Raw genomic sequence first — 115343 nt, forward strand, 5'->3', positions numbered from 1 at the left:
GATATCAACACGTCCGTTTAGAGCTCCTCATCATACAGTCAGTGATGTAGCTCTTGTAGGAGGTGGTGGACATCCTCAACCTGGCGAAATTTCTCTTGCCCATAATGGTGTTCTTTTTTTGGATGAATTGCCGGAATTTAAAAGGACTGTGCTAGAGGTAATGAGGCAACCGCTGGAAGAGAGAAAAGTGTGTATCTCCAGAGCAAAGGTTTCGGTTGAGTTTCCATCGAATTTTATGCTGATTGCAAGTATGAATCCTTGTCCTTGTGGATATTACAATCATCCGGAAAAAGAATGTGTTTGCGGGCCAGGCGTTGTTCAGAAATATCTCAATAAAGTGAGTGGTCCACTATTGGACCGCATTGATCTTCATGTTGAAGTAACACCTGTGGGCTTTGATGAAATGTCATCAATCCGAAAAACAGAAAGCAGTGGAGAAATCCGGGAGCGTGTAATTAAAGCAAGAGAAATTCAGCAGAAACGATTTGAGGAACTGCCGACAGGTGAAAATCTCATTCATTCAAATTCAATGATGCCCTCCCAAATGGTTAAAGAAATTTGTATAATTTCAGAACCAGGGAAAAATCTACTTAAAAATGCTATGGAGAAATTAGGCCTCTCAGCCAGAGCCTACGATAGAATTCTGAGAGTTTCAAGGACGATAGCTGACCTTGCTGAAAGTGAAGAAATTAAAGTAGAACACCTTGCAGAGGCAATTCAGTATAGGAGTCTCGATAGGGACGGGTGGGCAGGTTAAATTTTTAGTGATTTTCGGGAACATTTTTAAGTTTAAAAAAATTATCCTTAAGATAAACTAGAATAATTGAGCTCTTATTGACAATTATTTCCCCCAAAACTGGCATGGTTTTTATCCTAATTTCAAGTATCTTTGTATTTAATAATCAGTGGCATGAAGAGACTCGTACAAAAAATAGTATTTATTTTAGCTGTAGTTATCTTGTGGCAGGGTGGAACATTGGCCCAGACAACGCACCAGGTAATTATATCTAATTCTAAAATTGAACCTGCAATGTTAGGTATTGATCCAAATGATACTGTTGAGTTTATTTGGGTGGGGAATTCTTCTTCTATGCATCCAATAAAATCTGACGATGGGAGCAATTTAATTTCATCTCCTGATGGAGTTAAATCCTATAAAATTTATGATAACCATCGTGAATTATTTGCAGGGCGTACTTTTACTTATGCCTGCACTATCCATTCTGGAATGAAAGGTTCTATTGCTGTAGGGTTAGGATTGGGTGGACTTACGGATTTAAAAGAATCTAAATACGAGTTTCAGGTTACTCCAAATCCATTTGAAGATGAATTGAATCTGACTATTTTTCCCGGAAATAAAAATGTCAAATTTATCAAGATTTTTGATATTATTGGGAAAGAAGTTGCGTCAATAGATTTAAGCAGCAAAGTTGGACCTTCAGCGTATAAAGTTGACTTTTCCAATCTAAGACCAGGACTTTATTTCTGCAATGTGTATTCAGATAAGGGCATTATAGAAACCAGAAAAATTTTGAGAAATAGGTCTTAATCTTCAAACTGTTTCTGATAATATTTAAAAAATGAGATCCCGAAGGGATCTCATTTTGTTTTTATACACACTCAGAAGGGTAGGTAATGTAATTTAAATATATTACCATGTATTTTTGAACGTTCAATAAAGGAGTGGTAATTAATAGTCAATTGATAGAATTTTGCTAATTTCGCCTTCCATAAATTTTTAATTGGTAAAGATGTATAATTCAAATTACTCAAAACTAAATAACCTCTTGGGGTGGTTGGTTTTCATTTTTGCAACAGCTGTTTATGTGCTCACTATTGAGCCTACGGCAAGCTTTTGGGATTGTGGTGAGTTCATCGCCTGTTCCTACAAGTTACAAGTTCCTCACCCTCCGGGAGCGCCGTTCTTTTTATTAATAGGAAGAATATTTTCCTTACTTGCCTCTGATGTCACCCAGGTGGCATTCTGGATCAATATGGTTTCTGCTTTATCCAGCAGCTTCTCTGTATTATTTCTCTTTTGGACCATCACACTCATTGCTAGGAAATTTGCAAAGGATTATGAGAATCCTACTCTTGGTGAGAAAATCGCAATATTTGGTAGCGGGGTAGTAGGTAGTCTTGCCTTTACATTCTCAGATTCATTCTGGTTCTCTGCTGTTGAAGCAGAAGTATATGCAATGTCTCAATTCTTTACAGCGTTTGTATTCTGGGCAATTTTAAAATGGGAAACTAAGGCTGAAGAATCTGGAGCTGACAAATGGTTACTTTTGATTGCTTATACCATCGGTCTTTCTATTGGAGTTCACTTATTGAACTTGCTTGCAATACCAGCACTTGCTTTTGTTTACTATTTTAAGAAATATGATATCACAAAAGTAGGCGTAATAGCAACTTTCCTTTTAAGTGGTGTAATCATCGTTGTTGTATTATCAGGAATTATTCCAGGCTTACCTTCTCTTGCCGGAACCTTTGAGATCTTCTTTGTTAATAATCTGGGTCTTCCGTTCAATTCCGGTATCATATTCTTCGGAATTCTTTTTCTAAGTGCTTTAATATTCGGAATAGTTTATTCTATCAAAAATCAAAAGTATCTTTTAAATCTTTGTCTTTTAGGTTTGACTTTCATTCTTATAGGATATGCATCTTATGGTATTATCCTTGTCAGATCGAACTTTGATCCTCCGATTGACGAAAATGATCCTGAAAACGTAATTAGCTTTGTTTCTTATTTAAAACGTGAGCAATATGGTGACCGACCAATTTTTAAAGGCCCATTGTTTACAGCAGGTTATCCTATTGACGTAGAAAAAGGAGCCCCTCTTTATAGAAAAGACACTGTTACTGGTCAGTATGTTGTTTTTGATTACAAGATGGATTATATCTATGATCCAAAGCATGTAACATTATTTCCTAGGGCCTACAGTACTCAGCCTCACCATGTGGAAGCGTATCAAAGTATGATGAACCTGAGAGAAGGGAAAAAACCATCTTTCTGGCAGGATAAAGGTTATATGTTCAGTTATCAGATTGGTCATATGTATATGCGTTACCTTGGCTGGAACTTTATCGGAAGAGAAAGTGATATTCAGGATAGTGACGTGTTATGGCCATGGGATTATTTCAAAAAGGATCTGCCGGAATACCTGAAAAATAATAAAGCAAGAAACAACTTTTTCTTATTGCCATTTATATTGGGTGTTGTAGGTTTTGTGTATCTGTTTAGCAAAAAAAGAAATGATGGGATAGTAGTTTCTTTGTTGTTTATCTTTACTGGCCTTGCAATAGTTGTATACCTGAATCAGCCACCGGTTGAGCCTAGAGAAAGGGATTACACCTTTGCCGGATCTTTCTATGCATTTGCTATCTGGATTGGATTAGGTGTGTTCTTTATCGCTGATCTGATGGAAAGAATAGTAAAAAGTGAGTCAACACGTTCTGTTATATCCTTTATACTATGTCTCTCCGTACCTGCAATTATGGGACAACAAGGATGGGATGATCATGACAGATCAAATAGATTCTATTCTGTGGATTCAGCGAAGAACCTTTTGAATTCTTGTGCTCCTAATGCGATCTTATTCACTGGCGGCGATAATGATACTTTCCCTCTTTGGTATGTTCAGGAAGTAGAAGGTTTCCGTACTGATGTGCGAGTGTGTAATTTGAGTCTTTTAAATACAGATTGGTATATCAAGCAGATGAAGCAGCAAGCTTATGAATCAGCTCCATTGCCAATATCCTTGAACTTTGAAAATTATATTCAGGGGAAAAATGATCAGATTTATTTTGTAGAAAAACCTCAGTTTAAGAATGGAATTAATCTTGCGGGTTATATTCAGCTTGTAAAAACAGATAACCCAGAAATCAGACAGGAAAGCGGAAGAGGGGATTATTACACAACACTTCCTTCAAAAAATCTTTACCTGAACATAGATAAAAATGCAGTGCTTGCTACCGGAGCAGTTCCTGATACTCTTAAAGGACAGATTCTGGACAGACTAGCATGGAATATCGGAATAAATACTTTGGAGAAGAAAGATCTTATCATTCTTGATATGATTGTTACCAACAATTGGAAGAGACCGATTTATTTCTCTACTACGTTGTCTGGTTCTAATTTCCTTAACCTGAAAGATTATACTCAGTTAGAAGGTTTGGCTCACAGATTAATGCCGATAAAATACCCAAATGCTTCTCAAGGCTTTGTTTATGATAAGGTGATGTATGATAACATGATGAAGAATTTCTTCTGGAGAGAACTTGATAATCCTAAGGTTTACTATGATGAAAATTATTTCAGAATGACAGTAAATTCAAGATCTCAGTTTTATCGTTTAGCTTCAACTTTGTATAACAATGGTGAAACTGAAAAGGCCAAACAAGTAGCAGAACATTGCTTCAAAGTAATGCCGGATGATCCTATTACTTATGATATTGCAACACCTCCTTTCATTCAGATTTTCTTTAAAACAGGAAATGAAAAAATGGCGATGGATATAGCGAATAAAATGGGTAACAGGGCTATTGAAAATCTGGAATACTATAAGAGAATAAAGATGCCATATGGCAGAGATTATGAGTTGAATTTCTATATTCTTGATTCTATCATCAGAGCTTTGAAAGAAGGTGGAAAAGCCAAAGAGGCAGCGAAGTTTGAAGAGGTATTGATGTCATATTCATACCTTTTTAATCAATAAAATTAATTTAAAAAAAATATTACCATCCCGATGCCAGGCTTGCCCTGGCATTGTGATTTAAACGAATACCCAATGGAGAGAAATTCCCCACAAAATAAATCAGAATTACTTTTCGGTATAAGGCCGATTATAGAAGCGATAGAAGCAGGTAAAGAGATTGATAAAATTCTTATTCAGAAGGAGCAATCTTCACCTCTTATGAACGAATTATTACAGGCGGCATTTCATCATAAAGTACCTGTTCAGAGAGTGCCTGTTGAGAAGCTGAACCGCATAACGAAGAAAAATCACCAGGGGGCAATTTGTTTCATGTCCTCTATTGTTTATGCCTCTCTGGATAATGTAATTTCTGACTGCTTTCAGTCAGGTGCTGTTCCATTGATTTTAGTTCTGGATAGAATCACCGATGTTAGAAATTTTGGAGCAATTGCAAGAACTGCAGAATGTATGGGTGTTCATGCTATTGTTATTCCTGCAAAGGGGGCTGCTCAGATAAACAGTGATGCTGTTAAAACTTCCGCAGGAGCATTGAATCATATTCCTGTCTGCAGAGAAGAAAGCTTGATGAAAACGATAAAATACCTTAAAGAAAGCGGGCTGTCTGTAGTAGCCTGCACAGAAAAGGCTCAAAAAACTATTGCAGATGCAGTATATAATGATCCAGTTGCAATCGTAATGGGGTCAGAGGAAGATGGTATTTCAGATGAGATCATTAAAAAAGCTGACGAAATTGTAAGGATACCAATGGTTGGAAAAATAGGCTCTCTAAATGTCTCAGTAGCGGCAGGAATGATATTGTATGAAGCTATTCGACAGAGAGGATTGTAAAAAATAATTATAATAAAGAAGCCCCGATCTTCGGGGCTTCTTTATATTTATATAAACTTTGAATCTTTTTTATTCTTTGTGTCTGAAACAAAGTCTTTGACTCTCTGCTCATGATCTTTCTTGCAGATCATCAAAACATCGTTGAACTCTGCAATGATAAAGTCTTCAAGTCCTTCTACTACAACTAATTTTTCTTTAGGTACTTTAACAATGCAATTTTTAACATCATATAGCATAGTGTTACCTTCTATCACGTTGCTGTTCTCATCTTTGTTGGAAAGTTCATAAAGTGATTTCCAGGTACCAAGATCGCTCCAGCCGAAGTCGCTAAGCATTACGAAAACTTCTTCAGCTTTTTCCATAATTCCAATATCTATAGAGACATTCTTGCATTGAGAATACGCAGTACCAATAAAGCCTTCTTCATCTTTAGACCAATATTTGCCATTACCTTCTTCAAATATTTCAGCCATTTCAGGCAAGTGCTTCTGGAAATTTTTTATGATGGCATTCACATTCCAGATGAATATTCCTGCATTCCAAACAAAGTCACCACTTTCCAGAAACTTCTGAGCAAGTTCCAGTTGTGGTTTTTCAGTGAAAGTTTTTACTTTTTTTATTCTGTCAGGATTTTCTTCAAGATATTGGATGTATCCATATCCTGTATCAGGCCTGCTGGGTTTAATACCTAAGGTAATGAGTTTATCACTTTTTGAAGCAGCATCCATTGCGATCTTAATGGTAGACTCAAACTCATTTTCTTTAAGAATAACATGGTCTGAAGGTGCAACCACCATAGTTGCGTTGGGATTGCTTTGTTTTATTTTATAACATGCATATGCAACACATGGTGCAGTGTTTCTGGCTATAGGCTCGCTCAATATCTGCTCATCTTTCATGAATGGCAGCTGTTGCTTCACGAGGTCAGCATATATTTTGTTTGTTACAACCAGTATATTCTCTTTGGGAAGAATATTAAAATATCTCTCTGCTGTTTGTTGCAAAAGAGATTTTCCGGTGCCTAATACATCGTGAAACTGTTTTGGGAATTTCTCTCTGCTGAAAGGCCAAAATCTGCTTCCGATCCCACCGGCCATAATCACCACATAATAGTCTTTATTCATTATGTTTAAATTTAAAAATTGATCTTAATTAAGATTAGACAAGCCCTTCTTTTAATAAATCATGAAGATGTATAAACCCCTCTACTTTTTTCCCGTTAACAACTACTAGTTGAGTTATGTTATTTTGCTGCATGATATTTAGTGCATTAACAGCATACTCCTCGCTATCTATTGTTTTGGGATTTGGGCTCATGATATCAATTGCTTTGATTCCTTCTATCGTCCCAAATTTATCAAGCATTCTTCGTATATCCCCATCAGTAACGATACCGATAAGTTCATCATTTTCATTGAGAACAGCAGTAGCTCCAAGTCTTTTCGATGAAATTTCAAATATAACTTCTTTTATTCCTGCATTCGCTTTTACTGCCGGTCTGCTGTTGTGAGGAAATATATCCCCCACTCTTAAATATAATCTTTTCCCCAGAGAACCTCCAGGATGATATAATGCAAAATCGCTGCTGGAGAAATTTTTCATTTCCAATAGGCAAACAGCCAGAGCGTCGCCGAGCGCAAGCGTAGCCGTTGTGCTTGTAGTAGGGGCAAGATTATTTGGACATGCCTCTTTTTCTACTGTGGCATTCAAAATAAAATCCGCTTCCTGCGCAAGAAATGATTCTGTATTGCCTACAAGTGCAATCATTTGACATCCAGTTCTTTTGATGAGAGGTACAAGTACCTTGATTTCCGGTGTATTACCGCTTTTGGAAAGACAAATAACTATGTCATCCTTTTGTATCATTCCAAGATCGCCATGGATGGCATCTGCTGCATGCATGAACACAGCAGGCGTGCCTGTAGAGTTAAGCGTGGCAACAATCTTACTTCCTATAATTGCACTTTTTCCAATACCTGTTACAACAACTCTACCCTTGATGCGAAGTATTGCTTCTACAGTTTTTTCAAAGTCTTCATTGATGAAGTCTACAAGTTTTTTTATTGCATCAGCTTCACTCAATAAAACATTTATTGCTGTATTTCTAATATTTTTTACTAATTTCAAGGTAAGGAATCATTCAATTGTTTACCTGACAAATATATAAAGGTTTTAAGATTTAATGATGTTAGATGAGAAAATGTTAGTCGAAAATGAAGTTGAGGTAATCGGTCAGCTTAAGGCTGTATTTGGTTACAATCAATTTAGAGGATATCAGGAGGAAATCATTAGCAATGTTTTAGCCGGAAAAAATACCTTCGTAATAATGCCTACTGGGGCCGGTAAATCTCTTTGCTATCAATTGCCGGCAATCATGACAAAAGGTACGGCCATTGTTATCTCTCCGCTTATCGCTTTGATGAAAAATCAGGTTGACCAGTTAAATGCACTGGGAGTCAATGCACAATTTTTAAATTCAACACTGACTAAAGTCGAGATTAACAAAGTAAAAAAAGAAACTCTGAGTGGAGACATAAAACTGCTCTATGTTGCTCCGGAGTCGCTGACTAAAGAAGAAAATATCGATTTCCTTAAAAAGGGAAATATATCCTTTGTCGCAATAGACGAAGCACACTGTATCTCAGAATGGGGCCACGACTTCAGACCGGAATACAGAAAAATAAAAAGCATTATAGATCAGCTCGGTACAGAGTTGCCAATTATAGCGCTCACAGCCACTGCAACTCCTAAAGTTCAGATAGATATTCAGAAGAACCTCCATATGGAGGAAGCGGCTTTGTTTAAATCTTCATTTAATAGAAAGAATCTTTACTATGAAGTCCGCAAAAAGCACAATACCAAAAAGCAACTCATCAAGTATGTGCTTGACAATAAAGGAAAGTCAGGTATCGTCTATTGTCTTAGCAGAAAAAAAGTAGAAGAAATAGCAGAACTACTTAAAGTCAATGGTATTAAAGCATTGCCTTATCACGCTGGGCTTGATGCCAGTGTAAGAATGAATAACCAGGATGCATTCCTGAATGAAGATGCTGACGTAATTGTGGCTACCATTGCCTTTGGAATGGGTATTGACAAACCAGATGTTCGATATGTCATTCATTATGATGCCCCCAAGTCCCTTGAAGGATATTATCAGGAGACAGGAAGAGCAGGCAGGGACGGACTTGAAGGAAACTGTATCATGTTTTATACCTACGAGGATATACTGAAGCTTGAGAAGTTTAACAAAGATAAATCTGTTACTGAGCGTGATAATGCAAAACATCTGCTTCAGGAGATGGCTGCGTATGCAGAGTCTTCTGTATGCAGAAGAAAGCAATTGTTACATTATTTTGGAGAAACTGTAGAAAAGGATTGCGGGTTCTGCGATAACTGTATAAAGCCAAAAGAAAAATTCGAAGCTCAAGATGAAGTCGTGCTAGCTGTTAAAGCAGTGATGCAGACGGAAGAAAGATTTGATGCTAGTCACTTAAGTCTTGTTCTTGTCGGAATGGAAAATGATTACGTCAAGAGCTACAATCATAATGAGTTGGAAGTTTTTGGCAAAGGAAAAGATCAGACTATTGAATACTGGAATTCTCTATACAGACAAATTGTATTGCAGGAGCTACTCGAAAAAGATATAGATAATTTCGGGATTCTTAAAATTACTGATAAAGGTCTTGCATATTTAGAAAACCCGGTTCCTCTGTCTTTCAGCAAAGATCATGATTTTTCAGGTGAGACCTCAGAAGAAGAAATTGAAAAACAGGCATCCGCTGCTAAATCTTATGATCCTGCCCTTTTTGATTCTTTAAAGGCTTTAAGAAAGAAAATAGCAAAAGACAAGGGCTTACCTCCATATGTCATTTTTCAAGATCCATCTCTTGAAGAAATGGCTACCACTTTCCCCACCACTAATGATGAACTCAGTCATATCAATGGCGTGGGAATGGGAAAGGTCCAAAAATTCGGTAGACCATTTATTGAACTGATTAGGAAGTATGTTGAAGAGAATGACATTGAAACAGCTTCAGATGTCGTAGTAAAATCTTCTGTAAATAAATCTAAAATCAAAATTTTTATTATCCAGCAGATTGATAGGAAAATTGACCTGGATGAAATAGCTGAAGCTAAAGGTTTGAGCCTTGCAGAACTGACAGAGGAAATAGAACATATCTGTTATTCAGGTACCAAATTAACCCTTGATTATTATATCGATCAGATCATGGATGGTGATAAACAAGATGAGATCTATGATTATTTCATGGGGGCTGAAAATGATAACATCGCTCTTGCAATGAAAGAACTGGGAGGAGACTACTCAGAAGATGAAATTAGACTAATGAGAATTAAATTCTTGTCAGAACTGGCAAACTAAATTTATAACATATACAGAAAATTTTACGCATTAAAATTTAAATGAATATTCTAATTGTTGGGTCGGGAGGAAGAGAACATACCTTCGCTTGGAAAATAAAACAAAGTCCGCTTTGTAAAAAACTTTTCGTAGCTCCAGGAAATGGAGGGACAGAGGGAATTGCAACAAATGTACCTCTGCAGGTAACGGAGTTTGAAAAACTAGGCAAGTTTAGTGTTGAAAATCAAATCGATTTGGTGCTTGTTGGACCAGAAGTACCTCTTGTAGAGGGGATAGTCGATTATTTTAAAAGTACAGATTCGTTAAAACAAATACCTGTAATAGGCCCTTCAAAGGATGGTGCTATGTTGGAAGGCAGCAAGGATTTCTCCAAAAACTTTATGGTGAAATATGGAATTCCAACTGCTGCATCTAAAACATTTACCGCAAATGAGCTGAAGCTAGGACTTGAATATATTGAAACTCAGAGTCTGCCTATAGTACTGAAAGCTGATGGTCTGGCTGCCGGAAAAGGTGTTATCATCGCCCAATCAAAAGATGAGGCTAAGACAGCATTAAGAGAAATGCTGGAGGATAAAAAATTCGGGGAAGCAAGTGCGAAAGTAGTTATAGAACAATACCTTGATGGCATCGAATTATCGGTATTTACTATCTCTGATGGATCTACATATAAAATACTTCCGGAAGCTAAAGATTACAAGAGAATTGGTGAAAAAGATACAGGCCTAAATACAGGAGGAATGGGAGCTGTTTCTCCTGTTCCATTTGCAGATAAAGCATTCATGGATAAGGTTGAGAAAAAGGTAATTATTCCTACTATAAATGGTTTGAAGGCTGAAGGGATTGATTATGTAGGATTTATTTTTTTCGGATTAATGAATGTTAAAGGGGAGCCATACGTTATTGAATACAATGCCAGAATGGGAGATCCCGAAACTGAAGTTGTAATTCCCCGAATCAAAAATGACTTTTTAGAGGTATTAGTTAAAGTAGCTGACAAAAAACTTGACGAGGTCAATCTTGAAGTGTCCGATCAAACAGCAACTACGGTGATGCTGGTAGCTGGTGGATATCCCGAAGACTACGAAAAAGGAAAAGTTATTTCCGGACTGGAAAATGTAGGTGAAGTATTGGCCTTTCATGCTGGTACTGCTTTGAAGGATAATAAGTTGATTACAAATGGAGGGAGGGTTATCGCACTTACAGGATTAGGACAAGACATTCAGGGAGCTCTTTTAAAATCAAATAAAGCTGCGGAAAATGTGATTTGGGAGAAAAGGTATTACAGAAGAGACATCGGTCTCGACCTTTTGGCTTTAATTGAAAAATAAAGAATATATTTGTAAATCATCATTTTAATGATGGGGTTACAAATTTTACACACATATATAAATATATAGGAGATGGGATGCAGTTCTTGTAGTTCCGGAGGCGGGTGCAGCACTGGTGGTTGCGGAAAAAGCGGAGGATGCTCGTCTGGCGGATGTAATAAAATGAATACATTCGATTGGCTCGGAAACATGGAGCCTACCAGAGTACATTCATTTAAAATAGCAGAAATACGTTTTAAGGGCGGAAGAAAAGAATATTTCAGAAATGTCAATGACATTGAACTTAATAATGGAGATCCGGTCATAGTTAATGTTCCAAATGGGCATCACTTAGGCTTTGTCTCTTTGCAGGGTGAGTTGGTACGTCTTCAGATGAAAAAGAAGAACATTGTAGAAGATGATCAGATTCGAGACATCTATCGTATCGCCAATGCAAAAGATATTGAGAAATTTGACAATACTCAAAAAAGGGAGCTTCCTACACTTTTCCGTACGCGTGAAATAATCAATGAGCTGAAGCTTGATATGAAGCTGACAGATGTTGAATACCAGGCAGATAATACTAAAGCTACTTTTTATTATTCAGCAGACGATAGAGTAGATTTTCGCGAACTGATTAAATGCCTTGCCACTGAGTTTAAAATCAGGGTAGAAATGAGGCAGATCAGTCTTAGACAGGAAGCTGGACGTCTTGGAGGAATAGGGTCCTGTGGAAGAGAGCTTTGCTGCTCGACTTGGCTTTCTGATTTCAAAAGTGTTTCCACTTCTGCAGCCAGATATCAGAATCTTTCTTTGAATCCAAGCAAACTTTCCGGTCAATGCGGGAGACTGAAGTGTTGTCTCAATTATGAGCTTGATACTTATGTCGATGCATTAAAAGATATTCCTACTGTCGAAGATCCGCTTCTTACAGAAAGAGGTGAAGCATATTTGCAAAAAACGGATATCTTCAAGAAAATCATGTGGTTCGGATACAGGGAGGATACCACTTGGTACCCACTATCTGTTGAAAGGGTCAATGCAATTCTTGAGTTAAATAAAAAAGGAGTAACTCCAGTTTCTCTGGATGAAAATGATACTTCAATTCAGGATGAGGAGAAAAAGGCGGAAGACGATCTGAACGAGCTGAAGCGTCTGGATGAGAAATACAAGAAGAAGAAAAAGAAGAAGAAGAAATCAAAAGGTCCCAATACCGGTAATGTTCAAGGAAGTGGTGAGGGGGATACTTCTGTTTCCAGCCAGGAAAGGAAGACGCAGCAGGAAAGAAGGCCTCAGGCACAGAAACAACATCAACATCCAAACAGAGAAAATAGAGAGAAGAGCAGTCATCCTAATAGAGAGAAAGGACCCTCTCCTCAAAATAACCAAAGGGAAAAGCAGCCACAGAAAGAGCATCAGAATGCTCCTCGGGAAAATCAGAATAGAGGTGGCCAAAATGTTCCTAGAGAAAATCAGAATAAAGGTGGTCAAAATGTTCAGAGGGATAATCAGAACAGACCGAAGGGGAACCCTAATCAACAGCATAAAGGAAATCCTAACCAACCTAAAGGTAACCCCAATCAACCAAAGGGAGGTAATCCTAATAAACAGGGATCTGATCAAAAAAATACAAATAATAATCCGAATTCTACGCCGGACAAACAAATATGACGAAAAACAGAATTTCGACTATTCTAGTCCTGATTTTATTTATTTTAAGCTCTTGTGATAAATCGAGGATATACGAACAGAACTTCGATTTTCCTGATAATAAGTGGGAAGAGAATAAGGAGCTTACCTTTGATTTTGAGGTGCCGGATCACAGACAAATGTACAATGTACTGTATAATGTGAGGTATTCGGTTGATTATCCATTTTATAATCTCTATGTAAAATACAATTTGTTGGATTCTGCAGGCAGAGAGATAAATCAAAAGTTGCAAGGAATGGATCTGATGGATTCGAAAACCGGAAAGCCTTTTGGTAAAGGAGTAAGTGGCGTTTATGATTACAGGATATTAGCATTACCTGGATACATTTTTCCTTATTCAGGAAAATACAAAATGAAAGTTAGGCAATATATGAGGCAAAATCCTCTTCCTCATATTTATTCATTTGGATTAAGATTAGAAAAAGCCGGAGCTTAGTGCATGAAATCAGGGTTTGTTGTTTGTTTTTTTCTTCTACTTACTGTTTTATCCTCACGGGGACAACAAGTTGATGTGAAGGCAATTGAGCATGCTATTAAAAATCCTGAAAGTAGATTTTTCTATCCAACATTGCTAAAAAGATTCAATTCCCTGGATACAACCTTAAAAAAGGACGATTTTAAGCATCTTTATTATGGTTTTGCCTTCAGGGAAGATTATAGTCCTTTTGAAATGGACGATCTTGAAAAAAGGTTGAAAGAACTTAATTATGCTAAAAACTTTGAAGGTGTAATAGAGCTTGCGGATAGTATAGATCATTCTATTCCTACGGATTTGACTGTACTTTTTGAAAAATCTTACGCTTTAAGGTCTTTGGTTAAAAAAGAAGAAATCGTTGCCAGAAGCAAATACAATGTTTTACTTAAAGCTGTGCTTGCTTCGGGCGATGGTAAATCACCAGAGACAGCTTATCAGGTTATTTTCTTTGGGGATGAAATAGAGGTTCTAAGCGCTCTTGGGCTTAAGATTGTAGAAAGGCAAACCATCCTAAAAGATAACCGCTTTTATGATGTCTGGATTTTGGGGAAAAACAAACAAAAGTTGGAAAAACTCTATTTCGATGTAACTATTCCTCACAAATTTGAAGAACAAGAGCTCATAAAAGATTTGAAGGATAACAATTGATTCGGTGTAAACAAAATGTTATTTCATCAGGAAGATTGAATCTGTAGAATGAATTTTTGCTTTGATATATTATTTTTGCGCATCAAACGTTGATAACGGGTAGAAAATAAACTGGAATGGCTTTTTTAAACTTCCGCAAACTTGCTTTATGGCTTTTTATATTAATGGGAATAGCCTCTCCTTCATTTGCGCAAAATGACCCGTCTGATTCATTTGCAACTGATTCTATTCCGGATATATTGGTCGCCGCAGATAGTATTCCGAATAAAGCCAAGAAAAAGAAAAGGAAGAAAAACGTTTTCTACGGAATAAAAACCCGCAAAGGATTTACCAAAATAGGAAGAGGAAAACAGGTTACCATTGAAACTTTTCACTTGCTGAAAACCTACAAAGAACCTAATCCTTATGTGGGCGAATACTATGTTTTCGATGTCCGCAAAAGAAAGGTTTTAAAAGTTGCTTCCATTGATAAAAAGGAATTGCTCAATTATAGAATACTGCATGGCCCCTATAAAAAAACAGTAGGTGGAGAGGTAGTTGAGTCCGGAATTTTTTATGTGGGGACAAAACATGCAAGATGGGAGCGGTACGGAAAAAATAATATCCTGCTTGATAAAGTCAAGTTTTACAAAGGCTGGCCCAAAGAATCAGAAATTATCTATTTTGATAACGAAAGGACAAAAGTAAAAGAAGTAAAACCATTGGTAAATAAGCAGCTTAATGGAACTTATTGTCTGTTTAATGAAAAAGGCTGGACCTTAGTTCACGGAAAATACATTGATAACATTAAGGTTGGAATCTGGGTGGAATATTTTACCGAGAAAAATAAACGCAGGAAAGAAATCCAGCATCCTGCAAGTCCATACAAAGACGAGCAGTTTGAACCTTATGTACTTACTGAATGGGATGAAGAAGGGAATCTGATTGTCCAGAACGGAAAGGCAGTGCCTGTGACTAAAACAGGTGGGAAAGATCCTTCAGGGAAGAAACAAGCTCAACGACCTCCTGGTAGCAACAGAAACAGAAAACAATAAGAGTAAATAGAAACAGGGGCTGTTTACTGTTACCTATTCACTGCCTTAGTGAAATGCGTCCTCAAAGTGGACGATTTCCTGTCCGGTAATTGCAACAATATCAAATCTGATTGGGCCTTTCCAATTATTTTCAAAAATAAAGTTTTCAGCGGCCGTCATCACCAGAGAAGCTTTCCTTTCGGAGACTGAAGCTTCAGGAAAGCCAAATTTTGAATTCTTTCTTTTTTTAACTTCTACAAAGACCAGCAGATTTTCTTTGCGGACAATAATATCGATCTCAAGTTTTTTATATCGGTAATTCCGAAAGAGTACAGAATAGCCTTTGGTCTCCAGAAATCTCCCTGCCATGTCCTCTCCGTTTTTCCCTGAAATTATATTGTTTCCCATTAGCTTTTTGTCGTTGATGCGTTAATGAAGTATCTTGGTACCCTGAAATTCAGGTGTAAAGCTATAAAGTTGTGAATGAAGTAATTAATAAAAAAGTCTTTTTTGAAAATCTTGGTCTTATCAGTTATAAAGAAGCCTGGGATTATCAAACTAAGCTTTTTGATGAAATTGTATCTGTTAAACTTTCAAACAGAGGCATACCTGCAGAAGATCAAAAGCCAACACCAAATTACCTTCTGTTTTGTCAACACCCTCATGTTTATACTCTTGGGAAAAGCGGAGATGCCGGCCATTTGCTTTTACAAGAAGATCAACTGAAAAAGGAGGGTATTGAATTTTACCATATAAACAGAGGTGGAGATATCACGTACCATGGTCCAGGACAGCTAGTTGGCTATCCGGTTATTGATATGGAAAACTATTTTACCGATATTCATAAATACCTTAGATTACTGGAAGAAGGAGTAATTCAGACAATTGCGGAGTATGGCATTGTTGGGGGAAGAATAGAAGGGCTTACTGGTGTTTGGATTAATTCAGAAACACCGGAAAAAGGCCGAAAAATTTGCGCTTTGGGTGTCAAAACCAGCAGATGGGTAGCTATGCATGGATTTGCCTTGAATGTGAATGCAGACTTAAATTATTTTAATAATATAGTACCCTGCGGTATCTCAGATAAAGCCGTTACTTCAATTGAAGCAGAAGTAGGCAAGAAAGTAAATATGGAAGAGGTTGAAGCCATTTTGAAAGAAAAATTGGCAGGCTTATTTGAAATGATCATTGTTCAAAAGTAAATTTCGAAATCAATGAAAAAGGATATCTTATTCCCTCAGGTAGAAGGTGTTTCCGTAGCGATTGTCAGAGAAGGCGATGCGGGAGATTACAGCTGGAATGTTTTCATGATTAATGAAAATAAATTTGATTTAAGAGACATAACAATCCGTTCTAAAGGCTATGGTCCTAAGGAAGGTGATCAACAGATAACATCTACATTAAGACACCATATTCAGCTACTTTCGTCTGAAAGCACGCTTAAAATTGAGCCTATAGATCCGGCGGTATTTCACTTATACAATGAATACTGGATCAGTTATTATGTCAATAATCAGATTTTTGATAAAAAATTTATTTTCGTACCTGAAAGTATTATAGAAAAAAATCTGGTATTTATTCCACAACTGGAACTTCAGGGAATATTACATACATGATGCTTGATTTTCAGAGCATATTTGGAAAAAGGATTTTTATCCCTAAAATTTAGGGAAACAATCAGCTTTTTAGAATGGACATACTAAAGAATGCCGGGGACATTTTATTCCTGGATATTGAAACTGTCACCGGTACGGCCTCGTATCATGAGCTTAGTGACAGGCTGCAGCATCTCTGGACGAAAAAATCAGGGATGATTGATGATCAAAAAGAACCCGATGAACTTTATTTTGAAAAAGGGGCTATATTTTCGGAATTCGGAAAAGTAATCACTATTTCAGTAGGTTATTTCTTTTTTCAGCAGGGGGAGTTATCCCTTAAAATAAAATCTTTCTGGGGGCATAATGAAAAGGAGCTTTTGGAAGATTTTAAACGACTGATTGAAAAATTTGATCCCAGAAAACTAAGACTCTGTGCACATAATGGAAAAGAATTTGATTTTCCTTATTTATGTCGCAGAATGCTTATAAATTCTATCCCAATTCCTGAATCATTAAATATATCAGGAAAAAAGCCTTGGGAAATCCTGCACTATGATACATTGGAAATGTGGAAGTTCGGAGATAGAAAAAATTATACTTCTCTGGAAACTTTGGCCACTGTATTCGATATCCCTACAAGTAAAGATCAGATGGACGGAAGTTACGTCAATGTATCTTATTACAAGGAAGATGGGCTTGATGCAATTAGGACTTACTGCGAGAAAGATGTGCTTGTTACTGCTCAGGTTTTTCTAAAGTTGCATTGTCTTGAACTGGTAGGGGAAAAAAATATTTTGTTTTGCAATTGATGAATAATTTCTTTTGTTTCGGTTAATTTATTTGAGATCAGAATATTACACAGATGTCTGCTAACGGCGGGAAAAAAGATGAGTTTTTGCTAGATGTTCGAAATTTAAAGACATACTTTAAATCTGAAGATAATATTGTCAAAGCTGTAGATGATGTTAGTTTTCAACTCAAAAGGGGAGAAACTCTCGGCATCGTTGGTGAATCAGGTTCTGGAAAATCGGTAACGGCTCTTTCTATTATGAAGCTTGTTCCTAATCCGATTGGTCAGATTGTGGGGGGCAGTATTCTATTTAACTCTCCCGATAAAGGAATTATCGATCTTACTAAGATTTCCGAGCGGGAAATGCAGCATGAAAGAGGCAACGAGATCTCCATGATCTTTCAGGAGCCGATGACATCGCTTAATCCAGTGTATACCTGCGGAGATCAGGTGATGGAAGCCATTCTTTTGCACCAAAAGCTTTCTAAAAAGGAAGCTAGGCAAAAGACAATAGAACTTTTTGAAAAGGCAAAACTCCCAAGACCAAGCGATATATTTGATGCGTACCCTCATCAGATTTCTGGTGGACAAAAACAAAGGGTAATGATTGCGATGGCCATGAGCTGTAATCCATCGGTGCTTATAGCAGATGAACCTACAACTGCTTTGGATGTTACTGTGCAGTCAAGAATTCTGGAATTGATGAGCCAACTCAGAGATGAAAATAATATGTCTATTATTTTCATTACACATGATCTTGGCGTAATAGCAGAAATTGCTGATAGAGTAATGGTAATGTACCACGGAAAGGTGGTAGAATCAGGTACCACTTACGATATATTTAACAATCCTCAACACCCTTATACAAAAGGCCTTCTTGCTTGCCGCCCGAGACTGGATATGAAATTACGGGTTTTACCTGTAGTGTCAGATTTCATGGAAAAGGATGAGTCCGGAAATATTGTTGAAAAGAAAGATCATAAGTTTTCTTCTGTAGGACATGCCTTACTTTACAACTTTGTCTCGGAAGATGAAATCAAAGATCGTCAGGATGATCTGAAGAAAAAGGAACCTCACCTAAAAGTCAAAGATCTTCAAACATATTTTCCTATCTCCAAAGGGTTATTCGGAAAAGTTACAGATTATGTTAAAGCAGTTGATAATGTTTCATTTGATGTTTATCCTGGTGAAACATTAGGTCTGGTAGGTGAATCTGGTTGTGGAAAAACAACACTTGGACGAACAATTTTAAGATTAATTGAACCAACAGGAGGAGATATTTATTTTGAAGGAAAGAGCATAAAAGATGTTCAGGGGGAAGATCTGAGAAAGTTGCGTAAAGATATGCAGATCATTTTTCAGGATCCATATTCTTCCCTTAATCCAAGAATGACTGTCGGCGAAGCAATCATAGAGCCGATGCGTGTAAATGGAGTTTTGGATAGTGACTTCCAAAGGAGAAGAAGAGCCGTAGAACTTTTAGAAACAGTAAGTTTAAGTTCCAAGCAATTTGAAAGATATCCGCATGAGTTCTCAGGCGGGCAAAGACAAAGGATATGTATTGCGCGTGCTTTAGCTTTAAATCCTAAATTTATAATATGCGATGAGTCTGTTTCTGCACTAGATGTATCGGTTCAGGCACAGGTACTTAACTTGTTGAATAAGCTTAAAGAGGATTTTAACTTTACCTCTATTTTTATCTCTCATGACTTGTCTGTAGTGAAGTTCATGTCTGACAGAATTCTGGTAATGAACAAAGGGAAAATAGAGGAAATAGGATACGCTGAAGAAATATATAATCACCCGCAGTCAGAATATACAAAGAAATTGATAAATTCAATTCCAAAAGGAGACCTTGCCGCCATCAGGAATGCTATGTTGAAGAGGAGTCAGGGTCGGTAACCTCAAGAGTCATGACAAAAAGCAGAAATAAGAAGGATAAGCCAGGACATGAAAATAATATAAAAGACAAGCTTTTGAATTTGCTCAGCAAAGCAAAATCAAAAGCATATTCTTTTAAAGATATCATAAAAAAAGTAGGCTTAAAGGATCAGGCAGTAAAAGGCCAGTTTGCCACAGAACTTGACAATCTCGTCAGGTCGGGCCAGGTAGCTAGAACACAGAGCGGTACCTACAAGATCAATTATAAATCAGACGGAAATCACATCGTCGGTCGTGTAGACCACGTCAATCAGCGATTCGCCTATGTTATATCAGAAGATTCCAAAGAGGATATCTGGGTTAGTGCAAATAATCTAAAATTCGCATTTGACGGAGATATTGTAAAGGTTCTTCTGAAAGGTAAAAGAGATAGAGGCCGCAGTCCGGAAGGGGAAGTAGTAGAAATACTTGAAAGAAAAAGGACCGATTTTGTCGGAAAAATAGAATTATCTCCACGTTTTGCATTCGTTGTTCCTAACAGCCGGAAAATTTTTTATGATATTTTCATTCCTTTAGATAAAATCAAAGACGCTAAAGAAGGTCAAAAAGTAGTAGCCAGAATTGTCGAGTGGCCAGATAAAAATCATAATCCAGTTGGTGAAGTAATAGAGGTATTGGGCAATGCAGGCGAAAATGACGTCGAGATGCATTCTATTATGGCTGAATATGGTCTTCCATGGGAGTTTCCGGAAACTGTTGAAAGAGATGCAGATAAAATTCCTGTAGAAATCCCAGATAATGAAATTAAGAAAAGGCGTGACTTTAGGTCAATTACAACTTTTACAATAGATCCGGTTGATGCCAAAGACTTTGACGATGCCCTGTCTATAAGAAGATTAGAAAATGGAAATTGGGAAGTAGGAGTGCATATTGCTGATGTGACCCACTATGTGAGGCCAGGTACACCACTTGAAAAAGAAGCATACAAAAGAGCAACTTCTGTATACCTGGTGGATCGTGTGGTTCCTATGTTGCCGGAAAAGCTTTCCAATAATCTTTGTTCTTTAAGACCTCATGAAGATAAGTTGACGTTCTCTGCAGTCTTCGAGATGGATCACCAGGGGAAAATTCTGGATGAGTGGTTTGGGAAGACCATTATTCATTCTGACAGAAGATTTGCTTATGAAGAGGTGCAGGAAATACTTGAGGGAAAAGATGGAGATTTCAAAGATGAAATCTTTGCCCTTGACGGATTGGCGAAGATAATGAGGGCTGAGCGTTTCAGAAGAGGTGCAATTGCCTTTGAAACAGTAGAAGTAAAATTCAAGCTGGACGAGAAAGGCAAACCGCTTGGAGTATTTCCAAAGGTTAGAAAAGATGCGCATAAACTTATAGAAGACTGGATGCTTCTTGCAAATCGTAAAGTAGCCGAATATGTATACTTTATGAAAAAAGGGGACGAGAAAAATACCTTTGTTTATCGTATTCACGACCATCCGGATCCTGAAAAGCTTAATTCACTTGCCATTTTTGCAAGAAAATTCGGTCATAACCTGGATTTGAAAGATAAAGATCTTTCCAATGCATTAAACAAATTGGTAACAGACGTCGAAAATACTCCGGAGCAAAACGTGTTACAAAGCCTTGCCATAAGGTCTATGGCAAAAGCAAAATACACGACAGATCCGGAAAAACACTTCGGTCTTGCATATAAGCACTACACGCACTTCACTTCTCCAATCCGAAGATATCCCGATGTGATGGTACATCGATTGCTGGAACATTATCTCAATGGAGGAAAGTCAGAAAACAAGACTTATTACGAAGATCTTTGCGAACATTCTTCTGATATGGAAAAGGTAGCTGCAGAAGCAGAAAGAGCTTCCATTAAATATAAGCAGGTAGAATTCATGGAGACCATGATTGGTCAGGAATTTGAAGGTATCATCAGCGGAGTGGTAGAGTTTGGGATGTTTGTGGAACTTGTTGAAACGAAATGTGAAGGGATGATTCGTCTGAGCGAACTAGAAGATGATTTTTATGAGTTGGATGCAGAAAATTACAGAGTTATAGGCAAAAGAAATAAAAAAATATTTACTTTGGGAGATCATGTAAAGGTGAAGGTGATGAACACCAACCTTGAAAAACGAAGTATAGATCTCGCTTTTGCCGCAAAATGATTTTCAGTCAAGAAAGAGCTTTAAATAAGCTTGACGCTGCATTCAATGCACACAGTCCGGGAAATTCTCCTGTTGAACTTTACGAACCTATAAAGTACATTATTTCCCTTGGTGGAAAAAGATTGCGGCCATTGCTCACGCTTATGGCCGCAAATTTATTTTCTGAGGAATGGGATAAGGCTATAAAGCCAGCCATGGCTATAGAGTATTTCCATAATTTCACATTGATGCATGATGATATTATGGATAAAGCTCCACTGAGAAGGGGAAAGCCAACCGTTCATGAAAAGTGGAATGTCAACACCGCAATACTTTCAGGAGATGTAATGCTTGTGGGAGCTTATGACCTTCTGCTGGAATCTGAAGAATCAAAGCTTAGGGAAATAATTACAGCATTCAATGATTGTGCAGCTAAAGTCTGTGAAGGCCAGCAGTTGGATATGAATTACGAAAGTACAGATGATGTGTCGATTCCTGCATACCTTGATATGATTCGTAAGAAAACTGCAGTTCTTCTTGGATTCAGTCTTAAGCTTGGAGGAATTATAGGCGGCGCAAAAGAAAAAGATCTGGAGTTGCTTAAAGAATTCGGAGAAAACATTGGTCTGGCATTTCAACTGATGGATGATCTTCTGGATGTTTATGCAGATCAGGAAAAATTTGGCAAGAAAGTGGGCGGAGATATTGTAGCGAAAAAGAAAACCTATCTTTTAATAACAGCTCTTGAAAACAGCAATGAAGCTGGAAAGAAAAAGCTTATTTCTTTGTTGGAAGATCAGTCCTTGAAAGAGGAAGAAAAGGTAAAAAAAGTAAAAGAAATTTACGATTCTCTGAAAATAAAGGAACTAACTGAAGCTAAAATGTCTGAATACTATAATGCAGGTATTCAAAAATTAGAAAAAGTTGAAGCCTCATTAGTAAGGAAATCATCTCTGCTCCGTTTTGCAAACGGACTTATGAAAAGAGAAAGTTAATTATGATTACAATAGTATTAATACTTATTACCGTAGGGTGCAGTTTTTATGCATGGAGCAACTCTTCAGTATATTCAGGATGGATGTTGAATCCATATATGGTCTCAAATAAAAATCAATATTACCGGTTTATTACCTCTGGTTTTATTCATGGAGATCAAATGCACCTGTTTTTTAACATGCTTTCATTTTTCTTTTTCGGGTTAAATCTGGAAAGTGAAATGTCTCCATTATATTTTATTGCATTATATCTGCTGGGAATAATAATTTCTGATATTCCATCTTTTTTAAAACACAGGAAAAGTCAAAGGTATAATTCACTGGGAGCTTCAGGAGCAGTATCTGCGGTGATATTTGGATCTATATTGTACAACCCGTTAAATAAGATAAGTTTATTCTTTATTTTGCAAATGCCGGGTTTTATTTATGCTATTCTATTTCTGATATATTCCTATTATATGGGGAAAAGGGAAGGTGATCACATTAATCATGATGCACACTTTTATGGAGCGGTGTTTGGAGTTGTATTCATATTATTGACCGGGGATGGCAATGTTCTTCAGAATTTCATTGAACAGGTGAGTCACTGGGGAGGATTCTTTTAAAAGAAGTTTATAAGCTATTTAAAAATATTTAAATCCCATTGCTGAATTTTAGTGATGGGATTTTTCTTTTTGTACACTCTGAGAGGGAAACTGACATTAGGGAATTTTCTGTAGAGACGCCATGCTGGCGTCTCCCTATCCATAACGTCGGCAATTGATAGTTCAGGGCAATGGTCTTTGTCGTTTCCGGGAGTTTGGAAAGTGTGGAGTCAGCGAATGAAATCCAGAGTTATGAGATAAGTTTAAATGCTTACAAAATAAAAAAGCCTCTTTGTGAGAGGCTTTTTTATAATATTTTATTTAGAGAAATATTAAGCGTTAGCGAAAGGCTCAACAGAAACATAAGATCTGTTGTTTCTACCTTTTTTAAATACTACTGTACCTGCAGCTAGAGCGAAAAGAGTATGATCTTTACCGATACCCACGTTTTTACCTGGGTGGTGAGCTGTACCTCTTTGTCTAACAAGAATATTTCCTGCTATTGCAACCTGGCCACCAAAAACTTTAACGCCAAGTCTCTTACTATGTGATTCACGGCCGTTTTTGGAACTACCGGCCCCTTTCTTGTGTGCCATTGTGTTACTTTATTTAGAAATTTTTTCGATTAAAACTTTAGTTAATTGAGCTCTGTGGCCGTTTCTTTTTCTGAAACCTTTTCTTCTCTTCTTTTTGAAAACGATCACTTTGTCAGCTTTCTCTTGAGAAAGGATTTTTCCGGAAATTTTAACTCCGCTTACCACAGGAAGACCAACCTGAGTATTTGCTCCGTCAGAAACCAAAAGAACTTGTGTAAATTCTACTTTAGAACCCTCAGTTCCTTCTAATCTATCTGTATAGATAAATTTATTTTCTTCTGCCTTATATTGTTTTCCGGCTATATCGACAATTGCGTACATAACAGTATTATATCTTTTTAAAAACGGACTGCAAATATAGGTAGGAGAAATCGAAAAAACAAATCATTTTTTAAAATATCTATGTGGAAAACTATTTTTCTGGATTATAATGCCTGATGGCTATTAAAAAAGTACAATATGTAACCAAAAAATAACCTGTATTTTATTGTAATTTAATAGGTTTTGTTATATTTACTAACATGATTTTACTATCTCCGGTCCAGGTATTCTTCCCTTTGATTTTTCAAGTCGTTTTTATCATATTTGTAACACAACTTTTCCAAAATCCTTATTTCAATTCCGAGAGTTCCTTTCTTTTAGTAATCAGGAACAGGGGACTTTTTTCCTTATATATACAGGGCTGGATAATAAAGTTTGTCAGATTTTCCCAATACGAACAGGGATGAATCTCTAAATGTTTTGAATAAAAGATATTAAGATATAGTAATATGGAAAAAAAAGAACCATTACTAGAGGAAAATAAAAACAGGTTTGTCCTTTTTCCTATCGTTCATGACGACATCTGGCAGATGTATAAAAAAGAAGAAGCCAGTTTCTGGACCGCAGAGGAAATAGACCTTACAGCTGATCTTGCAGATTGGGAAAAGCTTAATGAAGGTGAAAAACACTTTATTACTCATGTGCTTGCTTTTTTTGCAGCTAGTGATGGAATTGTGAATGAAAACCTGGCTACAAGCTTTCTGGAAATGGTTCAGTATCCTGAAGCTAAATGTTTCTATGGTTTCCAGATCATGATGGAAAATATCCATTCAGAAACCTACTCTTTGTTGATTGATACTTATGTTAAAGATCCAAAAGAGAAAAGTAAACTTTTCAATGCACTGGATACTGTTCCTTGTGTAGCGAAAAAGGCTGAATGGGCATTGAGATGGATTGGTCAGGGATCCTTTGTAGAGAGATTGCTTGCTTTTGCAGCTGTAGAAGGTATTTTCTTCTCAGGTAGTTTCTGTTCAATTTTCTGGTTAAAGAAAAGAGGATTGATGCCAGGTCTGAGTTTCTCTAATGAATTAATCTCAAGAGACGAAGGATTGCACTGTGATTTTGCATGTTTATTGTATACTAAATATATAGTAAATAAACTTCCGGAGGAGCAAGTTGTAGCTCTGATAACTGATGCTGTAAAAATCGAGCAAGAGTTTATCACTGAAGCACTTCCTGTAGATCTTATAGGAATGAATTCTAGGCTGATGTCTCAATATATAGAGTTTGTTGCCGACAGACTTTTAGTTGCACTTGGCTGCAACAAGGTTTATAACGTGACAAACCCATTTGACTTTATGGAAATGATATCTCTTCAGGGTAAAACCAACTTCTTCGAAAAGAGAGTTGCAGAGTATCAAAAGGCTGGAGTAATGAACGAGAAAGATAACAACCACAAATTCTCTCTTGACGAGGATTTTTAGAGGTAAGATTTTCGCTTAAAATTACAAAAGCTGAAAGTAGTTGAATAAAAAAAGAAATTGATCGAAAAAATGCTGGAATTAAATTTAAAATGCATAATTTAATTCAGTCAAAAAACTAATAACCTTTACCCCCTGATATGCTAGTAATTAAACGAGATGGCAGACGAGAGTCTGTGAAATTTGACAAAGTCACGGCGAGGATAGAGAAGCTGTGCTATGGTCTTGACATGAATTATGTCAACCCGATTGATGTAGCAAAAAAAGTAATTGATGGAATTTATGACGGGGTAACAACCGTGGAGTTGGATAATCTTGCTGCTGAAATAGCTGCTTCTCTGACAACAAAACATCCTGATTACGCCATTCTTGCTGCAAGAATTGCTATCTCTAACCTTCATAAGGTAACAAGTAAGTCTTTCTCTAATACAATGAAAAGACTTTATACTTATGAAGATCCAAAAACAGGTGAAAATGCTTCTCTTCTTTCTAAAGAAGTATATGAAGCAATCAGAAAAAATGCTTCTGTTCTGGATTCAAGCATTATCTATGACAGAGACTATAACTACGATTACTTCGGTTTCAAAACCCTTGAAAAATCGTATCTTCTGAAATTAGACGGAAAAATAGTTGAAAGACCTCAGCACATGTTGATGCGTGTTGCTATTGGTATTCACACTAACGATATCGATGCTGCGATAGAAACCTACAATCTTCTTTCTGAGAAATGGTTTACACACGCAACTCCTACATTATTCAACGCTGGAACACCGAAGGCTCAGTTGTCTTCTTGCTTCCTGTTAACAATGAAGGATGACAGCATAGAAGGTATTTATGACACTCTGAAACAATGCGCTAAAATTTCACAATCTGCCGGGGGGATCGGATTGAGCATTCATGGCGTAAGAGCTACAGGGTCTTATATTAAAGGTACAAATGGTACTTCTAACGGTATCATTCCAATGCTTCGTGTTTTCAACGATACAGCTAGATATGTTGATCAAGGTGGTGGAAAGAGAAAAGGTGCATTTGCGATCTATCTTGAGCCTTGGCATGCAGACGTTTTTGAATTCCTTGATCTGAAGAAAAATCACGGTAAAGAAGAACTTAGAGCAAGAGATTTGTTCTACGCTCTTTGGATTCCTGATCTTTTCATGAAGCGTGTTGAAGAAAACGGTGAGTGGTCATTGTTCTGTCCGAACGAGGCTCCTAACCTTGATGAGACCTACGGAAAAGAATTCGAAACACTTTACGAGAAATACGAAAAAGAAGGCAGAGCAAGAAAGACTGTAAAAGCACAGGAACTTTGGTTTGCAATTCTTGAGTCGCAGACAGAAACCGGTACTCCTTATATGTTGTACAAAGATGCTGCTAACAAGAAATCAAATCAGAAAAACCTTGGTACTATAAAATCAAGCAACCTTTGCACTGAGATTATAGAATATACAGCTGCTGACGAAGTTGCTGTTTGTAACCTGGCTTCTCTGGCTTTACCTAAATTTGTTATTGACGGTAAATTCGATCATCAGAAATTATACGATGTTACTTATGTAGCAACGAAAAACCTTAACAGAATCATCGATATCAACTACTATCCGGTAGAAGAGGCAAGAAAATCAAACCTAAGACACAGACCTATCGGTCTAGGTGTGCAAGGTCTTGCTGATGTATTCATCATGTTGAGAATGCCATTCGAATCTGATGAGGCTAAAGCTTTAAATACTGATATTTTCGAAACGATCTATTTCGCAGCGATGACTGCATCTAAAGATCTTTCAAAGAAACATGGTCCGTATGAGACATTCAAAGGATCTCCGGTATCTAAAGGTATTTTCCAGTTTGACATGTGGGGTGTAACTCCTGCTTCTAACAGATGGGATTGGGAATCATTGAAGAAAGAAGTAAAACAACACGGTGTGAGAAACTCTCTGCTTGTTGCTCCGATGCCTACAGCTTCTACTTCTCAGATACTTGGAAACAACGAGTGCTTTGAACCATATACTTCAAACATCTATACAAGAAGAGTACTTTCAGGTGAGTTTGTTGTAGTGAATAAGCATTTGATGAGAGACTTGATCAAACAAGGTTTGTGGAATGATAAGATGAAAAACAAACTTATCGAAGCAAACGGATCTGTTCAGGGTATCAAAGAAATCCCTCAACATGTTAAAGATCTTTACAAGACTGTTTGGGAAATCAAACAAAAGACGCTTATCGATATGGCAGCGGACAGAGGTGCTTACATCTGTCAGAGCCAGAGCTTTAACGTACACATGCAGGATCCGAACTTTGGAAAGCTTACTTCAATGCACTTCCATGCATGGAAAAAAGGTCTTAAAACAGGTCTTTATTATCTTAGAACAAAAGCTGCTGCAGATGCTATCAAATTTACAGTGGAGAAACAAGCAGACGTTGCTCTTGAGCCAGTTGTAAACAAAGAAGCGCAGGATGCAGCATACGCACAGAAAGCAAGCGACATGGCTTGTTCCCTTGACAATCCAGAAGGTTGTGAGGCTTGCGGAAGCTAATTAGTTGTTGGCATTATTAAATTTAAATACAAAGCCGGAGGTGATTTTTAGCCTTCGGCTTTTTTGTTGGAAAAGGATTACATTAGCGCGAATCTTTTTAATTTTTAAGCTATGACTAATTTTAAGTTTAAACTTTGGCTTACTCTAACAATTATTGGATTAGCCGGAGTAGCATCCTTACTATTATCAGATTTGCCATTGGAAAATTTACCTGCAGAGGTAATGGAGAAAATTCCATTGGAGACCTTGAGGTTTCTTATACTGATAAACCCTACAATTTTAGTATTAATAGCAACAGGTATCGGAACCATTCTTTATGAAAGGGTAAATCTCTCCCTTCCACTTTTGCAAAAAATACTTGATAAAAGAGTTAATACATCTCTTGACTTAAAAGGAATCGTTGTCCAAGGTTGTCTCCTGGGAGTTTTAGCTGGGGTGTCAATAGTTGCTATTGCCTATTTCTTTAGCCCCTTTCTACCTAAGATACTAATAGAATCTAATGCGAATATAAAATTAAGCTTGATCACAAAGCTCCTCTATGGTGGCATTACAGAAGAGCTGTTGTGCCGCTTTGGTTTGATGACTTTATTTGTCTGGATTCTGTTTAAAATTTTTCGAAAGCTAAACACAGCAGTTTATTGGATAGCAATTGTTTTATCTGCTATTGTATTTTCACTAGGGCATCTTCCTTTAGTGTCCCGATTAATTAATGATCTGTCTTTTTCTGTTTATGCTTATATCATCCTGGCGAATAGTATAGGTGGCTTGTTCTTTGGTTATGCTTACTGGAAAAGAGGTCTGGAATGTGCTTTTATTGCACATGCTTTTGCTCACTTGATAATGGTTGGTTTAAATTTGGTTGGTGGTTGAATATTCTCTTCATTATTTTTAAAATCCCTAAAAACAAGGCTGTTTCTTGTATTCATTGCATTCTTTATTTTTGTTTATTGAGTTTTTAATTGTACTAATTTTTAATGACTACTATGCATTATCGCACTGCGTTTGAAGAAGATCATCTCGCATTGTAAAGTTATACAAGGCTGTTGCCCGCACGAGACGGCATAGCCCGTCTTGACCATGAAATAACAGAAGATTATGTGAAGAACATCCTCCTTAAAAGTGTTAGTCAGGGGCTGATTATTATCTGTGAACATTCTGACAATCCGGACGAGCTAATTGCTGAAATGCACGATTATACAATAGGAATCGAATTATTCAGACATGTGATCAGTGAAGTTACGATATGTGTCCATCCGGATTTTCAGGGAAAGAAAATAGGTCACAGAATGATGAGTATTTTCCTGGAAGAAATAGCCTGCAACCGTCCGGATATTGGCAAAGTTGAGTTAATAACACGCGAAGGAAATACGAGGGCTATAGCCTTGTATCAATCCCTCGGGTTCGCATTGAGGGCCGGCTTGAAATGCGTATAAGTACTGCTGATGGCATATATGAAGCAGATATACCAATGGGGTGGCAAAATCCAAATTTTGAATTGTTTAAACATTAAAATTTGTGATGCAATCAGCCAATAATGCTCTTTGTTGGTTTTAAACTATTCTGTTATCTAATAAGTTATTACTTGAGAATCCCCCTAAGTTGGCTTATTCAGATGAACAGAGAAGAAAATATCCGGAAAATATTGGAGTGCCTGCCTGACGGAATATTGGTTACCAATAAGGAAGGGGAAATCATCTTTGCAAATGCTCAAATTGAAGCACTTTTTAATTACAAACGGGAAGAGCTATTGGGGCAACCTACTGAAATACTTATACCAGAAGACTATCACAACATACTAGATGAATATCGAAAGGATTTTTTAGAACATCATAACGCTCAACCTTTAATATATCCCAGTATAAGGCTTATAGGTATAAGAAAAGGTGGAGAAAAGTTTAATGTTGCAATAAGTCTGAGTCCATTGGAAACAGATCCATATGGGCTCTTAATTATCTCTGCTATCCGGGATATTACAGAAGCTATCAGGGTAAGAAAAGAACTGAAAAGTAGTCAGGAAATTTTTCAGAGGATCTTTGAATCATCTCTTAATGGTATAGTAAAGTATGAAAATGTCAGAAATGAAGAAGGTGAAATCATTGATTTTAAATATGTAGTTGCTAATAAAAGAGCTTTGGAGCTGACTGAAAGAACTGAGGAAGAAATGGTCGGAAAAACAATAATTGAACTTAATCCTTGGATAAAAGATTCCGATATCTTCAAAACAATGCTTCGGGTGTCTGAAAAGGGGGACACAGAAATTCATGAATTCCAGTCAAAGAGAAAGGGAAAAACAGTCTGGTACAAAACTAACTTTGTAAAGGTGGATGATGGAATATTGCTCACCTTTGATGATGTATCCATTACCAAACTGGCCGAAGATAAATTAAAAGAGACTAACCAGGAGCTTGAACAAAAGGCAGAAGACAGGACACAAGAGCTATTAAAATCCAATGAAAAGCTTAAAAATATAAACGAAAAGCTGGATCGATATGCCTATATGATATCTCATGATTTGAAGGCTCCTCTTGCAAATATCGAAGGAATCGCAACTTGTTTAAAGCACGATTATGCCGGTATCCCCTTGGATGAAGAAGGAAATGAGATGCTTGAAATGATGACCGTCAAAATCAATGATATGCGTGATATTATTGAAAATGTATTACAATCGGCTAAAGATGCTATCAGAAGCAGGGAAAACATTTATTTAGAGAAAACAGTGCATGAGATAATTGAAACTTTAAATCCTCCATCTCACTTTCACTTTTTTATTCAGCAAGGTCTGCCTCAAATTAAATATCCTCGAGCATCTATTGTTCAGATATTGCAGAATCTATTGAGTAACTCCATTAAATATATGGATAAACCTAATCCATTAATCACCATTTCTTATTCTGAAAGCGAAAATTATTATCTGATTTGCGTGACTGATAATGGAATGGGAATCCCTCAGGAAAGGCTGAATGAAATATTCAATTTATTTGAGATAGCTCATTCCGGTAAATGTGACATAGAAAGTTATGGTATCGGATTAACCATCGTAAAACAACTTGTAGAAGAAAATGGTGGTAAAATATGGGTTGAAAGTACCTTGGGGGAAGAAACGAAATTTCATTTTACTGTTCCTAAACAGTAAGATTTTTTTCATGTCTCGGATCATATACAGACTTAGTTTTTGATAATATAGTACTCTATTTTTCAAGTCTTATCGGGGGGGGAAGCCTTGCAGACCAAGAAACATTGCGTTTTTATTATTAAAATTTATCCTCAGCTCTCTTTTCTTGTTTTAGGATTGAATAACTTAACTTTCCATTAGGGGCAATATTTATTTTATAAACAGTTAGTCTGTCAATTCCGTCTGGATTGGAATAGTAATCTTCGGACACTACTATGCTATCCGTCTTATATAAAATTGCATTCCTGTCATAAGAATACATACCTCCCGAGCCACTTGTCGCATGATAATTAATTAGAATGGCATCTATTAAATTGATAAAATTTTCTTTTTGATTTAGGAGTTTGTAGGTTACCAGGTATGTTTTTCCAAAATCTAAATTTTGAAGAATCAAAAATCCTGAATAAGCAGTTCTGTCGCCTTGATGCCCCCAATTTGTCCATTTACAAACACCATACGCATCATCATTATTGGTATTTGAAAAATCATCTCTAAATGATTCTTCATCACTAAAATCTCCACTAATCTTCTTGCTATCGTCAATTGAAACTATTTTTGCAGTATTTATTAATGATAAAGTTGTAGAGTCGAGTTTTGCTTTATGCAGGGCAAATGGAAGGTTTCCATCTGAGGTAGGTAATACAATGCTACTTAATTTTTCAAAGTAGGCACAAAGGTTTATTACTTCTGTTGTTATTGGTTTTAATTTGCTTTTTTCTTCTTCTTCACTGGTAAGTGAGTCGTTGTAATTAAACCGAACAGTGGTATCTGTAGTTTTTGAATAGACTTTTTTATTAGTATCATTGCTTGAATTGCAAGAATAAAATAGTGCAATTTGAATGATAAGTGTTAATGATAATATAAGCTTTTTCATTTATGGGTACTTGGTAACACGCCGCCCAACTGTGTTTTGACCTCACCAGGGTGCATATAGCATACAAAATAGATGAGTATTCGCACCTTTCCAAAATTTATGTAAACGAAAAATCCAGTAGGTTTGATCAGCTATGCCAGAAACTGTCCTTGCTAAAGAGCCTTAATGCGTTAATTTTTTCTTTCTCAAAATTCCCCAGATAAGTATTGCAGAGCCAAGGGTCAATATGGCAAAAGATTTTTCAAGAATTGTTTTTGCAAATATATTTCCAATTGTATTCAGAATAAATATGACAACAAAAGCCCATAATATTATGTCAATGATCTTCCTATTAATTACAGACTTTATGTAGCCTCCTTTCATAAGTAATATAAGAGCGAGAAATAGATTAATAAGGATTGAAATTGTTTCAAATACATACATCTCGGAATCACTTTGCAGGCGGCCTCCCCAGGCAATGTTATAAGGAATGACTTTGAATATAATAGTTAAGTGAAAGAGTATTACTGCAGCAAGCAATCCTAGTAAGATGTTAATTGCAATTTTGATATTCATATATTCTGTTCTTTCATTTTGAGACAACCTTCCTACTTCCTCAACTCTTCTTCCGCCTTCTCTTTATACTTACCTTTCATTTCCACTAACTCGAGATACACCTTCTTTGCTTTTTCCTTTTGTCCAATAGCTGTATAGCTCTTTGCAAGATACCATCGAGCATCTTCGTAGTTAGGATCTGATTGTTTTACATTCAGGAATTGTGCACTTGCTTTCTTATACTCCCCTTTGTTATATAAGCTCAGTCCCTTATCAAAACTGGTTTGCATGCTATTTCCGTCTGCTATAAAAACGGAATCCTGCACAGCATCTGCTGTTGGTGCGGCTATACTCTTTTTTGATTTTATGGGTTTAGCTTTGATTGATTCCGATTCTATGGCAATCTCTTTTTTAAATTCACTGTTAATCGATTTGTCTTGTGCTTTGTTATCCATCAAAGCTTCAGATAACTTATCAGCCTCTTGTTTAGCAGGGGCAGAAGATGCATTAGGTTTCTCTGTAATAACCTCTCCCTCCTGAATTTCACTAACAACCGCATTTCCTTCTTGGTGAATCTCTTCAGCTTTACTTGGAACCAAAGCTTCTTCATTTATTGGTACTTCAGAATTCAAAACGCCATCGGAGTAGACTGGAGCTTGAGGCGACTGCTCTTTTTGTAAAGGTGCAATAGCTATGATGCTGTCGGTATTAGCATTATCTATATGTTTATCAATCGAGTTTACTTCTGATTTTTTAACGTCTGCCACCGGATGATCTTTGGTCCATTTCTGCTGAAGGATAAAGAATATGCCTCCGCCAAGCAACAGTAATCCTGCAATTGCAGCTGCCATCCTTGACCAGTCAAACTTATTTTTCGAAGGCGCTGCATCTTTCAAATGAAATGTAGGGGCTTCAACCACACTGGCTTTTTCTTTACGACGCATAGGTGCGGCAGCTGCAGGCATTGCTGCCATTTCGAGGCTTGCACTTTCTTCCTCCAGTATTGATTCTTTCTTGTTGAAGTCAGCAGTTTCGTCCAGACTATATTCAGGTTCCTGTACACTGGCACTTAACAATATCTGAGATTCCAGGTGGTTTACTTCATCAATAGACGCAATGATATTTCTTGCATTATCTTCAATGCTTAATGCCAAGCCATCCATTGCTTCGTTGCAGAGCTCACACTGAAGCGTATGTCTTTCTACATGGTTTCTTTCTTTATTGGAAAGCCGATCATGTATGTAATCCATCATGACATCCAAAGAGAGGCATTTATCTTCCTTCGGAAATATTTTGGTTGGGTCAGCCATCTGTCCTCCTTTCCATGCAATTCTTCAGATTGCGTTTTCCATTCTGAATAAAGCTTTTCACTTCATTTGAAGAATATCCCGTATTCGCTTCAATTTCTCTATAGCATTTCTCCTGAAGGAAAAACAATTCAATGCATTTGCGCTGTTGCTCTATCAGTTTTGCCATACAGTCTTCCAGTTTCAACAAGTCTGTTTCCTTATCTTCTTCAGATGATAGATGCAAAACATACTCGTTTTTCATAATCAGATCCGGGATTTTTTCATTTTCCGAGGTTTTTTTTCTTAAAACCATCAAGCAGTGATTTTTTGAAACGGAAAATAACCAGGACTTGAAATTGCTTATCTCGTGTTTTTTAAGGTCATCTATAAGTTTTTCAAAGATGGTCATTACAGCGTCTCTGCTGTTTTCCTCTTCCTTGAGGTACTTCATACAAAGGCCAAACACCAGGTGGGTATATCGGCTGAATAATGCGGCAGCCAGGGAGATATCAGCTGACTCCTTATATAAAAGGAGCAGCTCCTGGTCATTGAGCTCTGAACGCATTTCCTTATCGCCGATTCGCATGTAACAAAATAACCTTTTAAACTTTCAAATACCAAGCTTTTGATTTCAAAATTGTCAGATTCTCTGTCATCCTGAGGCCAGCGAAGGATCTGATAATCACAAAACAATTTGCTATTTCAATTGCTAATCTGCCAGATAGTTCAATTTTCATTCTTTGGGAATGCTCAGATGTTTCGCAAGCTCAACATGAACAAAGAAAGATTTTCTTAAGTTGATGACCATGTCCTTAAAAGAAGGGTAATGGATGGTTTTTTTTTACTTAAAATCAATACTTTGAAAATATTTTGAAAAATTTTTATTCCGGTTTATGGAATTTTTTCTGTCTCTGCATCTATAGAGAAATTTAACTTTTAAGGATAAACTCTATGAACCCAAGGTATCAAAAATTAATTCCGCTATTCAGCCTGATTGCCGGATTAGGTGTTACTGGTTTTTCAATTGGCTCTGCTTTAAACAAGCCTCTTAATTTTAACGGATGGATGGAGCGTTTAATGCACCAGATGACATCTTTTAATTCCAATCATCCGGAAGAAAGGGTGTATTTGCATATCGATAAACCTTTTTATAAACCAGGAGAAAGCATCTGGTTTAAGGCGTATGTTCGCAATGGTTCTGATATGACTGCCAGCAATACCAGCGATATTTTACATGTAGAATTGATCAACCCTAAAGGAAGTGTAGAAAAGCATTTAGAACTTATTTGCAAAAAGGGGATAACGCAGGGAGATTTCCAGTTGGGAGAAAATGCTGCCGGAGGTATTTATAAAATAAAAGCCTACACCAATTGGCAAAAGAACGAAGCAGAAGCATTGTTGTTTGAAAAGGAATTGACTGTTCAGAATGTTATTCTCCCTTCTGTCCTTCTAAAATTAGACTACGATAAAAAAGCATTTGGTCCTGGGGATCTGGTAAGTGCTACTGCAGAAATAAAAGCCACAAACAATACTCCAGTTGCGCTGAAGAACCTGAAATACATCGTTCAGCTGGAGGGTAAAAACTTTATGGAGGTCAAAGGCAGAACAGATGCTGATGGGGTGCTTGCTCTTTCATTCAGGTTGCCTAAAGAAATGAATAGCAATGATGGTTTGCTGAACATACTTCTAGAACATGAGGGTAAAACAGAATCTATTTCAAGATCAATTCCAATCGAATTAAATACTATCGACCTTAGCTTCTTTCCTGAGGGCGGCGATATGCTTGCAGGATTTCAATCAAGAATCGCTTTCAAAGGATTGAACAGTTTCCACAAGCCAGCAGATGTAGAAGGGTATGTGACAGATTCAAAAGGGAAGAAAGTGGCTACTTTCAGCAGTTATCATCAGGGAATGGGAGCGTTTAATATGAAGCCAGAAGATGGAGAAGTATATACTGCTCACATCACCAAACCGGCAGGAATAAATACAACCTATCAACTGCCAGAAGCTGCACATAGAGGATATGCTTTAAGTGTATCTGAAAATATAAAGGATAAGATCACACTAGAGCTATTTTCTACTGAAAAGGAGGAACTGACAGTTATCGGTACCATTCGCGATAAAGTAGTGTATAATGGAAAAACCAATGGGACTTCAATAAGTAAGCTTATGGTTGCAACGAATGATTTTCCAATGGGTGTGATTCGCTTTACTTTGTTTGACAGCAAAGGGTTTGAAAGAGCAGAGAGACTGGCATTTGTGAACAGACACAAACAATTAAAAATTTCTCTGACTACCGACAAGGAGAAATATCAACCAAGGGAAAAGGTAAAGCTAAACCTGAAAGTGACAGATGAAAGAGGGATCGCAATGCCAGGCAACTTTTCTATCTCTGTAGTAGATGAAAAAGTACTTTCATTTGCTGACGATCGTTCGGGAAACTTACTATCTAAGTTGTTCCTTGAAGCAGACATTAAAGGAAAAGTAGAAGAACCTGCTTTTTATTTTAACAAAGAGGAAGCAAAGTCGGAGCAGGCGATGGATTATCTGCTGCTTACATCTGGTTATAGAAGATTTACCTGGAAACAAATTGGAAATAATGAAATTCCTGAAATAAGATTTCAGGCAGAGAAGGCAATACTTGCAGGAAGCGTCATTGATGCCTATGAAGGAAAGCCATTAGCTAATGCTACTATTGAGGTACAAGGTAAAACTATTCGTACAAATTCCGACAGCAACGGAAGGTTTACGCTTCCATTTGTTGATCTTAGTGAAATAGCTACGCTTAAAGTGACAGCTAATGGATATTCTCCTTTCGTTACACAATTATATCAATACAGTGATAACATTCAATGTTACCTTTATAGTGATCGCGTTTATAAGTATTATGAACGAGTACCGGCACCGGCGGGAAACATGGAAGCGGTAAGGGCAGAGCGTCCAAGAAAAGCAAAAGCCATTGCAGAGGACGCAGTGGTGAATGAAGAAAATGTAATGGTAGAAGAAATGGTAATGGAAGAAAAAGCAGTAATGGCAGATAAAGCAATACTGGCTGAACTTCGTGCCGAAGAAATTATGGAAGGTGAATTAAATGAAATTCAGGAAGTCGAAATTATGAATGCCGACACCATTTTTGATAATGGTGCATTTGATGTAATGAAAAAAAGAGCAATGCCTCACCCACTACCTTTGGTTTCAAGATATTATAGGGCAAGACAGTTTCCTTCGGTTTCGTATGAAAACCAATCGGCACCGGAGATAAGGACTGATTTCAGAAGTACCATTTACTGGAATGGATTGGTAGAAACAGATAGAAATGGTAAAGCAACATTAGAGTTTTTCAATAGTGATGAGGTAAGCTCTTACAGAATTACACTGGAAGGAATTTCTGATGATGGCACAGCAGGAAGAGGCGAGCAACTTTATTACACTCAGTTACCATTCAGTATGGCTGCCAAATGCCCGGCTGATCTTATAAGTGGAGATAAGATAAATATTCCGGTTACATTGAAGAACAATACCATTGCAATGCTCAAAGGTGCGCTTGAGGTAAATGTTCCTTCAAATTTAAAATTACATACTGCATTAAACTCAGATATTTCTATCCCTGCCAATGCTGCAAAGACAATAGAACTGGAGTTTGAAGTTCTTTCTGTTTCCGGAAAAGATAAATTAATGGTCGCATTTGCCGGCAATGGATTTAAAGATGCCTTTCAACAGGAAATCAATGTTCAGGCTAAAGGCTTTCCGATGACAATCTCTTTATCAGGGAAAGATGTAGAGAAAGAATTCAAGGTAGCGGTGAAGCACATGGTTCCTGGTTCAATGAAAGCGCAACTGGTGGCTTATCCTTCCTTAATGACTGACTTACTCAAGGGAATAGAATCTATCATCAGAGAACCTTATGGATGTTTTGAGCAAACCTCTACAAGTAACTATCCGAATCTTTTGATAAAAAGATATCTGATGGAAATGAATGAAGTTTCGGAAGCAAGTGGTAAGAAGTTCAAAGCTCCGGCAAATCTGGAGGCTAACCTTGATAAAGGATATGCAAAATTGATCTCTTATGAAACTCAGGAAAAAGGGTATGAATGGTTTGGCGGCACACCTGCACACGAAGCTCTGACTGCTTATGGATTGATGCAGTTCAACGACATGAAACAGGTATACAGCAAAGTGGATCAGGCAATGATTGACAGAACTGCCAACTGGTTGATGAGCAGAAGAGATGGTAAAGGCGGATTTAAGAAAAGCGCTCAGGCTCTTGATCAGTTTGGAAGGGCTACAGACGACATTACCAATGCGTATATCGTGTATGCATTGTCGGAGGCTGGTTATAAGGACATAGTTAGAGAAGCAAACAGTGCATATGATGTTGCCCTTAAATCTAAAGATGCATATCAACTTGCTTTGGTAGCTAATACTATGTTTAACCTGAATGAAGCTAAAAAAGCTGAAAAAGCGATCTCCTTGCTGGAAGCTATGCAATTGAAAGATGGCAGCTGGCCAGGATCAATCCATTCTATTACCTGCTCTACAGGCCAGTCATTATTTGTGGAAACCACTTCTCTGGCCGTTATGGCTTTATTGAAGGAAGGGCAGAAGAAAGAGAAGTTAATTCTGGATGGTGTGAAATACCTGGTAAGTGCGAGATCTGCACACGGAGGTTTTGCTTCTACGCAAGGAACAGTACTTGCTCTGAAAGCGCTTACTTCATATAGTATACATGCAAAGAAAACTTCAGAAGACGGAACCATCGTAGTTTACATAGATGGAAAAAATGTAGGAACAAAGGAATACAAAGCAGGAGACTCAGGTGAGATCAGCATTGCGGGATTAGAGTCTTACCTAAAGGAAGGTAATCATGAAGTAAAAGTGAAATATGTTGGAGTGAAAGAACCACTCCCATTTACTTTAGGTATCGATTATAGCACTACATTGCCTCCTTCCAGCAAAGAGTGTAAAGTTGGCATAGATACAAAACTAATGGACGGAAATGTTCGCGTAGGAGAAACCAACAGAATTACAGTTGTTATTTCCAATAAAACAGCTGATGGACTTCCTATGACCATGGGTATTGTCGGACTTCCTTCCGGAATGTCTGCACAGCCTTGGCAGCTAAAAGAGCTGCTTGACAAGAAACAGGTGGACTTCTATGAAATCAGAGGCAACTTTGTATACCTTTATTTCAGACAGATGGCTCCGAAGGAAACAAAGACCATTCATCTTGATCTGAAGGCAGAGATTCCGGGAACATATGAATCTCCGGCGTCCAGTGCGTACTTGTATTATACCAATGAATTTAAGAATTGGAATGAGCCTGAAAGGGTTACCATAGTGCAGTAATACTTTAACAAAAAAACTGACGGACTTGGTCAGTTTTTTATTGTTTATAAGAACCAGAATTATAGCAATTCTGGTTCTTATTTTTTTACTACGAATTTCTTACCATCAAAAATTAATATTACATGGATAGTACCATCAACATTTGCAGGGTAATTATAAAATGGATTATCTTCTGCTTTGTCATCTATCTTATTTTTCTTGTTGGGTTCACTTGGGTCTGATGGCAAATATTTATTATAATAAATATCTAATTGCTGTCTTGTTTTATCATACTTTATATTAACAGATGATTCCTCATACGGTGGTCCTTGTACTAAGCTGTCATCTCTGCTATCTATAGAAAGACAAGACTTGTTATTTGGAAAAGCGGGGTAATCTGTAATTAAGTATTTGTCTGTTAATTTGAATACAACAGCCTTTTCATTATAGCATGCCGAACACTCAATGGTTCTTGCTGTTACCAAGTACAAATCAGTTCCCTTTAAATGATAAACAGCCTCAAAACCACTGTTAAATCCACAATCTTTGTATTTAAGTAAATAAGCATTAGTTTCTCCTGTTGGAGTTGTGTATTGAATTACATTATAATAGTATCTCCCGGTTGCCATAGTTATCCATTCTGAAAAGTTGTATATTTTCAATTTCCCATCATCAGATGTTATTGGTTCTCCTACTAAATGTTTTAGTTCTTTTTGTATTTGAGGTTCAGACGAACGAGGATTCTTTAATATTGAAATTAATGCATCTGTTTTTGCCTTTTTCAATGAGTCATAATCAAAATGGAATGGTTTATTTGATTTGTAATATTCATCAGAATATTTATCTTCGAAATCAGAGACATTTTTTAAAATCGCAATTTTCTTTCTTAAGTCTTGGAGGTTATCAGTATTTTGAGTGTATGCAGTAATACCTATAGTTAAAAATATTATAGTGTTGAATAAAAATTTCATAGTTAAGATTCGTGATTAAAAAGAATATTGTTGTTCGCAAAACATACAAGACTAGAGGAATTCAATACTTCCCATTTTTGCTATGAAAACTAATAGTTAATCTGGATAATATTTGCAGGAGAATATTTTACACTATCCTTTTCAAAGCCAAATATTTCAATATCGGCAGAAGCACATCCAAAAACATCTTTTTCTTTGGCACTGTATTGAAAGTTAGTAAGGGTGTCTTTGATATTTTTTGATTTTATTTCAATAATCATAGTATCTACATATCCAAAATTACTGTTGAAGTTTTCATTAAGAATTATTGACCTATCATCTCCAATCACTATGTTTTCCAATTCTACTTGATTGTCATGTTCTTGATTATAGGAAATGATAATTGTATCAGATGGAGAATAATCATTAGAAAAATGGATATGAAGTTCTTTCTCTGTAACGGTATATTTACAGCATCCTTCAAGAAGGCTAAATATGAATGCTACCAGTATAATTAAAAAGAAATTTATCATAGTATTAACAATGGTACTTGAAGTAAATCTAAGACTTTCTGATTAAATAAATCGACTTTTTAGGTTAGGCTATCTGAGCTGGTTCAAGCGTCCGCTTGATTTTATTATTAAAAAGTATATTTTAGGTAGTTCAGGCGTAAGCTTGAATCAGCGTGTTAGAGCTTTTACCCCGAAATTATCACCTCAAAGCTCCGACGTTTGAGCTTTTACCTCGAAATTATGACCTCAAAGCTCCGGCGTTTGACCTTTTACCTCGAAATTATGAGCTCGAAGCTCCGGCGTTTGAGCTGTTTAGCTCGGAATTATGACCAAAAAGCTTCGGTGTTTGAGCTCTTTAGCTCGAAATTATGATCAAAAAGCTCCGGCGTTGGAGCTCTTTAGCTCGAAGTTATGACCTTAAAAGGTTCGTCATCTGAGCTTTTATCCTGAAGTTATAACTAAAAAGTTCCGTCATCGATGCTTTTACGTGAAAAACCCGAGCTCAAAAGCTTCGTCGCCGATGCTTTTATATGGAAGTTTGAAAAAACTCTGAGACAAACTATAGATTGTTGTTACACATTCTATTTCAATCAGCTGGATGAAATAAACAAGATTTAGATTTATCAGAAAACAATCCTCTAAATGAAAGGGCTTTTGCTACTTACCTATAGCTGTAAAACTGACAGAACTTAAAGAACTTTGAATTTTATTTTTTTAATAAATAATATCTGCTTTGTCCGGCATGAATGTTGATTCTGCGGATCTAGAAAAAAAGAGTATTAAAAAAGAATTAATCAAATTTTTATAAGGAAGATATGGAGTTGATGATTTTTATTGTTTTGTTACTGTCCGCAATTGTGGCAATTCCAATCTTCATTGGAATAATAATTTTAATGTTCAAGAAAACTCAGCTAACATTCTACGCATTCATTGTAATTATATTTTCTGTAATACTTACCAAAACTTTTTTTGAATTAGGAGCGGCTTTTCCTAACCCATTTTTTATCCATTCGGAGGTGCAGGATGCAGATTCATGGGATCATCCAGGAAGAAGAGAATATACAGAGTCGTATCCTATTTATTTTTTTGAATTTTTGGGATTTGTATCTATGCTTTTAACACCATGGGTTCTAGGCTATATATTCAGTCGCATCCTTAAAATTAAGCTATTGCATATATATATTGTTATAATGATGTTCGTGCCATATTATTTGTTGGGGATTGCATTCTTATACCCTAATTATAAAAAGAAAATTGAAAGGTCTGAAGATAGAAATACAATTCGTTAAAGGGCTGATTAATACATTACTTGCTTTCAGATTTCTGAATCTCCCAAAGTAGGGTTATTTTTACCTTTCATTAATAAATAAAGAGCTCATGAACATAGATTGGAAAACCGCAAAAGAATACGAAGATATTACCTATAAGAAATCAGGAGGGGTGGCACGTATTGCCTTTAACAGACCTAATGTAAGAAATGCCTTCAGACCAAAAACTACTTCAGAACTGTACGATGCTTTCTATGATGCTTATGAAGATGCGTCTATAGGTGTTGTGCTTCTCTCTGCTGAAGGTCCTTCTACTAAAGATGGTGTTTATTCATTTTGTAGTGGTGGTGATCAGAAAGTAAGAGGCGATAAAGGATATGTAGGCGATGACGGTCGTCATAGGCTTAACATTCTTGAAGTACAAAGACTTATTCGTTTCATGCCGAAAGTAGTGATCGCTGTAGTGCCAGGTTGGGCTGTAGGAGGAGGGCATAGTCTGCACGTTGTTTGTGATCTTACACTTGCTAGTAAAGAACATGCAATCTTCAAACAAACAGATGCCGATGTAACAAGCTTTGACGGAGGCTATGGCTCTGCATATCTTGCCAAAATGGTCGGACAGAAAAAAGCCAGAGAAATATTCTTCCTTGGACGCAACTATAGTGCTCAGGAAGCCTTTGATATGGGAATGGTCAATGCTGTAATCCCTCATGCTGAATTGGAAAGCACGGCTTATCAGTGGGCGCAAGAGATCCTTGAAAAATCTCCGACTTCTATAAAGATGTTAAAGTTTGCCATGAACCTGACTGATGATGGCATGGTAGGCCAACAGATATTTGCAGGAGAAGCTACGCGTTTAGCCTACATGACAGACGAGGCTAAAGAAGGACGTAATGCCTTTCTTGAAAAACGTAAACCTGAGTTTGATAAAAAAGGATATGGGCCTTGTTAATATTTCTTTTAATATATGAGGTAATCTGTATGAGGGTATAAAGGCACCTGGATATAATAGACTACTTTGCTATTATAAATCTTTTTTAGTCACAATGATAATGGCACATGCATCCGCTTTCTTATTTTAGTAATGGGAGATAGTTAGTGAAATAAGTAACGCGGATGCTTTAATATTATTGGTGTATGCAAGGACACGTGAATCAACTTTTTGTAAACAACATATATTTTTAATTTTTTTTTAAAATCAAGATGAGCAAATTTAATAAGGTACTTTTTTCAATTTTTTTAAGTTTTAAAATTGGAATGGTTTTTTCGCAACAAACAGATAATAATTTATCAATAGCTCCAAACCCTTTTACTGAAAAAGCGACTATACATTTCTATATTGATAAAACAGATACTATCTCTTTAAATGTTTATAACATACTGGGAGTGAAGGTTAAGACAATCTATGAATCTGAAGTATTGCAAAGTGGCCCATATGAAAATATAATATTGGGAGAATCATTAGAAGAAGGTGTTTATGTAGTTAAATTAGAAATTGGCTCAAAGTCGATTGCAGCAAAGTTTATTAAAATTAGCAGTGTAACAACAGGTTTATTAAATACAGACAGTAAAAATGAGCTATTGGTATTCCCTAATCCAACAAGCGATCTTTTACAACTCCCTTTAAAAGGACCAAAAACAGTTGTTCTGACAGACCTGAATGGGGGCATCGTAAAATCATTTAAGACTAATCAGACAGTTATTTCACTGAATGAGTTAAAATCAGGCGAATATATTTTAACTGTAATGAATGATGCAGGGCAAATTTGGGCAAGTCAAAAAATAGTAAAAATCTAATGTTGAGCCTTTATACAATTTGCTGGTTTAATTTTAGCCAGGTGTCATGTTTTTTTACTGAAATATAAGCTTATAACAACGAGAATAGCAGGTAAATATGCTGAAGAAAACCCTTCCAATATTTGAAAAAAGCTTCTCTTATTATCAATTATAAAACATATGCGAAAAACTATTTGTACAGATTCTGTTGGATCTATAATGCTCAAACCATTTGCTTTTCTTTTTCTAATGATACTAGTCGTTTCCTGTAAACCGAAAATAACGGATGTAAGTATAAGCAATGAAATTATAAGCAGCTCCAAAGTAGTACTCGATGATACCTTACTATTAAAAGTACTTCCCGAATCTCTTAAATACACCACCATACCATTATCTGTGGGGGTGCATTCTGTTACTATCAACGGTGGTAAAAAGGAAAGCTTTAAGGTAACAGAAGAAGGAGGTATTCTTAATTTGGGCCGGCAGGAGTTTGTAATCTTTCCTATCACCTACACAAACACAACCACTGATGATGTCAATCATGCTATTGTCTCTGCAAATTATCCTATACTCCTGGCTGATTCATTAGTAGTGTATAATAAAGATGTTGCCAACTCTCAGGCAGAATTGATACAATTACTGCAGAATGAAAATGTTAAAGATTTTCTTAACAGGGATTTAATCAAAGTGCCTGCAGATCAATTGTTCATCAGCAAGTCATGGGACTTTGACGTGGATCAAAATCCTTCGGACAGTATATCTGTTAAAGTAAAAAGCAAAGATACAAAGACTCATGGTTTCAGGAGTAAGATAACTGATGCACAAAGCTTTTTGAGGCACGCAAAGCTTTCGAACGAATACGAAGTAGAGCGGGTTGAGAATAGGCAGCAATTGGAGAGTCTATTAAAGAAATCAGAGGAGTAATATTGCAATGATTTAATAAGCGATTACTAACAGGATTATTTAATTTTTAACCCAGATAAATGGCCCGGATTTTTACTGTTATATTTTGTATACTTTTATCTTTTGCGGCAACTGGACAATCCCGTCTTCCTTATAAAAAAAGGATGTCCATGCTAATTGAAAAAAAAGAATATGAAAAGGTGCTTTCACTTTTAACCAAGATTCAATATAGGCATGGAAATTCCCCTTATACTTATGACAGGCGGGGGTATTATAGAGCAAATCCTGATTTGTATTATTACCGGCTTAAGGCAAGGTTTGAAATATTTAAGAGAGACAGCAGTGAAGTTGCATTAAAAGAGGCCATGAAAGATTATGCTCATGCACATGTAGTATCAAAGGATTACATATGGAGGAAAGATAGTTCTTTGCATAAAGAATTACGTGACTTGATTGCTTCAAGAGCTGAGCATGCATTAGCATTACATAAGCTGATGATTGCAGAGCAATACAGCCATTTTCTTGCTGTCGCCTTTGAAGATACCATTCCTGCCTACAGGAAAATTTATATACCCTTGTATGATGTTCATAAAATGTTTTCTGCATCAGAACTGGATAGTTTTGCCAGGCAGGAGGCTTCGTTCCAGATTCTCTCTGTTCGTGAATTGGCTGAATATTTGACCAAAGGTTTATCGACCGATGAAGAGAAAGCCTGGGTTATTTATTTGTGGATTTGCACCCATATTCATTATAACTACCTGGCATATGAGGTGAATCAAACTATTGACCAGGCAGCTCTTACCACCATATATAAGCGATTAACTATGTGTTCCGGATATGCCAATCTTTTTCTGGAACTTTGTAATTATGCAGGATTAAGGGCTATAAGGATAGATGGTATCGCTTCTGGTGGCAAATATAACAATTGGGAGGGACATGCTTATAATGCGGTTTTTCTCAACGGGAAATGGAGACTTATAGATAGTACCTGGGGAGCAGGTTCCAATGATTATAAAAAATACTTTTGCGCTGAACCGAAAGAATTCAGTAAAACTCATACGCCATTTGATTCTCAGTATCTTTTTCTGGATCAATAGTTGAAATTAAGAAGAGGCACTAAGGCTTATTATTCAATCCTATATTTATAAAATGATTAAAGATCTACATTACTTTATTTTAGCCATTCCATTTTTGTTTAACAATTAAAAGGGGAAGGATAAAATGAATCATTGCTCAGACTGAAGGATAGTCTTCAGCCTGAGTAATGCTATTTAATTAATGATAGTGAATTTTATTGTCATATAAGTTATATTGTTATTTGGGCTTGCTCCATTTGAACCTCTTTCTGATTTAATTTGAACTTCATCAGTGCCGGTAAAATTAGTGGCAGGAGTATATTTATAAATAACTTTTCCTGTACTAGTTTCTCTCTCCAATGTACTTACAGAATAATTGGTTGCTTGTTTGGAAATAGATGCACCTTCTTCATCGCCAAAATTTCCCAGATCAAACTGATAAGCTTCATTAACTTTAAGTTTTACAGTTATTTCATTTGGCTTGGGAAGATCGCAATCTGGATCTGAGTCTTTTTTACAAGATGAAAATATAATTGTCAGTCCAAGTAAGAGTGTTAGGGTACAAAATAAATTTTTCATAAAAATGGATTTAAAATGTAAATATAAAAGTTTAATAAATTGTATTCTAAACGTGATTGGTAATGGAATATTGCTGTTCAGCATTGTTCTGTTATTCGTTCAATCGATAAATTTTTGATACTCTATAATTTTATTAGCAAGCCTTGTTCCTAAGTAATTGTTTCCTGCTTGCAATTCATCATGAATTAAACGAGCTTCTTCGATATATTCCTTTTTCTTCTCATTAGTCCAATAAAATGGTGGTGCATATAAATTAGCTATTCTGTCAGCCATTTTGATAGCCCAGATTTCTTTAGGTTGTTCTTTTATACGTCTTAAACTATCAAGCATTTTTTCTCTTTTCCCAGTTATGTTTTCATTTTTGGTTAATGCTAAAACACCATTAGCTACTTCACTTCCAAATCTTGTTAAAATGTCATCATAGGATAAGCTTGTGTCTTCGATTGTATCATGTAGAATAGCGCATTTTATAGCCAGATTAGAATCCATTTCATCTTCAATAGTAATAGCAGTCATAATCTCAAAAACTACACTTCCAATATGATTGATATATTCTATCTGCTCTCCTTGATTCGGGCCTCCGTACTTTTGTCCATCATGCTGTTTGGTTGCCAATTGCCATGCATTTTGTATGTCATCTATAGACCATTTTTTATTCATCATAATAATATATTAGATTTTACTCAGTAAAGGTAAAGCCACAAGCTTGTTTTGATCTGATTCTATTGATTGGTGCTTAGTTTTTGTTTTCGTATTTCAAAATATCCTAATGCTAGAACTGCGAATGTTATTCCTTGTAGAAATAACATTCCAATTGTGAATAAGAATAGGTTTTTATATTCTTGATTTCCATTTTCTGTGAGAGAATCCATTTGATAATGTGTCACAATTAGTACAAAACGCTCGAAGTAGAATCCTATTTTTATAAAAAAAGCTACAAAGAGAATGTATGAAAAATTAGATGCTAGTTTCTTTATTAATAATGTAAAAGGTAAAATCAACGGAGATAAGAACATTATCCAATATTCTTTATTATAAGGTTCCCGGTCAGTAAATGTAAACCTTTCCGGGTCCATAGCTATTCTGATTATTGTATCTGTCAAAATAACTATCGTGTAAATAATAATTGTCCAACGAATTAGATTCAATACTTTTTTTGTTTCAAATCGGTATGTGAAGAGAAGTTCGATAAGAATTAAAGTCAGTAGCATTGGAATTAGGCAATAAATAAGATTCCAATCAACTATTTCAATTGTTCTTTTATATAATTCCATTTAAAATTTTGTCCTATATTCTTTAAATTGTTTGTATTGCACACATATTTTATTTTTTGCCAAATGAAAAAGCTTTCTTTCCTACTTTTACTAGCACTACTACCAGAAGCCCCGCAACTAATCCTATTACAAACTCTTTGATCATGTCATTTAACTCCGGGAATAGATGATGAAGCACTTCTATATTATGAACAAATATGCCTCCTGAAACCAGTAACAAAGCAATGGTACCAACTACAGATAAAAATTTAATAATGTATGGAAGCAGGCGAACTAAAAAATGACCTAGTTTTGATATCCATCCTTTGTTATTAGAATCTCTTATAAGTTTGTAGCCAAGATCATCTGTTTTTACAAGAAGGCCCACCAAACCATATACACCAATAGTTGCAATAATTGCTACCACAGATACTGTAAGAATCTGTATAGTCAGACTTTGGTCTAAAACTGTCCCCAATGCAATGATGACTATTTCGATAGAAAGAATTAGATCTGTTCTTACGGCTGATTTGATTTTCTCTTTTTCTGCAGCAGCATTATCTTCTTCAGTATTTTCAGCTTCTGTTTCTATATGGGTTTTATGGTGAGGAAAAAAGTATTCAACAATTTTCTCTGCTCCTTCAAAGGCTAAATAAAATCCGCCCAATACCAAAATAATTTTTATAGCTATGGGAAAGATGAAATTAAATAATAAAGCAAGTGGGATAATGATAAATTTATTTAGCAAGGATTTTTTTGTAATAGCCCAGATAACAGGTAGTTCTCTTGAAGAAAGATATCCTGTTGCTTTCTCTGCGTTTACTGCTAAATCGTCACCTAAAATGCCGGCGGTTTTGCGTGTTGCCATTTTGCTGGTTATCAGTACATCGTCCATCAAAGAAGCGATGTCATCTAAAATCCCCAGAATACCCGAAGCCATAAAATATTGTATTTAATAATTTATGTTAAAGATAAGGATTATAAACTAAAATATCTGTCGTTGTTTAAACGGAGAAAAGAACTGATGAGAGCGCTTTAAGCAATGAGATTAGTGTGAATATCAGTAAGTATGTTTGAATTGGAGGATCAAATGTTCAGTTGAATGCATATCTTGATTATTTAAATAGTCATTTACAAAATAAGCTTCAATGTGGAGGATTTAAAGGACTGAATAACATAAAGACACAGGTTTAATATCGTTATTTTCATTAGCCTATTCTACATAAAGAACTGTCTTAATTCATTTGCAACTATTTCCGGGTTACTGTCATTGTCTGAAACTGTATGTCCTTGTCCAATTAAATCTACACATTTTGCTTTGGGTATGGCAACGCTTAATTTATCAATTATAGTCCTAAGATATGGTTGACTTTTTTGTCCCTTAATTAATAAAACATCTGTAGTCGTGTCTTTATACTTTTCAATAAGTCCTTCTGAGTCTTCAACTATTTTTATATCGAACTTCATAGCATCTATCAATGCTTTCAAAGGTACATCATCGATATTTTTTTTAGATTCATATTTCATTGCAATATTGATTAAAGGTGCAGTAATAAAGCCTGGTAAAATATTAAATAGTGAAGACGGATCATCAGTCCCTTTAACAATGCTTATAAAAGCTTTCCCAAAATTCCCTTTATTCATTGCGTCCTCATACTTTTTTATCCAATCAGTCTTTGTTTCATTAGTTAGGATTGGGGGCTCGTGGAGGGCAATTCTTTTCAGGCTTGTTTCAATTATACTTGTTTGTAGTGCAACGACTCCTCCGGCACTAAGTCCGTATATATTCTCTGCTTTCGTTTTATGGACCAATGCTTGCAAGTCTTCGCTTTCAGCCATTAGGCCGAAGTTGCTATGTGTCTGACTGAGCCCTCTACCTTGTCTGTCTGGAATATATATCGTGAATTGATCAGCTAAAAATTCGCCAAGTTTCATGAGGTTTTGAGAAGCCATCATTCCTCCGTGGACAAGAATTAGTCCGGGGCCTTTCCCCAATTGCCGGTATCCGATCTTCGTTCCGTCTTTTGAGATCACAAAGTCCTTTAAATATTTTACAGTCGAAGTCATTACTTAAGTTATTTTAGATTTATTGAATGTTGCTTGAATATTATGAAGCTGATAAAGAGGATTCCAGAGGTCAAGGAGTATTGATAACGCTACTCAATACCATTGGCTTTTCTATATTCAGTTGGGCTTACACCTTTATATTTTTTAAATGTCTTGTTCATATGGCTGAGGTCTGTAAATCCGAATTCGTCACAGATTTCACTTAAGCGCATTTGTGTGTAAAGAAGCCTGGTTTCTAAAAGTTTAACTTTGTATAGTGTTATGTATTGCTGAAGGCTTTCACCTGTATGTTTCTTGAAATATTCACTGATGTATGTAGCAGAAATGTTGAATTGATCTGCTATAGTTTCGGCCCTCAAGCATTCAGGAGAGTAAATGTTCTCATGGATATAGTTTAATAATGAAACCGAATCTTTTGATGGTGTAGATATAAGTCCTGAAGCATTCAGCAGTGTTATATTCCTTGCTGCTATTGTAATGATAGTATTGATGAGTTGAGTGATAACTTCATGATGATTGGGATTGCGATTTTCATTTTCACAAATAAGTCCTAAGGCCAGAGCCCTGATCAGAGGCTTATCTGTAACTGTTTTTAACATACATCCCGGAAGATGATTATGGTTATGAAAGATATATTCAATTTTCTGAATCCATTCTTTGCTTTGATTTTTTAAATAGCTGTGGTTAAACCGGATAAATAAAAATTTGGTAAGGGTTTTAACTTCAAAGCTATGCTTGTCTTCAGGAAAGACTAGAAATAGTTTATCCGCACTATAAGGAAGTTTGTGCTCATTAACGATTTGTATTCCTTCTCCTTCAAGGACAAAGATCATTTCAAAAAAAGTGTTCTTATGAGACTTGGCTGTGTATGAGCTTACCTCCAGTATGTCAAGCTCAAAAGGTTGATGGATATTTCTGATTTCCATACCTGTGAATGTACAAATTTATCCATTGTTCTTACAAGCCCTTCCTTTATTTCCTGAATAAATTTGTTACTATAAAAATCAATTATGATATGAATACAACAGCTTATTTATTATTGAGACTTGCAGTAGGAACAAGTATGTTTGGTCATGGCCTGGTTCGTTTTCCAAAGCTTTCTGCATTCAGCAATTGGATGGTAACAGGGTTCGAAAAATCCATGCTGCCTCAGGCCTTGGTAGTACCTTTCAGTTATGCATTACCGTTTATGGAATTTGTGATAGGTTTCCTTTTGATCATTGGGCTATTTACTGAAGTAGCATTGATCTCCGGAGCTGGAATAATGGTATTACTTATATTCGGCACCTCTCTTGTTGAAAACTGGGAAGCGATTCCTTCGCAGTTAATACATGTAGTAATTTTCGTTGGGTTGCTTCAGTTTAAAGGGGGGAATGGTATTGGGCTTGATCAGTTGATATTTAAAAATTAGGAGGGGAAGGTCGGTGTCTGAGAACTATGTAAAGCTTTTATTTATTTATTAACAAATAATGAACTTGCGATTATTTGTGGGCAGGAATTAGACAGACTTTAGACAGAGAAATAATTGCTCCTAGAAGCTTCAGGAATGCTCCTGAATCTCTAAGAAGTGCTTCTGGATGATCTGGAAGTAAGCCTGAAGCATTCAGGCTTAAGCAAGGAGGTGTGAGGCTATAGCCTCATGTCTTTTTGCTTACTCCTGGACCCGGCAGCAGTATTCTGAAGGATTCAGGAGTAATCCTGGATCTCTTAGGAGTGCTCCTGAGAGGTTCAGGAAGTTTCTGGAATTTCCGGGAGTAAGCCTGGAGCAGTGAGGCTTACTCCCGGAAGACCCAGGCTAAAGCCCTACTTTTCGAAGCTTAAGCAGAATTGGAACAGGCTTAAGCCTGAGAGGGTAGTCAAATGTCAAGCGATTTTAGGATTAATAAAAAAATGTAAATTTATAACCGGATTACCAATTCAACCTGTAAACTTTTTTTAGGACGACACAGGGCTGCCAGGCTTTTATTTCATTTTGTCTTTTAATTCATCAAATTTTTCATTCAGAAAGAGATTATATAAACTCTCTACTTCTGTCCAATCTTTTGCTTTGAAATGGATTTCTTCCTCTGATTCTCGATCAAGTATTGCAATTAATCCTAAATCTTTACTTACTTCCAATATAAACTCATCTTCATCAACAATTCCTACCCAGAAGGCTCCATGTTCATCATCCATCTTCTGAACTTCATCAATCGCAATCCTTACATCTTCAATAGTTACTCCATCAACTGAATCACTCCAGGCTCTCTGTAGGTATGTTTCTTTAAATTCCATTAGCATTTATTTTATTTAAATTAGATTATTTACTCAAAATCATAAACTATCGTTTTAATTCCTCTTGAAGATAATTCCTCAAGTATTAAAGGCTCTATATCTTCCCACTTTCCACCGGCTAATCCACATCCTATTCTCGGCATATGTACTGAAGAATTATTGATTAGTGCAAACTGACTTACTTTACTCAAGCATTCTTTAACTGCCTCATATCGTATAGGTGGAATTCCTTTTGAATTGGTTTTTATATTTCTCTGTCCAATCATGTTTCCTATCCAAATATCATTCTCTACTTGTACAATTTGGACTTCACCCAATTCAAATTTATCGTTTGATTGATACCATTTTCTATATTCAGTTTCAGGTAATTTCCACCTTTTTGAAATTGCCATTACAAATCCTTTTCCCCATCCACCAATATCATTGCAAACATGAACTATAATTTTGTTTCCTGGCTCCACGGGTCTTGTCGCATCACCTTTTGTATATACTATTGTCTCCATTTACATGATTATTAAATACCAATATGCTTAAGTATACAGATATGAAAGTTAGAGTGAAAATGCTGAAAGATACAATCGCTATTCTCGGAAATCCTCGTTTGGAAACGAGGACTATAGGGAACTGCAGCCAGAGAAAATAACCAAAGACCCGCTACCACTGAACCGCCTGCTCTTTTTTATATAATGTTAGATGTAGCGTTTTTATTTTTCAAGTTTTAGAGCCGTTTTATTCAAGTCTATTTCAAGTTTAGATAATTCTACATCCCATAAACCTAACAATATCAATTTACCTTTTAATGTTTCAAATTCGGTATCAGTTAGAATTACTGTTGCGGAAGTTGCTGAATAAATAGCACTTGGAAGTCCTTCTTTCAGAAGGTCTTTTGTGCCATTGACTATTCTATTCCTTCTTCGTGTGTTTGTCTGAACTCCACTAAGATAATCATCAGTCAATTCGTTTAAATGCTCCAATTTTTCTTGAATAGCATTACCAATTTCAAACCTTTTCTTTACAAGCCTGTCTTGGTCGTTTAGTTTTAAAACAGAAACAGTCAATTTACCAAAATCGTCAGAACCTTTAATTCTATAACGCCAATATTTTAAATGATTTTTTGGTTCAATTTTACTTGGGTCAATTATCGGTTCTAATTTTGTATCGTGGTCGTTTTTTGTGCCATTACATTTTTTACAAGAAGGTAATAGATTTTCCCATTCTAAAACTTCATCTTTATATGCATCTTTATGATGAAAGTGTTCAACTTCTAAATATTTACTTTCTTCATTAATATTGGTTTCACAATAGCAACATTTGTCATTAGAAAAACCTAAGAGCCCTTTTTTAATGAATTCAATATTCCAAACTGACTTTCCTGTTGATTTAAATTCATCTGTCAAAGCAACCTGCAATTCAGCTGTAAGTTCGATAGGTTTTGGAGTTCTGTCTAGCTTAATCATTTGCTGAAATTCCTGTTAGTTGTATTTTTAATATTTTCTTTAACGAGTTTTCCGGATGCAACATCGCATCAAGAATTAAAAATTGCGTATTGGCGACATCAAAATCCTCGTTGTCAATAGCACTATTAAAGTTTGAAATAGCATCTAAGTAAGTAGACGTTCTTGTCTCTGTCATTCCCATTACATCAGTTAATATTTCCTCAACTGTCCAGCCCTGACAACCATATTCTTGATTTATGATAGGGTTTAATTTCACTTCATTTGTCTCATCAAGCGTGAGAGGAATAATTTCCTTGGCATTTGCAACTTGAATAATATGTGGACTATGTGTTGATGTGAAAACTTGTGCATTTGGTAATATTATTTTTAACGCTTCGTATATTTTGGCTTGCCATTCGGGATGTAGATGCAAATCAATTTCATCTATAAATACAATTCCATCAAAATCTTTAGTGAATTTACTTGGGTTTTTATACCTAAATTCAACCTCTTTTATTAAACCAATTAGCACGGCCATACAAGACTTATAACCTGATGATAAATACTCAAAATAAATTTCTCCATTTGGAGTATTCAGCATAATATCATTTGAATTAGGATTGACTTTACTAAATGAAATTTGTGGGTTTAATATATTAAAACACTCTTTTGCAAGATTTATATTTTTAATTTGTTGTTCATCCAAATGGTTTTGGTGTGCTGACCATAAATGTCTATTTACAAACCAATTCTTTAAATCATTTGGCAATGAACCTTGCATTGTCTCTCTTGCAAAAGTTCCAATATCTTTTAGTGGGTCAGTATTTAGTGATTTTAGTTCTCGATAAGGAATATCTCGATGAGTTTTGAATACTATTATATCATTTGAGTTCTGATAAAATCCTTGTGACTGATAATGCTTTTCATTTGGGTGAAAAGAAGTAATATCAAAAGACTTATTTTGAGCAGAACCATTAATCAAAACATCAATGCTCCAGTTACCTTTTTCTTTTCCTGCGGTTCTTTTAATTGATGTGTCATTTACTCCAAATGATTGAGCCAAGCAGTCTAAAATTGTAGTTTTTCCAATTCCATTCTGTCCACAAATTATATTGAAATGGCCATCGAAAGTCAGTTCCAAATTTTTAATTGGCCCTATTCCTTTGATTTTTATTTTAGTTATTTTCAGCATTTTTATTTGTTATTGCTATGAGTTTGTGATGTCGGTTCGGAAAAGTTACACATACAATTGAATATACGCCATATGGCGTATATTTTTCTTTTGCCACTAAAAAACAACTTTTTAATTTTAATCTGAAGAGAAAACTTTCCTCATTCAAATTCCTTCAACCATTATTTTTTTAATCCATATTCAAAGTCAAAAAAATCTGAAATAGGTGTATTTAAGCCTCTGGATATTTTTAAAAGTGTTGTTAGAGTTATGTTGGATCCGGTTGATGTAAGCTTTACAAGGTTTCCCTTATCTATACCTGTTTTGTGGGCCAGATCTTGAAAAGACATTTCTTGTTCCTGCCTCAATTGATTTATTCGTTCTCCAAGTTTCTTTAGAAATTCTTCGTCTGTTAACATTCTGATTCCTGTTTGATATTCGAAGATTGAGAAAAATATTATATTTTTTGGTGGTTTATATGCCACCGATTGTTTTTTGCTATATATTTGCATCATAAACTTTTATCAACCAACACAAAAGCTATGAAACAACCTCAACTCTTTCCCAAAAATCTCAACCTCGTTAAGCTTCCTGCTAAAGAAGAACTGACCATATTTTTAATTGCAGAAGATATAAGAAACCGAAAGATATCGAAGCGACTGGAGAAGGAGGGCTTTGATACTGCTTATGCCGGTGACTTAAGTAAGCTTGTCTTCGGCTTGCTGGGTATTGAGAACAGAACAGACGGACTCTATGCATTTTATTTTAATCAGCTGGATGAGCATGCTATAGAGCTTGACCTGTCAGAGAATACAGAGCTTCATGAAAAAGCATTTTATATTTACAGAGAGCTGCTTGTGTGGAAATATGAAGTCTGATAAACTGGTTCAAGCGAGGACGCTTGAACCAGCAGGAAATGGTTTATTGTTACTTTACTACCGTAGCTTCTAATTCTACGGTCAAAGTTGCAAAAAGCCCTTTCACTTCAAGCAGTGTAGTGGCTTGTTGAATACCGTGCTTGTGAATGAATGGCACATAAACGTCCATACAGGTGGTGAAAAACTCCTGCACTGATGTGGTGTATACATTTAGCCTTACAATATTTTTTGCTTCATACCCGGATGCGCTGATAAGCGTTTCAAGGTTTTGAATGGTTTGCACCAACTGTGAACGCATATCAGCACTGCTTGGTATGCCATTGGCGTCAATGGCTACTTGTCCCGAACAGTATAGCGTTCCTGAAACATTTTTAACTTCTACGGCCTGTGAAGAGTTTGTTTTTTCGCCCCAACCCCAGGGGTCAATTGTTCTTTTTTCCATTATAATTTTGATTTACTTGTTCAATGTTTCAAAATTAAGATTGGGTACTGACAGCCTTGTGTCAGGGGTATGAAATGAATTAATGATACTTGTCAAAAAACTCTTGCAAGGTCATTCCGTGGGGTTTAAATTTGTCGGGAAGCACTTCCAGTTTTATAATTCTGTCTAACCGGAAATAGCGAAACTCTTGTCGCAAGCGGCAGTAGGCAATCAATAGCCAGTTTTCTGTGCTTAGTAATGCAAATGGTTCAATGTCTCTGATTGTGATTTTGTTTTGCTCATTAATGTATTCAATTTTTGTAAGGCAATAATTTGTCAAAGCAAATTGTAAATCCGATAAACTGTTGCTGTTTCTTTCCCGGTTAATATTCTGGTCAAATCGGGTTCTTTCAGAAAGTAAGTCAGCTTTGACTTTTATGCTTTGTTTCAAAACCGATTTTATTTTATCTATGGCTTCTGTGTAATCTTTGATAAGCGATGCGTCCTTGTTTTTGAGAACTAATTGTTCAGCGATAATCAGTGCGTTGGCCTGTGCTTCGGTAAACATTACAGGTGGAACTCTGTAACCTTCCATCAGGGTATAGCCTTTTCCTTCTTCAGTCAGAATCGGAACGCCTGCTTGCTCCAAAGCTCTGACGTCCCTGTAAATGGTACGAACACTAACCGCAAACTTATCCGCTAATGCCGTTGCTGTCAAAAGTCTTTTCGTTTGCAACTGTGTTAAGATAGCAGTCAGTCGGGAAAGTCGTTTGGTATCGTTGTCGTTCATTCGTCAAATTATCGGTGGGGATTTTAGGGTAGTGGCCTGTTCTGGAGTGACTTGAAACATCGCTGGTGTGGAAGGTAAAGCCCCTCGGATCATTGCATTGTCTAAGCTGTCTTTTTACCCGAATTGTTTTGGTCTCATTCCTTTGGCTGCCAATCGTGCTATTTCTTCAATTCTCTTTTTTCTTGTTTCAATTCTTTTAGCAGTTACAACCCAATGCATCATTGTTATCTTAATTGACTTAGACTGGCTCTGAAAAAATTCCATTGAACTTTCATATTTATTCAGTTCAATTGTTAAATCCTCTGGTATGATCAATTCTTCAATATCCTGCATGATGTCCCATGTTCCATTCTGTTTAGCAGTATTGATGCTGTCTAGACCAGCTTTTGTCATGAGGTTGTTTTGGATAAGTCTGGCAACTTTATCTTTATTTATTTTTGACCATGTGCTATCCGGTTTTCTTTTGCTGAAATATTGCATATACCTTTCTTTGTCGATAGTCTTTTTAGTGCTATCTATCCATCCAAAGCAAAGTGCTTCATCGACTGCTTCACTCCAGGTAAGAGAAGGAACTTTGGTGGATGTCTTATAATAAACAAGCCAGACAGACTGTTTAGACTGATGATTTTTTTCTAACCATTTTCGCCAGTCTGTCCGGCTTTTAGGGCAATATTTTTCTATTTCTTTTTCAGACATTTCTATTTGTCAACAGTCTTTTTGATTTCAGTATGAAAGTAGCGCCTTCGTTGATTGGTCCATTGTCAATTGACACTAATGTATGTCTGACAAGTGACAACCTTATGTCAGTAGTAAGCAAAAATAATGGTATTGGTCAGAATTTATTCAAATCACTGTTTAGTTCTTTCTAATTTATTAAAAAAGAGCAGACGTCCTCTATGTATTTTATTTTAAAATAGATGGGGTTCATGTTATTGATCTTGATTTATTGGAAAATAAAGCTCTTCACAAAAGATTATTTAATAATTAAAGTGAGCCCTTTGTTTCAGATATTTACTGTCTGATCTTTTGGATCTTATGCATGTAATCTGAGAATTTAGAAATCTCTATGTTCGATAAGTTTTTACCAGATATAAGAAATTGGTACAATTTTTATAGTAGTCGCAAGGATGATTTTTAAAAACTATAAATTAACTTAAAATGAAAAAGAATTTTTTATTCCTTATTCTCTTGCTTATATCTCTTAATTCCTTTGCTCAATTGGAGAAGGGGAAATTTTTTGTGGGAGGCAATTTTAATGTTTTTTCAACGAAAAGAAACATGCTAACTCAAGATACTTTAATAGATTGGGAAAAAGCATCGGGAGTTAATGTGAATCCTGCAGTTGGTTATTTCATTGCAAACAATTTTGTTGTCGGACTTAATTTGGGATACAATCATGAGAGATTTGAACTTTATAACTCTTCAAGTACACATTATACAGATCGATCCCATATATATTCTATTGGGCCGTTTTGCAGGTACTATAAGAAGGCAAGTGAAAAAATAGCATTCTTCGGAGAGGCAATATTTGATGTCAATTTCAATAAGCGTTACACAAAGTATTCGGACAATAATAATTTAATAATAGAAAACAAAAGTACATACTTTGGACCAGAATTAAGGCCTGGAGTGGTTTATTTCGTCTCTTCTAAAGTTGGGGTAGAGTTAACGGCTGGTTCTCTTAGTTATTTATATATCATTAATAAAAATTCAAACAACGGAAATTTTAACGGGAATTATATTAATAATGATTTTAATCTCAATTTTCATCTTAAGGATATTAATCTGGGGGTATTTTTTTATCTGTAATTGTTGGTAATTGTATTTATATGAATGCCAAAAATGATTTGATCCATTCAATTTGATTTCTATTAAAATTATTCAAAAATGAAAAGAAACTTTTTAATGTTGATGTTGATTGTAGCATCATTCAGCTCATTTGCCCAATTGGAAAAAGGAAAGATTCTATTTGGAGGAAATGTGTATGTACATTTGGAGCGCCCGAATAATGTATATGATTATTATCTTAAATCTAATGTCTTCGGGATCAATCCGGTTTTGGGTTATTTTGTAAATAATAATCTCGCACTGGGTATTAATGGAGGATATACATATGCCTATACAAAAGAAATAAAATTCAATTCACATAATTTCCTTTTAGGCCCCATGGTTCGTTACTATGTGAAAGCAAACGATAAATTTGCATTATTTGGCCAAGCGTCTTTGGATTTTGAAGTTGGGAGAACAAAACGAGCATGGTCTTCTTCTCGAAAGACTTTAACCTTTGCATTTAATCCGGCAATAAGACCTGGATTTGTTTATTATCCCACCTCTAAGATAGGGCTGGAGTTGTTGATGGGAGGGATAAGTTACAGGCATGAAACGAGCGAGACTTCTGAAAAGAGATCTACCATTGATAATTTTAATATTAACTTTAACTTTCGAAGTATAAGTCTTGGTATGTTCTTCTATTTGTAGTTAAGTAAAGTAATCATATGACCATAATAAAAAGAGACAATGTTCAGCATTGTCTCTTTTTGTTGTTGATGGATCAATCAATAATCCGAAAACGGATATCCATCCCAAGGCTGGTATCCTAAGATTCCTTTAGCAAATTGGAGATTAGTCCAGCAGTTATTTTTTTCAGGATAAATCTCATCAAGTATGTTTTTGGCTTTATCAAATTCATCCATCCTGAAAAGCTCAATACACATCACTACTTTTACGACCCAGATGCGGTAATCAAATGATTTCAATTCATTCTTAATCATTCTACTTGCTTCCTCAAAATAATGATTGATGCATAAAGAACATGCGACCATTTCTAAATCTAAATCATCTTTTGCTAGCTGCAATGCCTGGTCCAGTGTTCGAATGTTATTAACAAATAGTTTGTTTGCATTGGCCTGCATATAAGGCGCCAGATAGTGAATAACATTTTGATAGGAATATTTTTTTTCTATAGCAGATTTGTCTTTTTGTAATTTATGAGTAGCGTCACTAATAATGAACTTAAAATTTGCAAAAGCTCTTTTCAATATATTGCCAGACTTGGCCTTCTTTAAGGCTAATGCAGCATTCATCAACTCTTGGTATTCATTGAGATAAGATAATTCAATTATTTCATTAAGCCACATCAATGCAAAACCTTCAAGTTTTTCTTTATTCTTAATCAAATTAAAAGTAGCATTTAGATATTGCAGTGCAAGTGCTTTTCTTTCTGTCATTATCTTGTAAGTATTTATACTGAGATTAATCTGGTTTTATAATTATAAGTTTCAACTTAATTACATCTATAAAGAAAAGGCATACTTCTGTTTTTATGAAAAATCAGATTAAATTAAGGTTAAAGTTAATCAGACCGATATAATTTTTTATTGTAGTTATCCCTATTTCTTATCCAGTAAACTGGTATTTTTCTATGATTCTATCGAATTTTTCGATTTTTCATATCTCTGGTTGATTTCATAAAAAGATATTTTTATAAATTCGTGCTCCTTTTTAAAAATTTCTGATTCATCAGAAACTCACCAAAGAAAATTCATCTTATATGAAAATTTTTAAAAGAATAGAGGCATTAGTTATTATTTCACTTGTTTGTGTATTTAACTCTGTAGCCCAAACTATAGCCGTTACTGCTCCGAATGGAGGGGAGAGTGCGTATGTAGGAAAAGTGTTTGCTGTCAAGTGGACAAGCTCAGGATTGTCGTCAAGCTTTGTAAAGCTTGAGTACTCTTCTAATAATGGAGCACAATGGAACCTCATTGAATCTGGCGTGAACAACACAGGTACTTATAACTGGACGGTACCTTCCAATGTATCTTCACAATGCTTGCTAAGAGTGAGCGATTATGGAGATGCCTCAGTCAATGATGCCAGCAATGCCGTCTTTTCCATCAAACAACCTTTTATAACAATCACATCGCCGAATGGAGGAGAAAACCTGACCGGTTGTGCAACACAAACCATCACCTGGACACAGGGCGGTGTGCGTGATTATGTAAACCTCTATTATTCCTATGATGGTGGGAACAACTGGATTTATCTCGGAGAAGATTATATAGGCGATAACAGCAATACCTTTTCATGGGCTGTACCTTCAATTGCTTCTGATAAATTCAGAGTTAAGGTAAGCGGCTACTATGAAGCAGATATTAAAGATTCAAGTGATGGAAATTTTAATGTAGTGCCTGCGGCTAATAAGCTTCAAATCACATCTCCGAATGGTGGAGAATCTTTTTCCGCAAGTTCTTTTCAGCAGATCAGCTGGACGAAAGTAGGTACGGTAGGGAATGTTTCTTTGAAATATTCTGTAAACAAAGGTGCGACTTGGGATTGGGTAAAAGATAAAGATGGTAACAATGCAAATAATATTGCCAATACAGGTTCTTTTAACTGGTTGGTACCATCTGTGGCAGCATCAGGAAACTGTCTGATACAGATTTATGAATATAACAAAACTTGTAATATTGATTATAGTGATACCTATTTTACTATAGATAACAGTCCTTCGATATCAGTAACCTATCCTTTCGGTGGAGAGAAGATATATTCGGGCAGAAACTTTACATTATACTGGAGTTCTTCCAATTTACCAACAACCTATGTAAAACTTGAATACTCTTTGAACAACGGAGGAACCTGGCAGACCATAACCAACTCAACTTATAATTATGGCAACTATGGCTGGGCTATTCCGGAAGGGCTGAATTCTACAGAGTGTTTATTTAAAGTGAGTTCTGCGGATAATGCAGCTATTTATGATATTAGCAATCAAACTTTTACCATTGCTCCTCAGGTGATTCAGGTGACTGCTCCTAATGGAGGTGAGACTATTCAAGGTTGCAGTACCTATAATATAACCTGGAATCAGGAAGGTGTACAAAACTATGTGAATCTGTACTATTCGATCAATGATGGAAAGGACTGGATTTATATTGGTGAAGATTATATCGCAGATAATTCCAATTCATACAATTGGACTGTACCATCAATTCCTTCCACTGCGATAAGAGTTAAGGTAAGTGGCTATTATAATGCAAACGTAAAAGACTCCAGTGATGCAGCATTTTCAGTTACGCAGGCTCCGAATTATCTTACGCTATTGTCTCCTAATTCAGGAGAGACTTTTCCTGCAAGTTCTATTCAAACGATCACCTGGACTTCCACTGGTACAGTTGGTAATGTATCTTTGAGGTATTCTCTTGATGGTGGAGCTAATTGGGACTGGGTAAAAAATGCAGCAGGTACTAATGCGAATAATATTGCAAACACAGGCTCATACGAGTGGATGCTTCCTTCAGATAAGCAATCATCTAAATGTTTAATTCAGATTTATGAATACAATAAAAGCTGTAATATAGATTATAGCGATAATTTTTTCTCTGTTAATAATAATTCTGTAATTACAGTTGCCTTGCCAAATGGAGGTGAAAAGGTGTATACAGGAAAAAGTTATTCATTAACCTGGAGCTCTTCAAATTTACCAACTACTTATGTAAAGCTTGCCTATTCTGTTAATAATGGCGCTACTTGGCAAACAATTGTCAATTCAACATATAACTATGGTAACTATAGCTGGGCAGTTCCGGAATCATTAAATTCAACACAATCATTAATTAAAGTTAGTGCTGTAGCAGATTCAACAATTTTTGATGTCAGCAATCAGGTCTTTACTTTTGCTCCACAGGTAATTCAGGTTACAGCACCCAATGGCGGTGAAAGTATTGCGGGGTGCAGCACTTACACAATCAAATGGAATCAGGAGGGTGTACAGAATTATGTGAATCTGTATTACTCTATCAATGACGGAAAAGACTGGATTTATATTGGAGAAGATTATATAGCTGATAATACCAATTCATACAACTGGACAGTTCCTTCTCTTCCTTCAACCGCTATAAGAGTTAAAGTAAGTGGTTATTATAATGCCAATGTAAAGGATTCCAGTGACGCAGCATTTGCTGTGACGCAGGGATCAAATTACCTTACATTAGCATCTCCAAATGGGGGAGAAGTTTGGTCTTCAAGTTCAATACAAACAATCAACTGGACTTCGACAGGGACAGTTGGTAATGTGTCTTTGAGGTATTCTGTGGATGGAGGTGCCAACTGGGACTGGGTAAAAAATGCAGCTGGTAACAATGCAAACAATATAGTAAACAGTGGTTCTTTCGAGTGGTTACTTCCTGCAAACCTGGTGAAGTCAAAATGTCTTGTCCAGATTTATGAATACAATAAAACTTGTAACATAGATTATAGTGATAATTTCTTTTCAATTAATAACAATCCGATTATCACCGTGGCAACGCCTAATGGAGGCGAAAAGGTATTTGCAGAAAGAGCTTATACCATTAACTGGAGTTCATCTAACTTACCTACTACTTATGTTAAGTTGGAGTACTCTATTAATAATGGTGATACCTGGCAGGTCATATCTAATTCTGCTTATAATTACGGAAACTACAGCTGGACTGTGCCTGCTTTCCTGAATTCTACGCAATGCCTTATCAAGATAAGCGCAGCTGCTGATGCTTCTATTTTTGATATTAGCAATAATGTATTTACCATTACTCCTCAGGTAATTCAGATTACTCAACCAAATGGTGGTGAAAGTATTCCGGGTTGTGGTACCTATACAATCAAATGGAATCAGGAGGGGGTGCAGAGTTATGTAAATCTGTATTACTCTGTCAATGGAGGAAATGACTGGATCTATATTGGTGAAGATTATATAGATGATAATTCCAATTCTTATAACTGGACTGTGCCATCAATAGCTTCCGGAGATATAAGAGTTAAAGTTTCCGGATATTATAATGCAAATGTGAAAGACTCCAGCGATGCCAATTTTGCTGTTACACAGAGTGGTACGAAGCTGTCAGTGATCTCACCAGCAGGAGGAGAGAATTGGGGCTCTGGCTCTGTTCAGACTATCAATTGGACTTCGGAGGGAACTGTTGGAAACGTTTCTTTGAGATACTCACTGGATGGTGGTGCCAATTGGGATTGGATTAAGAATAAAGATGGAGCAAATGCCAATAATATCTCAAACAATGGTACTTACGAATGGTTGCTTCCTACCAATAAGGTCTCATCAAAAGGATTGGTTCAGGTTTATGAGTATAACAAAACTTGTAATGTAGATTATAATAATGCCTATTTCTCAGTAAACAATGATCCTGCAATAACAGTAACAACTCCAAATGGAGGCGAGAAATACTACGCAGGCCAGACCTATACCATTTACTGGGCGTCATCAAACCTTCCTTCGAATTATGTAAGACTTGAATATTCTGATAATAACGGAACAACATGGCAGCTGATAAATAACTATACTTACAACTATGGGAATTATAGCTGGAAAGTTCCGAATATTTCTGCTCCGAAAGCTCTTATAAAAGTTACTTCAATGCAAAGTGCTACAGTTGCAAATTCAATATCAGATGTAAGCAATGGTAGTTTTTCAATTTCTTACCCTGTAGTTAAAGTATTGACCCCAAATACAGGAACAGAGATATGGAAAGTTGGAGAGAATAAGACGATATCATGGAGTGTTGACGGTCTTGCTGCAAGTGCGAATGTAAAAATAGATTTCTCTGTTAATAACGGACTTACCTATTCACCTATAGTGGGAACAACAGCAAATAGTGGCTCATATATCTGGACAATCCCAAGTAATGCAGTGAACTCTTCAAAATGTTTTGTAAAAGTTACTTCTCTGGATTTCTCGGCAAGCTATGATTCCAACGATGTTGCCTTTTCTATTATTAAACCTGTCGTGGGTATTACTGTTCCGAATGATGGACAAGTATGGTATGTAGGTGAATCAAAATCTATACAGTGGAGCAGCCTTGGAGCTTCGGAAAATGTTAAGCTGGAGTATTCTGTTAATGGTGGCACGAGCTGGAATAATGTTATAGCTTCAGCTCCTAACACAGGCTTCTATTATTGGAGTATACCATATTCTGTAACGCCATCGACAAATTGTTATATTAAAGTTTCGGATGTCTTAGATCCTTCTAATAAAGACACAAGTGATGTTGCCTTTACTATTGCAAAACCTGCTATCATATTGAATGTGCCTAATGGGGGAGAGCAGTGGTATGTCGGACAAACGAAAACTATTTCCTGGACAAATAAAGGATTTGCTTCTCCAAATGTGAAGATCGAATATTCTGACGATAAAGGTCTTACTTGGAAGTTAATTGCTGCATCAATAACAAACACTGGTTCTTACAACTGGGCAATACCTTCTTCAATAAAAACCTCATCGGAATATCTTGTTAAGGTTTCTGATTTTACGGATGCTTCTGTACAGGATCAGACCAATGAAGTCTTTGCTATCTTCAAACCGAGAGTAACTCTTAATGTGCCTGTAGGTGGCGAAACGTGGTATCAGGGACAGACAAAAAATATTACCTGGAGCAACATCGGTGTGGTTCCGGGAAATATTAAAATAGAATATTTTGATGGCGATCTTTGGAAAACATTGGTTTCCTCTATTGCTAATACAGGTTCTTATACATGGAATATTCCTGTAAGTATAAATCCTTCAGCAAACTATCTGGTAAGACTTAGTAGTACTGCTGACGCTTCTATCAGAGACTCCAGTAAAACTGCTTTCAGAATTGCCAAACCAACAATATACATTACTTCTCCTGTGGGAGGAGAAACGTGGTATTTAGGTCAGACAAAGAAAATTACATGGGCTTCAGCCGGATTGATTTCAAATACTATAAAAATTGAATACTCTCCGGATAATGGAATTACCTGGAAAGCTATCAATGTTGCTGCTAATAATTCAGGTTCTTATAATTGGACAATACCAGTTTCATTTCCTGTGTCAAATCAATACTTGATAAAACTGACAGATGGTGGAAATTCTTCTGTAACAGCAGAAAGCAGTAATGCATTCACTATTAAAGAAAGTAGGAAAGGAGATCATTTCAGCAATCCGATTGTTATAAACTCATTCCCTTATTCTGTAAGAGATACTACAGATCTGTATTCTGACAGTTTCACAGGGATGACTAATCAGCCATCAAATGATGTGTTTTATAAATTTAAAGTTCCAGCATGTATAGATTCTTTCAGTATTTCAACAGCAGGTTCAAATTTTGATACCTATCTGCATCTGATTGATTCTGCGCAGACGTTGGTGGAATTTAATAATAACTATAATGGTATTTATGCAGGTATAAATACGAAAGCATTAACTCCTGGTAAGACTTATTATCTGGTGGCGGAAGGAAATGCTTCTGCTTCAGGTGTATTTAATCTATCTGTTAATACTTTCAATAATGCCCCTAAAATTTCTGTTGTAGGTAAGATCACAACGGTTTGTAAAGGCGATTTAGTACAGCTAAGCTCAAGTGCTGCGAGCACTTATAAATGGTCGACGGGAGCTACAACGGCAAAGATCTCTGTTACTCCGACAGATACTACTGTGTATAAGCTTACAGCAACTACAGCGAGGGGCTGTACATATAGCGACAGTGTTAAAATTAATATCATACCAGTTGTTGCTCCGGGACAAGTGAGTAACATGCTTCCAGCAGATTCAACATTAAATCTTGGTCAGCCGATTGAAGTATCATGGGCTCCGGCTCAGTATGCATCTACTTATGATATATATGTATGGAAGACAGATCAGGCCGTTCCGACTACTCCAAGATATTCCAATATTGGTCAGATCAACTATTCTATAAGTGGCCTGGATTATGGAGTATCCTATAAATGGAAAATTACAGGTAAAAATTCTTGTTTCCGCACAGAAGGACCTGTGCAAAGTTTTTCTCTGAGAAAATTACCAGACCTGCAGGTAAGTTCTGTTAAAACTCCTTTAGCTATTTACAGTGGTCAACCGCTGACAGTAACGTGGGAGGTTAAAAACAAAGGATTAGGAAGTACAGAATCAAAAGTATGGAGAGACGGTGTTTATTTGTCTGCTGATACTTTGTTTGATGCATCACAGGATATACTGATCGGTAGTATTAATAACCTGAGCTATCTTGCAGAAGGGGTAAGCTATAGTCAGACTGCCTCATTTACTATTCCGCAAACTACAGTAGGAGATTATTTTGTATTTGTAAAAGCGGATGTGAATAATGCTATTATCGAGTCCAATGAAAATAACAACACGAAGTTTGATACAACGTCAGGAATCCTGAATGTATCAATACCTCCCAAGCCGGATTTGATTGTTAGTTCGTTAGGAACACCTATTGCTACGTTCTCGGGAAATAAGATCAATGTTACCTATAAAGTAACCAATACTGCAATTGCTAATGCTTCAGGTAATACACTTGCAACACATTATCAGTATTATGATTATTCGCTGAAGAAGTATTGCTACTTCGAAGAGCATTATTGGATGGATGCTATTTATATTTCTCAGGATTCTGTCTTTAATCCTGCAAGATCGAAGTTTCTGGCTGATGTAAGTGTTAAATTAAGATCACCGAAGTACCAAGGTGGCTTCATTTGTGATAATACATTAAACTGGTATAATATTCCTGATTATTTACCTAAAGACAGTTCTTATACAAGAACGGTTCAGGTGACAGTGCCTCATTCTTATTCGGGTAAATATTATATCTATTTACTTTCTGACGTGCTGAATAATGTTGATGAGCTCTCAAATGTAAATAACTCTCAGAGAAGCAATGTTATAAATGTAACAATGACTCCTCCGGCAAATCTTGCAGTTGAAAAAGTAAATGTTCCTGCTTCCGGATTTTCGGGAAAACCTGTAGCGGTTAATTGGGAAGTGATCAATGGTGGCGCAAATGCACCAGTAGAAAATGTTTGGCGTGACAAAGTCTTCCTGTCTAAACTGGATACTTTTAATTTAAAAGAATCAATCGATGTAGGGTCGGTAGATAAATCCAATGGCTCTACATTGAAGCCTGATTCTAGCTATCGTTCAGCACTTACTTTCAATCTTCCTGATGGCATTTCCGGACAATATTATATTTATGTTTACTCGGATTATAATAAGGAAGTATTTGAGTATATCTATGAAAATGACAATATAAAGCGCTCTGCTCCAATCAATATAAACTTGTCTCCATATGCAGACCTTCAAATTCAGAATATTTCAGTAAAAGATACGATAAGAGCAAATACTGATGCGGAGGTTTCATGGACTGTTTCAAATAAAGGATTGGCTCAGGCATCAGGTTCATGGGTTGATAGAATCTTTATATCTTCTTATCCTACATGGTCTGCAGGTAATGCAACGCAATTAACTTCTGTAACTCGGGGCCTTGCTCTTGATGCAGGCTCTAATTATTCCGAAAAAGCATCAGTTAGAATTCCTAGAGAACTTAAAGAGGGAATCTATTATTTGTATGTCTATACGGACATTACAGATAGAATTTATGAATATACAAATGAAGGAAACAATGTTGCGAAAAGTGATTCATTCGGTACTAAAACCAAACTGTATATTCTACCTCAGGTTGTTGCAGATCTGAAAGTTACAAATCTTAGTGCTCCTGGATCTGCAGAGTCAGGAAAGAAAATACCTGTAAGTTGGAATGTTAAAAATATTGGTAACGCAGCGACCAATGTAGATTTCTGGAATGACTTATTGTTTATATCAAAAGACACAGTTCTGGATAATTATGATGCTCAGTTAACTTATAAATCTTATAGTGGTGGCTTAGCTGCTGGTTTTGATTACCTGTTTAGTGAAATGGTAACAATCCCTAATGGTTATTCAGGTAAATATTATTTACTTGTTTCTTCTGATCATAATCTTCGTGTAACAAATGACACTGTTAAGGCAAATAATAAAGGAAGGTTCGAAATAAATATTGCACTTACTCCTCCTCCTGATCTTATTGTAAAAACTATAGATGCATCTGCTACACTTCTTGCAGGACAGGAATTGGATATCAGTTATAAAGTAGAAAACTCCGGACCGGGTGCAACTGTTGAAAATGCATGGACAGATCAGATATACCTTTCTAATACTAGAGATCTCAGCCGTACTTATTATATAGTTGGTAGCTTTACAAGGAATGGAGTTCTTGCCGCTGGTGGAGCTTACAATGCTACAGCAAAGATCAAAGTACCAAACTATCTTTCCGGTAATTATTATCTGATTGTAAAAACAGATTATCAGAACAGGGTATTTGAGCATACTAATGAAGAGAATAACCTTGGTGATGCGGTGGTTACAATTGTTGTTCCTCAACCAAGTGATCTAGTACTTAATAGATTGAATATTCCTTCTTCTACTGAGCCTGGTAAAAATGTAGAGGTAACTTACTCGGTGAAAAATATCGGTAGCAATCCTGCTATCGGTAATCTGAGAGATCTGTTGTTCTTCTCAAAAGACCAGCAGCTGGATCAGGCGAATGATCCTCTGTTCGGAACCAAAGACGGTTATATTCAATTAAACCCTGGTGATTCTGTTTCGGGAACCGTTTCTTCGAAAATGCCAGGTTTACTTGAAGGTAATTATTATGGTATTGGGGTGACGAATGCACTTAATACCATTGTAGAAACAGATCTAAATAATAATACAAGAGTTTCGGCAAATCAGTTGAATGTATCTATCAAGGAACTTGTGCTGGATGTGCCGCAGACGACTCCACTTGAAAGAGGTGATCTTCTTTACTACAAAATAAATGTACCTGCAGACAAAGATCTTCTAATTACCCTAAAGAGTAATAGAAGCAATGGCTCTAATGAAATATATGCAGCCTATAACAGAGTACCTTCACTAAATGATTTTGATTATATTTTTGAAAATCCGAATAGTGTGAATCAACAGGTACTAGTGCCGACAACTAAAGGCGGAGCATATTATCTTTTGGTAAAAACACCTACGAACTTCAATAATCTTCAGAATGTAACAATCCTTGCCAAAGCATTACCTTTCAGTATTATTGAAGTTAATTCGGATACAGTAGGGCAGGGTGTTGTCACAACCAAGTTGAATGGTGCAGGATTTAAAAAGCAAACACAATTTATTCTTGTAAGTAAAACCAATGTGCCTGTTGATACTGCAGAAATAAGAACTTATATGAGCAGTATGCAGGTGGATGTTCGCTGGGATCTTACCAAAGTTCCATTTGGTACTTATAACATTAAGGCTGTCAATCCTAATGAAACGTTCACTCTTATCAATGGTCTGACTGTTGAAAAGGCAACAGGCTTCTTGGTAGATTTCAATGAAATTGCGCCCGATCTTGTAAGGCTTGGTGGAAAGGCTCAATACACATTCTATCTGCAGAATATCGGTAACGTTGATATTCCATTTATAAATGCGGATCTCTCGGTTCCTGCTGCTACTAATATTGTGAGCTTTACAGCAAGTAAGCAAATAAGAAAACGCAGTAGCTATACAAGTCAGAGTAAATCATTTGAAGATTTCTATCTGGTAGATTCTTACAAAGTAATTCCTTTACTGGGTAAGGATGTTAGACCAGGAGAGGTGCTTGCAATGAACCTGATTGTAAGTCATTTTACATCTCAGTTCTTCCCGGTAAGGACAAGAGCGGTGGGATATAGTGCAGAAAGATATATTTCTCAACAAGTAAATTCAGCTGAAACAACAAGAAGAACAATTCTTCAGAATTCTTCAGCTCCTGCGAACTGGAGAAATTTTGCAGTTGACAGCACTGCTTACATGGATTCAGTCTTAGCTGTTTATTATTCTGAAAAAATCTTCTCACCAGCAGAATTTGCAAAAGCAAATGTACAGTGCAGTAACTGCGGTTCTCAGCCTCCGGTATTGGTGAATGGAAACTTTACTTTTAGTCCTGGTAATAGCCCAGGTACTTTAAATGGTTCTAATGTGATCTTTGGTGCTGGTCAAGACTATCTGTGGGAAATAAACAAATATGCAGGAGTCGCTGGTGCTAATCCAGGCTGGGATCTAATTAAAGCATCAGGTTCAATTCAGATTACAGCAACGCCATCGAATCCATTTGTCATCAGGATCGCATCTTTAGATTTTGCTAATAATCCTAATGTGCTTTCCGGATGGTACCCTGCTGTTGATACCAGCTGGACAATTGCTGTTGCAGCAAATGGTATTTCTGGTTTTGCTGCGAATAAGTTTTCTATAGATATAAGTCGTTTTGCAACTTATAACAATCTGTATGGCGGTTTCTTCTATCTGAGATTGACTGGAACAGATACATTAAAATTATGCTTTAGCGCTTACAAACCAGGAGTAGGACAACCTGGTGTTCCGGGAGCTCCGGGAGGTAGCATAGGTCAGCCTGGAAGCCCAGGTGGTTCAGGTGGTCCTGGAAACGGAACAACTCCTGCTGGCCCAGGTGGCCCAGGTGGTCCTGGTGGGCCTGGTGCTCCAGGCGGCCCAGGTGGCCCTGGTGGTCCTGGCGGTCCTGGAAATAGCCCTGGTGGTCCCGGTGGTCCAGGTGGACCTGGTGGTCCTGGAAATGGTCCTGGTGGTCCTGGTTCTCCTGGTGGCCCTGGCGGTCCTGGTGGTCCTGGCGGGCCGAGTGGTCCTGGTGGTCCCGGAGGTCCTGGTGGCCCAGGAGGTCCCGGTGGTCCAAGCGGTCCGAGTGGTCCTGGCCCAGGTGGCCCTGGAGGTCCGGGTGGTCCCGGAGGTCCTGGTCCTGGCGGAAATGGCCCAAGCGGCCCTGGTGGTCCAAGCGGGCCAAGTGGTCCGGATGGTCCTGGTCCAGGTGGCCCTGGTCCTGGCGGTCCTGGAGGACAGCCAAGATGTGGTAATAACGGAACTGTAGGTACAGCAATTTGTAATACATTCTTTACAATAACCGGTTGTGCTATAACAGTAGGAAGTTGTGCAGAAAGCTTATTTGAGTCTGTAGCACTTACACCAGCTTGGGGAGTTGCTAACTGTTCTATGGGAGCATTTGGTTGTGGATATGCTATTGGTGGATTGATGACAGATCCTAAAGCGCCTCCGGGATGGGGTGTTGGTCCTGGTGATGTTGGATGTGTGCCAGGTGGATTTAATATATTAGGTGCTGCAACTGTATTGAACTGTCTTGCTCAAAGGATTATCTGTAATCAGATTGTAGCATCTTGTGATCCGAATGACATCATAGGTCCAAAAGGTTATGGTGAAGGTAAATATGTTTCAAGAAGCGAGGTATTACCATATACAATCCGTTATGAAAATGATCCTGAAGCTGCTACTGCTCCTGCTCAAAAAGTTGAAATAAGACAGGTGCTGGATAGCGACTTGAATCCTTTAACATTCAGAGTTAAAGACTTCGGATTTGCAGATTATGTATTTACAGTGGACGGAAACGTGTCATCTTATTTTAATACAGTAGATCTACCGGATTCTTTAGGATATGATCTTGAAGTAACTGCGGGTATTGATATTGAGAAGAATGAGGCTTTTTGGATTTTACAGACAATAGATCCTAAAACAGGATTACCTCCTGTAGATCCATTGAAAGGTTTCCTTGCACTTAATGATTCTTCTGGTGTCGGAGAGGGATTTGTGAACTATACGATTAAAGCGAAGAACAATGCCATCACAGGTGATTCAATTCTGGCTCAGGCTGACATTGTATTTGATATTAATGCTCCGATCATAACTCCGGAGATATTTAATATCATTGATGCAGAGCCTCCGGTATCTAAGGTAAAAGTACTGGGCTCGAATAGTGATTCAATATCAGTAAAGGCTTCAATAGCGGATGACCTTAAAGGCAGCGGAGCGAAATCTTTTGATCTGTATGTTGCAGTTGGGAATGCTGACTACAAGCTTGTTGCTTCTGATATTCCAAATGACACAATATTCAAGATTCCGGCAAAAGAAGGTGAAGCTTATTGTTTGTATGCTGTATCTAAGGATAACGTGAATAATAAAGAAGCCATAAAAATTCAGCCTGATACCTGCTTTATTTTCACTGGCGTAGTTACTGGAAATATGGATCCAAAAGTTGAAGGAACGTTTATACTTTATCCGAATCCTTCCGATGGCTTTAAGTTCAATGTCCTTATAACAGGACTTGAAATTCAGGAAACGGTTACTCTTGAAGTAATAGATGTTCTTGGAAGGTCAATGTTTGTTACAGACTTTAGAGATGCTACTTATTTTATAGATTCTGAAGTTAAACTTTCAACCAAACTGGATCCGGGAATTTATTTCGTCAATTGTTATACGAAGAAAGGAAAGTCAGTTAAGAAAATGGTTGTAGAGAGATAGAAGACTGAATAAGTTAATAATACGAAGAGGCTGCGGTAAGAGAAATCTTACGCAGCCTCTTTTGTTTTGAGTTTGGTTTTAGATCATAAGAAGGACTTAATCTGGAGGCTTTGATTAGCAGCTGCGCTGGTTCAAGCGCCCACTTGCTATAGTTAGTTTTAATTATCATCAAGCGGACGCTTGATTCATTTTGGTTCAAGCGGATACGCAGAACCAGCATAATGCCAGCTTATCGGGTAAAAGTCATGTCAATAGTACCTCCTAGAAATATATTTATAATACCTAATTTAAAACCATAACTATAGCCAGCTTAAATTTGAATGGAGGGTATCTGTTTGAGCATTAATTGAGTATCATTTTCAGGAACCTAATTAAATAACTTCATGTCAATATGAGCAAAATATCTACGGTTAATTCAGCAACTCAGCCCAAAAGAAATATAGTACTTCATGAAGACTGGGCGGTAGTTTTACTTGGATTTATAATTATAACCATCCTACTTTCAGGTTTTAGTATAGCATCTCCTTCTTACAACTGGAATAATGGTCACGAATTCGGAGATAAAGTACTTGAAAGTTCTAATCTGATTAAAATTCTTAATCAGTTTCTGGTAACAATAATTATTGCATTAATTGGTGTCTACCTTACAAATAAATCAATTAAGTCACTATTGCTTGCTTTTCCGGGTATTTACCTGTTATCTGTATTTGCTCTGATCCTTGCTGGCAATAGTCAGATGAAAAGTCTGAATCTGGAGGCAGTTATATTTAGCTTAGGTATTGGCTTACTTGTGAGTAATCTGATAAATTTACCACAATGGTTCAGATCCATTCTTTCAACTGAATTGTTCGTGAAAATCGGGCTTGTTTTGCTTGGCACAGGAGTAATATTTGGTGATATTCTGAAAGCTGGTGGTCTTGGGCTGATTCAGGCTTTGGTAGTGGTTGTATCTGTTTGGTATTTTGCATTTTGGATATGTAAAAAACTGAAGCTCGATGAAGAGCTAAGTCTGATGATCTCCAGTGCTGTATCTATCTGTGGAGTATCTGCCGCTATTGCTACAGCTGGAGCTATAAAAGGTGACAGCAAAAAACTTTCTTATGTAATAAGTCTTGTATTAATTACCGCAATACCTATGATGATTGTTATGCCTTATATGGCAAATTACATGGGTTTATCTCAAGAAGTAACCGGTGCATGGCTTGGAGGTAGTATTGATACTACAGGTGCTGTCGTTGCTTCCGACTCTCTCGTAGGTGAAACTGCATTGAAAATAAGTACAATAGTCAAATTCAGTCAAAATGTGTTGTTAGGGGTGGCAGCGTTTGTAATCAGTATTTATTGGACTTATAGTAACAATCCTCAATCAGCAAGAAGGAATGAAAAGCAAACACTTGCGGTAATATGGGAGAGATTCCCCAAATTTGTTTTGGGGTTTATCGCTGCTTCCTTAATATTTTCATTTCTATTAAATACTCAAGCAACAAATGCTGTTAAAGATAGTATGAAAAGTATGCAGACATTATGGTTTGTGCTTGCATTTACAAGCATAGGACTCGAAACAAAGTTTTCAGACCTTATCAATCAAAGCAACAGAAAGCCTATGTATGCTTTTGTAATTGCGCAAGCCTTTAACATTGTTATTACTTTGATTATTGCTTTGCTCCTTTTTAAATAACTGATATAAGACAATCTTTGCCGATTCAAGCCGAATGTTTAGCTAGTGAATACTGTTAATATTAGAATGGTTTAAATTTGATATTCTGGTCTGAATGTTTTTAAGAACCTTTTATTTTAATATTTTCCTCTTTGATTTTTATTCTATAAGTATTATTATCTGCATTTAAATAGTAAATGCCATCGGAAAGGAAGGAGAGATCAACTGTTGAAGAGGAGCCTTTCAAAAGTCTGTTGCCATAAGCGTTTAAGATTTCAAAGTCAATCTCATGTGAGAATAAAAGCTCTTTATTGATAGTTTGAACTTTGAGGTTAGGAGTTTCTGAGAAAACTTCTACTACACTTGAATAAATGACTTCACCATTCTCCTGCAAAAATTTAATTCTATATTTATTAAGTCCGGAATAGTGTTTAACTAAGGAAGAATATTTCGCAGCGTCAGATGCTTTGACTTCTTTGTGATTCACCCATCTATTATAATCAAATCTCTCGATTTGAAATTTTCCTTTGGGAATGATTGAACAGGTCCAGAAGAGACTATCTCGTTTTATTTCTAGTGATTTGAACCAAAAACTTTTAATATGGGGACATGTATTTCTGTTTAATAGTCTGGGTTTACAACTTTTCTTATGAAATACTTTCACTTGAAATGTATCATGCATTGCCAAGTGTGAAAGGTCAACCTCAAATGCCGACATATGAATATAGTCAAGCGTTGTTTTTTCATTTACAAAAACAGAATCTGTACAAAATGTATCGAAACTGTCATTACTATATGGATTGGTAAAGTAGAGATTTGTTCCTTCATATTTACCTTTTATAGTGACTTGCGCTTGTGTCTGGGTGTATAGAAGAATACCAAGTGTTATGAGTAATAATCGGATCATGTACGAACTCTTTATATTACTTTTATCAACTATTTAACTTAATGATTTGAATAGTATTGATTTTCTCTTTTGGGCTGATCTTTATCACAATTGAGGTTTGAAGAATGTGGGGTAAGTTTGAAAAATAATTGGTTTGTCATTCTATTGACTGAGAAGGTCAGTGCACTTACAAATAAAGTCATTGTGATAATCAGCATAATGAAATTTGTATAGGTGTATTGTATATTAAAAACTCTGTTTAATAAAATAGAAAATCCAATGGAAATAAATAAACTAAGAATAAAAACTAATAAAGGGGTAAGCCAAAAATTGGCAGGAGCATATTTAGAATTTATCTCGATTATTGAAATGATAAAAGCTAGAATACTAAATAATGCACTTAAGAGCTGTATTTTAGAATTTGACTTTGCTAAATGTGATTTTTGAGTTGAATTTATTTTTGGTTTGTAAGCTAAAAGTTCACCCAAAAAACTAAGTGCGTCGAGTATATCCATAATTATATAAAAATGCTACAAATGTTTGCCGCTTAACCAAGCCTATGAATTTAATTATTTAAAGTAATAAAAAGAAATTAAAGATCTAACAAATGATAGGTTAGAACTTTCAGAAATAGCTTTAATTGGAATTATAGAAAAATTGCAGTTGGTTTCTAAATAACATTGAAACCCAATGTGTAACTATAAATTTTGATTAGAGTATATTTATTTCATCATCTCCTCTTTATATTAATCGTGAAAATTATGTCTTTGAAACTTAATATCTTATTTAGGTTTAGCTTGTCTTTCTTATTGCTTCTATCTATAAATGTATATGGTCAGATAGTTGGATCTACAGATTTTGAGCAATTTTCCAAGGGATCCTATTTTACTAAAGCAGATTGGCAATCAGCAGGCTTTACAGTTCCTTGGGTCAATGGATTTGATGTTAACAGAGCTATTATTGATGATGCATTTTCCAAGAGCGGTTCAAACGCGCTTCGCCTTTTTTATCCTAAGGGACAATTCGGAACAGCAAATACAGGAGGGCAGGCACCTTTAATGGTTCCTCCACATGATGAATATTTCATATCATATTATGTTCGTTTTAGTGATGATTTCAGCTGGGGGACTTCCAGTGAAGGAGGCAAACTACCAGGATTAGCTGGCGGGGATCGTTGCAGTGGCTGTGCAACTTGCACAGGTAGTAATGGATTTACAGCAAGATTAATGTGGCGTGCTGAGGGAAAAGCTGTTATTTACCTATATCATTTGAATAAAGTTAGTCCGCCTTGTGGAGATAATTATGATATAGTTATAGATGGGAAGACTTTAAACTTTGAAAAAGGCCAGTGGTATAAAATTTCTCAGAGAGTTAAAGTAAATAGTGGTGTGAATAAAGACGGTGAAGTGGAAATGTGGATTAATGATAAACATGCCCAAATAAGACTTTATAACGGAGCATTGGTTGATAAGCTTTCAGGGATACAGTTTGTAAGTAATGGAGATAAAGTTGATGCACTTTATTTTTCTACATTTCATGGTGGAAGTACTGCTGATTGGGCACCTCTTGTTGATTCTTATATATGGTTCGATGATATTGTTATTTCAACCAGCCTTTCTGATGTTGTTAATGGTACTGTTACCTCAAATATGCAATCTAATACTAGTATTGATAAATTAGAGATATTTCCAGTGCCAGTAAAACAGAATGAGATTGTTTATATACCAGAAGTGATAGGGAATACCAGTATTGAATGGATTGATATGATGGGAAAAGTTCTTACAAGCAGTGCGGTACAGAATGGAGGCATAGTCGTTGCTCCTTCGATTAATAAAGGTGTTTATTTGATTAGATATGCCAGTCAGAATGAAATCTTTGTTAAACGAATTATGGTAGAGTGAATAAATTGTGTGTAGGTAAAACTAGGATTAGTTAACAATGGATTTGAATTTTAAATTCTATTTTTTTTGCAAAAAAAAGGACTATTGCATTACTTTTTATTTTCTCAAGTGTATAAGTCTGTAACAATAATTTCAAATTCAATGAATCAATTTAGCATATATTTTCAGTTAGGTCTGGAGCATATTTCTGATTTTCAGGGTATAGATCATATTGTTTTTTTAATGACCTTATGTGCCGTTTATTCTGCTTCTGAATGGAAGAAGGTTACAATTCTAGTAACAGCGTTTACAATAGGTCATTCATTATCTTTGGCTCTTTCAGCGCTGCACATTGTCTCTGCTAACAGTCAGCTAGTTGAATTTTTGATTCCTTTGACGATTCTCTGTACTGCAGTTACTAATATTTTTTATGCTACAAAGTCTATTAGGAATAATACATTCCGATACCTTATAGTTCTTCTTTTTGGAGTTATCCATGGGTTGGGTTTTTCAAACTTCTTCTCTGCTTTGATGGGAAGCAATCAAAGCATCACTTTTCCGCTGCTTGCTTTTAACATTGGGCTGGAAGTGGGACAAATGCTGATTGTTTGTGCTTTCTTTTCTCTTTATTTTCTTCTCAATCGATTTGAATCTTTTACACATAATAAATGGAAATATCTATTTTCTTTCACAGGAGCAGTGATAGCACTATTTCTGATTTATAGCCGCATTAGTTTATTGTAATACCATTGATATGACTTATAATAACAACAAAGGTCAGGTAATGTGCCTGGCTTTTGTTTTATAAGGCCATACTTCTTTTGAATTCCTTCTTAGTGCATTCTATCATCCCCATTTTTTTAAATAATTATTTTGAATGTTTACCTTTTTTCAGGTTCAGTGTAAAGCTTAAATCTCTGAAAGATATTAAAGAAGTCTGGCTAATAACTTATTAGCTCATTTCATCACCTCCGGTTTTGAAAGATTCTCTATTATTCTCTAGAACATTCATTAAGATGAAAAACACACTAATTAAAGGACTCATTTTATTCTCACTATTTATGGGCAGTCATTTCCTTGTATATGCCCAGGATCCTAATTTTCATATTTACTTGTGCTTCGGACAATCCAACATGGAGGGTCAAGGTACTATAGAAAGTCAGGATCAATCTGTAGATAGCAGGTTCAGGATTATGCAGGCTGTTAATTGTTCCGGTCAGCCTCAGGAAACCTGGCGGACTGCTACGCCACCTCTTTCGAGATGTAACACTAAACTAGGACCTGCTGATTATTTCGGTCGTGAGATGGTTAAAAATCTTCCATCCAACATAAAGGTTGGAATTGTTCATGTTGCTGTTGCGGGCTGCAAGATAGAGTTGTTCGATAAGATGAATTATGCTAGCTATGCTGCTAGTGAGCAACAATGGATGAAGGACATTATTGCTCAGTATGGAGGTAATCCTTATGGAAGGCTAGTTCAATTGGCCAAGATTGCACAGAAAGATGGTGTAATAAAAGGCATTCTGATGCATCAGGGTGAATCGAATAGTGGAGAAACTACATGGCCAAATAAAGTAAAAGGTGTATATGAAAATCTTTTAAAAGATCTTGGACTTACATCTGCAAATGTTCCTTTACTTGTAGGTCAGGTTGTGGATGCGGCTCAGGGAGGGCTTTGCGCAGGCCACAATAATATTATTGATAAGTTGCCTAATACAATTCCAACTGCACACGTCATTTCATCTAGTGGTTGTACTGATCAGTCGGATAATTTACATTTTACTTCTGCAGGTTATAGATTGCTTGGTACACGATATGCGCAGAAGATGATAACCTTGCTTCCTCCGACTGAAGATACTGCTCCATCTATTACAGGTAACCTTAGCAATACAACCATTGCACAGAATCAAACACTAACATTAACTATTGCAGTCAGCGGTACTGATCTTAAATATGTCTGGTATAGAAATGATCAGATTATTAATGGCGCAAGTTCAGCTACACTTACTATTGCCAATGTTGATGCTGCTTATGATAAAAGTACTTTTAAAGTTGTAGTGTCAAATAAATTAGGTACGGTTACAAGTAACACAATAACACTTACTGTTACAGATTTTGTTGGAGTTAAAGTTGTAAAGACTGAAACTCCTGTCGTTGTTGATGGTGTGGAAGATCCAATCTGGAGCAATTCCAATACATGTCAACTCAAGAATAAAATACTAACAGTTGATAATGATGCAGATTTGAGTGGGAAAGTTAATGTTCTTTATGATAATCAAAATTTGTATGTCTTGTATACTGTTACTGATAATCAGAAGAGAGCTTCATCAACAAATTTTTGGGAAAATGATGCTGTAGAATTATACATCGATGGAAATAGTGATAAAGCTACAAGTTATGATGCTAATGATTTCCAGTTTGTGATCAGGTATGATGCAAGTCAGATTCAGGAAGGGCATAGTAAATCTGTTACAGGAATTATAGCAAAAGCTACTCAAAACAGCACCGGATATGTGGTAGAGGCATCTATTCCATGGTCTTTAGTTGGAGTGACTCCTTCAGATCGAAAAAATATAGGTATTGATTTCCATATCAATGATAGTGATCAGGCTTTAAGAGATGGCAAGATTACATGGTTTGCAACACAGGATAATTCTTATTCAGATCCATCAACTTTTGGTCAGGGAAGGTTGGAGACCTTAGTGGTAACTTCCGTTGTCGGTGTAGATAAAACCAATTTAACTTTGTTTCCTAATCCTGCCAAGAATTCTATTCAGATAATAGGTGTTTCAGATAGATTTACTTATAGTATTATGGATTTTTCAGGAAAAGAAGTGCAGTCAGGAACATCCGGAGCTGATCTAAATATAGCTAACCTTCTTCCGGGATTTTACGCCATATGCATACAACAAGAGTCCAAGAAAATTATTATGAAATTTATTAAAGAATAATAGTTGATATTCATATTGTTATTGTTTAAAGTGCCAGTTCATATATAGAATTTATTGTAGTTAGTTGTAGTTTTTCAGGGCTCAGGTTTAAAACTGAGCCTTTATTTTTTATAACTCCAATAATTAGTTTCTAAAGCATGTAACTCTTTGCATATGAGGTTTTGATGCTTAATTGATTATTTTCTTTCTCTAAAAAAACTAAGCCATTCATCTCTTTCCTTCTGTCCATTAGACAGAAATTTTTTATAACTTCATATTCTACTACTTGATTTTTAAAAGTTCTTGAAAAGTATTTTAATTATTTATGAAAGAAAAATTTACAATCTACGGAAGTTCTTATTCTAATGGTGAAGAGAAAGAGTTTGAAAAGGAATTTGAAATTGATTTTGGAGATAGCCTTGAAAACTTTGGGGAAACTGACAATCTTCTATCCCTCCTTGAAAATCCATTAAGCCTGATTTTAGGAGGAGGTAACGTTAAAATCAAGGGCCGTAAGAGATTTGCGTTGATCATTACTTTTTTTGCATTGACTAATACTACTCTTTTTGGGTATTCTTTATATAGACTTGTGACTACTGGTTTTACCGGAGAAAAATTATTTTATGTTTTTATAGTCCTGTGTTTTGGTATAGGCCTTACTATCAATGCAGGCTATTGGGCTTATCTGTTTATAAGAACAGAAACTATGAAATTGGTATATGAAAGTTCGAAGCCGCTTGTTGAAAGGCTTTGTGAAATAGCAGTGGAAAAGGTAACGGGCTTTCTGAAAGGAAAATCAAAGGTTGGCAATAAAGAGCTTACTAATTTTATAGATTTTGCTAAGGAGATAAATGAGGGCTTTAAATCTATGCCATATTTTCTCCGGTTAGCAATTATCTATATGTTGAAAAAGATCCCTATTGCTAAGTTTATTCTGGAACGAAAGAATGATTTTCTTTCAAAAGATAAGCAGATTGGAGCTACATTATTATTTCAGCAAATAGATAAATTTGCCCTAAAGAAGTTTGAGAAGAATAATACGTATTGGGTATTCTGGCTCTGGCCCTTGAATGTTATCTGGATGTTGCTTTTTATTATTTTTATGATTGATTGATTTTCATCAAATATGGAAAATTATCTGCCATCAATTGTTCTGGCAATAACAACATTTGCTTTAACCAATATTGATGATCTCATGATCCTCAGTATGTATTTTTCCAATCACGAATATAAAAAGAGCAATGTAGTTGCAGGCCAGTACTTGGGAGTAATAACATTAGTGATCGTAAGTCTTTCCGGGTTTATTCTTGGAAAGGTGCTCGAGCCAATATGGGTTGGATTACTTGGTCTGATACCCATACTGCTTGGGCTGAAGGGGATCATAGCTCTTTTTAGTTCTGAAAATGAAGAAACACAAAATGCTGAGGGGGCCTCTAAATCAAAGACTCAATTTATAAATGTAGCTTTAGTGACCATTGCAAACGGAGGAGACAACCTGGGCGTTTATACTCCTTTGTTTGCAAATAATTCATTACACACTGTTATTTTATTTGTTATCGTATTTTTGGTGATGATTGCTGTTTGGTGTGTGCTTGCTTTTTATTTTGTTAAACATCCTTTTATAGAAAAGATTTTAGGAAGATATGGTCATATTATTCTTCCCATATTTTTGATTGTTCTTGGTATATGGATATTAAGAGAATCTGGCAGCTTTAACTTGTTGTTTTAATCCTTTCCTGTGTTAAATGTCCAAAGCTTTTCCTAATATAGCCGCTGTGTTTCTCTATGGCTCCTATATATCTCCTTAAAATAATATAACTAAGAGAGAGAGCCAAGGACAATTATAGAGACATGAGTATGCAGTTTGTTGACTGTTTTTAATCTTTTTGAAAAAAAAACTTGTCAATAACTGTTACCCTTACATCTTCCAATTTGTATATGGATTAATTTTCGAGTTTTTAATGATTAATCTATATATGAAAGGACTCCTACTAAGAATTATTAAAGACAGTAAGCTGGCTATCCTTATTAGTTTAACCTTTGTTTCCATTTCAGCATATTCCAGGGAGATAAATAAATTAAGTTATGATAAAAAAATAAAGGCATTCATTGCTCCCGAGGCTTGTCATTATCAATGGTTTTTTAATGGCCAAAGACTCAGTGCCGAAGATAGACAAGTTTTAAAAGCCTCTGCAACAGGTGAATATTCAGTTCAGCTGATTGATGAAGAAGGTGTATCAACATATCAAAAAGTATTGCTTGCTGTTGATGCAACTGGCGCAGTTATAACCATATACCTGATTGGAGACTCCACTGTCTGCAACTATGCTGCATCAGCTTATCCTATGACAGGATGGGGGCAAATGCTTCCCTATTTTTTCAATAGTACCAATGTAAAGATAGATAATAGGGCAATAGGTGGGAGGAGTAGCCGAAGCTTTTATGAAGAGGGAAGATGGACAACCGTTAAAAATGCTTTGACAGCAGGGGATTATCTTTTTATTCAGTTCGGGCATAACGATAGAGATTTTTCAAAGACTGAACGATATACTTCTGTTGAAGATTATAAGAAATTCCTTACCATTTATGTAAATGAGAGTAGAGCAAAAGGAGCTATACCAGTCCTGATTTCCCCTATGGTGATGAACGCCTGGAGTAATGGAACTTTGCGTAATGTTTTTACAGAAACTGGTAACAACTATCGAGGTGGAATGCTGGAAGTAGCTACTGCTTTAAATGTGCCATTTATTGACCTAAATATGAAGTCCTGGAACCTATTTAAAGGGCTTGGGCAGAATTATATCACGAGGTTTGTTTATCATACTTATCCTGCAGGTGAATATCCTAATTACCGCGATGGCATTACAGACGGTACACATTTTCAGGAGATGGGTGCTATAGAGAATGCGCGAATGATCGTTCAGGGTATTTCAGAATTAACAGGTAATATCAATATGTCAAGTCTGGCTAAATTCCTGAAGCCTATGTATGAGATAAAAGTGCTTGTTAATCCTGTTGGATCAGACCTGATGACTACTCGTACAGCAAGCTATCCTGAAGGACTGACTGTCACTTTAAAGACCTTACCTAAAACAGGTAGCACCTTTCAGTTGTGGAAAAGTTCTGCTGGAGGACAAGTGTCCACAGTTACACTTACAACTGTTAAATCAGGTACAACAGCTACCAACTATACTGCAATATATAAAGGAGCAACAACAACCTGTTCTGCAATCATCAGCGCCTCCGGTGCAACTACGTTTTGTGAAGGAGGTAGTGTTACTCTAACATCTTCTGTTGGTTCATCTTATCTTTGGAAAAATGGAACTACTCAGGTAGCAACCACTCAGACTTATGTTGCTAAAACTTCCGGTAATTATACTGTAGAAGTAACAGATGCCAATGGTTGCAAAGCTGTTGCTGCAGCAACTAATGTAACTATTCAAAACAAAACTATTTGGTATGCAGATGCTGATGGAGACGGTAAAGGAGATTCAAAGGTTGCTCAATCATCATGCACTCAGCCGACAGGTTATGTTGCAGACAAAACAGATCTTTGTCCGGAAGATAAAAACAAAACTGAACCTGGAAATTGTGGTTGTGGAAGAACAGAATCAAGTTGTATGGATTGTGCAAATGTATTGAATGGTACCGCGACTTTGGATGTATGCGGTGTTTGTATTGGTGGTAATACCGGGAAGAAATCTTGCGTTTATAAATTACAAGCAGAAGAAGCTTGTGAAGTTGATGGTGTTCTGAATGAATCTACCAATGCAGGTTTTGAAGGTACTGGATATGTGAATGCGGAAAATGCTATTGGTAAATCAGCTTCCTTTTCTTTTGATGCAACTGCTTCTGGATATTATAAACTATTGATCAGATATGCGAATGGAGGAGCAGCAAATCGCTCTTCCGGAGTTACTGTTAATTCGATAGAACAAAGTAGCGTATTGGCATTTCCTTCAACCGGGGCTTTTACAGCCTGGTCAACTTTAGAGGCAGAAGTTTTTCTCAATGAAGGTAATAATATAGTAAGGTTGATTGCCAGGACTGTTGATGGACTTCCCAATATCGATTTCATTGGTTTTACTGAAAATGCCATTGCTGCCGGTCCTTGCTTGGTCACAGGAATTGATATGGGAAATATAAATTCGACTGAAGGTGTTTGTTATCCAAACCCATTTACTGGAGCATTTACATTGCAGGCACCTCAGGAATATTCTTATGCTATTTATGATCTTACCGGTAAAGAAGTTGAATCGGGTAAAGGATTGAATACCGGTTTTGCCGGTAATGAATTGTTGCCTGGTATTTATACAGTAAAATTACAAACATTGAAGTCTACAAGGTCTCTGCTTATTATTAAAAGGTAATCTCAGAATCTATCATAACAATGGGAAATGTCAACAAAATAATCTTCTTCTTAATATTCATTTTATTATCGTCACCCTCATTGGGTTATGGTTTATCCGAAAAAGGAATAGTGACGGATAATGATTTAAAATCATTGGTCGCCCCAGATGCTTGTTCCTATCAATGGTTTAAAGAGGGTAAACTTATTGATGGAGCAATCAATCAATCGCTTTCAGTTCATGATGGTGGTAATTATGTGGTAATGATTACAGAAGAATCCGGATACACGTACACGGAGGATATATCTATAGCCATCAACTCAGTTGGAGCGATAATAAAAATATACACGATAGGAGATTCCACTGTTCAGGATTATACAGATGGGTATTATCCTAGAAAAGGATGGGGGCAGGTCTTGCCTTACTTCTTTAAAAGTAGTAATGTTCAGGTGATCAATAAAGCTGTTGGTGGAACAAGCTCAAAAAGTTTTTACAACAGCTTCTGGCCTGCCGTTAGAAATGCTTTACAGCCGGGTGATTATGTATTTATTCAGTTTGGGATAAATGACAGAAATAAAGCAGATACCGCTCGCTATGCCCCTACAGGAGGAGTGTTCGAAGGTTATTTAACAAAGTTTATAAATGAAGCAAAAGCCAAAGGAGCTTATCCTGTTCTTGTCGCTACTTTGAGAAGAAATGCATGGAATGCGGATGGTACAGTCTATGATTCATATCATGATCATCCAATTGCTGTTCGAACAGTAGCAAATAATTTGAAAGTGCCTCTGATAGATCTGGATGCAAAGGCAAAAGCTCAGATGGAATCTGCAGGGCAGGCCTATACTACTCGTTTTTGGTATAATAATTACATTGCCGGTGAATATCTAAACTATCCTAATGGAAATACGGATGATGTCCACTTTCAGGAGATGGGTGCTATAGCAATGGCGAATCTTGTGATACAGGGCATTGAAGAGTTGAAATCAGATGCCAATGTTAGCAAACTCATTCCTTTTATAAAACCAAGATATCAGATAGCTGTCACTGTAAATCCTGTTGGATCGGATTTAGCAACTACACATACAGCGAGCTATCCTGAAGGACTTACTATTACCCTAAAAACATTACCCAAAACAACTGAAACCTTTCAAAAGTGGAACAATACTTCCGGCGGACAATTGTCTACTGCAACACTTACTACTGTTAAATCAGGGACTTCAGCGACGAATTATACGGCCATTTATAAAGGTGCAACAACTTGTACTGCTATAGTAACTGTATCCGGAACAACTTCTTTATGTGAGGGTGGAAGTGTTACATTAACAGCCTCTTCAGGTTCTTCCTATATTTGGAAAAACGGGGCTAATCAGGTTGGTACAGCTCAGGCTTATGTCGCTAAAACTGCGGGTGTTTATACAGTAGATGTGATCAATTCTAGTGGTTGCAAAGCTACTGCAGCTGATGTAACGGTGTCTGTTCAAGCAAAAAGTATATGGTATGCAGATACTGACGGAGATGGAAAAGGAGATCCTAAAGTTTCTCAATCCTCATGCACTCAGCCAACGGGTTATGTTGCAGACCAAACGGATCTTTGTCCTGATGATAAAAATAAATCAGAACCGGGAGCTTGTGGTTGCGGTAAAACAGAATCAATTTGTATGGATTGTGCAAATGTTCTGAACGGTACTGCAGCATTGGATGCATGCGGAATTTGCGTTGGTGGCAATACTGGGAGAAAAGCTTGTGTCGTTAAACTTCAGGCTGAAGAAGCCTGTGAAGTAGATGGTATCCGGAACGAAGCTACCAATGCAGGTTTTGAAGGCAGTGGATACGTGAATGCTGATAATGCTATTGGAAAATCTGTTACTTTTTCCTTTAATGCAGAAGCTTCCGGAAATTATAAACTCTTGATCAGATATGCGAATGGAGGAACAGCAAGTAGATTTTCTGGCATTGTAATCAACTCAGCAGAACAGAGCGATGTCCTTGTTTTTTCCTCTACAGGAGCCTTTACCACATGGGCTACGATGGAAGCAGATGTTTATCTTAATAAAGGTGAAAATATGGTAAAGTTAATAGCAAAGACTGCTGACGGATTACCTAATCTTGATTATATCGGTTTTATTGATCATTCAATCTCAGGAGGATCTTGTCTGGTGACTAGCGTTTTATCTAAAGATTTTGGATCAAGTGAAATTATTTGTTATCCAAATCCATTTATGGGGTCTGTTGTATTAAAAGCTTCAGGATACTATTCTTACTCTTTTTATGATCATACCGGTAAGGAGATTGAATCGGGTAAAGGTTTTGAAACTGGTCTAGTGGGAAGCGAATTATTACCAGGCGTTTACATGCTAACATTAAAAACAGAAAAAAGTACTAGGACTTTAAGAATTGTTAAAAAATAGGATCCTGAAGATATATTTCTGTTATAGTCTGAGTGGTATGAATATAATAGTTGTTTAATCGGTTGATATTGAGTGATTCATGTTGCCGAAATTATTTGAATTAAAAAATCCCTGTCTTTATAAATAAGGCAGGGATTTTTAATTTAAACTGGTCTTCGAAATTAAATTGCTATTCAAAGCGTATTTTATTTTAGAATATTGTTCACCTTCAGTTATTTCAATTGTAATGGGTCTAGGGTTTTTATTTTAAAAATCGGATGCGTAAAACAAACTGCAATGAAGAGAATTCGTATACCCTAAGTGATTTATTAATAGCATTTTAATAGTTTTGGAATGTTACTCTTATGAAGTATTTTAAATCTTGCTAAAGAAGTATAAACAAACACTTTAAATCATAAGAACAGAAGATTTTAGTTTGAGGTCTTATAGAAAATATAAATTTGATGAATCCGTCCAATCTGTTTATAAGAAAGAATATGCTTTGTTACAGAGTTCAGAGTATTAAGCAAAACTCTTTGTTCACATTTACCTCACCATCTTTGTATAAGAAATGAGAAGGCTAAATGATAAAGAAATATTGAAGGCAATCAGGACAGGAGATAATGAATCTGTTCTGAGCAATCTGTATAAAGAAGTCCTTCCTCATATCAAGAAATATATCACCAGTAATAGTGGTTCTCATGAGGATGCTAAGGATATATTTCAGGATACTGTAGTAATATTCTATAATCAGGTCAAGCTTAATAAGTTTGATGAAAGAAAGGAGATAGGCGCCTTTATGTTTAGTGTGGCCAGAAATCTTTGGATCAATAAGGCAAAGAGGGATAACAGACTTGTTAATACAACGGAGTTTGATGACAGTGAAGAAGAAGGTATGGATGTATTGGCAGATATGATTACAGCAGAGAAGGCTAAGGCAATAGAAGATATAATGGAAAGAGTTGGAGAAGAATGTAAGAAGCTGTTGATGTATACCATTTATGATAAGATCAGTCTTAAAGAAATAGCAATAAAAATGGGCTACTCAAGTGATCAGGTAGCTAAAACATATAGTTACAGATGCAGACAAAAACTGTCCAATCTGGTAAAAGATAATTCTCACATCATATCATTATTTAAGCAATGAGTCTCCCTGATAATCCATATGAATTGATAGATCGCTATCTCAATGGTGAGATGAGCATAGGGGAGAAGGCTGATTTTGAAGAAAGGCTTAAATCCGATAAGGAATTTGCGGAACAATTTGAAATACAAAATATAAGCTACCAGATTGTTGTAGGCCAAAATCTTCTTGATTTAAAAGCCAGAATGCAAAAGGATCTTAGCGGTAGTAAATACGATGGTAATAAGAATAATAGCTGGAAATATTTTGGCGGAGGTGCAGGATTGATTTTAATTGCTGCTCTATTGTACTTCTTTCTTAAGTCAGATGGACAAGTTAAACCTGAGGTTAAGAGCAGTCCTGTACCAGTCGATACGGTTACTTCTGTTACAGAAAATAATGAGGTCGATACAGCAGCATGGAATAATATTCCTGAATTTATTCCAGAAAATAGTAAGGATCAAAACGCTGTTATAAATAAAGACAACGATCTTTGTAAAGATACCTTGATCAGTTTCTCATGCCAGGCAAGAGCAGCTTGTGCTGATCAAAGTAATGGTGCTATTGAAGTTGATTTGAATACCATTAAATATGGTAAAGCACCGTTTGAGTTTTCAATACACCCCAATGGGGAATTTATTTCTGAGCCATTTATAGGAGACCTTAAACAAGGAAAGTACAGTTTATTTGTAAGAGATGCCAAAGGTTGCATTCGTAGGTTGAATGTTAAAGTGGAGGTTCCTTCAATAGATTGCAAATAGTATTCACGTTTATAGTCACTAAGTTAAATTTGAAATTGTAAGTCCTTTAAATGCATTTCAGAGTTGTTCTTTTTAGTATATTGTTTGCCACCCTTGCTTTATCAGGAGCAAAGGGCCAGAATGTATTTTTTTCTGCTAACGATGATAACTCTGCTTTTTTGTGTGAAGATGGAAGGATATTCATAACTGGCGAAAACAACGTTGGTCAGCTTGGAATAGGCTCCTTAATTCCTTCCAATGTGCCTATAATGATTTCTGGTATAAATGGTGGACTGCCTCCCAGATGTAAACAAGTTTCTTTAGAAGGAGTAACAACTTTTATGGCCCTTACCAATTCAGGAGACACTGTATTATCCTGGGGGCCCAATGACCATGGGCAGGTGGGTGATGGAACAACGAACAAAAGACTTACTCCATATATTGTAAAAGGCGTTAATGGTGCAGGACATTTAAGCAATATAAAACAGATCTCGACAGGAAATACAACAGGGTATGCATTAACCAATGATGGAAAGGTACTTAGTTGGGGAGGCAATGCCAGCGGAGAAACAGGTACAGGTAATTTTACTGATCCTGTATATTACCCTTCCTATGTGTTAAAAGCACCTGGAGATACTTTGAAGAATGTAAAAGCGATTAGCGGTGGCGGTACATTTTGCATAGCTTTATTGTGTGATGGGAGCGTGTGGGGATGGGGGAAAAACCACGTCGGACAACTTGGTCAGAATAATAAAACCAATTCTGCATATGCTATACCTGTTAAAGATAAATCGGGAAAGACGGTTCTTAATAATATTATAAAAATAGAAGCTGCGGATAATTATTCATATGCGTTATCTAATAATGATACTCTGTGGGTTTGGGGACCTAATTGGGATGGTAGGCTTGGCACAGGCAATAAAACAGATCGTTTACTACCTGACTATGTAAGGAGTATTGACGGTACCAAGCATTTGTCTGGTGTAATTACTATTGCAGGCGGACAGGGTGTGACTCTTGCTTTAATGTCAGATAAGACAGTCTGCTCATGGGGACTTAATGATTATGGCCAGCTAGGTAGAAATGATACTATTGATTCTTCACTTCCTGTAAAGGTTAAAGATCCTTCAGGTTCTGGAGATCTGAAGGATATTAATTATGTGTCAGTCGGGGATATTCATTGCATAGTGAGAAGTGATAAGAATGAAATTTACGTTTGGGGAGGAAATCCTCTCGGTCAACTGGGGCTCAATGACCACGTGGATAGATGGCTTCCTGTCTTGCTAAACCTGCCATGTGAACCAGATAGAGATGTTTTTCCAGGCAATGGAAAAATGGAAAATACTCCTTCTGCATGTGTTGAATCTAATAAAGGCAAAGTTTATATCACTAAATACCATTCTGCAATTGAACGATGGGAACAATCAACAGATAATTTTGAGACTTTTACGCCTATTGTAAATACTAGTTTTTCTAACGAATATACAAATCTTAAGAAAAAGACTTATTACAGAGTTTTATTAAATGATTGTGGTAGAAATTTCTATTCTCCTGTAACAGTAATAGATATAGATTCACTGACCAAAAGTGGTATAGTTGAATCGTCAGCGAATGTGCGTGCAAATTTGAATAAAGATACACTTCATTTAAAAAATTATAAAGGAACCATTTTGTTCTGGGAATATTCAAAAGATAATTTTACTACAGACTGGCAAATTATAAAGTCATCGGAGTCATCTTGTATCTATAATAACTTGTTAAAAACGACTTATTACAGAGCTTATGTTAAGAGAGGCAGTTGTCCTGCCAGGTATTCTGAAGCTGCGGAGATAAGGATTGTTGAGGCATCCGAAGTTAAGGTTTATAACGGATTTACTCCTAATGGCGATAATATCAACGATGAATGGATAATAGATTTTATTGATTTATATCCTGATAACAAAGTTGAAATATATAACCGCTGGGGACAATTGGTTTACAGAAATACTTCATATAATAATGAATCTAAAGTGTGGAGAGGAGAAAGTAATATTGCGGGTAAAGAAGCTTTAGCAGATGATACTTATTTTTATGTGATTAATTTGGGGGAAGGGAATCCGGTAATGAAGGGATATGTAGTTATTAACAGATAGACTAAATTGAATTGTAATTTATATTTGTGCCTATCCATCAGAAGGAAGAATTACATGGTTTTAATCATGATGTTTCTTCTCAAGACTGGCATTGTATATGCTCAAAATGAACCGATGTATAGCCAGTATATTTTTAATACATTGGTTATTAATCCTGCTTACGCCGGCAGTCAGGGTGATCTGAATGCTACAGCAGTATATAGAAAGCAATGGATGGATATTGACGGAGCTCCTTCTACTCAAACATTTTCAATCCATAGTCCTATTAAGAAAAAAAAGATTGCGCTTGGTTTATTGGCGGTACATGATAAAATAGGTGTTACGGGAAAGACAGGTTTGTATGGTGTCTATGCATATAGGATAAGCTTCAATAATAATTCAAAGTTGTCCCTTGGATTAGAAGGAGGATTTGTACAGATGGTCTCGAGGTTCAGCAGGATTCAGACCAAGCAGGCCAATGATCCTGATATGAGTATAGATAAATCTATATATGCAGCTCCTGGTGTAGGTGCAGGAGTTTATTGGTACTCCCCTAAATATTATCTTGGTGCTTCTATTCCGGATCTTCTGGAGGTCAGAATTAATGAGGCTGGTGAAGCTGTAAAATACAGACACATATTTGTTCATGGAGGATATGTTTTTAAATTATCTTATCAGGTTAAATATCTTCCGGGGTTTCTTGTAAAAAATGTGAAGGGAAGTAAAGCTCAGGTAGATATAAATAATATCTTTATTTTGAATGATGTGTTATGGCTAGGTTTAGGCTATAGAGTAGGGACTTCTTTAAATTTTATAGTTCAGGCTCAGCTTACCAATCAGCTTCAGGCTGGCTATTCTTATGATGCTCCATTCTCTCGCTTTAGTTCAATCGCTGGGGCTAGTCATGAATTTAAACTGAGTTATAGATTTGTCTTTTTTAAGGATAATGCATATATGCCAAGATATTTTTAATGAGATGAAGAGGTTGCTGGTTATATTGTTTTTAATATTAAAAGTCGGTGAAACTTTTGGTCAGACTGTTTTTACTGACGTTAATAGCCTTAAAAAACGTGCGGATTATTATTATAAGCAGTTGGCTTATGCAAAGGCCGCTGACTTATATGCAGAGGCTTTAAAGAAAAAGAAAAACATCAAGGATTGTGATCTTAACAGAAAAGCCGCAATACTGTTTAAGAAGATGTCCAGATATGAAGAGGCGAAAAGGTGCTTTGAAAATATTCAGATATCAGGGCATGCTCTAGGTTCTCAAGACAGCATAGATTATTTCAATACGTTACGGGCAATCAATGATTCAAAGGCTGATACGATTTTTACAAAGGTTCATTCTAGGATTGTATTAAATAATCTATTCAGAGATAGTCTGTACTATAACATTTTTAATTTGCCTTTTAATACTTCTGGCTCTGAGTACTGTCCCGTTCAGTTGCATAAAGGAATGTTTTATGTTGCTGAGGAAGAGGATACTTCAATAGTTCGGAAATACAATGCATTAAACAACGGTGGTTTTGCTCATATTTATTATTCTCAAAAAGGTGATACTGGATGGAGTAAATCAGTTAAAGTAGATTTCGATAAGGAAAATGTACTTCATATAGGACCTGTTGCATTTTATGATAGTCTTAAAGCAATAGTGAACCTTTGTGTAAAAGGAGATCGAGAGCCTTACAGATTGGAGCTCTATTCTGCTGAGTTTGATGAATCGTTAATTAGATGGAAATATCTTTCTCCTATCCCCATCAATAATGCTGAATATTCAATTGGTCATCCCGCAATAAGTATGGATGGAAAACAATTGTTTTTTGTTTCAGATAAGCAAGGTGGTTATGGCGGTACTGATATTTATAGGAGTGTATTGAAGAACAGTGGTTGGTCTGAACCAACGAATCTTGGACCTAAGATCAATACTAAAGGGGATGAGAAATATCCGTTTTTAACTGATGATAATATTTTGTTTTTCTCTTCAGATGGTAAGTATGGAATGGGAGGTCTTGATATTTATTATGTCGATCTTTTATTCAAGGATACCACTGTTGTAAATATGGGATTCCCTGTGAATTCTAATCTTGATGACTTCGGATTCAGTTATAGCAAAAAGGCTAAGACTGGATACTTTTCTTCTAACAGAAAAAGCAATGGAGGTGACGATGATCTTTACATGTATACTGAAAATAAAGTGTTTTTTGAGCTTAGTGTTTTTGATGATTTTGACGAAAAGGAATTGGTTGATTATACAGCAAGCCTTGTTGACGCAGAGTTAAATATACCTATCAGATGTATACCTGGTTCTTCTCCGAATTCAATTAAAGCAAATCTCCGTCCTGGTCATGCATATAGATTGATTATCTATAAGGATGATTATAAGAATGATACTTTGAATATTTCAACTCATGGAAATGCAGCATATACTAATAAAATTTCCCCGAAAATTTATTTAAAGAGAAAGCATATATATAATGCAAGTCTTCAGTTTAAAGGTGAGTTTTCCAAAGAGAATTTCAGCGGAGCTTTAATCCTAATAAATAACATGACTGAAAATACCCTGGATACTCTTGATAATAATACAGCTACAGCGACTATAAAATTGGATGGGGATTGTGAATATATTATTACTTCAAGAAATGGTGATAAGCTTAGATATATTTATGTAGAAAAGAAATCTTTCAGGTTATCTGATTTGGTACCATACTATAATTTATATCTTGGAGCAGCCACTCCTTCTATATTATATGTGAGGATAAAAGAGTGTGTGCCAGCAAAAGATGTGGAAGCTTCTAATATTCCTGAGGTCACGGTTTGGGATTGGGTAAACAGAAATCAGTTTAATATAACTCCAGGTCCAGAAGGTGATTTTCAGATCGTTGTAATGGATGATAGATTATACGATCTTCTGATTAATGGTAAGGAAGTTAGGCTTGATGCAAGTGAGATTGTTCATGATAAATATTGTATTAAATATCTTCATGATTCTAGTCGTCAGTTATTAAGATTTAAAAAATAAACTTTTAATTGTGTGTCTCTATATTTTCTTTTACGATCCGGTTAAGTAAAAAATTGTAAATCAGTATTAAAGATACAATAAAAAAGCTATCCTTATGGATAGCTTTTTTATTGTATAAATTTTTTTAAATGATAATTGTTCACCTTCCGATTTGTCGAATTGTATACTACTCAAGAAACTGAAAAAGGTAAACAGTATATATTTTTCCTAGGCTATTGTTTATACTGTTGACTTCTAAAAAAGGTTTTGTTTGGTATTAATTAAACTTTATTTTATGAAAAGAACTCAACTTTCAAAAATCATTTTTCTACTGTGGCTGTCAATATTGCCCTTTTATTCCAAGGGGCAATATGCAATGGAGAAACTCAATAGGGGAGTTGTTTCTGTTCGTTCGGGTAGCAATAACTTTGTTAGCTGGCGTTGGCTGGGGACAGAAGATAATATAACATTCAACCTGTATCGAAATGGTACTAAGGTAAACACCGCTCCATTAACAGTTACGAATTATACAGATAAAGGTGCTCCTGCAAATGCTCAATACAATGTAAAACCTGTTGTCGGTGGTGTAGAACAAGCTGCATCAGAAACAGTAGCTACGTGGGGGCAGAATTACTTATCTGTGCCGATCCAGGCACCATCGGGCACCTATAGCGCTAATGACTGTAGTATTGGAGATGTGGATGGTGACGGTGTTTATGAAATTCTTTTAAAATGGGATCCGGCTAATGCAAAAGATAACTCGCAAGCTGGCGTAACTGATAATGTATTTATAGACTGCTACCGATTGAATGGTACAAGACTATGGAGAATTAATCTGGGAAGAAACATCAGAGCAGGGGCTCATTATACACAATTAGCATTTTATGATTTTGATGGTGACGGGAAAGCTGAATTTATGTGTAAAACTGCTGACGCCACAATTGACGGAACGGGTAAGGTAATTGGAAATGCCAATGCAGATTATAGAAATGCCGACGGATATATATTAACAGGTCCTGAATTTATAACAGTATTTAATGGTCTTACAGGAGCTGCAATGGCAACATCAAATTATATTCCTGCAAGAGGTACTGTGTCAAGTTGGGGAGATAGTTACGGAAACCGTGTCGACCGTTTTAGGTCAGGTGTTGCATATTTAGATGGGAAAAGGCCATCTGCCATATTTGGCAGAGGTTATTATACAAGACTTGTACTAGCTGCCTGGGACTGGCGTGATGGGAAACTTACAAACAGATGGACATTTGATGGTAATTCTAATAGTGGTTACAATGGTCAAGGGGATCATAGTTTAAGCGTTGCTGATGTCGATAATGATGGAAAACAGGAAATTATTTCTGGTGCAGCTATCATTGATGATGATGGTAAGCCTTACTATACTACAGGCTATGGTCATGGAGATGCTTTGCATGTCTCAGATTTCGATCCTTCTGTACCTGGCATTGAAGTGGTAAACATTCAGGAGAGATTTGATAAGCAAGGAATTTATATGTACAGTGCTACTGGTAAAAAGGTTCTTTGGGCAATACCATCAGTGGCTGCAGGAAGTGATGGAGAAGGTCCGGGTAGAGGTGTATGTGCTGATATTTCAGCTTCTTCTCCTGGTGCGGAGTCCTGGGCTGCAGGTGCCGGCATTACTGGTGTTTTTAATACGAAAGGTGAAAGAACGGGATTGGCAACTCCTTCATCTTGCAACTTTCTTGCTTGGTGGGATGGAGATTTGTTAAGAGAGTTGCTTGATAAAACGTCAATTAGCAAATATCAAGGAAATACTCTTCTTAGTGCGACGGGCTGTGCGTCAAATAATGGAACTAAATCAACCCCATGTATAAGTGGTGATATTATAGGAGATTGGCGTGAAGAGGTGATTTTCAGAACTTCTGATAACACTGCTTTACGAATTTATACAACCAATATTCCTTCCACGTATAAATTTAGAACTCTTGTGCATGATGCTCAATACAGGGTAGCTTTGGCATCTCAAAATAGTGCTTATAATCAGCCGCCGCATGTAAGCTTCTTTTTGGGTGATAAAATGGAGGAACCTGTTAAACCTGTTATTACTATTGTTGGATCCCTTGATCCTCCAAATCAAATTCCAACTGTCTCGTTGACAGCTCCTTTAAATAATGCAAGTTATCTTGCACCAGCTTCCATCAGTATTGCTGCTACTGCCAATGATGCTGACGGAACTATATCCTCTGTAGCTTTCTATCACGGCGCTACTTTAATTGGTACAGATGCTACAGCTCCTTATTCCTTTAACTGGACAAATGTAGCAGCTGGTACTTATTCGATAACTGCAGTTGCTACAGATAATGCTGGAGCAACTGCCACTTCAGGTCCTGTAACTGTGATTGTGGATTCTACCCCGTCATTTAAAGTTCAAGGAGAAGCAGCATGTTCTGTAGATGGTGTATTAAATGAAAATACAAATACAGGTTTTTATGGCACTGGTTATGCAAATGTCAATAATGCTATAGGAAGCAAAGCTACTTGGGCAGTGTCTGCAAGTGCAGCTGGTAATGTAAGCCTGACAATCCGTTTTGCAAATGGAACAACGGTAAACAGAACCATGTCTGTAGCAGTAAATGGCGTTACTCAAGTTGCTTCACAGAACTTTGCCGGTACAGGAACATGGACAACCTGGAATACAGCAGTCGTGCAGATTTCTGTTTCCCAGGGAAATAATATAATAACATTAGCATCTCTAACAGCTGATGGCGGACCGAATATAGATGAATTAGTGTTAGCCTCAGAAAATATATCGGAGGGACAATGTATTACTACTCCTGCTAATCTACTTCCATCTATAAATATTACACATCCTGTAGACGGCGGAGAATATACAGCTCCTGCAAATATAAATCTTAGTGCTACTGCAATAGATAGTGATGGTTCTGTAAGTAAAGTAGAATTCTATAATGGTTCAGAGCTGCTAAGTTCAATTCCCACTGCTCCTTATGAATTTTCCTGGACGAACGTTGCTGCTGGTACTTATATTATAACAGCTAAAGCAACCGACAATCAAGGGGCAGTGACTACAAGTTCGCCAAAGACGATCATAGTAAATCCTGTTATTACTTCCATAGACTACACGAATAGTAACGGTGTTCTTATCGGACCGAATCCTTCAGAGAATAATTTCATTCTTACCGCGGCCGAGAGTGTAGAGTCTTTAATAGTTATTAATTCCAACGGAACTGTTGTTTTTAGTTCTGGAAGGGTAGAAGATGGAGCTCAGCTTAGATTTGGAGCAGGGTTGGAATCTGGTCTCTATATTGCATCTGTTGTTCATTCTTCAGGGAAAGTTGAAGTTATAAAATTGCAAAAAGTGAAATAATGAATAGTGAAGAATATGTTTTGTTAATACCTTCTCTCACATTATAAATAAAAGAGGTTGTCTTAAAAGGGCAGCCTCTTTTTATTTGTACATTGTAAAATCATTCTATGATGTTTATTAATAATGACAATTGTTACCGATAATATTATTGCTAGTCTGATTTATTTTTAATAGGCCATGAAATGCATCCCATGTGACTATATCTAGCTACTTCTTCCTTGTGATAAGAAACACTGCTTAAGCATATATATATCATTCATTAAGTCATTTTAAAATTATGCTATCAATATTGATAGCTGAATAAAATTTTTTAAATAAAAAATGTTCACCTTCCAATTTGGCGAATTGTATACTACACTAGAAACTGAAAAAAGTAAACAGTATATATTTTTTCCTAGGCTATTATTTATGCTGTTGACTTTTAGAAAAGGTTTTGTTTGGTATTAATTAAACTTAGCATCATGAAAAAAACACAACTTTCAAAAGTCATTTTTCTACTATGGTTATCCATACTGCCCTTTTATTCAAGAGGCCAATATGCAATGGAGAAACTTAATAGAGGAGTAGTTTCTGTTCGTTCTGGTAACAATAATTTTGTTAGCTGGCGATGGCTCGGAACAGAAGATAATATTACATTTAACTTGTATCGAAATGGTACAAAGGTAAACACAACTCCGTTAACTGTTACGAACTACACAGATAATGGTGCTCCAGCAAATTCCCAATACAATGTAAAAGCTGTTGTCGGTGGCATAGAACAAGCTGCATCAGAAACTGTGTCAACATGGGGGCAGAACTACTTATCTGTTCCGATACAAGCTCCATCAGGTTCCTATAATGCTAATGATTGCAGTATTGCTGACGTAGATGGAGATGGTATTTACGAAATTTTATTAAAGTGGGATCCTTCAAATGCCAAAGATAATTCTCAGTCTGGAGTAACCGATAACGTATATATTGATTGTTACAGAATGAATGGTACAAGACTATGGAGGATTAATCTTGGAAGAAATATCAGAGCCGGTGCACACTATACTCAAATGGCTTTTTATGATTTTGATGGTGATGGTAAAGCAGAGTTCATGTGTAAAACTGCTGACGCAACGGTTGATGGTACAGGTAAAGTAATCGGAAATGCCAATGCAGATTATAGAAACAGTGGTGGATATATATTGACCGGTCCTGAATATCTTACTGTTTTTAATGGACTTACTGGAGCTGCAATGGCAACGGCCAATTATGTTCCTGCAAGAGGAAATGTAGGCTCATGGGGAGATACATATGGAAATCGTGTTGACCGATTTAGAGTTGGAGTGGCATATCTTGATGGGAAAAGACCTACAGCTCTTTTCGGAAGAGGCTACTATACAAGACTAGTAATGGCAGCCTGGGACTGGAGAGATGGTAAACTAACCAACAGATGGACTTTTGATAGTAACAATTCCGGCAATGGAGCTTATGCTGGCCAGGGCAACCACAGCTTAAGTGTTGCTGATGTTGATAATGATGGTAAGCAAGAAATCATATCAGGTGCAGCTGTAATTGATGATGATGGCAAACCGTTTTATACAACTGGTAATGGACATGGTGATGCAGGACATGTTTCTGATTTTGATCCTTCAACGCCAGGTATTGAAGTTGTAAATATTCAGGAAAGGTTTGATGATGAAGGTATTTATATGTATAACGCTACAAATAAAAAGATGGTATGGGCCATTCCTTCTGTAGCGGCAGGTTCCGATGGTGAAGGTCCGGCAAGAGGAGTTTGTGCTGATATCTCTGCATCATCTCCTGGTGCTGAATCATGGGCAGCAGGTGCTGGGGTAACCGGTGTATTCAATACCAAAGGTCAAAGAACAGGTTTGCCAACCCCTTCTTCTTGCAACTTTCTATCATGGTGGGATGGAGACTTGCTTAGAGAGCTGTTAAATGGTACTTCAATTAGCAAGTACCAGGGAAGTACGTTGTTAAGCGCTTCTGGTTGTGCATCAAACAATGGAACCAAGTCAAATCCTTGCTTAAGCGGTGATATCCTAGGTGATTGGAGGGAAGAAGTAATATTTCGTACCTCAGATAACAAAGCATTAAGAATTTATACAACGAATATTCCTAGCAACTACAAGATCAGAACGTTAGTGCACGATCCACAATATAGGGTAGCATTGGCTTGGCAAAACGGTGCTTATAATCAGCCTCCTCACGTAAGCTTTTTTCTAGGAGATAAAATGGCAGAACCTGCAAAGCCGAATATTACTATTGTAGGAGCTCAGAACCCCCAAAATCAATTACCGACTGTTACATTAACAGCTCCCGTTACTAATGCAAATTATCTTGCCCCTGCATCTATCAATATATCGGCTAGTGCCAGTGATTCTGACGGAACAATAAGTTCTGTCTCTTTCTACAATGGAACTACTCTGATCGGCACTGATGCTGCAGCTCCTTATTCCTTTAGCTGGACAAATGTAGCAGCAGGTTCTTATTCGATTACTGCAGTTGCTACGGATAATGCTGGTGGAACGGCTACTTCAACTGCCGTATCAGTAACTGTAAGTTCTACTCCGGTCGCTTCATTCAAATTGCAAGGGGAGTCAGCTTGTTCAGTGGATGGAGTTTCAAATGAAAATACCAATACTGGATTTAATGGTACTGGTTATGCAAATGTTAATAATGTCATAGGTAGCAAAGCAACCTGGGCAATATCAGCTACTGCTGCTGGGAATATTAGTCTGACTATACGTTTTGCAAACGGTACAACTGCAAATAGAACTATGTCCCTTAGTGTAAATGGCGTTACTCAGATAGCTTCAGTAAGTTTTGCGGGAACAGGTGCATGGACAACTTGGAATACAGCGGTAGTTCAGGTTCCAGTCTCTCAAGGAAATAATTTGATAACATTAACTTCTTTAACAGAAAACGGAGGTCCTAATATTGATGAACTTACATTTGCTTCTGAAAATATAATAGCTGGGCAATGCAATGCTACTCAGAATATGCCTCCTTCTGTTAGTTTGACCTCACCTCCTTCTAATGAAGATTATACAGCACCGGCAACTATTACCTTGTCAGCATCAGCTAGTGATAGTGATGGTTCTGTAACAAAGGTAGAATTCTTCAATGGCTCAATGTTAGTAGCAACTGATATTACAGCTCCTTATTCGTTCTTCTGGACAAATCTTGCTGCAGGCGTTTATAATATTACTGCTAAGGCTACTGATAATCAGGGAGCTTCAACTACTTCTTCTGCTGTTTCTATCAACGTGAAATCAATTAACAACTCTCAGGAAAGTATTACTGGTCCTTCTTGCAGTGTGCCTAATACGACAATTTCTTTAGAAGTAAGTTCTTCATTAAGAAATGGAGCAACGGCATACTCATGGTGGACAAATGGTTATAGTAAGAGCTTAAACGCAGAATCAGGAACTGCTTATAAAGCAAATCTTGAAACAGGAGAACACTATACCGGTGGAGATGTTTGTGTTGGGATTAGCTATAACATCGCTCCTTACTATGCTTCTTATTGCAAAAAAATAGATGTTTGTGCTGCTCCAGCTACCCGTTCATTACGAACAGAATCCATAGCTCCGGTAGGACCTAATCCATCTATAGGAACTTTCAATTTAACTGCTCCTGACGATATTGAGACTTTATTAGTATCTAATTCTAATGGAATTGAAGTGTTCAGATATGGAAAAGTGATAAAGGGAGATCAATTAGAATTCGGAAGCTCTCTTGATACTGGCTTGTATACTTTAACTATAGTTTATTCTTCAGGAAAAGTTGAGGTAATAAGATTACAAAAGTTATAATTATATTTTAAGGGGGATTTTTTTAAATAAGTAAGCCACTGGTATCAGTGGCTTTACTTTTATATATCTTTAGAATTGAGAAAAAGAAAATCCCCAATATATGGGGCTTTCTTTTTCTCTAATATCTTTTTATATAATATTGATATTATGTTTTCTGCATTCCCCAACCATCTCGTCAGGCCATATACTTGATTGAACTTCGCCTATATGTGCTTTCTTTAAAAGATACATACATAGTCTTGACTGACCTATTCCACCTCCGATACTTTGTGGAAGTTCTCCGTTAAGAAGCATTTTGTGCCACATGAGGTCTGCTCGGTTCTCACAGCCGGCAATCTCCAATTGCTTTTTCAATGCTGTCTTATTTACTCTGATACCCATTGAAGATAATTCAAAAGATCTTTGCAGTACTGAGTTCCAGACAACAATGTCTCCATTTAGTCCTTTGAATCCGTTTTCAGAGTCTGAGCTCCAATCGTCGTAGTCTGGAGCTCTTCCGTCGTGTTTCTGACCATTCTTTAATGCTCCTCCAATTCCAATAATAAAAACAGCTCCATACTCCTTTGCAATTCTGTCTTCTTTTTCTTTAGAGCTTAAGTCGGGATATTTTTCCAGTAACTCTTCGCTATGAATAAAGTGAATATGCTCAGGAAGTTCCGGATTTAATTCTGGATATTCTTCGCATAGCAGATATTCTGTACGCTTCATTGCAGTATAAATCTGCGTAACTGTCTTCTTTAGAAAATTGATACTTCTTTCGTTGTCCGACATCACCCTTTCCCAGTCCCATTGGTCAACATAAAGAGAGTGAATATTGTCAAGATCTTCATCCGGACGGATGGCGTTCATATCAGTATAAAGTCCGAAGCCTGTAGGGAACTCCAATTTAGCCAGCATCATCCTTTTCCATTTCGCAAGGGAATGAACGATTTCAGCAGGAGTTTCTTTCATGAATTTTATCGGAAAGGTAACAGGCCTTTCAATTCCATTCAGGTCATCGTTAATGCCCGTTCCTTTAAGAACGAACAATGGAGCCGTAACCCTTCTGAGTCTTAGTTCAGAGGCTAACTGATGTTCAAAAGTATCCTTGATAAGCTTGATAGCTTTTTCTGTCTTTTTAAGATTAAGGATTGGATCGTAGTTTTTGGGTATAAAAAGGTGATTCAGCATTGTGTTATTTTATAGCAATGTAAAAGTATAAATTCTTATGCTTTTATACGCATACTTAATTTTTGTCCTTGCTCAGGGTTTATACTGATAGGGTTAGTGTTTTATATTCTATTGGTAGTAACACATTTGAAAAAAAATGAGTTTTGTGGCTGACAAAAAAACAGATTAAAATCTGATGTAAAAGTGGAATAGCAATGGCAATGATATTGCTATTCCTTGTATTTCAGGATTATTAGGCTGAGAATTGAAATTTGATTCAATTTGATATTTAAGGAAATTATCTGGTAGGCCAGGATTGTACTGCGACAAATGGAATTCTACCTGCAATAGATGCCATGGATAAAGCAGGACTTCCTATATATTTTGCTTCACCCCAGCACCAAATCCATACCAGATAAGTATCACCTTCTGTCATTGCAAAATAACTTTCAGCTGCAGATGTACTGCTAAGATAAGTGGTGGATTCAGATTCATTCTCAAAGCCAGCTCCTACCAATGTATTGTTCCATAATTTAGCTCTGTTGTCCAGAAGAGGTTGACCAGATTTAACATCATAAATCATAACTCCTATTCCTCCGTTAGTGCTCGAATAGCCGCTGTTTATGATCCAGCTAAACCAGGAGAAAGTAATGGGAACATACGCAGTAAAGCGTCCTATGACATTTTGTAATGGAGATATAAATATTCCGATAGCTGCAGCTACCTGACCGTTAAATGGTGTTATCCCGAATTCTCCTATGTTCTGATGCGCATACCCCACAGCGCCGCTTGTCCAATCTACATCATAGGGTGGCCCCATAATGTTATATCGCTCATCAATTCTCAGCATGTATCGGGCTCTTTCTTCTACATCAGTATGTTCTTCTTTTAGATTTAAGCGGTGTAGTTCGTGTTCGTTAAGGGCCAGTTCTTTCAAAGATTTAAAATCAGGAGAACTCAGTTCCATATTATCAATAATTGGAGTTTTATATGGTTCTGAAATCTTAGTAACGAGATGTGCTCGTTTCTCTTCTGTTTCTGCTTTCTGTTTGAACTCTTTTGAAATTTTTTCATCAAAATAAGCTACCGAATCTCTGATTTCTTCCTTTGTAGGAGATACTCTTTGAATTAACTCACTAACATCCGTAATCATATACCCTCCTTTTGCTTTCCTTTTAATTTTAAAACCTAAAAATCAAAATCTTAGTTTGATGTTTTGAATTTGGGCTTAATAAAATATATAAGGTTTTTGAAAAGAAATAAAAAATGGAACTTAAAAGTATTGGATGAGAAATATAAGAGGCATGTCGCAAAAGCATGCCTCTTATATTATATTTAATTTTTAATGAATTTGAGTGTTGCAGAGTGATCAGCACCTTCAGGTATAATCTGGAAGTAATAAACACCATCAGGATAGTCGGAAACAGTTATAGAATAATCTTTTGAATTAGAATCAAAGTAAATTGCTTTCTCTGATATCATCTGACTTAAATTGTTGTATATCTTTATTGTATATTTTTTACCACCTTCTTCATTAATATTTAAGTTAACTAAATCTCTAGAAGGGTTAGGGTATAAGTTGATATTGATTGATTTATTTCCATCATGCCATTGTGATATTGAAGAAACAATCCCTGGTACGACTTCTATATAGTCCCATGTTGCACTGAAAGTTTTTCCTGATCCATTTGATGTTGCAATAATCCCTACAGCAAGAGCTGTATCACTTTTTTGAATTGAACCGAGCAGTTTGCCTGTTGCTTTAATAGGATCAAAGCTATAGATCTTTTTGTCAACTTCATATTTGGGAAATACTATGCCTGATGATGGATCCACTGCGAAATAGAAAATAATAATCTTTGATTGTACGCCTCCTTCGGGAAGGTCTTTCTGAAGGGAATCGCTTATACCATTTGCTTCTCTCAATACTTGTATACCTCCTTTACCTCCGTTGGAATTATAAACTATTTTTATATAATTATCCTGATCCCCATATCCCATAAAGGCACCATGTGATTGGTAGTCTGCCGGATTACCGCCATTAAAGTAATTCGGTAAAATACCTGCTTTAATTATGAATGGCCCGGTATTCTTGTCAACATTGACTCCGAACTGGAATGCATATTTTTGTGTATTGAGCAGGCCAGCAGCATCACCTTCTGGAATCTCTTCAACTGTTAATGCACCAACAGCTCCACCAGCGACTATTTTATCCGGATCGAAGAGTTTGTTGTATGCATCTTTTCCGTTGCTCATAAGTCCTGTAAAACCTAATCCAAATAATCCTGTACCTGGATCATTATTAAATAGGTTATAATGGGTAGGGATAGTTGTCGTGAGACCATTTTGAGAATCTAAAGCGTATATGTCAAGAATATCTTTGACGTTATCATTGTCATCATCTTCATCATAGTTGTCGCTTATTCCGTCATTGTCGGTATCAGATGGTTTGTCAACAGCATTGCATGGATCTGTTCCGCTAATATTTTCTTCATAGTTTGAGAAGCCGTCTTTATCATCGTCTAAGACGTGGTCAGTTGTATCTCCTGTACAAACGACATCTTCCGGTTCAAGAATTGTAATGGTGTGAGATCCGTATGTTGCAATCCATACTGTCCCTTCAAAAGGCTCATCGTCACCCTGAGCAATTATATCCAGAGGTTTGTCTCCGAATCCGCTAGCGAAAGGCTTGTCAAGATTAACTCGGTTTGCTGTTTTACTATTTAATACATTGCCCGCATCATCAAGCTTTATCCGAGCTATTGTGCCATCGAAGCAAGCTGCAAGAATATCACCGTAAAGGGGATTTTTAGTGTAAGTGTATTCACATAGACCGTTTGTAGAAGTGTTGAAGTAGATTAGTCCTTTATCTTTAGCTGTGCCCGGATTGTAAAACTCACCTTCTTGGGGATTAGCCATATCTAAAGGTACAGGAGGCCAGTCAATAGGTAAGGGAAGACTTGTATCCGAATTGTCATTTCTCCATCCTTTATGATCTCCATATACAGAATGCCATCCTGCATTTTTCGGGTTGGCTCTTATAGGGTTCGGATGCCCTGCGTAATATGATCCGGGAATATAACTGTCAACATGTCCAATGTATTCCAATCCGTCCAGATTTTCTACAGAACTTGATCCAGGCTCACCATCAGGGTATTTATTAGTATATGAAACTCCGTCGGGCTCCAGCACAGGAGAGCCTCCCCATGTTCTATTGGCACCATTATCTATGCTGTATATTCTACCTTTTCTTGTAGCGGATGTTGTTATTAAAATATCATAAGCAGCTCTGAAACCTGTTGCAAATATTTTTACCGGACCATTAGGGACAATCTTTGCCTGGTTGAGTCCGTTGTTTCCTCCCCAAGGATCATTCACATCAGTTCCATCAGGTTTGTTGGGTCTGGTTGGGTCATCAAGTGTGGGAATGTCATATCTATATGGGTTCTGGCCACTTTCATCGACTTTAAGTGGCATAGCTTCTATTGCATTCAGGTCGATTGATAATACAGCTGCAGATAGGGCATATTCTCCGATGTAGGTAAAAGTCATTGATGGAGCTCCCGCATTTGTAAAGCCTCCCACAATCATGATTATTTTTCCATTATAAAGTTGCATGCCATTAGGAGCATGATTTTCTTCTGATCTTGGTAGTCCTCTTACAAGGTCAATCTTTTTCCAGACATTTCCTTCTTTATAAAGCTTAGATAATATTCCTGAATTGGTGCAGAGATTCATATCTCCTGCCGAGGCTGCTCCCATTCTATAGTCACTAGAGGTGACATAAATCAATGGAGAGTCTGCTGTGCCTGCAACTAATAAACCTGTAACTTGACGTTTACTAGCTGTTTGAACTAAGAGCTGACCATCATCATTATGGTTGGGGATTTTTTTTACTAGATCTATTTTTTCGGTTGCAATAGCAGTATAGTCTTTAGGGCCATTCTTTTGGATGGTAAAAACCTGGACAATACCGTCTTGCTGACTGACATATAATTTTCCATCTGGTCCAAACTGTAATGACGTAGGGTTTAATACAGTAACTCCTTTTAGATTACTGAAAGAAAAGCTTTGTCCATATATATTTGTATGTATAGTTATAGCATAGAAAAATACATATAGAAGTACAATTTTTTTGTCAAATTTGAATGGGTTTAACATGGTTGAAGTGTGATATATGGATGTATAACAGGAAGCATTAGAGCGTGTTTATGTGTTTTTAATATAATTTTAATTTCAATTTTGTAATAAGGGACATCCTTATTTTGTTAGGGTGTAGAAAAATTGATAGGAGTATTTAAACAAATTTAATTTTACATTTTTGCTCTGGATAATTGTTTTGTTGTGTTCAGATATTATATGTTACACTGTATTGTTTCTTTAATAAAAGGAGGGTTTGTCGGACTGTTTTTTTCATACCTTATTTATGTCTTTAACTCGGAACGTCGGAATGTCGTAGATAAAACTGCTTGTCGATTTTTCCAAAGTGGAGGGTTTATTGAGGTGGATGCTTACACAGAAAATAACCGCGATAGACTTGAGGATAATATTTTTCAATACAATTTTTGGTACGAGTATAAGTTCATCTGTTAGTTTTAATTATTTTACTGATCCATGCAATGGGGAAGAGATACTATCATGTTTGGATACATTAACAGTAAATGGAAAGCAATATAGAGACGTTTTTCTTTTGGGAATGGGATCGAAATGGGGCGATTTGCAATATGTTTACTATCACAAAGATTCTGGATATTAAAGCTAAAAAAACAGAGAAGGGAAGGTTTGGGAAAGGGTTAATTGAAGATTTTATGATTGTGTTTCAAATAAAAAGGATCACACTTCAATGCGATCCTTTTTTATTTGAAAATAGATAAGAGTGATTGTTATTGTTTTACCACCTTGTTTTGATAAATAACATTACCATTGTTTAAAACACGTATCTGGTAAACTGAATTATGCAAATTGCTTAGGTTTATGTTTGATAGATTGTCCTGTATATTCTTTGATAATACCTTTTGTCCTGTCATATCATATATTTCAATAGTAGCATTTTCAAGTGCTATGTCTTTTTGTAGGTAGATTACATCAGTTGCAGGATTAGGATGTATGCTGATAGCTTGATTACCCATAGATGAGGTATTGCCTGTTATTAAAGTACCTTTCCCTGAATCATCTGTCCAGTTTGAAGATGAACCTGAAAGTGCGAAATAATTTAAAGTACCATTATTCTCATTTCCGGAAAGGTCAGTCAAAGTTGTATTTTCGGTATTACTTTCGTTAGGGTTTCCATCATTGAAATCATAGTAAGCAATTAAATCTTCTTGTGGTATCGCAGGCTTGTAATTCATATCTTCCTGAATTTGAGCTTCAGTACGACTTGCATTCCAGATCTTTACTTCATCCATTGTTCCGTCAAGAAAGTTATTCAGGTTCCTTTCTGCTCCCATCAAGAGAGGGCTTACTACTGGATTTTCACTCAAAAGAAGAAGGTCCTCATCGGTATATTCACCTTCAATAATGCCATCAATATATACCTTTATATTTGCTCCATCGAGGCTCACAGCAACGTGATGCCACGCACCGGCCAGCTCGGTTGTTCCCAAATAAGATTTTGTTACAGGTAATCCTTCAGAAATCGGAATTGCATGGATCTCGTACCTTAGCATCCCTTCGGGATTCATTGTAAGCTGTATAAATGGGGCACTATTATCAGTTTCTACTGTTGAACTTGTAACAATTCCGTCCCAATCCCTAGGGGTGTTTATCTTTACCCATGCTTCTATAGTTGAAGGGTTGCTAATGGTGATAGCATTGTCTGTCTGAACATAGTCATCGATTCCATCAAAATTAAGAGATTGGGCATTGGTTGTTAATGCGCCTACTAAAAGTGACAATGATAGTAAAAGTTTCTTCATGCTTTTAATATTAAATGTATTGAATACTAGTTAAGTAATTAAAGTGATATAGTATGTATAATTGAAAATCATTCCTTTATTGTTATAGAAAGAATTATAGTCGTTAATTAAATATGGGCCTTCAAAAAGTTCATGGATATCTCAAACGTGGGGTAGCCAAAGAAGTTTCCTGATTTTCATATATGGGGAGGTTAAAAAATATATCACATTATATAGGTGCCATCGATTTAACGACGGCACCTTATTATATTACTTAATCCAGCTTTAAGAAAAAACAACTAGTGGATCTATTCCCCCTATCTTCATATTCTAAATTACAAAATACACCTTTTGAATAAGGAGAAAATTTAAATTCAAACGGGCCAATAGAATGAGGCAGAAAAATTTTATGAAGGCGGATTTGACCACTAAACAAATTTACAAGTAAGAGATCATAACTATCGTTCCCAGCATAAGTCCAAAAATAAACATTTTTGTTGCACAAACTAATATCGTCTGGTAATGATTTATAACTTAAAACAAGCGAATCATTCTGAAAGATACTTACTGAAGAAGATTCTAAATTTCTCTTTACTTCAAAGATCTCTCCTGTCTTAATATCACAAATAGCATTGCTATCTAATAACATAACGCTTGAGTCCTTGATTGCCAGAAGCCCTTCAACCGAATTTATTAACATAGTACTATCGGAATAATAGGAATTTGAAATTAAATTATTAATAAAATCGATTGTTCTTGTGTCAAATTTTAAACTTAATTCATGCTGCTTTACTAGATCATGATTGAATATTGTAACCCCATATCCCTTTCCCATTGTAGCTATAGAAACATTTTCAGGTGATGAAATCAAAAATCTATGTACTTGACAACCTGAAGAATTATCAAATTTATCAGAACCACAAGGAGATTGCCTTTCAATAAGATTATTAATGGAAATGGAAGAAACTATATGACCTAAATCTTGATCAAATTTATTTAAAACTAAATCATCATTATCGTGATCGTCAAGATTCGAACTAATGAAATAAATAAATTTTCCATCAAAAGAATATCCAGAAATTAATTGGCTCAAGGAACTCGCTTCCTCATCATCATCCAGAAGAGCACTTTGTCTATTAATGAAATCTATATCAAGCCTTATGGTATCTTTTCTTATCTCACTCAAATCATAATCGTTGCCGTTAAGCCGAACTATATCTTTGTTAGATTCAATCTGTTTATCTTCTCTGATTCTATCGGAATTTTTACACCCAATAATAGTTGTCATCAAAAAAAAGAATAGGGTTAATTTAGATTTTATGTTATTCATTAGAGATTGGATTCATTTTGACAAGGTAGCAGTAAGAAAATAATTTTTTAAATCAGCAGGACTATTATTGCTACTGTTTTAAAAAAAGAAGGCCTGATGGGGTGATCCTTCTAAACTATAATTCAAAACATACGTCCTGGGAGTCACATCTTCTCAACCATTCGCTTTGCTCCAATTGTCTTTCTGTTACCACTTTTCATTCAAGATTCAAAATTTGTATCCTGGCAGAGGAAGCTAACCCGAATCCCCGAGCTTTTACCTCAAACCTCCGAGCCTTTAACTCAAATCTCCGAGCTTTTTGACTCTAATCCCTGAGTTCTTAACTCGAACTTCCGAGTTTTCGACTCGAAATTTGAACCTTTAAGCTCAAAATTGGGGTCTTTTAACTCAAATCTCCGAGCTTTTTACTTAAAGTCGAAGCTATTAATTCAAAACTCCTATTTTCAGACTCAAATTTTGAAGTTAGGATTTTAAAATTTCCTTTTTGGACTCCAATTTTTACATTTTAAGGAGATAATTGATTTGCCTTAAGTAGAAACCTATAAATTTGTTACCTTATTGAAGTTAGGTAACAGAGATTTTTAGGATTGTATATGAATAAGAAGTCTACATATAAGGCAGCTTCGTCAGTAGCAAAAACTATTGAAAAGCATTTTGCTCATCAGCTTTCTGCTGCCCAAATGAGAGGAGATAGTAATTTAGCTATAGTGCCAAGCGTGAAGATGATAGAGACGATGATTGATACGGCATTCTGGGCCAGCTTGAGAAGGGAGGAGGGAAACTCCACTAAAATTTCATTAGCTTTTTTGCCTCCGGAGCAGGCAGGGATACCAATTCTCTTTGAACAGAAAATGGCTTTTACAGCATATCACCTTACCAAATTGTCGCTTGGAGTAGAACGGCCAGGAGTGCATTTGGGCGTTTGGTATGAAGATGATCAATTGTTTATATGGGGAACAACACTAAAGATTCCAAATCTTTGTTTTATTCTCGACGTGAGTGAGCCCGGGATATTGGTTGTCAAACACAGAAGGGTACATGGTTTTGGTAAATTTGCCAATGTGGCTGTACTTATTGGAGATCAGATTAAAATTATTGATGAAAACAGTGCGAACCATCCTGATTGCCCTGAACTTTTAAAATATCTTTTGGGCTATACGGTTCCTCATTCCTGGAGTGATTCGATGAATGTACTGGTCCAGCTGGCTGTATCTATGAGAGCGCATCGACATGGTGGTTCTCTTCTTGTAGTACCCTCAATAAATGATGAGTGGCGAAAGTCAATCCTGCATCCTATTAAATATGCTGTATCTCCACCTTATTTAGGGCTTTCAGATCTCATGAGCAAAGATGTGAATGTTCGTTCGGAAGTAATGTGGCAGGGAGCATTGCGGACTGAGGTAGAAACTCTTGCCGGGCTCACTGCTGTGGATGGGGCAACTATTATCAGTGATAAGTATGAGCTTTATGCTTTCGGAGCTAAAATAGGAAGGTCTGTCGGTAATGCGAGAGTAGAGAAGGTATATATGAGCGAACCGATTGTCGGTGGCGGAGCCGTCATAATTAACCCATCTAATTCGGGTGGAACAAGACATCTTTCAGCTGCGCAATTTGTATATGATCAGAAAAATGCCCTGGCTTTTGTGGCTTCTCAGGACGGACACTTTACTATTTTTACCTGGTCACCGACTGAAGAAGTGGTTCAGGCCCATAAAATTGATACATTATTGTTGTAAGTAAATTGGTGAAAGTAAATTCAGATCATTTGAATGAGTGACCAATCTCCTGAATAATGGTTGAGTTGTAATGAATATTTTTAAAATTAATTTTATATAAAATCTATTATATGGAAATAACTTTCAGAAACATTTCAGACGATGATTATCCATATGTCATCAGTAATCTGAACAGCTGGTGGGATGGAAGGGCCATGGTGAATATGCTTCCTCGTTTGTTCTTTAAATATTTTAAAGAGACTGGCTTTGTGGCTATTGCCGATGGAAAGGTCCTGGGCTTTATCATTGGATTTTTCAGTCAGGATGATCATAGGGATGCTTATGTACATTTTGTGGGAGTTGATCCTGGATATAGGAATTATAAAATAGGTAAAAGGTTATATGATTTCTTTGTTGAAAGGGTACAAGGAGCTGGTGTAGAAAAAATCTTTTGTGTAACCTCTCCCTTTAATAAAAACTCAATTGCATTTCACAAGAGAATTGGTTTTGAGATAATGCCAGGAAGTAACAAGACCGTTGATGGCGTAGATTTTTTTAGTGACTACGATGGAAACGGAGAAGACAGAGTTTTATTTGTAAAATACCTCGTTTAACTGCTATTAGATTTTTCTAACAATGACTCTTGCAGGTGCTCCGTCAGAATCCTTTATTTTGACGGGCATGCATATCATTTCATATAGCCCTGGTTTTATTCCGTTAAGGTATAAACCTTCAATGACCCATATTTCATTACCCAAGAGCATTTCATGCACAGCCTTTCCATTATCTTTTCCACCGACAGAAATGTAATCAACTCCTACCACTGAGACTTTTTTTTCTTTGAGGTAACCGGCTGCTTCTAAGGAAAGATATATGTAATCTCTCTTAAACTCTTGCTTTGGCCAATCAGAGGAGGAGTTCTTAGTTTTGAATATTACCCTTTCGTTTGGATTGATCTCATGTTGTTGTACCTCTTCGAGCGGAATAAATCGATCATGTTTGATTTCTATGATACGTGCAGGCCCAATCATCATATCAATGGGAAACATAGAGATATCTTTTCCATTTTTTATGAAATGCAAGGGAGCGTCCATATGAGTTCCCGTATGGGCGCTCATGGAGAGGATCGTAACATTGGCTGGCCCTCCTTTGTTCATGTCAAAAAGTTTACAAACGGAAACTTCAGGTTCTCCCGGCCAATGAACCATTTTGTTTGTCACTGGCGCAGATAGATCAGTCCAGCTTTTGGAATTGTTTATAGTCTTCATATAATATTAACCTGAAAAATGTGAGACAGTTTTAGAAGGGATTTTTTGTGTGTTAGTACATGATATTTACTGGGTTATGACGAGGAAGAACGAATTAAGATGCCATTGAGTTCTGTTTTGAGGAGCGGAATTGAATGTAAAATAAAATTTTAATTCCGTTAGAGAGGGTTTTAAGTATAAACAAAAGATATATGGCGTCGAGAATAGGGGATTACGGCTTGATAGGAAATTTGAGAACATCTGCGCTAGTGTCAGATACAGGATCTGTAGATTGGCTTTGTGCACCTCGTTTTGACTCAGATGCAATGTTTGCATCATTGATAGGTTATGATGAGCATGGCCAGTGGGCACTGAGGCCATCTACTCGTGTAAAAGAATTTAAGCAAAGGTACAGGGGAGATACGCTGATCCTTGAAACAGACATTATCTGCGATACAGGTATCGTCAGAAGGACAGAATTTATGCCTCTTACAGAAGATGGTTCTGAAATCATCAGAGTTTTGGAAGGAATTGAAGGAGAAGTATCCATGGAAATGCTTCTTAATGTCAAATTCGGTTATGGAGCTTACCCTCCATTGATCGATGGCATAGACAAAGAGTTTACGCTTATAGCCGGCCCAGATGCTGTTGTACTTCGGGGTAACGTTGAAATGAAGAGAAATGATAAAGGGGTAAGCGCTTATTTTAATGTTAAAAAGGGCGATCGCATTGAGTTTCAGATGGCCTGGTATATGTCCAATTTACAACCACCAAAGCCTCTTGATTTTGAAAAAGAATTCAGAGCCACAGAAAATTTCTGGGTTGACTGGTCTTCTAAATGTACTTACCAGGGAAAATACAGAGATGCAGTAATGCGCTCATTGATAACCCTCAAAGCATTAATATATGCTCCTACAGGTGGTATCGTTGCTGCTCCTACAACATCTTTACCAGAAGAACTTGGAGGTGTACGTAACTGGGATTACCGATTCTGCTGGATAAGAGACTCAAGTCTTACGCTTCAGGCACTTATGTTATGCGGATATGCAGATGAAGCAACTGCCTTCAGAGATTGGTTGATTCGTGCTGTTGCAGGTGATCCGGAGCAGATACAGATCATGTATAATATTGATGGAGGACGAAGGCTCACTGAGTTTGAGTTAGATTTTTTGCCAGGTTATGAAAATTCTAAACCGGTTCATATCGGAAATGCAGCTTCTGATCAGTTTCAGTTGGATATCTTCGGAGAGGTGCTTAATGCCTTGTATCTGGCTTCTAAAATGGGTATGCCAAGGAAAGAAGAGGCAACAAGAACATTAAGAAGAATAGTGAATCATTTGACTACTATTTGGCAGTATCCGGATGATGGAATATGGGAAGTGAGAGGTGGTCGCCGACACTTTACCCATTCTAAGGTTATGGCTTGGGTAGCGGTAGACAGGGTTGTCAGATACATCGATGAAAATCCTGATATAGAGTTTGATCCTTCTTTACTGTCGCATTTAAGGACGCTTCGCGAAAGAATCCATGAGGAAGTTAGTCAGCGTGGGTTTCATAAAGGAGTTAATGCATTTACGCAATCTTATGGAGTGGAGGTGCTTGATGCAAGTGTGCTACTTATACCTCATTATGGTTTCTTACCTGCGGATGATCCCAAAGTTAAAGGAACGGTGGAAGCAGTAGAGAATACATTGTTAAGAGATGGATTCGTTCTTCGCTACGAAAATCAAAAGGCTGGTGATGGTCTGCCTGGTTCGGAAGGAGCCTTTCTGGCATGTAGTTTCTGGTTGGTCGACAATTATTTTATGGTGGGGAGAAAGAAAGAAGCTGAAGAGCTCTTTGATAAATTACTATCACTCAGAAATCATTTAGGCCTTCTGGCAGAAGAATTTGAACCATCCGTTAAACGACAGGTAGGTAACTTTCCGCAGGCTTTCTCTCATCTTGCTTTAATTGCTTCCGCCCATCTTTTAACTAATGGAATTGATGACGGAAATACAATTGGTATAAGTGCAATGCCAATAAAAGAAGAAGAAGAAGTTAGATAGTTTTTGTCATACTATTGATCTCATTGGCCGGGTGAATAATTCGTAAGATATTCGCCCGGTTTATTTTTGTCAAAAAAAATTTTAATTTTTAAAGTGTTCATAAAGAGATTGTATGTGCAAATGGGGATAAAAATGACGATCGATTTTAAATGTATTGCGTAAATTCGGTATTCAATTATTTTATCATTAATTAAATTTCTATTTATCATGAAAAGAATTTATTTATTTTTTCTACTATGCCTGCTAACCTTTTCGTCTTTTGCAGGAGGAAACAACATGATCGGTCTTACAAGTAAAAAGAGTAATGACGATGGTATGATCAGTAAGGGTTTTTATTGGAATCTTGGGATAGGTTTCCCGTCGTATAAATCAGTTGATTTTCCAGAATTAAAGCGTCAAAGTCAAGGCGTTCAGTTCACATTGGAGGCAGGTAATCAGTGGATGTTCGTTAAGAACGACCGTTTCGGATTTGGAATGAACGTAAGCTGGTTGACTATAGGTGGAAGTACCTACAAATTTGAAAATGCAGATTTTAATGTGTACGATATTAATCTTGGGCTTTTAAGATTTGGTCCGATGGCTTCTGTAGGCTTTGGTGAGAACATAGCAGTTGACGTGTTTTTTAACCTTAATCCAACAGTAAAATACAACTTCTGGTCTTATAATCAGTTTGAAAGTAATACCTTGCTTTATGGAGCTACATGGACTCCTGGCGTAAAATTCAGATTTAAGAAATTTGCTGTTGGTTTTGAAAATAGCTTTGGCCGTCTTAAAGTGGTTGATTTAGATAATTCAGATGCTGAGGATGGTAAAATATCTTATATGAATCCAAGAATCCTGTTAGGAATGAAGTTTTAATTAAGAAAAGATAAAAGCATTTAAAAGAGGGAGTTGACACAAAGTCAATTTCCTCTTTTCTTTTAGAGTGGCTTTTAATAACCTTTATTAACATTTTTTGATTGTTTTCTTTAAATTAGTATTAAAATTATTTTTAATCTGAGAGTTCATTTTGTTTCTTATGAAGAGGTTCTGTTTTGTTTTATCATTTTT

Annotated in this window: 87 protein-coding genes (1 of these 87 cut by a window edge); 55 read left to right on the forward strand and 32 right to left on the reverse strand. The window is 36.5% G+C overall.

Going from position 1 to position 115343, the window contains the following annotated elements:
• The 4 genes from J7604_RS07490 to rlmB form a co-directional block, all read left to right on the forward strand.
• Window positions 1-757 carry the 3' portion of a YifB family Mg chelatase-like AAA ATPase gene (locus J7604_RS07490; RefSeq protein ID WP_293893489.1) on the forward strand. The gene continues 794 nt to the left of window position 1, outside the view, so 757 of the gene's 1551 nt are visible here — the last part of the coding sequence; its start codon lies beyond the left edge, outside the window; its stop codon occupies window positions 755-757.
• Window positions 758-910: 153 nt separating this feature from the next.
• Window positions 911-1549 (forward strand): T9SS type A sorting domain-containing protein, encoded by a 639-nt coding sequence (locus tag J7604_RS07495; RefSeq protein ID WP_293893492.1) that lies wholly within the window; start codon window positions 911-913, stop codon window positions 1547-1549.
• Between the two features lie 202 nt (window positions 1550-1751).
• Window positions 1752-4718: a DUF2723 domain-containing protein gene (locus tag J7604_RS07500; protein WP_293893495.1), complete on the forward strand. Its 2967-nt coding sequence runs from the start codon at window positions 1752-1754 to the stop codon at window positions 4716-4718.
• Window positions 4719-4790: 72 nt separating this feature from the next.
• Window positions 4791-5546 carry a 23S rRNA (guanosine(2251)-2'-O)-methyltransferase RlmB gene (gene rlmB / locus J7604_RS07505; RefSeq protein ID WP_293893498.1) on the forward strand — a complete coding sequence of 252 codons (756 nt, stop codon included), beginning with the start codon at window positions 4791-4793 and terminating at the stop codon, window positions 5544-5546.
• 47 nt (window positions 5547-5593) lie between these two features.
• Here rlmB and J7604_RS07510 read toward each other — a convergent pair whose 3' ends face one another.
• Both J7604_RS07510 and J7604_RS07515 read right to left on the reverse strand, forming a co-directional pair.
• On the reverse strand, window positions 5594-6670 hold the full coding sequence (locus J7604_RS07510) for a mannose-1-phosphate guanylyltransferase (RefSeq protein WP_293893501.1): 1077 nt from the start codon (window positions 6668-6670) through the stop codon (window positions 5594-5596).
• A gap of 34 nt (window positions 6671-6704) precedes the next feature.
• Window positions 6705-7673 carry a KpsF/GutQ family sugar-phosphate isomerase gene (locus J7604_RS07515; RefSeq protein WP_293893504.1) on the reverse strand — a complete coding sequence of 323 codons (969 nt, stop codon included), beginning with the start codon at window positions 7671-7673 and terminating at the stop codon, window positions 6705-6707.
• A 73-nt stretch (window positions 7674-7746) separates the two neighbouring features.
• Between J7604_RS07515 and recQ the strand changes: the two genes are divergently transcribed.
• The 6 genes from recQ (at window position 7747) to J7604_RS07545 (ending at window position 15105) form a co-directional block, all read left to right on the forward strand.
• Complete coding sequence (gene recQ / locus J7604_RS07520) at window positions 7747-9927, forward strand: DNA helicase RecQ (protein ID WP_293893507.1); 2181 nt, start codon at window positions 7747-7749, stop codon at window positions 9925-9927.
• Between the two features lie 41 nt (window positions 9928-9968).
• Window positions 9969-11258, forward strand: a complete 1290-nt coding sequence (gene purD, locus J7604_RS07525; protein ID WP_293893510.1) for a phosphoribosylamine--glycine ligase — start codon at window positions 9969-9971, stop codon at window positions 11256-11258.
• A gap of 72 nt (window positions 11259-11330) precedes the next feature.
• Window positions 11331-12908 (forward strand): stage 0 sporulation family protein, encoded by a 1578-nt coding sequence (gene ricT, locus J7604_RS07530; protein ID WP_293893513.1) that lies wholly within the window; start codon window positions 11331-11333, stop codon window positions 12906-12908.
• Window positions 12905-13384 (forward strand): gliding motility lipoprotein GldH, encoded by a 480-nt coding sequence (locus J7604_RS07535; protein WP_293893516.1) that lies wholly within the window; start codon window positions 12905-12907, stop codon window positions 13382-13384. Before ricT ends, J7604_RS07535 begins: the two co-directional genes overlap by 4 nt.
• Before the next feature lie 3 nt (window positions 13385-13387).
• Entirely contained in the window at window positions 13388-14071 is a 684-nt protein-coding gene (locus J7604_RS07540; protein ID WP_293893519.1) for a DUF4919 domain-containing protein, read from the forward strand.
• Window positions 14072-14187: 116 nt separating this feature from the next.
• Window positions 14188-15105, forward strand: coding sequence for a hypothetical protein (locus J7604_RS07545; RefSeq protein WP_293893522.1), 918 nt, complete (start codon window positions 14188-14190; stop codon window positions 15103-15105).
• Between the two features lie 45 nt (window positions 15106-15150).
• On the opposite strand, the gene J7604_RS07550 is transcribed toward J7604_RS07545, so the two are convergent.
• Window positions 15151-15492, reverse strand: a complete 342-nt coding sequence (locus J7604_RS07550; RefSeq protein WP_293893525.1) for a YraN family protein — start codon at window positions 15490-15492, stop codon at window positions 15151-15153.
• Window positions 15493-15563: 71 nt separating this feature from the next.
• On the opposite strand from J7604_RS07550, the gene lipB reads away from it, so the two are divergent.
• From lipB to J7604_RS07585, 7 genes are all read left to right on the forward strand, one after another.
• The gene (gene lipB / locus J7604_RS07555) at window positions 15564-16286 is read left to right on the forward strand and encodes a lipoyl(octanoyl) transferase LipB (protein WP_293893528.1); all 723 of its coding nucleotides are present in this window, start codon (window positions 15564-15566) and stop codon (window positions 16284-16286) included.
• 12 nt (window positions 16287-16298) lie between these two features.
• Entirely contained in the window at window positions 16299-16700 is a 402-nt protein-coding gene (locus J7604_RS07560) for a hypothetical protein (protein WP_293893531.1), read from the forward strand.
• 74 nt (window positions 16701-16774) lie between these two features.
• On the forward strand, window positions 16775-17491 hold the full coding sequence (locus J7604_RS07565; protein ID WP_293893534.1) for a 3'-5' exonuclease: 717 nt from the start codon (window positions 16775-16777) through the stop codon (window positions 17489-17491).
• Between the two features lie 53 nt (window positions 17492-17544).
• The gene (locus J7604_RS07570) at window positions 17545-19374 is read left to right on the forward strand and encodes an ABC transporter ATP-binding protein (protein WP_293893537.1); all 1830 of its coding nucleotides are present in this window, start codon (window positions 17545-17547) and stop codon (window positions 19372-19374) included.
• Between the two features lie 11 nt (window positions 19375-19385).
• Window positions 19386-21533, forward strand: a complete 2148-nt coding sequence (gene rnr, locus J7604_RS07575; RefSeq protein WP_293893540.1) for a ribonuclease R — start codon at window positions 19386-19388, stop codon at window positions 21531-21533.
• The gene (locus J7604_RS07580; RefSeq protein WP_293893543.1) at window positions 21530-22507 is read left to right on the forward strand and encodes a polyprenyl synthetase family protein; all 978 of its coding nucleotides are present in this window, start codon (window positions 21530-21532) and stop codon (window positions 22505-22507) included. Before rnr ends, J7604_RS07580 begins: the two co-directional genes overlap by 4 nt.
• A 2-nt stretch (window positions 22508-22509) precedes the next feature.
• A complete protein-coding gene (locus J7604_RS07585) occupies window positions 22510-23112 on the forward strand; it encodes a rhomboid family intramembrane serine protease (protein ID WP_367113557.1) in 603 nt (200 codons plus the stop codon).
• A 311-nt stretch (window positions 23113-23423) separates the two neighbouring features.
• On the opposite strand, the gene rpmA is transcribed toward J7604_RS07585, so the two are convergent.
• Together rpmA and rplU are read right to left on the reverse strand one after the other, a co-directional pair.
• Window positions 23424-23687 carry a 50S ribosomal protein L27 gene (gene rpmA, locus J7604_RS07590; protein WP_045468480.1) on the reverse strand — a complete coding sequence of 88 codons (264 nt, stop codon included), beginning with the start codon at window positions 23685-23687 and terminating at the stop codon, window positions 23424-23426.
• 9 nt (window positions 23688-23696) lie between these two features.
• Complete coding sequence (rplU, locus tag J7604_RS07595; protein ID WP_028979772.1) at window positions 23697-24008, reverse strand: 50S ribosomal protein L21; 312 nt, start codon at window positions 24006-24008, stop codon at window positions 23697-23699.
• A gap of 449 nt (window positions 24009-24457) precedes the next feature.
• Between rplU and J7604_RS07600 the strand changes: the two genes are divergently transcribed.
• The 5 genes from J7604_RS07600 to J7604_RS07620 all read left to right on the forward strand — a co-directional run bounded on the left by J7604_RS07600 (window position 24458) and on the right by J7604_RS07620 (window position 31090).
• Complete coding sequence (locus tag J7604_RS07600) at window positions 24458-25432, forward strand: ribonucleoside-diphosphate reductase small subunit (RefSeq protein ID WP_293893554.1); 975 nt, start codon at window positions 24458-24460, stop codon at window positions 25430-25432.
• Window positions 25433-25569: 137 nt separating this feature from the next.
• Entirely contained in the window at window positions 25570-27957 is a 2388-nt protein-coding gene (locus J7604_RS07605) for a ribonucleoside-diphosphate reductase subunit alpha (RefSeq protein WP_293893557.1), read from the forward strand.
• 111 nt (window positions 27958-28068) lie between these two features.
• A complete protein-coding gene (locus J7604_RS07610) occupies window positions 28069-28827 on the forward strand; it encodes a CPBP family intramembrane glutamic endopeptidase (RefSeq protein ID WP_293893560.1) in 759 nt (252 codons plus the stop codon).
• Between the two features lie 173 nt (window positions 28828-29000).
• Window positions 29001-29390 (forward strand): N-acetyltransferase, encoded by a 390-nt coding sequence (locus J7604_RS07615; protein WP_293893563.1) that lies wholly within the window; start codon window positions 29001-29003, stop codon window positions 29388-29390.
• 179 nt (window positions 29391-29569) lie between these two features.
• A complete protein-coding gene (locus tag J7604_RS07620) occupies window positions 29570-31090 on the forward strand; it encodes a PAS domain S-box protein (protein WP_293893565.1) in 1521 nt (506 codons plus the stop codon).
• A gap of 118 nt (window positions 31091-31208) precedes the next feature.
• Here the strand turns inward: J7604_RS07620 and J7604_RS07625 are convergent, their stop codons facing one another.
• From J7604_RS07625 to J7604_RS07640, 4 genes are all read right to left on the reverse strand, one after another.
• Window positions 31209-32003, reverse strand: coding sequence for a hypothetical protein (locus J7604_RS07625; RefSeq protein ID WP_293893567.1), 795 nt, complete (start codon window positions 32001-32003; stop codon window positions 31209-31211).
• Between the two features lie 162 nt (window positions 32004-32165).
• Window positions 32166-32558 (reverse strand): hypothetical protein, encoded by a 393-nt coding sequence (locus J7604_RS07630; RefSeq protein ID WP_293893569.1) that lies wholly within the window; start codon window positions 32556-32558, stop codon window positions 32166-32168.
• A gap of 32 nt (window positions 32559-32590) precedes the next feature.
• The gene (locus J7604_RS07635) at window positions 32591-33847 is read right to left on the reverse strand and encodes a hypothetical protein (RefSeq protein WP_293893571.1); all 1257 of its coding nucleotides are present in this window, start codon (window positions 33845-33847) and stop codon (window positions 32591-32593) included.
• Window positions 33840-34391, reverse strand: coding sequence for a sigma-70 family RNA polymerase sigma factor (locus J7604_RS07640; protein WP_293893574.1), 552 nt, complete (start codon window positions 34389-34391; stop codon window positions 33840-33842). Before J7604_RS07640 ends, J7604_RS07635 begins: the two co-directional genes overlap by 8 nt.
• Before the next feature lie 386 nt (window positions 34392-34777).
• Here J7604_RS07640 and J7604_RS07645 point away from each other — a divergent pair, with 386 nt between their 5' ends.
• Complete coding sequence (locus J7604_RS07645) at window positions 34778-39172, forward strand: MG2 domain-containing protein (RefSeq protein ID WP_293893577.1); 4395 nt, start codon at window positions 34778-34780, stop codon at window positions 39170-39172.
• A 77-nt stretch (window positions 39173-39249) separates the two neighbouring features.
• On the opposite strand, the gene J7604_RS07650 is transcribed toward J7604_RS07645, so the two are convergent.
• Window positions 39250-40122 carry a hypothetical protein gene (locus J7604_RS07650; RefSeq protein WP_293893579.1) on the reverse strand — a complete coding sequence of 291 codons (873 nt, stop codon included), beginning with the start codon at window positions 40120-40122 and terminating at the stop codon, window positions 39250-39252.
• A gap of 89 nt (window positions 40123-40211) precedes the next feature.
• Window positions 40212-40634, reverse strand: coding sequence for a hypothetical protein (locus J7604_RS07655; protein WP_293893581.1), 423 nt, complete (start codon window positions 40632-40634; stop codon window positions 40212-40214).
• 872 nt (window positions 40635-41506) lie between these two features.
• On the opposite strand from J7604_RS07655, the gene J7604_RS07660 reads away from it, so the two are divergent.
• The 5 genes from J7604_RS07660 (at window position 41507) to J7604_RS07680 (ending at window position 45657) form a co-directional block, all read left to right on the forward strand.
• On the forward strand, window positions 41507-41902 hold the full coding sequence (locus tag J7604_RS07660) for a hypothetical protein (RefSeq protein ID WP_293893583.1): 396 nt from the start codon (window positions 41507-41509) through the stop codon (window positions 41900-41902).
• Between the two features lie 88 nt (window positions 41903-41990).
• Window positions 41991-42833, forward strand: a complete 843-nt coding sequence (locus tag J7604_RS07665) for a 1,4-dihydroxy-2-naphthoyl-CoA synthase (RefSeq protein ID WP_293893586.1) — start codon at window positions 41991-41993, stop codon at window positions 42831-42833.
• 305 nt (window positions 42834-43138) lie between these two features.
• Window positions 43139-43678 (forward strand): T9SS type A sorting domain-containing protein, encoded by a 540-nt coding sequence (locus J7604_RS07670; RefSeq protein ID WP_293893589.1) that lies wholly within the window; start codon window positions 43139-43141, stop codon window positions 43676-43678.
• 159 nt (window positions 43679-43837) lie between these two features.
• The gene (locus tag J7604_RS07675) at window positions 43838-44581 is read left to right on the forward strand and encodes a hypothetical protein (protein ID WP_293893592.1); all 744 of its coding nucleotides are present in this window, start codon (window positions 43838-43840) and stop codon (window positions 44579-44581) included.
• A 149-nt stretch (window positions 44582-44730) separates the two neighbouring features.
• Window positions 44731-45657 carry a transglutaminase domain-containing protein gene (locus J7604_RS07680; RefSeq protein ID WP_293893595.1) on the forward strand — a complete coding sequence of 309 codons (927 nt, stop codon included), beginning with the start codon at window positions 44731-44733 and terminating at the stop codon, window positions 45655-45657.
• 174 nt (window positions 45658-45831) lie between these two features.
• On the opposite strand, the gene J7604_RS07685 is transcribed toward J7604_RS07680, so the two are convergent.
• The 5 genes from J7604_RS07685 to J7604_RS07705 form a co-directional block, all read right to left on the reverse strand.
• Entirely contained in the window at window positions 45832-46215 is a 384-nt protein-coding gene (locus tag J7604_RS07685) for a hypothetical protein (RefSeq protein WP_293893598.1), read from the reverse strand.
• Between the two features lie 99 nt (window positions 46216-46314).
• On the reverse strand, window positions 46315-46878 hold the full coding sequence (locus tag J7604_RS07690; RefSeq protein ID WP_293893601.1) for an HD domain-containing protein: 564 nt from the start codon (window positions 46876-46878) through the stop codon (window positions 46315-46317).
• A gap of 660 nt (window positions 46879-47538) precedes the next feature.
• Entirely contained in the window at window positions 47539-48408 is an 870-nt protein-coding gene (locus tag J7604_RS07695; RefSeq protein ID WP_293893604.1) for a DUF808 domain-containing protein, read from the reverse strand.
• Window positions 48409-48686: 278 nt separating this feature from the next.
• On the reverse strand, window positions 48687-49535 hold the full coding sequence (locus J7604_RS07700; RefSeq protein ID WP_293893607.1) for an alpha/beta hydrolase: 849 nt from the start codon (window positions 49533-49535) through the stop codon (window positions 48687-48689).
• An 89-nt stretch (window positions 49536-49624) separates the two neighbouring features.
• Window positions 49625-50461, reverse strand: coding sequence for an AraC family transcriptional regulator (locus tag J7604_RS07705; protein ID WP_293893610.1), 837 nt, complete (start codon window positions 50459-50461; stop codon window positions 49625-49627).
• A gap of 89 nt (window positions 50462-50550) precedes the next feature.
• On the opposite strand from J7604_RS07705, the gene J7604_RS07710 reads away from it, so the two are divergent.
• Window positions 50551-50946, forward strand: coding sequence for a DoxX family membrane protein (locus J7604_RS07710; RefSeq protein ID WP_293893613.1), 396 nt, complete (start codon window positions 50551-50553; stop codon window positions 50944-50946).
• Window positions 50947-51497: 551 nt separating this feature from the next.
• On the opposite strand, the gene J7604_RS07715 is transcribed toward J7604_RS07710, so the two are convergent.
• The 5 genes from J7604_RS07715 to J7604_RS07735 form a co-directional block, all read right to left on the reverse strand.
• On the reverse strand, window positions 51498-51809 hold the full coding sequence (locus J7604_RS07715; protein ID WP_293893615.1) for a hypothetical protein: 312 nt from the start codon (window positions 51807-51809) through the stop codon (window positions 51498-51500).
• Window positions 51810-51838: 29 nt separating this feature from the next.
• On the reverse strand, window positions 51839-52312 hold the full coding sequence (locus tag J7604_RS07720) for a macro domain-containing protein (RefSeq protein ID WP_293893618.1): 474 nt from the start codon (window positions 52310-52312) through the stop codon (window positions 51839-51841).
• 201 nt (window positions 52313-52513) lie between these two features.
• On the reverse strand, window positions 52514-53266 hold the full coding sequence (locus tag J7604_RS07725) for a hypothetical protein (RefSeq protein WP_293893621.1): 753 nt from the start codon (window positions 53264-53266) through the stop codon (window positions 52514-52516).
• Entirely contained in the window at window positions 53259-54437 is a 1179-nt protein-coding gene (locus J7604_RS07730) for an AAA family ATPase (protein ID WP_293893624.1), read from the reverse strand. Before J7604_RS07730 ends, J7604_RS07725 begins: the two co-directional genes overlap by 8 nt.
• A 161-nt stretch (window positions 54438-54598) precedes the next feature.
• The gene (locus J7604_RS07735; protein ID WP_293893627.1) at window positions 54599-54931 is read right to left on the reverse strand and encodes a helix-turn-helix transcriptional regulator; all 333 of its coding nucleotides are present in this window, start codon (window positions 54929-54931) and stop codon (window positions 54599-54601) included.
• Window positions 54932-54958: 27 nt separating this feature from the next.
• Here J7604_RS07735 and J7604_RS07740 point away from each other — a divergent pair, with 27 nt between their 5' ends.
• The gene (locus J7604_RS07740) at window positions 54959-55294 is read left to right on the forward strand and encodes a hypothetical protein (protein WP_293893630.1); all 336 of its coding nucleotides are present in this window, start codon (window positions 54959-54961) and stop codon (window positions 55292-55294) included.
• Window positions 55295-55343: 49 nt separating this feature from the next.
• Here J7604_RS07740 and J7604_RS07745 read toward each other — a convergent pair whose 3' ends face one another.
• From J7604_RS07745 to J7604_RS07755, 3 genes are all read right to left on the reverse strand, one after another.
• Window positions 55344-55736 carry a RidA family protein gene (locus J7604_RS07745; protein WP_293893633.1) on the reverse strand — a complete coding sequence of 131 codons (393 nt, stop codon included), beginning with the start codon at window positions 55734-55736 and terminating at the stop codon, window positions 55344-55346.
• A gap of 79 nt (window positions 55737-55815) precedes the next feature.
• Window positions 55816-56505 (reverse strand): HTH domain-containing protein, encoded by a 690-nt coding sequence (locus tag J7604_RS07750; RefSeq protein WP_293893636.1) that lies wholly within the window; start codon window positions 56503-56505, stop codon window positions 55816-55818.
• Between the two features lie 114 nt (window positions 56506-56619).
• Window positions 56620-57201, reverse strand: a complete 582-nt coding sequence (locus tag J7604_RS07755) for a YdeI family protein (protein ID WP_293893639.1) — start codon at window positions 57199-57201, stop codon at window positions 56620-56622.
• Between the two features lie 32 nt (window positions 57202-57233).
• Here J7604_RS07755 and J7604_RS07760 point away from each other — a divergent pair, with 32 nt between their 5' ends.
• The 3 genes from J7604_RS07760 (at window position 57234) to J7604_RS07770 (ending at window position 58983) form a co-directional block, all read left to right on the forward strand.
• Window positions 57234-57374, forward strand: coding sequence for a hypothetical protein (locus J7604_RS07760; protein ID WP_293893642.1), 141 nt, complete (start codon window positions 57234-57236; stop codon window positions 57372-57374).
• 289 nt (window positions 57375-57663) lie between these two features.
• On the forward strand, window positions 57664-58314 hold the full coding sequence (locus J7604_RS07765) for an outer membrane beta-barrel protein (protein WP_293893645.1): 651 nt from the start codon (window positions 57664-57666) through the stop codon (window positions 58312-58314).
• 78 nt (window positions 58315-58392) lie between these two features.
• On the forward strand, window positions 58393-58983 hold the full coding sequence (locus tag J7604_RS07770) for an outer membrane beta-barrel protein (protein WP_293893648.1): 591 nt from the start codon (window positions 58393-58395) through the stop codon (window positions 58981-58983).
• A 77-nt stretch (window positions 58984-59060) separates the two neighbouring features.
• On the opposite strand, the gene J7604_RS07775 is transcribed toward J7604_RS07770, so the two are convergent.
• Entirely contained in the window at window positions 59061-59732 is a 672-nt protein-coding gene (locus J7604_RS07775) for a hypothetical protein (protein WP_293893651.1), read from the reverse strand.
• A 323-nt stretch (window positions 59733-60055) separates the two neighbouring features.
• Between J7604_RS07775 and J7604_RS07780 the strand changes: the two genes are divergently transcribed.
• Both J7604_RS07780 and J7604_RS07785 read left to right on the forward strand, forming a co-directional pair.
• The gene (locus tag J7604_RS07780; protein ID WP_293893654.1) at window positions 60056-72679 is read left to right on the forward strand and encodes a CARDB domain-containing protein; all 12624 of its coding nucleotides are present in this window, start codon (window positions 60056-60058) and stop codon (window positions 72677-72679) included.
• Window positions 72680-73070: 391 nt separating this feature from the next.
• On the forward strand, window positions 73071-74357 hold the full coding sequence (locus tag J7604_RS07785; RefSeq protein ID WP_293893657.1) for a putative sulfate exporter family transporter: 1287 nt from the start codon (window positions 73071-73073) through the stop codon (window positions 74355-74357).
• Between the two features lie 100 nt (window positions 74358-74457).
• Here the strand turns inward: J7604_RS07785 and J7604_RS07790 are convergent, their stop codons facing one another.
• Window positions 74458-75243, reverse strand: a complete 786-nt coding sequence (locus J7604_RS07790) for a hypothetical protein (protein ID WP_293893660.1) — start codon at window positions 75241-75243, stop codon at window positions 74458-74460.
• 258 nt (window positions 75244-75501) lie between these two features.
• Here J7604_RS07790 and J7604_RS07795 point away from each other — a divergent pair, with 258 nt between their 5' ends.
• The 15 genes from J7604_RS07795 to J7604_RS07870 all read left to right on the forward strand — a co-directional run bounded on the left by J7604_RS07795 (window position 75502) and on the right by J7604_RS07870 (window position 100910).
• On the forward strand, window positions 75502-75669 hold the full coding sequence (locus J7604_RS07795; protein ID WP_293893663.1) for a hypothetical protein: 168 nt from the start codon (window positions 75502-75504) through the stop codon (window positions 75667-75669).
• A gap of 314 nt (window positions 75670-75983) precedes the next feature.
• Window positions 75984-77123 (forward strand): T9SS type A sorting domain-containing protein, encoded by a 1140-nt coding sequence (locus J7604_RS07800; protein WP_293893666.1) that lies wholly within the window; start codon window positions 75984-75986, stop codon window positions 77121-77123.
• A gap of 141 nt (window positions 77124-77264) precedes the next feature.
• Window positions 77265-77846 (forward strand): HupE/UreJ family protein, encoded by a 582-nt coding sequence (locus J7604_RS07805; protein ID WP_293893669.1) that lies wholly within the window; start codon window positions 77265-77267, stop codon window positions 77844-77846.
• A gap of 272 nt (window positions 77847-78118) precedes the next feature.
• Window positions 78119-80053, forward strand: coding sequence for a sugar-binding protein (locus J7604_RS27040; protein ID WP_367113558.1), 1935 nt, complete (start codon window positions 78119-78121; stop codon window positions 80051-80053).
• A gap of 304 nt (window positions 80054-80357) precedes the next feature.
• Window positions 80358-81146 (forward strand): hypothetical protein, encoded by a 789-nt coding sequence (locus tag J7604_RS07820; protein WP_293893672.1) that lies wholly within the window; start codon window positions 80358-80360, stop codon window positions 81144-81146.
• A 12-nt stretch (window positions 81147-81158) separates the two neighbouring features.
• Window positions 81159-81761 (forward strand): cadmium resistance transporter, encoded by a 603-nt coding sequence (locus J7604_RS07825; RefSeq protein WP_293893674.1) that lies wholly within the window; start codon window positions 81159-81161, stop codon window positions 81759-81761.
• A 247-nt stretch (window positions 81762-82008) separates the two neighbouring features.
• Window positions 82009-84402 (forward strand): GDSL-type esterase/lipase family protein, encoded by a 2394-nt coding sequence (locus J7604_RS07830; protein ID WP_293893676.1) that lies wholly within the window; start codon window positions 82009-82011, stop codon window positions 84400-84402.
• A gap of 20 nt (window positions 84403-84422) precedes the next feature.
• Window positions 84423-86789 (forward strand): GDSL-type esterase/lipase family protein, encoded by a 2367-nt coding sequence (locus J7604_RS07835; RefSeq protein WP_293893679.1) that lies wholly within the window; start codon window positions 84423-84425, stop codon window positions 86787-86789.
• Window positions 86790-87339: 550 nt separating this feature from the next.
• Window positions 87340-87915, forward strand: coding sequence for a sigma-70 family RNA polymerase sigma factor (locus J7604_RS07840; RefSeq protein ID WP_293893682.1), 576 nt, complete (start codon window positions 87340-87342; stop codon window positions 87913-87915).
• A complete protein-coding gene (locus J7604_RS07845) occupies window positions 87912-88652 on the forward strand; it encodes a hypothetical protein (protein ID WP_293893685.1) in 741 nt (246 codons plus the stop codon). Before J7604_RS07840 ends, J7604_RS07845 begins: the two co-directional genes overlap by 4 nt.
• Before the next feature lie 50 nt (window positions 88653-88702).
• Window positions 88703-90763 (forward strand): gliding motility-associated C-terminal domain-containing protein, encoded by a 2061-nt coding sequence (locus J7604_RS07850; RefSeq protein WP_293893688.1) that lies wholly within the window; start codon window positions 88703-88705, stop codon window positions 90761-90763.
• Between the two features lie 54 nt (window positions 90764-90817).
• On the forward strand, window positions 90818-91714 hold the full coding sequence (locus tag J7604_RS07855; protein ID WP_293893691.1) for a type IX secretion system membrane protein PorP/SprF: 897 nt from the start codon (window positions 90818-90820) through the stop codon (window positions 91712-91714).
• 4 nt (window positions 91715-91718) lie between these two features.
• Window positions 91719-93761, forward strand: coding sequence for a hypothetical protein (locus J7604_RS07860; RefSeq protein ID WP_293893694.1), 2043 nt, complete (start codon window positions 91719-91721; stop codon window positions 93759-93761).
• 274 nt (window positions 93762-94035) lie between these two features.
• Window positions 94036-97101 carry an Ig-like domain-containing protein gene (locus J7604_RS07865; protein ID WP_293893697.1) on the forward strand — a complete coding sequence of 1022 codons (3066 nt, stop codon included), beginning with the start codon at window positions 94036-94038 and terminating at the stop codon, window positions 97099-97101.
• 461 nt (window positions 97102-97562) lie between these two features.
• Entirely contained in the window at window positions 97563-100910 is a 3348-nt protein-coding gene (locus J7604_RS07870; RefSeq protein WP_293893700.1) for an Ig-like domain-containing protein, read from the forward strand.
• Between the two features lie 129 nt (window positions 100911-101039).
• Here the strand turns inward: J7604_RS07870 and asnA are convergent, their stop codons facing one another.
• The 3 genes from asnA to J7604_RS07885 form a co-directional block, all read right to left on the reverse strand.
• Entirely contained in the window at window positions 101040-102080 is a 1041-nt protein-coding gene (gene asnA / locus J7604_RS07875; protein WP_293893703.1) for an aspartate--ammonia ligase, read from the reverse strand.
• A 277-nt stretch (window positions 102081-102357) separates the two neighbouring features.
• The gene (locus tag J7604_RS07880; RefSeq protein ID WP_293893705.1) at window positions 102358-103212 is read right to left on the reverse strand and encodes a hypothetical protein; all 855 of its coding nucleotides are present in this window, start codon (window positions 103210-103212) and stop codon (window positions 102358-102360) included.
• 182 nt (window positions 103213-103394) lie between these two features.
• Complete coding sequence (locus tag J7604_RS07885) at window positions 103395-106220, reverse strand: T9SS type A sorting domain-containing protein (RefSeq protein WP_293893708.1); 2826 nt, start codon at window positions 106218-106220, stop codon at window positions 103395-103397.
• Window positions 106221-106596: 376 nt separating this feature from the next.
• Here J7604_RS07885 and J7604_RS07890 point away from each other — a divergent pair, with 376 nt between their 5' ends.
• Window positions 106597-106815, forward strand: coding sequence for a hypothetical protein (locus tag J7604_RS07890; protein WP_293893711.1), 219 nt, complete (start codon window positions 106597-106599; stop codon window positions 106813-106815).
• Window positions 106816-106942: 127 nt separating this feature from the next.
• On the opposite strand, the gene J7604_RS07895 is transcribed toward J7604_RS07890, so the two are convergent.
• A complete protein-coding gene (locus J7604_RS07895) occupies window positions 106943-107974 on the reverse strand; it encodes a LamG-like jellyroll fold domain-containing protein (protein ID WP_293893714.1) in 1032 nt (343 codons plus the stop codon).
• Between the two features lie 253 nt (window positions 107975-108227).
• Window positions 108228-109283 carry a hypothetical protein gene (locus J7604_RS07900; protein ID WP_293893717.1) on the reverse strand — a complete coding sequence of 352 codons (1056 nt, stop codon included), beginning with the start codon at window positions 109281-109283 and terminating at the stop codon, window positions 108228-108230.
• Between the two features lie 593 nt (window positions 109284-109876).
• Here J7604_RS07900 and J7604_RS07905 point away from each other — a divergent pair.
• Complete coding sequence (locus J7604_RS07905; protein ID WP_293893720.1) at window positions 109877-111019, forward strand: putative sensor domain DACNV-containing protein; 1143 nt, start codon at window positions 109877-109879, stop codon at window positions 111017-111019.
• A 110-nt stretch (window positions 111020-111129) separates the two neighbouring features.
• On the forward strand, window positions 111130-111612 hold the full coding sequence (locus tag J7604_RS07910; RefSeq protein ID WP_293893723.1) for a GNAT family N-acetyltransferase: 483 nt from the start codon (window positions 111130-111132) through the stop codon (window positions 111610-111612).
• A 6-nt stretch (window positions 111613-111618) separates the two neighbouring features.
• Here J7604_RS07910 and J7604_RS07915 read toward each other — a convergent pair whose 3' ends face one another.
• Window positions 111619-112266 carry a cyclase family protein gene (locus J7604_RS07915; RefSeq protein ID WP_293893726.1) on the reverse strand — a complete coding sequence of 216 codons (648 nt, stop codon included), beginning with the start codon at window positions 112264-112266 and terminating at the stop codon, window positions 111619-111621.
• A gap of 191 nt (window positions 112267-112457) precedes the next feature.
• Here J7604_RS07915 and J7604_RS07920 point away from each other — a divergent pair, with 191 nt between their 5' ends.
• Both J7604_RS07920 and J7604_RS07925 read left to right on the forward strand, forming a co-directional pair.
• Complete coding sequence (locus J7604_RS07920; RefSeq protein WP_293893728.1) at window positions 112458-114293, forward strand: glycoside hydrolase family 15 protein; 1836 nt, start codon at window positions 112458-112460, stop codon at window positions 114291-114293.
• Between the two features lie 207 nt (window positions 114294-114500).
• Window positions 114501-115151: a hypothetical protein gene (locus J7604_RS07925; RefSeq protein WP_293893731.1), complete on the forward strand. Its 651-nt coding sequence runs from the start codon at window positions 114501-114503 to the stop codon at window positions 115149-115151.
• The last annotated feature ends 192 nt before the right edge of the window (window positions 115152-115343 follow it).

The sequence above is a fragment of the Sporocytophaga sp. genome, assembly GCF_017745095.1.
Taxonomy (GTDB): Bacteria; Bacteroidota; Bacteroidia; order Cytophagales; family Cytophagaceae; genus Sporocytophaga.

Coding starts and splice junctions, on each gene's coding strand:
- J7604_RS07765 (WP_293893645.1), top strand. CDS start 57,664: ATGAAAAAGAATTTTTTATTCCTTATTCTCTTGCTTATATCTCTTAAT.
- J7604_RS07680 (WP_293893595.1), top strand. CDS start 44,731: ATGCTAATTGAAAAAAAAGAATATGAAAAGGTGCTTTCACTTTTAACC.
- J7604_RS07640 (WP_293893574.1), bottom strand. CDS start 34,391: ATGCGTTCAGAGCTCAATGACCAGGAGCTGCTCCTTTTATATAAGGAG.
- J7604_RS07570 (WP_293893537.1), top strand. CDS start 17,545: ATGTCTGCTAACGGCGGGAAAAAAGATGAGTTTTTGCTAGATGTTCGA.
- asnA (WP_293893703.1), bottom strand. CDS start 102,080: ATGCTGAATCACCTTTTTATACCCAAAAACTACGATCCAATCCTTAAT.
- J7604_RS07625 (WP_293893567.1), bottom strand. CDS start 32,003: ATGAAAAAGCTTATATTATCATTAACACTTATCATTCAAATTGCACTA.
- J7604_RS07835 (WP_293893679.1), top strand. CDS start 84,423: ATGGGAAATGTCAACAAAATAATCTTCTTCTTAATATTCATTTTATTA.
- J7604_RS07770 (WP_293893648.1), top strand. CDS start 58,393: ATGAAAAGAAACTTTTTAATGTTGATGTTGATTGTAGCATCATTCAGC.
- J7604_RS07600 (WP_293893554.1), top strand. CDS start 24,458: ATGGAAAAAAAAGAACCATTACTAGAGGAAAATAAAAACAGGTTTGTC.
- J7604_RS07660 (WP_293893583.1), top strand. CDS start 41,507: ATGTTCAAGAAAACTCAGCTAACATTCTACGCATTCATTGTAATTATA.
- J7604_RS07880 (WP_293893705.1), bottom strand. CDS start 103,212: ATGATTACGGATGTTAGTGAGTTAATTCAAAGAGTATCTCCTACAAAG.
- J7604_RS07585 (WP_367113557.1), top strand. CDS start 22,510: ATGATTACAATAGTATTAATACTTATTACCGTAGGGTGCAGTTTTTAT.
- J7604_RS07800 (WP_293893666.1), top strand. CDS start 75,984: ATGTCTTTGAAACTTAATATCTTATTTAGGTTTAGCTTGTCTTTCTTA.
- purD (WP_293893510.1), top strand. CDS start 9,969: ATGAATATTCTAATTGTTGGGTCGGGAGGAAGAGAACATACCTTCGCT.
- J7604_RS07750 (WP_293893636.1), bottom strand. CDS start 56,505: ATGAACGACAACGATACCAAACGACTTTCCCGACTGACTGCTATCTTA.
- J7604_RS07550 (WP_293893525.1), bottom strand. CDS start 15,492: ATGGGAAACAATATAATTTCAGGGAAAAACGGAGAGGACATGGCAGGG.
- rpmA (WP_045468480.1), bottom strand. CDS start 23,687: ATGGCACACAAGAAAGGGGCCGGTAGTTCCAAAAACGGCCGTGAATCA.
- J7604_RS07565 (WP_293893534.1), top strand. CDS start 16,775: ATGGACATACTAAAGAATGCCGGGGACATTTTATTCCTGGATATTGAA.
- J7604_RS07685 (WP_293893598.1), bottom strand. CDS start 46,215: ATGAAAAATTTATTTTGTACCCTAACACTCTTACTTGGACTGACAATT.
- J7604_RS07635 (WP_293893571.1), bottom strand. CDS start 33,847: ATGGCTGACCCAACCAAAATATTTCCGAAGGAAGATAAATGCCTCTCT.
- J7604_RS07805 (WP_293893669.1), top strand. CDS start 77,265: ATGAATCAATTTAGCATATATTTTCAGTTAGGTCTGGAGCATATTTCT.
- J7604_RS07610 (WP_293893560.1), top strand. CDS start 28,069: ATGACTAATTTTAAGTTTAAACTTTGGCTTACTCTAACAATTATTGGA.
- J7604_RS07630 (WP_293893569.1), bottom strand. CDS start 32,558: ATGAATATCAAAATTGCAATTAACATCTTACTAGGATTGCTTGCTGCA.
- J7604_RS07855 (WP_293893691.1), top strand. CDS start 90,818: ATGGTTTTAATCATGATGTTTCTTCTCAAGACTGGCATTGTATATGCT.
- J7604_RS07495 (WP_293893492.1), top strand. CDS start 911: ATGAAGAGACTCGTACAAAAAATAGTATTTATTTTAGCTGTAGTTATC.
- J7604_RS07755 (WP_293893639.1), bottom strand. CDS start 57,201: ATGTCTGAAAAAGAAATAGAAAAATATTGCCCTAAAAGCCGGACAGAC.
- J7604_RS07870 (WP_293893700.1), top strand. CDS start 97,563: ATGAAAAAAACACAACTTTCAAAAGTCATTTTTCTACTATGGTTATCC.
- J7604_RS07790 (WP_293893660.1), bottom strand. CDS start 75,243: ATGATCCGATTATTACTCATAACACTTGGTATTCTTCTATACACCCAG.
- J7604_RS07730 (WP_293893624.1), bottom strand. CDS start 54,437: ATGCTGAAAATAACTAAAATAAAAATCAAAGGAATAGGGCCAATTAAA.
- J7604_RS07655 (WP_293893581.1), bottom strand. CDS start 40,634: ATGATAAATTTCTTTTTAATTATACTGGTAGCATTCATATTTAGCCTT.
- J7604_RS07620 (WP_293893565.1), top strand. CDS start 29,570: ATGAACAGAGAAGAAAATATCCGGAAAATATTGGAGTGCCTGCCTGAC.
- J7604_RS07665 (WP_293893586.1), top strand. CDS start 41,991: ATGAACATAGATTGGAAAACCGCAAAAGAATACGAAGATATTACCTAT.
- J7604_RS07910 (WP_293893723.1), top strand. CDS start 111,130: ATGGAAATAACTTTCAGAAACATTTCAGACGATGATTATCCATATGTC.
- rplU (WP_028979772.1), bottom strand. CDS start 24,008: ATGTACGCAATTGTCGATATAGCCGGAAAACAATATAAGGCAGAAGAA.
- J7604_RS07865 (WP_293893697.1), top strand. CDS start 94,036: ATGAAAAGAACTCAACTTTCAAAAATCATTTTTCTACTGTGGCTGTCA.
- rlmB (WP_293893498.1), top strand. CDS start 4,791: ATGGAGAGAAATTCCCCACAAAATAAATCAGAATTACTTTTCGGTATA.
- J7604_RS07775 (WP_293893651.1), bottom strand. CDS start 59,732: ATGACAGAAAGAAAAGCACTTGCACTGCAATATCTAAATGCTACTTTT.
- J7604_RS07580 (WP_293893543.1), top strand. CDS start 21,530: ATGATTTTCAGTCAAGAAAGAGCTTTAAATAAGCTTGACGCTGCATTC.
- J7604_RS07925 (WP_293893731.1), top strand. CDS start 114,501: ATGAAAAGAATTTATTTATTTTTTCTACTATGCCTGCTAACCTTTTCG.
- J7604_RS07710 (WP_293893613.1), top strand. CDS start 50,551: ATGAATACAACAGCTTATTTATTATTGAGACTTGCAGTAGGAACAAGT.
- J7604_RS07780 (WP_293893654.1), top strand. CDS start 60,056: ATGAAAATTTTTAAAAGAATAGAGGCATTAGTTATTATTTCACTTGTT.
- J7604_RS27040 (WP_367113558.1), top strand. CDS start 78,119: ATGAAAAACACACTAATTAAAGGACTCATTTTATTCTCACTATTTATG.
- J7604_RS07735 (WP_293893627.1), bottom strand. CDS start 54,931: ATGATGCAAATATATAGCAAAAAACAATCGGTGGCATATAAACCACCA.
- J7604_RS07830 (WP_293893676.1), top strand. CDS start 82,009: ATGAAAGGACTCCTACTAAGAATTATTAAAGACAGTAAGCTGGCTATC.
- J7604_RS07850 (WP_293893688.1), top strand. CDS start 88,703: ATGCATTTCAGAGTTGTTCTTTTTAGTATATTGTTTGCCACCCTTGCT.
- J7604_RS07540 (WP_293893519.1), top strand. CDS start 13,388: ATGAAATCAGGGTTTGTTGTTTGTTTTTTTCTTCTACTTACTGTTTTA.
- J7604_RS07760 (WP_293893642.1), top strand. CDS start 57,234: ATGAAAGTAGCGCCTTCGTTGATTGGTCCATTGTCAATTGACACTAAT.
- J7604_RS07920 (WP_293893728.1), top strand. CDS start 112,458: ATGGCGTCGAGAATAGGGGATTACGGCTTGATAGGAAATTTGAGAACA.
- J7604_RS07695 (WP_293893604.1), bottom strand. CDS start 48,408: ATGGCTTCGGGTATTCTGGGGATTTTAGATGACATCGCTTCTTTGATG.
- J7604_RS07690 (WP_293893601.1), bottom strand. CDS start 46,878: ATGATGAATAAAAAATGGTCTATAGATGACATACAAAATGCATGGCAA.
- J7604_RS07670 (WP_293893589.1), top strand. CDS start 43,139: ATGGTTTTTTCGCAACAAACAGATAATAATTTATCAATAGCTCCAAAC.
- J7604_RS07745 (WP_293893633.1), bottom strand. CDS start 55,736: ATGGAAAAAAGAACAATTGACCCCTGGGGTTGGGGCGAAAAAACAAAC.
- J7604_RS07825 (WP_293893674.1), top strand. CDS start 81,159: ATGGAAAATTATCTGCCATCAATTGTTCTGGCAATAACAACATTTGCT.
- J7604_RS07900 (WP_293893717.1), bottom strand. CDS start 109,283: ATGAATAACATAAAATCTAAATTAACCCTATTCTTTTTTTTGATGACA.
- J7604_RS07645 (WP_293893577.1), top strand. CDS start 34,778: ATGAACCCAAGGTATCAAAAATTAATTCCGCTATTCAGCCTGATTGCC.
- J7604_RS07740 (WP_293893630.1), top strand. CDS start 54,959: ATGAAACAACCTCAACTCTTTCCCAAAAATCTCAACCTCGTTAAGCTT.
- J7604_RS07545 (WP_293893522.1), top strand. CDS start 14,188: ATGGCTTTTTTAAACTTCCGCAAACTTGCTTTATGGCTTTTTATATTA.
- J7604_RS07845 (WP_293893685.1), top strand. CDS start 87,912: ATGAGTCTCCCTGATAATCCATATGAATTGATAGATCGCTATCTCAAT.
- J7604_RS07820 (WP_293893672.1), top strand. CDS start 80,358: ATGAAAGAAAAATTTACAATCTACGGAAGTTCTTATTCTAATGGTGAA.
- J7604_RS07605 (WP_293893557.1), top strand. CDS start 25,570: ATGCTAGTAATTAAACGAGATGGCAGACGAGAGTCTGTGAAATTTGAC.
- J7604_RS07535 (WP_293893516.1), top strand. CDS start 12,905: ATGACGAAAAACAGAATTTCGACTATTCTAGTCCTGATTTTATTTATT.
- J7604_RS07795 (WP_293893663.1), top strand. CDS start 75,502: ATGGAAATAAATAAACTAAGAATAAAAACTAATAAAGGGGTAAGCCAA.
- J7604_RS07700 (WP_293893607.1), bottom strand. CDS start 49,535: ATGACTTCGACTGTAAAATATTTAAAGGACTTTGTGATCTCAAAAGAC.
- J7604_RS07860 (WP_293893694.1), top strand. CDS start 91,719: ATGAAGAGGTTGCTGGTTATATTGTTTTTAATATTAAAAGTCGGTGAA.
- J7604_RS07725 (WP_293893621.1), bottom strand. CDS start 53,266: ATGATTAAGCTAGACAGAACTCCAAAACCTATCGAACTTACAGCTGAA.
- J7604_RS07885 (WP_293893708.1), bottom strand. CDS start 106,220: ATGTTAAACCCATTCAAATTTGACAAAAAAATTGTACTTCTATATGTA.
- J7604_RS07915 (WP_293893726.1), bottom strand. CDS start 112,266: ATGAAGACTATAAACAATTCCAAAAGCTGGACTGATCTATCTGCGCCA.
- J7604_RS07715 (WP_293893615.1), bottom strand. CDS start 51,809: ATGGAATTTAAAGAAACATACCTACAGAGAGCCTGGAGTGATTCAGTT.
- J7604_RS07675 (WP_293893592.1), top strand. CDS start 43,838: ATGCGAAAAACTATTTGTACAGATTCTGTTGGATCTATAATGCTCAAA.
- recQ (WP_293893507.1), top strand. CDS start 7,747: ATGTTAGTCGAAAATGAAGTTGAGGTAATCGGTCAGCTTAAGGCTGTA.
- J7604_RS07720 (WP_293893618.1), bottom strand. CDS start 52,312: ATGGAGACAATAGTATATACAAAAGGTGATGCGACAAGACCCGTGGAG.
- J7604_RS07785 (WP_293893657.1), top strand. CDS start 73,071: ATGAGCAAAATATCTACGGTTAATTCAGCAACTCAGCCCAAAAGAAAT.
- J7604_RS07840 (WP_293893682.1), top strand. CDS start 87,340: ATGAGAAGGCTAAATGATAAAGAAATATTGAAGGCAATCAGGACAGGA.
- ricT (WP_293893513.1), top strand. CDS start 11,331: ATGGGATGCAGTTCTTGTAGTTCCGGAGGCGGGTGCAGCACTGGTGGT.
- J7604_RS07905 (WP_293893720.1), top strand. CDS start 109,877: ATGAATAAGAAGTCTACATATAAGGCAGCTTCGTCAGTAGCAAAAACT.
- J7604_RS07500 (WP_293893495.1), top strand. CDS start 1,752: ATGTATAATTCAAATTACTCAAAACTAAATAACCTCTTGGGGTGGTTG.
- J7604_RS07510 (WP_293893501.1), bottom strand. CDS start 6,670: ATGAATAAAGACTATTATGTGGTGATTATGGCCGGTGGGATCGGAAGC.
- rnr (WP_293893540.1), top strand. CDS start 19,386: ATGACAAAAAGCAGAAATAAGAAGGATAAGCCAGGACATGAAAATAAT.
- J7604_RS07705 (WP_293893610.1), bottom strand. CDS start 50,461: ATGGAAATCAGAAATATCCATCAACCTTTTGAGCTTGACATACTGGAG.
- J7604_RS07650 (WP_293893579.1), bottom strand. CDS start 40,122: ATGAAATTTTTATTCAACACTATAATATTTTTAACTATAGGTATTACT.
- J7604_RS07560 (WP_293893531.1), top strand. CDS start 16,299: ATGAAAAAGGATATCTTATTCCCTCAGGTAGAAGGTGTTTCCGTAGCG.
- J7604_RS07895 (WP_293893714.1), bottom strand. CDS start 107,974: ATGAAGAAACTTTTACTATCATTGTCACTTTTAGTAGGCGCATTAACA.